Source organism: Chryseotalea sp., assembly GCF_057350905.1.
The window spans coordinates 57,672-173,014 of record NZ_JBMRCF010000010.1 but is presented as its reverse complement, the minus strand read 5'-3'; the positions used below and the strand labels follow the sequence as shown (position 1 = coordinate 173,014).

109 protein-coding genes and 1 tRNA gene (1 of these 110 only partly in view) are annotated in these 115,343 nt (G+C 38.5%); 59 read left to right on the top strand and 51 right to left on the bottom strand.

Translation table 11 applies throughout. The features are described from left to right. Positions 1 to 2 precede the first annotated feature (2 nt). On the bottom strand, positions 3 to 677 hold the full coding sequence (locus tag ACO1XM_RS14200; RefSeq protein WP_486230099.1) for a hypothetical protein: 675 nt from the start codon (positions 675 to 677) through the stop codon (positions 3 to 5). A gap of 129 nt (positions 678 to 806) precedes the next feature. Beyond that, a complete protein-coding gene (locus ACO1XM_RS14195) occupies positions 807 to 1,757 on the bottom strand; it encodes an acetyl-CoA carboxylase carboxyltransferase subunit alpha (protein ID WP_486230097.1) in 951 nt (316 codons plus the stop codon). Positions 1,758 to 2,235: 478 nt separating this feature from the next. Between ACO1XM_RS14195 and ACO1XM_RS14190 the strand changes: the two genes are divergently transcribed. The 4 genes from ACO1XM_RS14190 to ACO1XM_RS14175 are packed head-to-tail and all read left to right on the top strand — an operon-like array spanning position 2,236 to position 6,264. Continuing rightward, complete coding sequence (locus ACO1XM_RS14190; RefSeq protein WP_486230095.1) at positions 2,236 to 4,257, top strand: hypothetical protein; 2,022 nt, start codon at positions 2,236 to 2,238, stop codon at positions 4,255 to 4,257. 41 nt (positions 4,258 to 4,298) lie between these two features. After that, positions 4,299 to 4,916, top strand: a complete 618-nt coding sequence (locus ACO1XM_RS14185) for an RNA polymerase sigma factor (RefSeq protein ID WP_486230093.1) — start codon at positions 4,299 to 4,301, stop codon at positions 4,914 to 4,916. Between the two features lie 14 nt (positions 4,917 to 4,930). Beyond that, positions 4,931 to 5,761, top strand: a complete 831-nt coding sequence (locus tag ACO1XM_RS14180) for a methyltransferase (RefSeq protein WP_486230091.1) — start codon at positions 4,931 to 4,933, stop codon at positions 5,759 to 5,761. A gap of 26 nt (positions 5,762 to 5,787) precedes the next feature. Further along, positions 5,788 to 6,264 (top strand): hypothetical protein, encoded by a 477-nt coding sequence (locus ACO1XM_RS14175; RefSeq protein WP_486230089.1) that lies wholly within the window; start codon positions 5,788 to 5,790, stop codon positions 6,262 to 6,264. Here the strand turns inward: ACO1XM_RS14175 and ACO1XM_RS14170 are convergent. Both ACO1XM_RS14170 and ACO1XM_RS14165 read right to left on the bottom strand, forming a co-directional pair. Beyond that, positions 6,248 to 7,243 carry an AlbA family DNA-binding domain-containing protein gene (locus ACO1XM_RS14170; protein WP_486230087.1) on the bottom strand — a complete coding sequence of 332 codons (996 nt, stop codon included), beginning with the start codon at positions 7,241 to 7,243 and terminating at the stop codon, positions 6,248 to 6,250. The genes ACO1XM_RS14175 and ACO1XM_RS14170 overlap by 17 nt on opposite strands. Positions 7,244 to 7,276: 33 nt before the next feature. Beyond that, complete coding sequence (locus ACO1XM_RS14165) at positions 7,277 to 7,507, bottom strand: hypothetical protein (RefSeq protein ID WP_486230085.1); 231 nt, start codon at positions 7,505 to 7,507, stop codon at positions 7,277 to 7,279. Positions 7,508 to 7,586: 79 nt separating this feature from the next. On the opposite strand from ACO1XM_RS14165, the gene ACO1XM_RS14160 reads away from it, so the two are divergent. From ACO1XM_RS14160 to ACO1XM_RS14125, 8 genes are all read left to right on the top strand, one after another. Next, complete coding sequence (locus tag ACO1XM_RS14160) at positions 7,587 to 8,624, top strand: Clp protease ClpP (RefSeq protein WP_486230083.1); 1,038 nt, start codon at positions 7,587 to 7,589, stop codon at positions 8,622 to 8,624. Between the two features lie 46 nt (positions 8,625 to 8,670). Then, positions 8,671 to 9,615 carry a hypothetical protein gene (locus ACO1XM_RS14155; protein ID WP_486230081.1) on the top strand — a complete coding sequence of 315 codons (945 nt, stop codon included), beginning with the start codon at positions 8,671 to 8,673 and terminating at the stop codon, positions 9,613 to 9,615. A gap of 401 nt (positions 9,616 to 10,016) precedes the next feature. Then, on the top strand, positions 10,017 to 11,177 hold the full coding sequence (locus tag ACO1XM_RS14150; protein WP_486230079.1) for a DUF2586 family protein: 1,161 nt from the start codon (positions 10,017 to 10,019) through the stop codon (positions 11,175 to 11,177). A gap of 33 nt (positions 11,178 to 11,210) precedes the next feature. Next, positions 11,211 to 11,669, top strand: coding sequence for a hypothetical protein (locus ACO1XM_RS14145; protein ID WP_486230077.1), 459 nt, complete (start codon positions 11,211 to 11,213; stop codon positions 11,667 to 11,669). Positions 11,670 to 11,772: 103 nt separating this feature from the next. After that, positions 11,773 to 12,093, top strand: coding sequence for a hypothetical protein (locus ACO1XM_RS14140; protein ID WP_486230075.1), 321 nt, complete (start codon positions 11,773 to 11,775; stop codon positions 12,091 to 12,093). 187 nt (positions 12,094 to 12,280) lie between these two features. Next, complete coding sequence (locus ACO1XM_RS14135; protein ID WP_486230073.1) at positions 12,281 to 14,230, top strand: phage tail tape measure protein; 1,950 nt, start codon at positions 12,281 to 12,283, stop codon at positions 14,228 to 14,230. A 21-nt stretch (positions 14,231 to 14,251) separates the two neighbouring features. Further along, positions 14,252 to 14,824 (top strand): DUF6046 domain-containing protein, encoded by a 573-nt coding sequence (locus tag ACO1XM_RS14130; protein ID WP_486230071.1) that lies wholly within the window; start codon positions 14,252 to 14,254, stop codon positions 14,822 to 14,824. A gap of 20 nt (positions 14,825 to 14,844) precedes the next feature. Then, positions 14,845 to 15,798 (top strand): hypothetical protein, encoded by a 954-nt coding sequence (locus ACO1XM_RS14125; RefSeq protein WP_486230069.1) that lies wholly within the window; start codon positions 14,845 to 14,847, stop codon positions 15,796 to 15,798. On the opposite strand, the gene ACO1XM_RS14120 is transcribed toward ACO1XM_RS14125, so the two are convergent. Next, positions 15,795 to 16,322, bottom strand: a complete 528-nt coding sequence (locus ACO1XM_RS14120; protein ID WP_486230067.1) for a hypothetical protein — start codon at positions 16,320 to 16,322, stop codon at positions 15,795 to 15,797. The genes ACO1XM_RS14125 and ACO1XM_RS14120 overlap by 4 nt on opposite strands. 42 nt (positions 16,323 to 16,364) lie before the next feature. On the opposite strand from ACO1XM_RS14120, the gene ACO1XM_RS14115 reads away from it, so the two are divergent. The 7 genes from ACO1XM_RS14115 (at position 16,365) to ACO1XM_RS14085 (ending at position 23,649) form a co-directional block, all read left to right on the top strand. Next, positions 16,365 to 16,886 (top strand): hypothetical protein, encoded by a 522-nt coding sequence (locus ACO1XM_RS14115; protein WP_486230065.1) that lies wholly within the window; start codon positions 16,365 to 16,367, stop codon positions 16,884 to 16,886. A 4-nt stretch (positions 16,887 to 16,890) separates the two neighbouring features. Next, the gene (locus ACO1XM_RS14110; RefSeq protein ID WP_486230063.1) at positions 16,891 to 17,202 is read left to right on the top strand and encodes a hypothetical protein; all 312 of its coding nucleotides are present in this window, start codon (positions 16,891 to 16,893) and stop codon (positions 17,200 to 17,202) included. Next, complete coding sequence (locus tag ACO1XM_RS14105) at positions 17,189 to 17,758, top strand: hypothetical protein (protein ID WP_486230061.1); 570 nt, start codon at positions 17,189 to 17,191, stop codon at positions 17,756 to 17,758. Before ACO1XM_RS14110 ends, ACO1XM_RS14105 begins: the two co-directional genes overlap by 14 nt. A gap of 21 nt (positions 17,759 to 17,779) precedes the next feature. Beyond that, positions 17,780 to 21,034 carry a beta strand repeat-containing protein gene (locus ACO1XM_RS14100; RefSeq protein ID WP_486230059.1) on the top strand — a complete coding sequence of 1,085 codons (3,255 nt, stop codon included), beginning with the start codon at positions 17,780 to 17,782 and terminating at the stop codon, positions 21,032 to 21,034. A 30-nt stretch (positions 21,035 to 21,064) separates the two neighbouring features. Then, positions 21,065 to 21,874, top strand: coding sequence for a hypothetical protein (locus ACO1XM_RS14095; protein WP_486230057.1), 810 nt, complete (start codon positions 21,065 to 21,067; stop codon positions 21,872 to 21,874). A gap of 198 nt (positions 21,875 to 22,072) precedes the next feature. Then, positions 22,073 to 22,381 carry a hypothetical protein gene (locus ACO1XM_RS14090; protein ID WP_486230055.1) on the top strand — a complete coding sequence of 103 codons (309 nt, stop codon included), beginning with the start codon at positions 22,073 to 22,075 and terminating at the stop codon, positions 22,379 to 22,381. A gap of 17 nt (positions 22,382 to 22,398) precedes the next feature. Then, positions 22,399 to 23,649: a hypothetical protein gene (locus ACO1XM_RS14085; RefSeq protein ID WP_486230053.1), complete on the top strand. Its 1,251-nt coding sequence runs from the start codon at positions 22,399 to 22,401 to the stop codon at positions 23,647 to 23,649. Here ACO1XM_RS14085 and ACO1XM_RS14080 read toward each other — a convergent pair whose 3' ends face one another. The 4 genes from ACO1XM_RS14080 to ACO1XM_RS14065 all read right to left on the bottom strand — a co-directional run bounded on the left by ACO1XM_RS14080 (position 23,650) and on the right by ACO1XM_RS14065 (position 25,189). Beyond that, positions 23,650 to 24,261, bottom strand: a complete 612-nt coding sequence (locus ACO1XM_RS14080) for a hypothetical protein (protein WP_486230051.1) — start codon at positions 24,259 to 24,261, stop codon at positions 23,650 to 23,652. Between the two features lie 30 nt (positions 24,262 to 24,291). Beyond that, positions 24,292 to 24,486 carry a hypothetical protein gene (locus ACO1XM_RS14075; protein ID WP_486230049.1) on the bottom strand — a complete coding sequence of 65 codons (195 nt, stop codon included), beginning with the start codon at positions 24,484 to 24,486 and terminating at the stop codon, positions 24,292 to 24,294. After that, positions 24,476 to 24,697 (bottom strand): hypothetical protein, encoded by a 222-nt coding sequence (locus ACO1XM_RS14070; protein WP_486230047.1) that lies wholly within the window; start codon positions 24,695 to 24,697, stop codon positions 24,476 to 24,478. The genes ACO1XM_RS14075 and ACO1XM_RS14070 overlap by 11 nt, the downstream gene beginning before the upstream one ends. Positions 24,698 to 24,889: 192 nt before the next feature. Next, a complete protein-coding gene (locus ACO1XM_RS14065) occupies positions 24,890 to 25,189 on the bottom strand; it encodes a hypothetical protein (protein WP_486230045.1) in 300 nt (99 codons plus the stop codon). Between the two features lie 380 nt (positions 25,190 to 25,569). On the opposite strand from ACO1XM_RS14065, the gene ACO1XM_RS14060 reads away from it, so the two are divergent. The 4 genes from ACO1XM_RS14060 (at position 25,570) to ACO1XM_RS14045 (ending at position 28,342) form a co-directional block, all read left to right on the top strand. After that, positions 25,570 to 26,286 (top strand): helix-turn-helix domain-containing protein, encoded by a 717-nt coding sequence (locus ACO1XM_RS14060; protein ID WP_486230044.1) that lies wholly within the window; start codon positions 25,570 to 25,572, stop codon positions 26,284 to 26,286. 1 nt (position 26,287) lies between these two features. Further along, the gene (locus ACO1XM_RS14055) at positions 26,288 to 26,542 is read left to right on the top strand and encodes a hypothetical protein (protein ID WP_486230042.1); all 255 of its coding nucleotides are present in this window, start codon (positions 26,288 to 26,290) and stop codon (positions 26,540 to 26,542) included. 350 nt (positions 26,543 to 26,892) lie between these two features. Continuing rightward, on the top strand, positions 26,893 to 27,552 hold the full coding sequence (locus ACO1XM_RS14050) for a SprT-like domain-containing protein (protein ID WP_486230040.1): 660 nt from the start codon (positions 26,893 to 26,895) through the stop codon (positions 27,550 to 27,552). Positions 27,553 to 27,715: 163 nt separating this feature from the next. After that, positions 27,716 to 28,342, top strand: a complete 627-nt coding sequence (locus ACO1XM_RS14045) for a hypothetical protein (RefSeq protein WP_486230038.1) — start codon at positions 27,716 to 27,718, stop codon at positions 28,340 to 28,342. An 84-nt stretch (positions 28,343 to 28,426) separates the two neighbouring features. Here the strand turns inward: ACO1XM_RS14045 and ACO1XM_RS14040 are convergent, their stop codons facing one another. Continuing rightward, positions 28,427 to 29,149 (bottom strand): SOS response-associated peptidase, encoded by a 723-nt coding sequence (locus tag ACO1XM_RS14040; protein WP_486230036.1) that lies wholly within the window; start codon positions 29,147 to 29,149, stop codon positions 28,427 to 28,429. 426 nt (positions 29,150 to 29,575) lie between these two features. Here ACO1XM_RS14040 and ACO1XM_RS14035 point away from each other — a divergent pair, with 426 nt between their 5' ends. Next, the gene (locus ACO1XM_RS14035; protein WP_486230034.1) at positions 29,576 to 30,064 is read left to right on the top strand and encodes a hypothetical protein; all 489 of its coding nucleotides are present in this window, start codon (positions 29,576 to 29,578) and stop codon (positions 30,062 to 30,064) included. A 9-nt stretch (positions 30,065 to 30,073) separates the two neighbouring features. Here the strand turns inward: ACO1XM_RS14035 and ACO1XM_RS14030 are convergent, their stop codons facing one another. Continuing rightward, positions 30,074 to 31,456, bottom strand: a complete 1,383-nt coding sequence (locus ACO1XM_RS14030) for a PBSX family phage terminase large subunit (RefSeq protein ID WP_486230032.1) — start codon at positions 31,454 to 31,456, stop codon at positions 30,074 to 30,076. Further along, on the bottom strand, positions 31,456 to 31,929 hold the full coding sequence (locus ACO1XM_RS14025; protein WP_486230030.1) for a hypothetical protein: 474 nt from the start codon (positions 31,927 to 31,929) through the stop codon (positions 31,456 to 31,458). Before ACO1XM_RS14025 ends, ACO1XM_RS14030 begins: the two co-directional genes overlap by 1 nt. Positions 31,930 to 32,466: 537 nt before the next feature. On the opposite strand from ACO1XM_RS14025, the gene ACO1XM_RS14020 reads away from it, so the two are divergent. The 3 genes from ACO1XM_RS14020 to ACO1XM_RS14010 all read left to right on the top strand — a co-directional run bounded on the left by ACO1XM_RS14020 (position 32,467) and on the right by ACO1XM_RS14010 (position 33,684). Continuing rightward, entirely contained in the window at positions 32,467 to 32,652 is a 186-nt protein-coding gene (locus ACO1XM_RS14020; RefSeq protein ID WP_486230028.1) for a hypothetical protein, read from the top strand. Positions 32,653 to 32,656: 4 nt separating this feature from the next. Then, positions 32,657 to 32,986 (top strand): hypothetical protein, encoded by a 330-nt coding sequence (locus tag ACO1XM_RS14015; protein ID WP_486230026.1) that lies wholly within the window; start codon positions 32,657 to 32,659, stop codon positions 32,984 to 32,986. Positions 32,987 to 33,063: 77 nt separating this feature from the next. Further along, positions 33,064 to 33,684 (top strand): recombinase family protein, encoded by a 621-nt coding sequence (locus ACO1XM_RS14010; protein WP_486230024.1) that lies wholly within the window; start codon positions 33,064 to 33,066, stop codon positions 33,682 to 33,684. A 20-nt stretch (positions 33,685 to 33,704) separates the two neighbouring features. Here the strand turns inward: ACO1XM_RS14010 and ACO1XM_RS14005 are convergent, their stop codons facing one another. The 3 genes from ACO1XM_RS14005 to ACO1XM_RS13995 form a co-directional block, all read right to left on the bottom strand. Continuing rightward, positions 33,705 to 34,241: an HAD family hydrolase gene (locus ACO1XM_RS14005; RefSeq protein ID WP_486230022.1), complete on the bottom strand. Its 537-nt coding sequence runs from the start codon at positions 34,239 to 34,241 to the stop codon at positions 33,705 to 33,707. A 4-nt stretch (positions 34,242 to 34,245) separates the two neighbouring features. Next, the gene (locus ACO1XM_RS14000) at positions 34,246 to 35,115 is read right to left on the bottom strand and encodes a DNA-processing protein DprA (protein ID WP_486230020.1); all 870 of its coding nucleotides are present in this window, start codon (positions 35,113 to 35,115) and stop codon (positions 34,246 to 34,248) included. Between the two features lie 130 nt (positions 35,116 to 35,245). Continuing rightward, positions 35,246 to 35,869, bottom strand: coding sequence for a ComF family protein (locus ACO1XM_RS13995; RefSeq protein WP_486230018.1), 624 nt, complete (start codon positions 35,867 to 35,869; stop codon positions 35,246 to 35,248). A 51-nt stretch (positions 35,870 to 35,920) separates the two neighbouring features. On the opposite strand from ACO1XM_RS13995, the gene ACO1XM_RS13990 reads away from it, so the two are divergent. Continuing rightward, a complete protein-coding gene (locus ACO1XM_RS13990; RefSeq protein WP_486230016.1) occupies positions 35,921 to 36,469 on the top strand; it encodes a phage protein Gp36 family protein in 549 nt (182 codons plus the stop codon). Here ACO1XM_RS13990 and ACO1XM_RS13985 read toward each other — a convergent pair. Next, complete coding sequence (locus ACO1XM_RS13985) at positions 36,466 to 37,194, bottom strand: hypothetical protein (protein WP_486230014.1); 729 nt, start codon at positions 37,192 to 37,194, stop codon at positions 36,466 to 36,468. The genes ACO1XM_RS13990 and ACO1XM_RS13985 overlap by 4 nt on opposite strands. A 95-nt stretch (positions 37,195 to 37,289) precedes the next feature. On the opposite strand from ACO1XM_RS13985, the gene ACO1XM_RS13980 reads away from it, so the two are divergent. The 3 genes from ACO1XM_RS13980 (at position 37,290) to ACO1XM_RS13970 (ending at position 39,735) form a co-directional block, all read left to right on the top strand. Next, positions 37,290 to 38,465 carry a phage portal protein family protein gene (locus ACO1XM_RS13980; RefSeq protein WP_486230012.1) on the top strand — a complete coding sequence of 392 codons (1,176 nt, stop codon included), beginning with the start codon at positions 37,290 to 37,292 and terminating at the stop codon, positions 38,463 to 38,465. Between the two features lie 92 nt (positions 38,466 to 38,557). Continuing rightward, positions 38,558 to 39,313 carry a phage head morphogenesis protein gene (locus tag ACO1XM_RS13975; protein ID WP_486230010.1) on the top strand — a complete coding sequence of 252 codons (756 nt, stop codon included), beginning with the start codon at positions 38,558 to 38,560 and terminating at the stop codon, positions 39,311 to 39,313. 5 nt (positions 39,314 to 39,318) lie between these two features. Further along, positions 39,319 to 39,735, top strand: a complete 417-nt coding sequence (locus ACO1XM_RS13970) for a phage virion morphogenesis family protein (protein WP_486230008.1) — start codon at positions 39,319 to 39,321, stop codon at positions 39,733 to 39,735. A gap of 147 nt (positions 39,736 to 39,882) precedes the next feature. Here ACO1XM_RS13970 and ACO1XM_RS13965 read toward each other — a convergent pair. From ACO1XM_RS13965 to ACO1XM_RS13950, 4 genes are all read right to left on the bottom strand, one after another. After that, a tRNA-Asp gene (locus tag ACO1XM_RS13965) sits at positions 39,883 to 39,956 on the bottom strand. Positions 39,957 to 40,044: 88 nt separating this feature from the next. Then, positions 40,045 to 40,485, bottom strand: coding sequence for a YHS domain-containing (seleno)protein (locus ACO1XM_RS13960; RefSeq protein WP_486230006.1), 441 nt, complete (start codon positions 40,483 to 40,485; stop codon positions 40,045 to 40,047). Between the two features lie 220 nt (positions 40,486 to 40,705). Then, complete coding sequence (locus ACO1XM_RS13955) at positions 40,706 to 41,479, bottom strand: hypothetical protein (protein ID WP_486230004.1); 774 nt, start codon at positions 41,477 to 41,479, stop codon at positions 40,706 to 40,708. A 39-nt stretch (positions 41,480 to 41,518) separates the two neighbouring features. Beyond that, complete coding sequence (locus ACO1XM_RS13950) at positions 41,519 to 42,676, bottom strand: hypothetical protein (protein ID WP_486230002.1); 1,158 nt, start codon at positions 42,674 to 42,676, stop codon at positions 41,519 to 41,521. A 224-nt stretch (positions 42,677 to 42,900) separates the two neighbouring features. Between ACO1XM_RS13950 and ACO1XM_RS13945 the strand changes: the two genes are divergently transcribed. Beyond that, on the top strand, positions 42,901 to 43,122 hold the full coding sequence (locus ACO1XM_RS13945; protein ID WP_486230000.1) for a hypothetical protein: 222 nt from the start codon (positions 42,901 to 42,903) through the stop codon (positions 43,120 to 43,122). Here ACO1XM_RS13945 and ACO1XM_RS13940 read toward each other — a convergent pair. Next, the gene (locus ACO1XM_RS13940; protein WP_486229998.1) at positions 43,119 to 43,754 is read right to left on the bottom strand and encodes a TetR/AcrR family transcriptional regulator; all 636 of its coding nucleotides are present in this window, start codon (positions 43,752 to 43,754) and stop codon (positions 43,119 to 43,121) included. The two genes, ACO1XM_RS13945 and ACO1XM_RS13940, sit on opposite strands and share 4 nt — an antisense overlap. A 57-nt stretch (positions 43,755 to 43,811) precedes the next feature. On the opposite strand from ACO1XM_RS13940, the gene ggt reads away from it, so the two are divergent. Beyond that, positions 43,812 to 45,497, top strand: coding sequence for a gamma-glutamyltransferase (ggt, locus tag ACO1XM_RS13935; RefSeq protein ID WP_486229996.1), 1,686 nt, complete (start codon positions 43,812 to 43,814; stop codon positions 45,495 to 45,497). 155 nt (positions 45,498 to 45,652) lie between these two features. Here the strand turns inward: ggt and ACO1XM_RS13930 are convergent, their stop codons facing one another. The 15 genes from ACO1XM_RS13930 to ACO1XM_RS13860 all read right to left on the bottom strand — a co-directional run bounded on the left by ACO1XM_RS13930 (position 45,653) and on the right by ACO1XM_RS13860 (position 68,886). Beyond that, positions 45,653 to 47,029: a high affinity choline transporter 1 gene (locus ACO1XM_RS13930; protein WP_486229994.1), complete on the bottom strand. Its 1,377-nt coding sequence runs from the start codon at positions 47,027 to 47,029 to the stop codon at positions 45,653 to 45,655. 235 nt (positions 47,030 to 47,264) lie between these two features. Next, the gene (locus tag ACO1XM_RS13925) at positions 47,265 to 48,086 is read right to left on the bottom strand and encodes a SprB repeat-containing protein (RefSeq protein WP_486229992.1); all 822 of its coding nucleotides are present in this window, start codon (positions 48,084 to 48,086) and stop codon (positions 47,265 to 47,267) included. Between the two features lie 3 nt (positions 48,087 to 48,089). Continuing rightward, the gene (locus ACO1XM_RS13920) at positions 48,090 to 49,373 is read right to left on the bottom strand and encodes a hypothetical protein (protein ID WP_486229990.1); all 1,284 of its coding nucleotides are present in this window, start codon (positions 49,371 to 49,373) and stop codon (positions 48,090 to 48,092) included. Continuing rightward, on the bottom strand, positions 49,354 to 49,899 hold the full coding sequence (locus tag ACO1XM_RS13915; RefSeq protein WP_486229988.1) for an RNA polymerase sigma factor: 546 nt from the start codon (positions 49,897 to 49,899) through the stop codon (positions 49,354 to 49,356). Before ACO1XM_RS13915 ends, ACO1XM_RS13920 begins: the two co-directional genes overlap by 20 nt. A gap of 366 nt (positions 49,900 to 50,265) precedes the next feature. Then, complete coding sequence (locus ACO1XM_RS13910; protein ID WP_486229986.1) at positions 50,266 to 50,454, bottom strand: hypothetical protein; 189 nt, start codon at positions 50,452 to 50,454, stop codon at positions 50,266 to 50,268. 2 nt (positions 50,455 to 50,456) lie between these two features. Continuing rightward, the gene (locus ACO1XM_RS13905; protein WP_486229985.1) at positions 50,457 to 52,859 is read right to left on the bottom strand and encodes a DUF3536 domain-containing protein; all 2,403 of its coding nucleotides are present in this window, start codon (positions 52,857 to 52,859) and stop codon (positions 50,457 to 50,459) included. Between the two features lie 52 nt (positions 52,860 to 52,911). Next, positions 52,912 to 54,867, bottom strand: a complete 1,956-nt coding sequence (gene glgB / locus ACO1XM_RS13900; RefSeq protein ID WP_486229983.1) for a 1,4-alpha-glucan branching protein GlgB — start codon at positions 54,865 to 54,867, stop codon at positions 52,912 to 52,914. A gap of 46 nt (positions 54,868 to 54,913) precedes the next feature. After that, a complete protein-coding gene (treS, locus tag ACO1XM_RS13895) occupies positions 54,914 to 58,243 on the bottom strand; it encodes a maltose alpha-D-glucosyltransferase (RefSeq protein WP_486229981.1) in 3,330 nt (1,109 codons plus the stop codon). A gap of 52 nt (positions 58,244 to 58,295) precedes the next feature. Next, positions 58,296 to 60,233 (bottom strand): alpha-1,4-glucan--maltose-1-phosphate maltosyltransferase, encoded by a 1,938-nt coding sequence (locus ACO1XM_RS13890; RefSeq protein ID WP_486229979.1) that lies wholly within the window; start codon positions 60,231 to 60,233, stop codon positions 58,296 to 58,298. Positions 60,234 to 60,237: 4 nt separating this feature from the next. Then, positions 60,238 to 61,797, bottom strand: a complete 1,560-nt coding sequence (locus ACO1XM_RS13885; protein WP_486229977.1) for an alpha-amylase family glycosyl hydrolase — start codon at positions 61,795 to 61,797, stop codon at positions 60,238 to 60,240. Position 61,798: 1 nt separating this feature from the next. Then, the gene (locus ACO1XM_RS13880) at positions 61,799 to 63,589 is read right to left on the bottom strand and encodes an alpha-amylase family protein (protein WP_486229975.1); all 1,791 of its coding nucleotides are present in this window, start codon (positions 63,587 to 63,589) and stop codon (positions 61,799 to 61,801) included. 106 nt (positions 63,590 to 63,695) lie between these two features. Continuing rightward, positions 63,696 to 64,061, bottom strand: a complete 366-nt coding sequence (locus tag ACO1XM_RS13875) for a c-type cytochrome (RefSeq protein ID WP_486229973.1) — start codon at positions 64,059 to 64,061, stop codon at positions 63,696 to 63,698. 4 nt (positions 64,062 to 64,065) lie between these two features. Then, positions 64,066 to 64,836 (bottom strand): YdcF family protein, encoded by a 771-nt coding sequence (locus tag ACO1XM_RS13870; protein ID WP_486229971.1) that lies wholly within the window; start codon positions 64,834 to 64,836, stop codon positions 64,066 to 64,068. A gap of 6 nt (positions 64,837 to 64,842) precedes the next feature. After that, positions 64,843 to 67,893 carry an ATP-binding cassette domain-containing protein gene (locus ACO1XM_RS13865; protein WP_486229969.1) on the bottom strand — a complete coding sequence of 1,017 codons (3,051 nt, stop codon included), beginning with the start codon at positions 67,891 to 67,893 and terminating at the stop codon, positions 64,843 to 64,845. A 102-nt stretch (positions 67,894 to 67,995) separates the two neighbouring features. After that, positions 67,996 to 68,886, bottom strand: a complete 891-nt coding sequence (locus ACO1XM_RS13860; RefSeq protein ID WP_486229967.1) for a hypothetical protein — start codon at positions 68,884 to 68,886, stop codon at positions 67,996 to 67,998. A gap of 132 nt (positions 68,887 to 69,018) precedes the next feature. Between ACO1XM_RS13860 and ACO1XM_RS13855 the strand changes: the two genes are divergently transcribed. Both ACO1XM_RS13855 and dapA read left to right on the top strand, forming a co-directional pair. Further along, entirely contained in the window at positions 69,019 to 69,420 is a 402-nt protein-coding gene (locus ACO1XM_RS13855; protein WP_486229965.1) for a response regulator, read from the top strand. A 121-nt stretch (positions 69,421 to 69,541) separates the two neighbouring features. Further along, positions 69,542 to 70,411 carry a 4-hydroxy-tetrahydrodipicolinate synthase gene (gene dapA, locus ACO1XM_RS13850; protein ID WP_486229963.1) on the top strand — a complete coding sequence of 290 codons (870 nt, stop codon included), beginning with the start codon at positions 69,542 to 69,544 and terminating at the stop codon, positions 70,409 to 70,411. Positions 70,412 to 70,480: 69 nt separating this feature from the next. Here the strand turns inward: dapA and ACO1XM_RS13845 are convergent, their stop codons facing one another. Further along, positions 70,481 to 70,657 carry a histone H1 gene (locus ACO1XM_RS13845; RefSeq protein ID WP_127123719.1) on the bottom strand — a complete coding sequence of 59 codons (177 nt, stop codon included), beginning with the start codon at positions 70,655 to 70,657 and terminating at the stop codon, positions 70,481 to 70,483. Between the two features lie 88 nt (positions 70,658 to 70,745). Then, positions 70,746 to 72,002, bottom strand: a complete 1,257-nt coding sequence (locus ACO1XM_RS13840) for an aminotransferase class I/II-fold pyridoxal phosphate-dependent enzyme (protein WP_486229961.1) — start codon at positions 72,000 to 72,002, stop codon at positions 70,746 to 70,748. A 68-nt stretch (positions 72,003 to 72,070) separates the two neighbouring features. Here ACO1XM_RS13840 and ACO1XM_RS13835 point away from each other — a divergent pair, with 68 nt between their 5' ends. The 5 genes from ACO1XM_RS13835 (at position 72,071) to ACO1XM_RS13815 (ending at position 76,951) form a co-directional block, all read left to right on the top strand. Next, positions 72,071 to 72,403: a hypothetical protein gene (locus ACO1XM_RS13835; RefSeq protein WP_486229959.1), complete on the top strand. Its 333-nt coding sequence runs from the start codon at positions 72,071 to 72,073 to the stop codon at positions 72,401 to 72,403. Between the two features lie 231 nt (positions 72,404 to 72,634). Then, positions 72,635 to 74,128, top strand: a complete 1,494-nt coding sequence (accC, locus tag ACO1XM_RS13830; protein WP_486229957.1) for an acetyl-CoA carboxylase biotin carboxylase subunit — start codon at positions 72,635 to 72,637, stop codon at positions 74,126 to 74,128. Between the two features lie 20 nt (positions 74,129 to 74,148). Beyond that, positions 74,149 to 75,450: a DUF1015 domain-containing protein gene (locus ACO1XM_RS13825; RefSeq protein ID WP_486229955.1), complete on the top strand. Its 1,302-nt coding sequence runs from the start codon at positions 74,149 to 74,151 to the stop codon at positions 75,448 to 75,450. Between the two features lie 2 nt (positions 75,451 to 75,452). After that, a complete protein-coding gene (locus tag ACO1XM_RS13820; protein ID WP_486229953.1) occupies positions 75,453 to 76,019 on the top strand; it encodes a Maf family nucleotide pyrophosphatase in 567 nt (188 codons plus the stop codon). Beyond that, a complete protein-coding gene (locus ACO1XM_RS13815) occupies positions 76,019 to 76,951 on the top strand; it encodes a CPBP family intramembrane glutamic endopeptidase (protein ID WP_486229951.1) in 933 nt (310 codons plus the stop codon). The genes ACO1XM_RS13820 and ACO1XM_RS13815 overlap by 1 nt, the downstream gene beginning before the upstream one ends. Here the strand turns inward: ACO1XM_RS13815 and ACO1XM_RS13810 are convergent. The 7 genes from ACO1XM_RS13810 to ACO1XM_RS13780 form a co-directional block, all read right to left on the bottom strand. Further along, positions 76,943 to 78,076, bottom strand: coding sequence for a glycosyltransferase family 4 protein (locus ACO1XM_RS13810; protein ID WP_486229949.1), 1,134 nt, complete (start codon positions 78,074 to 78,076; stop codon positions 76,943 to 76,945). The two genes, ACO1XM_RS13815 and ACO1XM_RS13810, sit on opposite strands and share 9 nt — an antisense overlap. Then, positions 78,073 to 78,609 (bottom strand): inorganic diphosphatase, encoded by a 537-nt coding sequence (locus tag ACO1XM_RS13805; RefSeq protein WP_486229947.1) that lies wholly within the window; start codon positions 78,607 to 78,609, stop codon positions 78,073 to 78,075. The genes ACO1XM_RS13810 and ACO1XM_RS13805 overlap by 4 nt, the downstream gene beginning before the upstream one ends. Before the next feature lie 129 nt (positions 78,610 to 78,738). Continuing rightward, a complete protein-coding gene (locus ACO1XM_RS13800) occupies positions 78,739 to 80,121 on the bottom strand; it encodes an efflux RND transporter periplasmic adaptor subunit (protein ID WP_486229945.1) in 1,383 nt (460 codons plus the stop codon). A 16-nt stretch (positions 80,122 to 80,137) separates the two neighbouring features. Next, a complete protein-coding gene (locus ACO1XM_RS13795; protein WP_486229943.1) occupies positions 80,138 to 81,580 on the bottom strand; it encodes a TolC family protein in 1,443 nt (480 codons plus the stop codon). 2 nt (positions 81,581 to 81,582) lie between these two features. Continuing rightward, positions 81,583 to 82,260: an L-serine ammonia-lyase, iron-sulfur-dependent subunit beta gene (gene sdaAB / locus ACO1XM_RS13790; protein ID WP_486229941.1), complete on the bottom strand. Its 678-nt coding sequence runs from the start codon at positions 82,258 to 82,260 to the stop codon at positions 81,583 to 81,585. Positions 82,261 to 82,368: 108 nt separating this feature from the next. Further along, positions 82,369 to 83,163 (bottom strand): thymidylate synthase, encoded by a 795-nt coding sequence (thyA, locus tag ACO1XM_RS13785; protein WP_486229939.1) that lies wholly within the window; start codon positions 83,161 to 83,163, stop codon positions 82,369 to 82,371. A gap of 133 nt (positions 83,164 to 83,296) precedes the next feature. Further along, entirely contained in the window at positions 83,297 to 84,169 is an 873-nt protein-coding gene (locus tag ACO1XM_RS13780) for a hypothetical protein (RefSeq protein ID WP_486229937.1), read from the bottom strand. Positions 84,170 to 84,290: 121 nt separating this feature from the next. On the opposite strand from ACO1XM_RS13780, the gene ACO1XM_RS13775 reads away from it, so the two are divergent. Further along, positions 84,291 to 84,923 carry a DUF4159 domain-containing protein gene (locus tag ACO1XM_RS13775; RefSeq protein ID WP_486230238.1) on the top strand — a complete coding sequence of 211 codons (633 nt, stop codon included), beginning with the start codon at positions 84,291 to 84,293 and terminating at the stop codon, positions 84,921 to 84,923. 65 nt (positions 84,924 to 84,988) lie between these two features. Here ACO1XM_RS13775 and ACO1XM_RS13770 read toward each other — a convergent pair whose 3' ends face one another. Together ACO1XM_RS13770 and ACO1XM_RS13765 are read right to left on the bottom strand one after the other, a co-directional pair. After that, positions 84,989 to 85,483 carry a hypothetical protein gene (locus ACO1XM_RS13770; RefSeq protein ID WP_486229935.1) on the bottom strand — a complete coding sequence of 165 codons (495 nt, stop codon included), beginning with the start codon at positions 85,481 to 85,483 and terminating at the stop codon, positions 84,989 to 84,991. Between the two features lie 174 nt (positions 85,484 to 85,657). Beyond that, positions 85,658 to 87,052, bottom strand: coding sequence for a saccharopine dehydrogenase C-terminal domain-containing protein (locus ACO1XM_RS13765; RefSeq protein ID WP_486229933.1), 1,395 nt, complete (start codon positions 87,050 to 87,052; stop codon positions 85,658 to 85,660). Positions 87,053 to 87,666: 614 nt separating this feature from the next. Between ACO1XM_RS13765 and ACO1XM_RS13760 the strand changes: the two genes are divergently transcribed. The 3 genes from ACO1XM_RS13760 to ACO1XM_RS13750 all read left to right on the top strand — a co-directional run bounded on the left by ACO1XM_RS13760 (position 87,667) and on the right by ACO1XM_RS13750 (position 93,764). Continuing rightward, positions 87,667 to 91,167: a DUF5689 domain-containing protein gene (locus ACO1XM_RS13760; protein WP_486229931.1), complete on the top strand. Its 3,501-nt coding sequence runs from the start codon at positions 87,667 to 87,669 to the stop codon at positions 91,165 to 91,167. Between the two features lie 420 nt (positions 91,168 to 91,587). Next, positions 91,588 to 91,959 carry a BlaI/MecI/CopY family transcriptional regulator gene (locus tag ACO1XM_RS13755; protein WP_486230236.1) on the top strand — a complete coding sequence of 124 codons (372 nt, stop codon included), beginning with the start codon at positions 91,588 to 91,590 and terminating at the stop codon, positions 91,957 to 91,959. Continuing rightward, positions 91,956 to 93,764 (top strand): TonB family protein, encoded by a 1,809-nt coding sequence (locus ACO1XM_RS13750; protein ID WP_486229929.1) that lies wholly within the window; start codon positions 91,956 to 91,958, stop codon positions 93,762 to 93,764. Before ACO1XM_RS13755 ends, ACO1XM_RS13750 begins: the two co-directional genes overlap by 4 nt. Positions 93,765 to 93,806: 42 nt before the next feature. Here the strand turns inward: ACO1XM_RS13750 and ACO1XM_RS13745 are convergent, their stop codons facing one another. Both ACO1XM_RS13745 and tcmP read right to left on the bottom strand, forming a co-directional pair. Continuing rightward, positions 93,807 to 94,373 (bottom strand): DUF3109 family protein, encoded by a 567-nt coding sequence (locus ACO1XM_RS13745; protein ID WP_486229927.1) that lies wholly within the window; start codon positions 94,371 to 94,373, stop codon positions 93,807 to 93,809. A 48-nt stretch (positions 94,374 to 94,421) separates the two neighbouring features. Beyond that, positions 94,422 to 95,258 (bottom strand): three-Cys-motif partner protein TcmP, encoded by an 837-nt coding sequence (tcmP, locus tag ACO1XM_RS13740; RefSeq protein ID WP_486229925.1) that lies wholly within the window; start codon positions 95,256 to 95,258, stop codon positions 94,422 to 94,424. Between the two features lie 122 nt (positions 95,259 to 95,380). Between tcmP and ACO1XM_RS13735 the strand changes: the two genes are divergently transcribed. From ACO1XM_RS13735 to murA, 4 genes are all read left to right on the top strand, one after another. Then, the gene (locus tag ACO1XM_RS13735) at positions 95,381 to 97,660 is read left to right on the top strand and encodes an ATP-dependent helicase (RefSeq protein WP_486230234.1); all 2,280 of its coding nucleotides are present in this window, start codon (positions 95,381 to 95,383) and stop codon (positions 97,658 to 97,660) included. Positions 97,661 to 97,663: 3 nt separating this feature from the next. Next, positions 97,664 to 97,852, top strand: a complete 189-nt coding sequence (locus tag ACO1XM_RS13730; RefSeq protein WP_486229923.1) for a hypothetical protein — start codon at positions 97,664 to 97,666, stop codon at positions 97,850 to 97,852. Between the two features lie 158 nt (positions 97,853 to 98,010). Beyond that, positions 98,011 to 98,721, top strand: coding sequence for a DUF4290 domain-containing protein (locus ACO1XM_RS13725; protein ID WP_486229921.1), 711 nt, complete (start codon positions 98,011 to 98,013; stop codon positions 98,719 to 98,721). Positions 98,722 to 98,804: 83 nt separating this feature from the next. Continuing rightward, positions 98,805 to 100,109 (top strand): UDP-N-acetylglucosamine 1-carboxyvinyltransferase, encoded by a 1,305-nt coding sequence (gene murA, locus ACO1XM_RS13720; RefSeq protein ID WP_486229919.1) that lies wholly within the window; start codon positions 98,805 to 98,807, stop codon positions 100,107 to 100,109. 1 nt (position 100,110) lies between these two features. On the opposite strand, the gene porU2 is transcribed toward murA, so the two are convergent. Further along, on the bottom strand, positions 100,111 to 105,012 hold the full coding sequence (gene porU2 / locus ACO1XM_RS13715) for a putative type IX secretion system sortase PorU2 (protein WP_486229917.1): 4,902 nt from the start codon (positions 105,010 to 105,012) through the stop codon (positions 100,111 to 100,113). A 183-nt stretch (positions 105,013 to 105,195) separates the two neighbouring features. On the opposite strand from porU2, the gene ACO1XM_RS13710 reads away from it, so the two are divergent. The 6 genes from ACO1XM_RS13710 (at position 105,196) to ACO1XM_RS13685 (ending at position 111,147) form a co-directional block, all read left to right on the top strand. Beyond that, positions 105,196 to 105,537 (top strand): PadR family transcriptional regulator, encoded by a 342-nt coding sequence (locus tag ACO1XM_RS13710; RefSeq protein ID WP_486229915.1) that lies wholly within the window; start codon positions 105,196 to 105,198, stop codon positions 105,535 to 105,537. Between the two features lie 24 nt (positions 105,538 to 105,561). After that, positions 105,562 to 107,961, top strand: coding sequence for a PspC domain-containing protein (locus ACO1XM_RS13705; RefSeq protein ID WP_486229913.1), 2,400 nt, complete (start codon positions 105,562 to 105,564; stop codon positions 107,959 to 107,961). Between the two features lie 361 nt (positions 107,962 to 108,322). Next, complete coding sequence (locus tag ACO1XM_RS13700; RefSeq protein WP_486229911.1) at positions 108,323 to 108,754, top strand: carboxypeptidase regulatory-like domain-containing protein; 432 nt, start codon at positions 108,323 to 108,325, stop codon at positions 108,752 to 108,754. Between the two features lie 72 nt (positions 108,755 to 108,826). Beyond that, positions 108,827 to 109,417, top strand: a complete 591-nt coding sequence (locus ACO1XM_RS13695) for an RNA polymerase sigma factor (protein WP_486229909.1) — start codon at positions 108,827 to 108,829, stop codon at positions 109,415 to 109,417. Further along, positions 109,398 to 110,159: a hypothetical protein gene (locus ACO1XM_RS13690; protein WP_486229907.1), complete on the top strand. Its 762-nt coding sequence runs from the start codon at positions 109,398 to 109,400 to the stop codon at positions 110,157 to 110,159. Before ACO1XM_RS13695 ends, ACO1XM_RS13690 begins: the two co-directional genes overlap by 20 nt. A 4-nt stretch (positions 110,160 to 110,163) precedes the next feature. Further along, on the top strand, positions 110,164 to 111,147 hold the full coding sequence (locus tag ACO1XM_RS13685) for a hypothetical protein (protein ID WP_486229905.1): 984 nt from the start codon (positions 110,164 to 110,166) through the stop codon (positions 111,145 to 111,147). A gap of 261 nt (positions 111,148 to 111,408) precedes the next feature. On the opposite strand, the gene ACO1XM_RS13680 is transcribed toward ACO1XM_RS13685, so the two are convergent. Next, positions 111,409 to 111,888, bottom strand: coding sequence for a hypothetical protein (locus ACO1XM_RS13680; RefSeq protein WP_486229903.1), 480 nt, complete (start codon positions 111,886 to 111,888; stop codon positions 111,409 to 111,411). A gap of 52 nt (positions 111,889 to 111,940) precedes the next feature. Between ACO1XM_RS13680 and ACO1XM_RS13675 the strand changes: the two genes are divergently transcribed. From ACO1XM_RS13675 to paaD, 5 genes are all read left to right on the top strand, one after another. Beyond that, positions 111,941 to 112,537: a TetR/AcrR family transcriptional regulator gene (locus tag ACO1XM_RS13675; protein ID WP_486229901.1), complete on the top strand. Its 597-nt coding sequence runs from the start codon at positions 111,941 to 111,943 to the stop codon at positions 112,535 to 112,537. Positions 112,538 to 112,625: 88 nt separating this feature from the next. Beyond that, positions 112,626 to 113,612 carry a 1,2-phenylacetyl-CoA epoxidase subunit PaaA gene (paaA, locus tag ACO1XM_RS13670; RefSeq protein WP_486229899.1) on the top strand — a complete coding sequence of 329 codons (987 nt, stop codon included), beginning with the start codon at positions 112,626 to 112,628 and terminating at the stop codon, positions 113,610 to 113,612. 46 nt (positions 113,613 to 113,658) lie between these two features. Further along, the gene (locus tag ACO1XM_RS13665) at positions 113,659 to 114,273 is read left to right on the top strand and encodes a phenylacetic acid degradation b (protein WP_486229897.1); all 615 of its coding nucleotides are present in this window, start codon (positions 113,659 to 113,661) and stop codon (positions 114,271 to 114,273) included. Continuing rightward, positions 114,270 to 115,025, top strand: a complete 756-nt coding sequence (paaC, locus tag ACO1XM_RS13660; protein WP_486229895.1) for a 1,2-phenylacetyl-CoA epoxidase subunit PaaC — start codon at positions 114,270 to 114,272, stop codon at positions 115,023 to 115,025. Before ACO1XM_RS13665 ends, paaC begins: the two co-directional genes overlap by 4 nt. 10 nt (positions 115,026 to 115,035) lie before the next feature. Then, positions 115,036 to 115,343 carry the 5' portion of a 1,2-phenylacetyl-CoA epoxidase subunit PaaD gene (gene paaD / locus ACO1XM_RS13655; RefSeq protein ID WP_486229893.1) on the top strand. It continues 178 nt past the right edge of the window, so 308 of the gene's 486 nt are visible here — the first part of the coding sequence; the start codon lies at positions 115,036 to 115,038; its stop codon lies beyond the right edge, outside the window.

The following is a 115,343-nucleotide window of genomic DNA, read 5'->3' as shown; positions in this document are numbered from 1 at the left end:
AGTTAAGGATTGAGTTCTGCTAAAAGTAATTTACGAAGTTCTTTTGCCTGTACCAATGCAGTAGAGTCCATTCTGTGCTTCATGGTATTATTATAATGCATGGAGAAGGCCAGGTTTGCAAACATATTGTCTTTCCATAATTGCGAAGCATTTTTTAGACCTATATCGCTAAATTGCATGGTTTTCATCAGATAGGGCGTAATGATGCTGATGCGTTGCTGGTTAGAAATATCATCAAAAATTTTTATTGAGCCGTAGTGCTGATGATAAAGTTCGGTTATCTTTTTTCGCAACTCAAAATTTTCAATAGCGTCTAACTTACCGGAAGCTACTAGTGATTGGTAGGAATTATCCTTGGGGTTAAAAGGAACAATCAGGTATAAACTGCTAATCATGGTAGCCACTGAGTCCTGAATAATTCTTTGTGTAATAATACTCTGCGTAAGTGCCTGAGAAACCTTCATCATGTAGCGAAGTGTGTCTGTAGAAATCGTCAACTCATCAATGTCGCTTTGTAAATCATCAGCCATAGAAGCAAGGTAGGCATTCGCTTGTCGTCTACTGTTAGCATTATTGCTCCTTTCTGTTAGGTAAAAAGCAATGTACACTCCTATCACAATGGCCAAGAGGTTGATCAGCTGATTTTTCCATTGAATCTTCTCCGATTTTTTGCTCATCGCGATTTATAATTTTAGTCGGGTCATATTTTTTGCTGATAATAAAAAAGCTGCCTTTTTTCGAAGACAGCTTTTTTAAATCTTAAATTTCAAATTTCAAATTTAAAATTCAAAACGGGTGTTTTGTGATTATTCTTTCACAACACCCATGGCACAGAATTTATCAATGCGCTTACTGATGCGGTCTTCTGGTGTAAGCTTATTCAATTCCTTGAAGTTATCCATGATCACTTTCTTCACTTCTTGCGACATCCACTTTAAGTTAGTATGCGCACCGCCCAGTGGTTCTTTTACAATGCCGTCAATCAGTTTCAACGACAACATATCCTTACCAGTAAGTTTGAGTACTTCAGCAGCCTGCTCTTTATAATCCCAGCTTCTCCACAAAATAGAAGAGCATGATTCAGGAGAGATGACAGAATACCAGGTATTCTCCAACATCAATACTTTGTCGCCAATGGCTATACCCAAAGCACCGCCTGAAGCACCTTCACCAATTACAATACAAATAACAGGCACTTTCAACATGAACATTTCTTTCAGGTTGCGTGCAATGGCTTCACCTTGTCCGCGCTCTTCTGCCTCAAGACCAGGGAATGCACCAGGCGTATCAATAAAAGTAATAATGGGCTTGTTAAATTTCTCTGCCATCTTCATCAGACGCAAGGCCTTACGATAGCCTTCAGGATTGGCCATACCGAAATTACGCATCTGGCGCTGTTTGGTATTGCGACCTTTCTGTTGACCGATAATCATGAAAGTCTGACCGTCAATGGTTCCCAAACCGCCAACCATTGCCTTGTCATCTGCTACATTACGGTCGCCATGCAACTCTATAAAATCTGTGGTGATCTCATAGATGTAATCGAGTGTGTAAGGTCTGTCGGGGTGACGAGAAAGTTGTACTCGTTGCCAGCCGGTGAGGTTGTCGAAGGTTTCTTTTTTCAGGTCCAATATTTTCTTTTCGAGGGCTTTCACTGCGGCTTGCACTTCTTTGTCGCTATCGCCTGCCAGTGTCTTCATGTCTTCCAGTTTAGACTCCAGTTCAGCAATAGGTTTTTCAAAATCCAAAAGATTCATTAGGCTCTATCCATTAGTGAGGCGACAAAGTTAATAGTTTTTTAATATCTCGTTTTTTAGTCAAAAAAAGGGGATTTTAAATTTATAAGTAATTGATTAATAGAAATTTAGATAAGTGAGTAATTTATGTGACTGCTTATTTTTATAAAGAGACTGTCGTCCGGGTTTTACTAAATCAAATGCTTCAGTTACCTGTGCTCTTATGTACAATCCTATATTTTGTATTTGATAAAAAGAGACAGCCTGAGGTGGACAAAGGCTGTAAAACAAAAAGCCTCTCTATTTCTAGAGAGGCTTTTGCGGTCCGGACGGGTAGGCATAAAACCTCATTTCTGCTTAATTTAAGCGGTTTTAAGGGTGCAAAAAGTAAAAAAGGGTAAAAAAAAGGGTAAATTTCGGGGTAAATAAAAAAGGGTAAAAACTTTAAAATACTTCGGGGTAATATGTCATTTTTTGAAACCTATACTTTTACGCTCTAATGGGAAAAACGATTCATGGAAACCTCTTTAATGTACGTGCGCGTATCAACTCCAAGGTTGATCCAGCCTACATAGATATTCGGGTTGATCCCAAAACAGATGCCTATAAACAGAATGACATAGGCGTATACACCAAAGATGGGGTTAGGTTAAAGGTCAATGAACAAGATTGGAATAAGGGAACGGTCACAGGTGGGTATTCTGCTGATCAGTTAAAAGAAATCAATACCCGTATTACTGCACTTCAAATTGAAGTTTCCCACTTTGTTGAGAATAACCCCAACGCTACCAAACAAGTCATTGAATCTCATATATATGGAGAGAACCTAAAATTCTGGAAAAAGCAAAGAATCAAATTCTTGGATGTTCCTGTTTTCAAAAAGGTATACACCGACCTATACAAAGAATTAAGGCAAATCAACCCCAAGGAAAAGATCATCACCACTGAAAAAGTGGTTAGTGTTGAAAATGAATTTAAGGTAACACGGGTTAAAGAGGTTGAAAAGATCATTGATCCTTTATCACTTGAAGATTTCCCTAATCAATTTGATCCAACCTTATACGAATTTTTCAAAAAGGAATATTTAGAAATTGCCCATAATGCCATCGAAACAATTCACAGGTTTACTTTAGATGATAAAGAGCGTTTTGATTACACCTTAAACCAGATATTAAAAGGGTACATCCAATTAAGATTGTACAAGAATGAAACTGAATACGTCCGTGTAAACAAACAGGTATTGGATGAATACGAAAAGCATTTGAAAAAAGGTTTGGTTTTTGCCAATATAAGTGAAGAAGATATTGAGCGGTTCGAAATTGACACCAAAGAAATTCAGGAAGATTATTTATTAAATCTAAAAGAAAAGGTAGAGCAAAAACAGAATGATTATGTTGAATCCCTCCTATCACCAGAAGATCGATACAATATAGGCAAGTTCAATAAAGAAGATATTTTTGAAATCTTTACAAGTGGGTTTTATACCAAATTCCCAAATCAAATAAATAAACCTTCAATTTTGTGGCGACTTTTAGAGTATAAGATGAATGCCAATCCCCCATCTCATATAAAGGATTTTTCCGTTGAATGGAGTAAGGCATTTCTAAGTTATATTTTTAAGAACGGGGTAAAGGATACGAACTTTAGAGGCGTTGATCCAACCACTGTAACCAAGGAAACCTTTGCAGGTAAAAGGATATTCTATACTAAAGATAGATATGCAGATGTATTGAAATGGTATAAAGATGCCGTCAATAAGTTAACAGAATTAAAACGTTTACCCCTTATTGACCTAAAGCAGGTTAATATTAAAATGTTCTATACTCAACAGGAATTAAAGAATATTGACACTTTAACCCAAGATGAAAAGTTCATCACCAAACCAGAACTTGATAAACTGCTATACCACGAATTTTCAACCAATGAGTTGAATTTAACCCGTGATCGGTTCATATTGCTATTGATGTTCGGTGGACTTCGTATCAATGAATTCAGACCTGACAAAATAAAAACAGGTGGTTCACTGCATATTGAAGATGATGGGTATGGAACAAAGTTCGTTTCCTATTACACATCGCACAACCAGAAGTTAAAGGAAATGGCAAACCCTATCAATGAATATACCGATATTATATTAAAGAAATACAAGTACAAAATCCCGTTCTACACCGATAAGAAAGGAAAAGCAAGCGAACCGAATGAAGGTCACTTTAACAAGTCATTAAAATTAATGGCAAAAGAAATAGGGATATTCAAACGAAAAGTAAAGGATAAACAACGCAATGCAAAGGGTGAAATGACAACGGTCAAAGTGCCTATTGAAAACGACTTTAGTTCACTTTATGCACGGCATAGTATCTACCCTATATTCAAGTACAAGGAAATGCCTAAAGAGCAAATAATGACGTTTGTAGGGCATTCAGGGAAAAGGGATTCATCGAACCATTACGATCCAAAATTATTCAAAGATGTTGCCTATAAAAGGAAACTCATTGAAAAGTATGGTATCAAACCTGACTAAATGCAAAAACAAAACTATTTATCTAAAACAGATAGATAGTTATGAATTACTTCACTACCCAAACAGAAAATTACATTAAGGAATACTTGGATGCATCTGGCATTACTAAACAAGTAATCTTCAATAAGCATCTATACCCACCATTATTAAAAATGGCAGAAGCTATTCTGAACCGTTACTTTAAAGGGTTTGGATTTGATAGTGATGAAGCAGATACCATCATCAACGATTCTATTTCAAGGATTAGTATTAATCTGCATCAGTTCAAATCAGGTAAAGCAAAAGCATATAGTTATTGTGGCACTGTCATTCGAAATTCAATGAATGACTATTTCAGGATGCGAAAAAAGCAAGCTGATAGAATTTATAATATTGATTACAATTCATTTATTGAACATTTTGATCGTGAAGATGAACCTTATCAGGAAGATAATTATGAACTAATCTTCAAGTATGTGAACCACATTAAATCAGGTGAAACAACCTTGCAGGATCATTTTAAAATAGAACTTATTGAACTGGTGGCCTCACCTTCAAACTATAAAAACATTAATAGCTTTTTGTCCAGATTCAAATCAAGAGAAGGTACTAAGGTTGAATTAAGGAAGTTGAAGAAAGAATTTTCGGAATACATAAAACAAAAAAATAACCTTAATTAATACTGATATGAAATTTGAAGATTACAAAACGCGATATAAAGAAACAACGCGACCTTTACAATTTAGTACTTACAGCATCAACCCTTACAGAAACACAAATTGATTTAATCTATGAAGATTTTAATCCTGCTATCGCTGATAACCTTTCCGAAAACGGGGTCTATTTTACACCTTATGGTCTGGCGCAAGATTTAGCCGTTTTCGCTCCAAGGGGTGGTCATATTATAGATATGTGTGCAGGTATTGGAATGCTAACCTACAGACTTAAACAGATGGATTCATATACAAAAGAAAACATAAGTTATACTTGCATTGAACTGAATCCGAAGTTTGTGGAAATAGGAAAAAAATTGATTCCAGAAGCAAATTGGATTTGTGGGGATGCCTATGACAAAAACCTATGGGATGAACTTGTAAAGGATTTACCTGATAATAGATTTGATTTAATGATTTCAAATCCACCATTCGGCAGCGACATGAATAAAAAAGATTATAATTGGTTAAACTATTCAGGGCATCGTGATCTTATGGCACTTGAAATAGCACTAAGGTATTCAAAGTGGGGTTATTTTATTCTTCCATCTGGTTCTGTACCATTTAGTTATTCAGGAAGATATTGTTATGAAGATAAACCTGAACGGTATTCACAGAAGATTAAGAAGTTTCTAAAAGAAAATAAGGAACTGAAATTTGATATGATGTGTGATGGTATTGACACATCAATATATAATGATCAATGGAAGAACTTACCAAATGGTATTGGATGTGAGGTGGTAAATGTTCCTATTTATCCATATTCAATGAATATGAGTGAAGATTCAATAACTGAAAGAGTCAAAATGTAGTAAGGATTTGGGAGTATTTATAAATAATGAGTACTTCAATCCAAATCTATAGAGCAATTAAAGAATCCTGTTTATCTAATCCTGAAATCAAAGAATTCGGTTTGTGGAATAATCAAGTCGATAAATCTAAAGATGGTATTATCCAATCAATTAGGTATCCATTTATAGGTGTTCAGTTTGAAAACGAATATTCACAGTTATCAAATGGGCATGAACTTATTGAAGGGATATTTGTGATCCGTATCTGTATGCAAAGTTTAAAGCATAAGGATGAAGATATACTACTCTTAAAAGATAAGGTTCATAGAAGTATTATTATTAATGTACCGACCTACGGTATTAGTAATTTAAAGCGTATTGGAGAGGTACAGGATACCGATTTCGATAATCTAATCATCTGGACAACTGAATACCAGTTTACATATGAAGATAATACAGGTGCTGATGGATTAGGTACATCCGTGTTTCCTTGGTCTGGAAATACTCTTACTGGATACTATTAACATAATTTAATTCAAAATCCATCTTTCCTTTGGCTGAATATATACTGACCTCTGAAAAGGCTATTGCGGTACTCCCCAAATTTTTAAGCTCAGTTTTAAATTCCTCAATACGATTATATTGTTCTTGCATAATGTCGTGATCTATTTGAAAATCCCTACCTACCATACGAAAAGTATAATCAGTTAAAGTATTTGGTAAAACTCTCAAATAGTTAGCCTTGTTACCAAATTTTAGGTCGAAGAATAATTGTTTATAGTTCATTCTTTGAGCTAGTACATGATTATTAATTTTTGGTATAGATGCCACAACTTGAAAATCGAAAATTGTAATAGGACGTAAACCCCAATTATCAAAATAACACGCGAAACTAATGACACTACGAAACGATGAAGTACTAGAATGTATATCAAATTCAACTGATCGAAGATCAATTGTGACTTTAAGTTGCTCATTTAATAGAATATTTCCCCTTTCCCAATACATACGATCTATGTCACCTTTATTAGCAACATTTGAACCTGATCCATTCCTAATAAATATCTCGTTTTCAAATAATTGTTTATTTGGTGGTTGGTATTTTAGTATAACATGTGGTTTGTTCGTTGAAGGTGGTATCCAAATAACTGAAAGATTCTTACCATTTACTTCAATATTATCAATATCGATTACAAACCGATCAGCAATATTAGAAATTATTAAATCCTTTATTTCATTCTGATTTCTTCCAGAATCTTCAATTTTAGCATCAACCAATTCCTTAGTTACTTCATCAACTCCAATAACAATATACCCTTCTTCACCGCCATAAGAATTAATTATTGCACAAGTATCTTTCAAAAACTCCCAATAACCTCTTTCGGTTTTATCTTTTAGCTTATACCATTCCCTTTTAAAATCGAGTTTATTGGTTTCGGATATATTGCCTTCGATGAATTGTAATACCTTAATCTTTACAAATTCCTTTTGTTGCTCAGTCATAACGAGAATTAATACCTCAATTATTAAAGGTAATTAATTTTTCAATCCTGATAAAATCTTTCTGATCGTAATTGGTTTGACCATAAATTCCTTTGCCAGTTCTTCATATACATGCCCGACCTTTATTTTATTATAGTTGGTGATATTATATAACTCTTTAAATCTTATTAGGACTAATTCATTCCTTTCCTTTCTAGTCATTGAAAGTGATTCTTCAATCAACTTCAATCTTCTGTTTAATTCATTAATAGTTTCTTTCATCATACTATTAAATACAGAAGTATAAGAAAAAAGATATAGCACTATCCAATTCTTTTTATTCAGTGATAGTATTTATCAGTGAATGAGTGATAAATATATAATCGCAAAGGAAAAAGGATTAGCAAAAATGAAACTGTTTGGAATTATTGATTCTGAGGGTTTCACAACTGATAGGTTTTTAGCTGAATTCGAATCATTAGAAAATGATGATTCAATCACAGAAATCGAAATATTAATAAACAGTAAAGGTGGTTCTGTATTCAATGGATTTCCTATATACAAAGCAATTTCAGAATCCACCAAAAAAGTGACAACTGTCATTGATTCAGTGGGTGCATCTATGGGTGCAATGATATTTCTTGCTGGAAAGAAAAGAAAGATATATGCGCACGGTCAACTTATGATTCATGGTGCATCATACTCAGATGGAAGTCCAGAAGATGATGCAGTAAAAAATACCAATGTCACAATTTTCAATATTATCAAGGGTATTACTAAAAAGGCTAAATCATTGATTAGTGATTGGCTTTCAAAAGATACATGGTTTAATGCAAGTCAAGCGGTTGAAAATGGATTTGCTCATGAAGTTATTCCGACAACTATTCATTCAGCTTTATTAACCAATTACACCTCACAAGTTAGGGATATTGTTAATGTCCAAGATATAAATAATCTAAAAAGTAAATATGAGAGTTTCCAAATGGAAGAAATTATCAGCGAACTAAAACTTGAATCAACTGCCAATCAAAAAGAAATAAAGGCAGCTATTCAGGAAATTAAAAATCAATTGGCAATTAAAGAAGCTGAATTGGTGAATAGAGAATCCAAAATTAAGGAATTAGAAACTAAAGTAAGCGACTTCGAAGCAATCGAAAAGAAAAAGATTGAAGATGAAATCAATGCAATGGTTGAAAAGGCTTTCACTGAAAGAAAAATTAATGCTCAGGGTAAAGAAACATGGAAGTCAATTTTAACAGTGGATTTCGAAAATGGCAAGAAAGCAATTGAAGCCTTAACATCTGTTAATAAAATATCAGAAGTAATAACAAATGAAGTTGAAAAGGACGAACCAAAAGTAATCCTTACCCCTCTTCAAGAAATGATGAAAGATTCATTCTAATAGAACAACAAATAATAACCTAAATAAATAACCATGAAAAAATAAAATGGCAATATTAGTAAGTGGTGGTACACACGTTAATTCGTACCAAGGCGTAATTGCACGTTTCCTTAAAGAAGCAAGATTAATTGGAGGTGGTCACACATATGTGCAAGGTGGATTCAATGATGAATTTGCCATTCCTACTTTAAGATTATCAGATGTAATTCAGGAGCATAAAGATATGCCTGATACTGATAAAGGAAACTTTACAGCAGAAGATAAGAAGTTGAAATTAAAGAAATACGATGTATTTATTAAGTTCAACCCACAAAGTTTTGCATCGTATTGGAAACCCTTCCAAGCGGACGGTGAATTTAACTTCAAAACATTACCAGCACCTGTACAGGCTCAAATGACCTCTTTGGTTATTAACCAAACAGCAGGTTATAATGATTTAGTATTGATTCAAGGAAATAGCACCCTCACAGGTAGCACTAACTTGAAATATGTTGATGGTTTCATCAGAAAGGCACAATTAGCATCAGAAGTATATGATATTTCAGGTGCAACAACAATTACACAAGCAAACGTAATTGCAGAACTACAACGTGCAGTTCGTCAATCTAAGAAACATTCAACAGATGTTCGTAGAGCGACTTATGATCCTAACTTCAAATTATTTGTGTCACAATACACATTTGATCTTTACGGTGATGCTTTAAGAGCGTTATCAAATAAGTCAATCAGTGTTGAAGATGCTACACCTAATAGAATTAATGGATTACAACTAGTTGCATTGCCGGGTATGCCTGACAACTGCATAATGGGGGCAATAGGACAAAATAGTCCTAGTTCTAACATGTGGGTAGGCACAAACGATGTTCTTGATATGACTTCAGTTAAGTGTGAAAGGCTACGCCCAGAGGGTGATCTATATTTTTTCAAGATGACTATCGGTTTGGACACTCAAATCGTTAAGCCAGAAGAAGTATTCTTGTACAAAGCATAAGTATGAATAATGCTAAGGACATATTAGGATGGGTTACTACGTATGCAGCGGTTCTGTTTTCAATAACAGAAATCAATGCATACCTAACTTTTTTAATCTCAGTGTTATCAGTTGTATTTCTTATTTACAAAATAAGAGAAAAACATTATAGCACTAACAAGATCAAAAAGGACTTAGAGAATAATAAGTAATAATGAGTTTCAAGATTAAAAATATAAAAGAAGGGAAAATTTCAACCGTAATCGGATTTGTTCTGATTACGGTTGTGATAGCCTCACATTTCATATTTCAAACATCTTGGATTGATTTATTACCAGTTCTATTGGTGGCACTCCCATTATTTGGCATTAACGAAAACGAGTGGAAAAAATAACATTAAAAAGATAGATGTATGAAATTAAATGGCATTATCAAATATAAAAATCACAGAGGGGCAAGGTGGAACGTCAAGAGAATTAACTTCTAATGACAACAAATCAGGTTTCGTATTCTATGGCAGTACAGCAGTACCATCACCATTTTCCGGTGAAACATCTGTAACTGTATTCTCACTAAGTGAAGCAGAAGCAAAAGGAATTGTAAGCACTACATATCCAATCCCGCATTATCACATTTCGGAATTTTATAGAGTAAACAACAGTGGACAAATGCAAGTTGCAATTGTCAACTATTCTGGTGGTACACACAATTTCAATGAGGTAAAAACCTTAGTTGAAAATGCAAATGGTGAAGTCAACCAAATCGGTGTTTACACTGATGAAAATTTCAGTACTGGAATGGTTTCACAACTTCAAACGGTATTAACCGATTTGAAAACTGATGATACCCCATGTATTGGAGTATTAGCAGCAAACTTTACAGGATTCACTTTATCATCATTGCCTGATCTTTCGCAATCAACAGCCAATTTGGTATCGGTTGTAATCGGTCAAGATGGTGGAAATAAAGGGAAAGCATTGTTTTCAACATTAGGACAAAGCATTACGGCTTTAGGAGCAACATTAGGTGCAATTAGCAGATCATCAGTTCATGAAAGTATTGCATGGAAAGGTCAATTCAATTTGGCTGGAACTGAACTTGATACATTGGCATTTGCTAATGGTACAAGTTATAAAGGTGTAACCAAAGCGCAATTAGCACAGGTAAATGATAAAAACTATTTATTCCTGCTTAAGGATTATGGTTTAAATGGATCATTTTTCAATAGCAGTTCAACTGCAATTGGTGCAACATCTGATTACTTAACTATTGAACGTAATAGAACGATCAACAAAGCAAGAAGATTACTTAGAACTGCATTACTTCCTGAATTGAATAGTCCGTTGTATTTGGATGAAGATGGTAAACTAAGAATTGAAACCATTGCAAAATTCACATCATTATGTGAGCAAGCTATTTCAAATATGAGAGTAAACGGTGAACTATCAAATTTTGAAGTATTTATTAATAGAGATCAAAATGTTCTTGCCGATGATACTTTGGATATTGAAGTTAAGCTTCAACCAGTTGGTGTGGCAAGATTTATTAATATCTCATTGGGCTATACAGTAGCTATAGCATAATAACCTAAGATTTATAAAGAAGTATTAAAATAAATGCCTTTACCTAATGAACTACCTGTAAACATCAATGGCGAAATTTTCGGCTGGAGTCAAATTCGCGTTCAATTGTCAAACGGTACTATTCCGTTTACAGCAATTAGAGCAATCAGTTATAGTGATGCACGTGAAAAAGAAAAAATCTATGGAACAGCAGACAAGCCTATTGGAACTGGATACGGTAACTACTCTGCCGAAGGGAGTCTGACGATTCTCAAGGACGAGGTTAAAAGATTACAAGATTCTGCACCTAATGGTGATCTAACCTTATATGGTCAATTCGATGTAATCGTATCATACCGATCAACGATTGCAGCCAAATTAACAACTGAAACTTTAAAAGGATGTGAATTTTTATCAAATCCAACAACTGTTTCGCAATCAGATAAAATGATTGAAGTAGAGTTACCACTACTTGTTACTCAAATTAAAAGAGGTAACGCGGTCGTTTTCTAATAATAATTATTGACTTGTTTTATTTTAAAACCCTGTCATCAGTAAATGGTGATGGGGTTTTTTATTGAATTCCAAGTATTTATAATCAAATAAGTAAATAAATATGAAAAAGGAAATCAATGAAAAAGAACAATCATTAAAAAAGAAGTACGGTAACATTACAAAAATGACATTTAAGGTTGAAGATGATAAGATATTAACCGCTTACATCAGACAACCTAATTTAACCGAATTGGATGCAACGTTGGCATCGCTTCAATCATCACCAATCAGTTCAAGTGTGGGTTTGTTTAATACATGCTTTGTGGATGGTGATAAAGAACTAATGGAACTATCAAATACAAATTCAGGGCTCGCCATTGCAATTAATAAACAGATTCAATCAATCATCCCTATTTGCGTGGGGGAGTCAACAGTGCTTTAAAACATTGGTCAATTGACGGGAATAAAATTGATAGCATCAGAAAGCAAATGGCATTAATCCGTTTTCATTTTAAAATCGATCCTGAACAATTGACCATTGATGAATTTGCAAAACTATGGTCAGAATTGAAATGGGTTTTAGAGCACTTCAACAAATAAATAACCTTACCCCCTACCCTATGTAACACTTGAATAACGCTTTAGCATTTCAAATAAATTTCTTTGACAACCTAACCAATCCCCTACAAAAGGCAACGTCAAAAAGCATCTTCAACCTTGGTCAACTTGAAAAGGCAAAAGGTAGATTAGGTGCAGGTGGTAATGGTTTACTATCATCATTAGGTGGTGTTACTGGTGGCCTTGGTGGTGTTGCAGGTGCTGCAATGTCGTTATTGCCACTCTTAGGTGTCGGTGCAGGATTAGCAGGGGCATTTATCGGAGTTATAAACACGGGTAAGGACTTCACCAAAACAATGTCCAACGTAAAGGCATTGTTAGATGCATCAGATACTGAATACAAACAACTTACTGAAAGCGCTATTGCATTAGGTGCAGCAACAACTTTCAGCAGTACACAAGTTGCCGATGCACAAGTGGTTGCAGCTCAAGCGGGTTTAAAAGCAAATCAGATAATTGCAGCAATGCCCGGATTTTTGGATTTGGCAGCATCTTCCAATGTAGGATTAGCAGAAGCAGTCGAAATCGGTTTAAGTACAATGAATCAGTTTGGATTAAAAGCAACTGATATGTCACATATTGTTGATCAATTATCTTTTGCAACAACACGAAGTGCCACTGGTATGATCGATATGGCCGAAGGACTTCGTTATGTTGCTCCAGCAGCAGCAGCATTAGGCGTACCGCTCTCAGAGGTATTAAGTATACAAGGAATTTTGGCTGATCGTGGCCTTAAAGGAAGTGTTGCCACAAGGGCATTATCAACTTCATTCCAACGATTGGCAGCACCTACAAAGCAAATGAAAGATATGATGACTTCATTAAATCTTGAATTCTTTGATAGCGAAGGAAAATTCATTGGTATAAATAATCTTATTCAAGTTTTGGAAACCAGAATGAAAGGTTTTACCGATGAACAAAAAGCGAATACACTTTCAATTTTATTTGGTAATGAAGCATTCGGAGAGATGCAAATTCTATTAAACAAAGGTTCAGCAGGTTTAAGAAAATTCACAAGTGAAATTGAAAACAGTCAGGGAACGGCTGGCAAGATTGCTAAAACACAATTAGATAATCTTTCTGGTGATCTTGAACAATTCGGGGGAGCATGGGAATCATTTCAATTAAAACTGTTTACTGATGGTGAATCAGGATTCAGGGGATTAGTTCAAATGGGTACTGCATTCATTGATGGGTTTTCTAAAAATTGGGAAATGTTGACAGAACCTATCCGCGAAGTATGGGGAGCATTAAAAGATGTTGCTACAGAAATCGGAAATTTATTTGGTGCAGTAGGTGCAGGTGAATTTGATCTATTCCAATTTGTATTACAAAACATAGGATTTGCATTGAAGGAATTGTTAACACCTGTTAAGTGGTTATTACAATTATTAAAAGAGATTTTCAGTTGGATCAATAAAGGGATTGGCTACATCAAGGGATTCTTTGGCATTATCAAAGATTCAATTCAGGAAATTGTAAAACTGGCAGCACCAGCAACTGAAATTCTTGAGGGGTTGTTCACATTCGATTTAGCAAAAGTTAAAAGAGGGTTTGGTAATGCTATAAACGTATTTAAAAACTTTGGAAAAGAAACTACTAAAACATTTGAATCAAGTCCGTTGGGTTTGAATAATCCATTGACGTCATTTTTAAAACAAGATGAAAGCGGAGTAATAACATTTCCAATTGCAGGTACAGGTAAATCAAACAATGGAACTAAACCAATTAATGGTTTATTAACACCATCGGTTGTTCCAAAAATAAAAACAGGAACAAGTACGGATGTAATTGGCTCTGGTAATAGTAGCAATAAATCGGTATCCGTAACCATCAACAATCTGGTTAATAGTTTGTCCGTGAACGGTAATTCTATTCCTGAACTTGAAACCAAAATCAAGGATGTAATAACCAAAACACTTATTGGAGCGGTTAAGGATTTCGAGGTATCATATAACTAATAGAAAGGTATTTATGATTACATGCTACAGATAATCAAAAATAATATTGCTTCAATTGGATTAAACCAAATTCAAAGGTTCAAGAATGCCATTCCCTATGAACCAGATGAAGCCATTGCAACCAGTTTATTAGATACCCCAATTTATTCTAACCTTGTTTTTAAGGAAGGGAGTTTTGAAGATGCCGTTACAGGTCAATTAATCAAGTATCCTTCATTACGGGTGGATTCTGCTATAATGGTAGTATCGGGTGAAAAGAACATTATCGAAACAGTTGTCCAAGGTCGTGATGGCAGTATCAAAGAGTTTATTGCTAATAATGACTTTAGAATTGCTATCGCTGGCAGGATCATTTCCCCAAATATTAACGTATCCCCTGTTGAAGAAAAGAATGCTTTAATATCAATATGCAAGGCAAAACCCAGTATTGAAGTAACAAGTCAATTTTTAAATGATTTTGGTATTTACAACATTGTAATAAACAATTACAATATTGAAGAACGCGAAGGTTATAGAAATATAATTCCGTTTTCGATCAGTGCTGTTTCTGACATTCCATTTGACATAGAATTGCAGCAAGAAAATAACACTTAATTAATAAATGATATTCTATAGTGTTAGTACTATCTTCTGAAATCATTATCGGTCAATACAAGTTCAATCAAATTGTCAATGTTGAGATTGAAAGTAGCTATGAATCATTTACCGATACCTGCACGATAACCATTCCAAGAAAGTTATCTTTTCAGGGTAAATCCTTGATTGTATCGGAATCAGCATTGTTTAAAAAGGGTGATAAAGTAACTGTCAAACTTGGTTATGGATTTTCAAGAAAAGAAATCGTTTTTACTGGCTATCTTTTAAAAATAGAATCAGGTACACCCACAAGATTAATATGTGAAGATGGTGCATATCTTTTGAAAGAAACTAAGGCTTTCAATCTGGTTTATCCCAAATTAAAGATAGAGGACTTGTTAAAAGATATTGTCCCATCAAGTATTCCTTTTGAAGCAGTTGATATTGAACTTGGCAAAGCAAGATTTGTCAAATTAACTGCCAGTCAGATATTGAATTATCTAAAGGATAAATTTGGTATCAAATCATGGTTCAGAAACGATAAGTTATATGTTGGATTGAATTACTTTCCATCCCTTCAAAGAACATGGAAATTTGAATTTCAAAGGAATATCATTGGTGATAGCTTACAATTTGTTAAAGCAGATGATATTAAAGTAAAAGTGAAAGCAATATCAATACTCCCTGATAACACCCGTATTGAATACGAAACTGGTGATTCAGATGGCAGCGAAAGAACCATCCACTATTACAATGTAACATCGAAAACGGAACTTGAAAAAAGAGCAAAGGATGAAATAAAGAATTTCAAATTTGATGGATTCACAGGTTCATTTTCTTCTTTTGGATATAATGTCAATCATGGGGATATTGTTGAACTAATTGATAAACGTTATCCAGAAAAAGATGGAAAATATATCGTTAAATCAGTCCGTAGAATGTTTGGAAATCAAGGGTATTCAATTGATGTTGAACTTGCTGATAAGGTTTAATAGCAATCGCAATGAATGCAGTTGTTTTCGCGCTCTATAAGAATATTCTTTAAACCCACTTTCTTTTCCTTAATAGCCTTCTTCAATATTTCAATCACTTTTGAATTAACTCCACTTATATCAAATGCTTTGCCCCTTGCATGTGGTGTTTGGTTGATTACAGTACCTTTCTTATTTCTACCATCTCTGATATAGTCCATTAAGCATTCAGCCGCCAACGGTGGATTAATGATCAATCCGATGCTTAATAAATGACTCCATGCCATTTGCCATAAATAATAATGTTCTCCGTTTTCGAAATATTTATCGGTGACCTTACAGCTCATAGCAAGTGGATATTTTTCATCCAACTTCTTTTGAACCAAATAATTCCTGATAACGGTCAATTGACTATTCGCGTCTCTTAGTCCACTGGTGATTGTAACCTTTACTTTATCCTTTTCAAATACTGGTTTAAGATTTTCAAGTACTGCTTTTATCGTTGGTGTAAGAATTACACTTGGTCTGATTATTAGATATTCCATAACAGATATAAATACCATAGTTGATTAGTATTTATAATCAGTATGACTATACACGAAGCAATCAGGAAATTAGCGAAGCAGGATTATGCTAATAGTATTATTGGTACTGTTAAGTCAATTGATAGTTCAACTAAAACGTGTACGATTAGTCCTGTTGATGATCAACCAGACATTATTGAAGTAAGATTATCCGCTATTGAAAATCCAAATACTGGAATTATTCCAATACCTGCAATTGATTCAATTGTGATTGTAGGTCAAACCGAAAATGATCAACCTCATATATTACTATTTAGTGAGATAGATGACTATCAAATAATTGCTAATAACGAAATCAAATTGAATGATGGATCATTTGGAGGCTTAGTAAAAATAAATGAACTGGTGGATAAGCTGAATGCTATTGAAGATAAGGTCAATGAATTGATTGACGATTATAAACTTCATAATCATCTGCATCCAATTGCACCGACAACTGGTTTGGTTGTCCCTTACATTGGTTTAACATTATCAAATACAACTGTAAACCAATTGGAAAATAATAAGATTTTACACGGTGAATAATTAAATGAATGGCATCCGCTTAGATATAAACAACAATTTCAAAACTTTCAATGGAGATTTTCTTATTGAAGATACTGACTTGCAGGATCAGCAAGAAATCATTTATGCTAATAAAGGTAACTTTTTAGAATTCCCTGATTTAGGTGTGGGGATTACTAATTATTCATCTGCATCAATTGACAAAGCTGATTTGGCGAAAATTGTTCGTAAAGAATTCGAGAAAGATAACTTCAATCTAATACTGGTTAACGTTAAAGATGGTGGTGATGATAACTTCAAAATCAATATAGTGGGTGAGCGTAATGAAAGAATATAAGGTAAGTTATGGGCAATCGTTATATGATGTTGCACTTAATATATATGGCAATATTGAATCAGTTTGGAAACTAATCGATGATAATAATCTTATAGATGGATTGGATACTGATCTAACAGGTGGTCAAACCTTGTTGATTCAGGATACAATTGAACAGAATAATACTATCCAATATTTCCAGCGATTTCCTGCTATTGTAAACAACTCAGATTTCGAAGAAATCGAAGGTATCATAAACACCCTACAAATCATATTGCTTGCTATAGGCAATGAAATCAATGGTGGGGATGGATTCATCAACATTGAAATCAATGGCGGTAAAGCACCGTTTTCGTTCGAATGGAAAAATGAATTTGATCAACTGGTTTCAACCAGCCAAAATTTAACTGCTGCCAGTTCAGGGACTTATTCGATAACGGTTACAGATGCTAATTCGAATACCACCAGTTCATCATTCTTGGTTATCAGTGTGGGTGATAATAATACCTATTTGGTGGACGAATTTGGAAATATAATAAGTGACGAAAACGGTAATCCGATAATCGTTCCAAATTAATAATGGAAGTATTTATAGGTAATGGCAAACATTACTATTAATCAACTTCCAGACAGTAATCAATTAGATTCAAACGACTATATCGCTGTTTATAACGCTGAAAATATAGCGGACAAATTCACCTATAAGGCAACTATTGATCAAATTCTTGCCTTAAAAAGTATCAACGTAAACGGAAAAACAGGTAATACTATTACCCTTGTTACCGATGATATATCAGATTCAGGAAGTTTAAATAAGTTTGTTACAAGTGCTGAAAAAGCTAAAATATCAATTGTTAGAAATGATCTTGGTGGTTCAGTATTCCTTGCAGGTGATGGAACCTATAAATCCATATCAGTTGGAAGTACTGGAAACCGAAATTATACATTCAATACAATATCAGAACGTGATTTAGAAACAGGTATTAATAATGGCGACCGTGCATTGGTCATAGATGCCTCCGATGATGCAACAGTGGATACAGGTGCGGCACTATACTATTATAACGCCATTTTAGGAACATGGAATAAACTGGCAGAAGTTGAAGCACTGGACATTGAAGTTGCTTCTAACGTAAGTGCTGGCAACGGTTTAACTAAAAGCGGTGATACCATTACACTTGGTGGTGCATTAACTGGTGATACTGCAATTCTTGGTAACTACAAATTAACCTTAGGCAGTTCAATTGAACCGCTTTCTGGTTTATTGGTTGAAACTTCAAATCTAACTACCAGTGGTGAAATTGATCTAATAAGCAGGGATAGTGTTGATAATTCCATAATTGGTAGAATATACACTGCTGCAAATGATGTTACTGGATTGTACCAAACTGACGGAAGTAATTCCAGTGAAATATCAGTTGAAGCAGTAGGGATTAGTTTGGCATCACTTGATGATACATCACAGGTTACAAGGTTAGAAATTTCTTCAACCGGATCGGTCACAACCGAAAGTGAAATAAGTGGATTTAAAGGTATCGAATATGGTGCAAACTATTCAAATAACTATTCGCCTAGATCATTAGTTGATAAAGGTTTTGTTGATAGTCGATTCATTCCTAGGGGTGGAAGCGTTGGTTTATTTGATGGATTATCAATTGATAGTAGTGGTCATGACGTTCTATTTTCTGGAAGTGATACCTCATTTGGATTTAACATTGGTGGGGATAATGTTGTTGTTCTAAATGTTGGTCGTACACCATATAGTACAACCAGTTTGGAAGGTTTTGAGTTATTAACTTTAAGCAATAGCATAAGTGAACATGTTGTCGGTATAAAAGGGGTTGGAAATTCGTTCCGTTTAGGTGCTTTTAACATTACAAGTCCTGAAACAGATCAACTATATATTGAAGCAACAACAGATGCAAGTGATAATAACAATTTAAAAATAGTTGATAATCGATCAGTTAAAAAAGGTATAGAATATGCTGGTAACTATAGTTCATCTTTTTCACCAAGATCATTGGTTGATAAAGGATATGTGACAGGTTTAACATCCTCAATTGGTGGTTTAAACGCTGCTAATGGTTTAACGAAAATTGGAAACACTATAGTTTTAGGTGGCACAATTACAGGTGATACAACCACCCAAATAGATTACGACTATTCAACCGAAATCGGTTACAATATCAAAGTAGTTGATACAACATCACCAGATAACAATGCTTCATTAGAATTGAATACTGGTTTTGGTTCACCTTCCATTTCAATGAAAGGTTCAAATGCCTTAGGGTTTGGCTATTTCACAACCGATGCATCAGGTAATGCAAGATTCGGTTACGATAAAGGTGCTGGTAATAGTTTGTTTTTGATTGCAAATGGTGATTCAGGTGCATTTACATTTAACGATGAAAGAACCATTAAAAGTGGTATCGAATACGCTGATGATTACAGTAATGATTTCACTGATTTATCATTAGTGAATAAAGGATATGTCAGCAATCGTTTTTGGAACCTATCAGGTACGTCTATAATTAGCGGTGGTGATGTAACCATTGATGGTTCTGGTTCAAATAATTTGTACATCGGTGGATTTGATTTATCGACAGCAGTTAATGATTTTGGTGTTGCGGCTACTAACGTTATCGATATGCAGGTCGATGATTATCGTTCTGGTTTGAACATTGACGCAGGTAGCGCATCATTATATGCTGGATCAGGACTAGGTTTAAATTACGGATCACTTGAATTCAATAGTGATGGTATCACATTTGAAGGTAAAAATTCAAGCAACACAACTTTATCAAGATTTGTAGTTGGTGCAGTAAATTCTAATTTCACAGATAGTAGATCGGTTAAAAAAGGTATTGAATATGCTGGAAATTATAGTTCCTCTTTTTCGCCAAGATCATTAGTTGATAAAGGTTTTGTTACTGGATTAACATCTAATATAATTACTGGAAGTACTGGTTCAATTGATAATGCAATACTCCGCAGTGATGGTACAAGTACAAAATCAGTACAATCAAGTAATATATTTATAAGTGACAGCGCAAATCTAACATTGGGTAGTAATACATTAACAGGTGCATCCAGAACGATAACAGCAAGTTCAAGTGCAACAAATGCTTCACTAAGATTAAGCGGTCAGGGTACTGGACTTATTGAACTGGCAGGTGGATTAGGTAGTACGACACTTGCATTAGGTGGTAGTGCTGATTCTGGTAGTGATAGACAAATAACAGTCCAAGGTTCATCATCAGATATAACACTGCAATTAAATAGTAAGGGAAGTGGTGGAATCACACTATTTTCAAGTGGTGACAATGCACCAACACGAATTTTCAAATCAAATTCATCAACCAATAATATTTCCAAATTATTAAGATTGGATCGACAAAGCAGTGGCACTGTTGCTGATGGATTTGGTTCAGAAATTACGATTGATCTGGAGAATGCAGCAGGTACGCTTAACCCTGCTTTCAATTTGCAAACAAGTTGGAGAAATGCCACATTAAAGAATTCAGCAACAATGTTGCAGGGTTATTATAATGACTTAACAGTTCCATATCTATTAATGGATAACAAGAATATTGCCATTAGTAGAACATCTGTAAGCAACTGGCAATCGATGCAAGGTGGGTTGTTACTAAATAATATTATTGTTGAACCAACAACTGCAATTGATAATGGTGTTGCACTTTATTCTAAAGATAGTAGTTCAGGATCAGCCAATTCAACATTGGCATTACGTACAGAACAAGCAGTTGAAGTAATAGGAACCTTCACCGCTTCACATAAATTAAAAATATGGATTAATGGGGTTGAGTATAGAATCCAATTGGAGGCAGTATAATCTAAGATAACATGGTATTTATAAATAATAATGGCAAGATCAATCAACGATATAATAGTTTCTATTTTTGCAGATAAAAATTCACGTCCTGAACTCAATAGTTTAAACAGCACCTCAAAAGTGGCAATATTCAGAAACTTGATATACGTCAGTGCTAATGCCCAATTGCAATTGGAGATTCTACAGGATAGGTTTGAAGAAGAAGTAAATGAAATAATCCGTAATAACTTCATTGGTACACCTGAATGGTACGCAGAACGTACCAAGGAATTCCAATTGAATTATGACTTGATTTTAACAAATAACAGATTTCAATATCCCACAATTGATGAGGTTTCAAAGATCATCAAAGCGGTTGCCGTATCTGAACAATCTGGTGGAACTTTAACAATTAAGGTTGCAAAAGAAAATTCAGGTTTGGATTTGGTTTCTCTTACAAGTGAAGAAAAGATTCAATTGAACAAATATCTGACAAAAATTAAATTGGCAGGTACAAGGATAAATCTGGTATCCCTTAATGGTGATCAATTACTGATGTCAGGAACAACGGTTTATTATGATTCTATTTATTCATTGGCGACAATCCAAACATCCGTTGAAGATGCTTTAAAATCATTCATAAGGAATTTACCTTTTGATGGTAAACTAAAATTGAATGATGTAATTGATACAATTCAGAGCGTCACAGGAATTGAAGATATTGAAATAAATAATCTGGCAATTAAATCAGGTTTAACAATCATTCCAGTTGGTCGAATTCTTGAATTACCTTCTGGCTATCTAAATGAGCCAAGTTCGCCTTTATCATTTGCTGATCTTATAACCTATCAACCTGTTTAATACTTAGTGATGGTAAAATCATACGATTTCAATATTGTCAAATTGATCAGAAGGTTAACACCTCCTAGATTCAGAACCAAATTCAATTTGAGTTGGTATGAAACTCTATTGTCACAAATAAACTTTTCAAAAAGCAGATTCAATTCCTTTAAAGATCAATCACTTATTGAACTTAGTTATAATGGTCAAACGATCTATTTGGAAAAAATGCTAAACGACAGATTTGATCCAATAGATAGAAGGATATTAGTTCTGCATGAACAAGATTCAGCAGTTTATTTATACAGGGAAGTTGAAGGTCAAGCACCTACCTATTTATATAATGAATCAGAAACAGGGTATACAACTACTTATTTATATAATGAAGGTGAGGCAACTATTGAATTTCCTGATAAGGATTTTATAGTCAAAGCACCAATCAGTCTAAGTGCTTTAGAAGTTCAGATGAAAGCACAAATAAAAAAGTATAAACTGGCTGGAAAGGAATACGAAATAATTTTTAGTTAAAATATATAAGTTAAACAATGTTAAGAGGGAATTTTAATAATAGTGGTGGACAGCAGGTAAATTGGGATGATTTCAGCACTCTGCAAGATCAAGTTTTCAAGGCAATTGAACTTCAATATTTAGGTTCTGGAGCATTTATTTTACAGGGCTGTACCGTAACTGGTTCAGCAGGTAATTATGCAATCAGTAGTGGTTTAGTTTATATCGATGGCAAAGTATTGCTATTCGATGCAGTTTCAAGTATAACAGCATTCCCACGCTACATCAAACAGGCACCACCAGTACAGCAAGATAGTTTTGCATTAGAACAAGGTGGTTCTGCTTTTAAAAGAACCCTTTATAAAGCGGAACTTGTAACAACTGCACCCGTATCTGGTGAATTCATAACAATGACCACAAGCGGTGGAAGAAATTACAATGACGTTTTGCAAGGTCAATTTGTAAGGTTACTTGGGAACCAAACCATAAATGGTCAAAAAACATTTAGCAGTACAATAGTTGGATCAGTTAATGGTAATGCTGCAACTGTTAGTGATGGGGTTTACTTATCATCAAACCAAACAATCACAGGGGTAAAAACCTTTAACAGTACTATTGTAGGTTCAATTAACGGAAACGCTGCAAGTGTTACTGATGGGGTTTACTTGTCATCAAATCAAACAATCACTGGTGTAAAAACATTCAGCAATACAATAGTTGGAAGTATAAATGGTAATGCTGCAACGGTTACGGATGGCGTTTATTTATCATCGAACCAAACAATTACTGGTGTAAAAACATTCAGCAATGCTATTAACGGAAATCTAAATGGTAATGCATCAACTGCCACCTTAGCATCAGCAGTAAGTGACGGTGTCTATTTATCGAATATTCAGACAATCACAGGTGCCAAAACTTTCACCAAAAACATAATAGCCCCAGATGGTATCAACACTGATAACATTGTATTAAAAACTAAAACAATCAATATTGGTGATTGGAACATGGACGCAACGACCACAGTAAATATCGCACACGGTGTTGACTTTCGAAAAATCAGATCAATAAGCGTGATAGTTCGTGATGATGCAGATAATACGTATAGTGACTTTTTGCATCAGGCTACCCAAGGTAGCTTTACGCAACCATCAGGGTATATAAGTACTTTCAATGCAACTAATATCGTGTTAGGCAGAGTGTTGGCAACAAGTAATGGTTGGTTCGATGGCACGGCTTATGATTCAACTGGTTACAATCGTGGATGGGTAACCATTACGTATACAGTTTAATTATTGGCTGAATGGTGGGGTGAAAAAGAATAAGTTATACCCCATTATTCGTTTCTTATAAAGGACGTTCCCATACGGTTCATCAAATTGAACATCTTTCGCATTGGCTATTTTGTAAATGCCAACCGATTCATCTGCATTCATGAATGTAAACGCCATAAGTTCATTTGGCTCTGGTGCATTAATAAACGGTTCCTTATCTTGAACCAACCAATCGAAATCATCAGAACCATTCCTATTGAACTTAAAGGGTTGATTTTTGACATGTATAGTATAAACTTGATTGGTTAAACCAGTACCCCTTAAATCAGGTTCATAAGTTTTTGCTTCAATTGAATAAACCTTGGTATCTGGCACTGACATTGAAAATCCAGAATATTCAATTAAGTATTTAGCCACTGCATATTCAGCAAGTTTACCAGCATAGTGCAATTCAATTAGTTGCTTCTTAGTTGCAAGTGGACTACGCTCTTTATACTTTTTGTATGTGGTGTTGGTAACATCAATGGCAAAATCATAACAATGATCTTTGATGTGATTAGGCAATGAAATATTTATAAAATGAAAAAAAGAGCTCTCTTGAACACGGTATATTTTTAAAGGACTTTTCATGACTATAAATAGTCCATAAAAAATAATCGATTAACTATCCTTTCCTTTTTTTTTCTTTTTAGCGGATTCTGTATCATCTACCATATCCTTATCAATACCACATATAGAGCAAAAATAATCACCTGTTGAACTACCTAAATAATATTCCTTTTCCCAAGAATGATCATGTTCAAAAGGAGACTCTCTAAATCTTAATTGCAGTTTTCGTACTTCATCAAATTGCATAATTTACTAATTTTAAATTTATACCATTTTTCAACTGATATTTTAACCCAATAATATACTCATCTTTTGATTTTTCGTAAAAACTTAAAAATGCATTAAAATTCAATTTGTCAGTAAATGTAAAAAATTCCTCTTGGTGCATATCAGGATATTCACTTCGTATTAACATCATAATAATATCTTGGCAAGCAATGTTCTCTTTAGTAGTCATAAATCAGTTGCTTTAAATAGATAACAACCAATTCAATTTAAGAACTATTTGTTGGAAATGAATGGCAACTAAAAAATAAAAAGTGACATATTACTGATTGTTATATCCAATAATGCCCATTTGAAAGCGAAATTCCATAATTCTAAAATTAAAAATAAATTCAGGGGCACTATAAGAATTTGAAAAAAAAATCTAAACCAAATGTCTATACCTATGTATCACAGGTTTAAATGCTTCAATCATTAATTTCTTAAAGGTGATGTTATGTTTATTGATCAAATATTCATTTAAGTATTGTTCACCAAATTGGATGAACTGATCAGCGTTGTAATTATTGCCATAAAGTTCATTCAATTTTTTGATAATCTTATTGGTATTAATTTTTCGCTTGTTAAATGCAGGAAAAACGTATACGGGAATTTGAGATGTATATTTAGTGATGATGTACTGCACGACATTGTAATTTAATTCTTCTTCTTCATTCCCCGTCATACCTTCAAATAATTAATAATCAAAATTACTAATCATATTTAAGGTTAAAATCTGGCAGAGATTGAAGGGACACTAATTGTCACTTTTTCTTCAAAAATAAATTACAGATACCCTATTTATTTTTTGCCTTGTAACATATATGAAAATCAGTGAGTTATAAGAATATAGGGCTTGAAATTCGGCCTCCAATCCAATTCTGGCCTTTATCTTTGTGACATTCGTATAAATAGAAGTATTTATATGCAGAGGTATCAACGCCTCGACTCAGGTAATTGGAGTGTGACTGTTGCAACGGTCACACTTTAAAAAAACCACTTATTCTGAGATAATTATCTGAGATGCCACCCGTCATTACAATTACGGTGCTGCTATTAAGCAAATTGAAAGAACAAAAAACAACGCCTGAATCAGGCAAAGAGAACCCTAATTACTATTCTATACTACCTGCATCAGTAAGGTATGACAATAGATTATCACCTCATACCAAACTATTGTATTCAGAGATAACAGCCCTTTCTAATAAGTCAGGAAGATGTTGGGCATCAAACAATTACTTTGCAGACCTCTATAAGGTTGATAGAAGATCAATTATACGTTGGGTAAATCAGTTGAAAGAATGTCGCTATATAGATGTTCAATTGATCTACGAAACTGGTAAAAAAGAGGTTAAAGAACGGATTATTACTCTGAAAGAGGTAGTGAAAATACCTTCAAAAGGTGGTGACAAAAATATCACTACCTACGGACAAAATAGTCATGAGGTGGTGACAAATTTGTCACCGGGGGTAGTGACAAAATTGTCCATAGGTAGTGACAAAAATGTCGTAGATAATACTATACATAATAATAAAGAAGTAATACTAAACTTGAATAGCCCTTTTGAATCTGAAATTATTGAAGAAGGAAAGAGTTTTTCATTAATTGATCTTTCCAATCAAATTTCAGATGAAGTATTAATTAAACTATTCCAATTACCAGATTCAAAAAGAAATGAAGCAATAAGTCAATTCAATTTAGAATATGAGAAAGAACTAAAACTTATTTCAATTTTAAAAAAACGTAACAATGACCTTAAACTAAAAATAAATTCAATTTAACATGATAGGAAACGGTATAGATATGAATTCAATTGGACATTATCCAATTGATTACACTAAATGGGAAACAGATGTATATCTGCAATTACCCTTCAATGGCATAGTTAGAAATAACAAATCAAGAATTGATAATAAGAGATACGAAACTACTTTAACTTTTTCATCAGCAAAGATTAGTTCAATTGGTAATGGGGTAAGAATTGAGTCAGTTCCAATTCATAATGGAAGCAGTGTTTATGATTTACTTCCAATTTGAAAAACTTAAATAAATTTTTGCGTACGTAAACGGAAATGAAAAGATTCAATTATTTCAATTATTGCACAACCTTTTGCAAGTTTTTTACGTATAAAAAAAAAGAAAGGGCAAGAATACCCTAACTGAATAACCAACAGTAAATTATTCTATGATGCAGCCCCGTTCGATTCGGGGTATAAGGTCTGCGGTCTGACCAAAACAAATAACCAAACAAAACAAAAAAGAATTGTATCTGCATTAATGCAGCGTACACGGAAAACCATTGTTCCGAATTTAAGATAATGGATTAATCAATTCAGATACTTTTTTGAATTAGAAAACTATTTATAGGTATAAAAAGAGAACATTGTATGATCGCAAAAATAATATTGATTTTGAAATCATTTTTTAGTAAACGTGAGGTAAAGAATATTTCAACTATAACCATTCCAAAGATTGTTTACACACATTATGATGAAACTGAATACGAAAAAGTGTGTAGTACGCAAGTACACTCCGATTATAAATCTTGGAAATCATATACACATTTTAGCAAGGTAAAACCATCAGAAAAAAATAAAATGAAAAGATGGCAGAAAAAAGCAAAGCAACTATTGAAGGAATTTGGACTAAATGATTATAAATTCACATGGATAAACACTAAAATTGTTTACGGACAATGTGAATACAAAAAGAAGGAAATAAGGTTGAGTAAATTCTTAGTTATCAACTGTAAAGATGAAAAAGAAATCCTAGATACTTTGCTTCATGAAATTGGGCATGCTCTATGTGAACCAAATGTTGGTCATGGCTATCAGTGGCAATTGCTTGGAAAGAAAATAGGATATAATCCTTCACCATATTCAAAAGATGATCTTAATGCATATAGAAACCAATACAATGGAATATGCGATAACGGTCATATCAATACAAAATATGGACATAAAATATTGAAGGCAACCTATTGTTGTAAAAAATGTCCATCAACTATTAAACAATGGAAAAAGGTAAAAAACACTTTAAAGAAATAAATTATGGAAACAAGGAAAAACAATAAAAAACTGATTTCAGATTTACAAGAGCGAATCAATTCCAAGTTCAAAGATTGTATTGATCCCCAATATTTACTTGACATTAAATCTGATATTGCTTTCGGGGTTACTATAGAAGAAATCGAAGAATGTTTAAAGAATAATGATAACTGTAGTCATTTTAGAAATTGTATTGAAGGAAAAAGGCAAAAGATTTAAAATGATAGAACTGTTCCAATATAAAATTCAAACCGTAAACGTACGCGAAGATCAATATCTATTCGATGTTGATGATTGGCATGATTGCAATTTTGATGAATATGTACGCGATGGGAGCGTTTATAAGAAGGTTTTAAAACTGGTCATTAAGAATGTACCCTACTACTTCAACGTTGATCTGAATCAATATATGAAGGGTTCTGACCATCTTCAACAGGCAATACCTGATGATCGTGTTCGATGGTTAGCAAATATGGTAACTTATTACCGTCACACCCTTTCAAGTTGGAATAAATGTTGGGGTAAAAAAGGTAATGATTATCGCTCTGGATGGTTCGGTGACTATGAAGAAGAAAAGGCAAAGGTCAATGAACGGCAAAAGCGTAAGATCATAAGATTGCTTATTGATTTTATGATCGAAAACGGAATAACTGTAGATCATTTAAAAGCATTGAATAATACAGATGATAAAACTATTGAATATGCAATATCAAAGTTTCAAGCGAAAAGGAATTTAAATGACAAAGCACCGGATCGCCTATCCAGTGCTTTGTTGTGTGCAGCAAATTAGAGTTAGATGGGCTCTTATATTTGCGGAAATCAAAATTAGTAAAATAATGATAAAATCAAATAAGTAGAAATACTTTTTCACTATTTAAAGTGCTTCAAGTTCTTCATATTTAAATTCTTCAATTGCCTCTGGAACATTCTTTGGTTTACCTCTTGAAGTGATTAATTTGCTTACAGTATGGGCATACATAAGTTTATCATCAATAGGCTGACATAAGGCAAGTATATCATCCTTAGTTAAATTCGGGTTCAGATAATCCTTTTCATATTCTCTTAGTATTATTGCTGGCATTCTCATTTTTGAATTATGGATTTTCTCCATAAGCGGATTTGCCTTGGTGGTTAGTAATGAAACGGTTTCTATTTCTTTACCAGTTTCTCGATCAACCCATTTCTCAAATATCCCTGCAATTGAAAACGATCTTTGATCTTTCATTTTGATGAAGTATGGATACTTATTCTTTCCCACGTGCCTATGTTCAAAGAAACCTGTAAATGGAACTAAACATCTATGATTAGCAATTGCATATTTGAATGATGGCTTATCAAAGGCTGTTTCACTTACTGCATTCAAACAGAAGTTAGCCATCTTTGCAGCATCTTCTTTTGTTTTACACCATCTTGGAATCAAACCCCATTTCATTGTTGTTAAACGATTATCATTAGTTGCAACCATTATTTCAGGATGTACAAATCCATCAATACAATAGCTTTGGGCGAACTTATCTAATCTGTAAGAAGCTGCCATCTCTGCATAATATTCAGAATAGTACTCCATTTCTTCAATGTTCGAACCCTTGTTGCACATAACAATTTCATTAGTATTTGATATAAAATTTAAAATCTGGTATTAGGTCAACATTACCAGATGCCATTTGTAATACTTGTTCGTCAAGTATTGGAATCTGGTAATGCTTATTTAAGCTATTGTTTGGATTATGATCGTAATCAATTATTGGTGTGAGAATACCAAAGTGCCTACAACCCTTATAGTTAATGAACCTATACCCAGATAACAGGCAGTTGTGCAGATGGGTATGATTGAATTCAGTGGGCATAAGTACAATTTACGCCTATTTATCCGATACATAAAATATACCTTTTATTAAATAAATTCCGTTGCTGAAAATGTAAAAATCAAACTAATTACTACTTTTAGGTATGCAGCAATCCAATCATAAAATCATCATTAGCAATTTTAAAAAATAAGTAACTATTAAACTATTAAACTATTATGGACAAAGATTTAATGCGGGATATTGGTATAGGAGTAATATCATTTCTTTCTGGTTTTTTTGTAAACTTACTTTTGATCACTCCAAAATGGAGAAAGCATTTCAATAATGAAATTAGCTTAAAACTTAATTTAGAATTGATTGAAAGAAATAGGAATGAAAATAAAATAGTTAACATTCTGTTCAATTTTGATTTTAACTGTCAAATTGAACAAATTCAGATTATTAAATCAGCTTTCTGGGTACTTCCAAAAGAACTTACAGGAACACCCAAAATAAACCAACTTGGAATGTCATCACTTGTTTATGGTAGGGAAGATGTATATATCGCCCAAGATTTTGCAAGATCATATACACATCAATTATTTTTAACTGAAAATATTATTAATCATATTAACGAAGGTAGAATGGACAAAATTTCATTAGTAATCGAAACAAATGTATACGGCAAGGTTAAATCCAATTCTGTAAAACTAAATCTTAAATAAACTTAATATCTAATACAAATTTCTTGCTATGTATCTCTCCCCCACCCCATATATAATATCATTATCAGATCGAAGGAATTCTTTGAACTCAGATTTTAAGAAAGTACAAACCAGATAGTCAAAGGCATCTGAAAGGTGACCGTATTCTTCAAAAGATTGTCCAGTTACAGAATCCTTTATTCTTTTCTTCATTTTACTTCCATCTTCTGATTTTTTGACGTTAATCAAATCTTCAATAAGTAATGGACACTTTAAGTCATCAATTGTTACCTTGGTATTAGATTCAAGTTGAAATAAGGTATTAATGAATTCACCTCTTTGAAATACATTGGCATTCTTAGAAGGAACATAATCTTTAACACCAATATATTCGATCAATTGATCAAAGATCAATGTGTAATCATTAACCCCTGCACTGGTTCTGGTGCTATCGTTTTTACCAGATGCATCACCAGTTACATATACATTTGACTTATGTAATGGGTATCTTTTAACAAATTCCCTTATTACATTGACCGGACGGTTGTAAGGATGAACCAAAGTGATTTCATCAATAATCCTTAATTCATTATCTATCAATTGACCTATAAGGCATGCACTATATGGTAGTACGTTAAAATCGAACGATAATAATATTGGATACTCTGGATTGTACCTTAATGATCTGGTGTTCGTACTATGATTAAAACTGCTATAAAACCCACCACCAGTTTGATCATTACCAAAGTTTCCAAGAACCTTAATATTATAAGCGTTTGTGTTATTCTTATATCTTGCTTTAATGCTATTACCGAATTCAATTTTATTAATAAAATCATTATCCAAGTATGTTGATTTATCAATATAGGTATCCTTGGATAGATCATTGTTTTCAAAAAATCTCTTATACAACCAATGATTCTTGCTGATAGGGTTGAAAGAAAGAATAACCTGCTTATATGTATTATAGTCTGTACGTAAACGGTCGGCAAGTTCATCAAAATCAACCTCCAATAGTTCAGTTGCTTCTTCTATCCAAACGGCTGATAACCTTGATATTGATTTAATCTTTTCAGAATCATCAATTCCAGAGAATAAAATAACACTTCCAAATAATTCAATTTGTAAAGGACTTGTAGTAATATGGGCATGTTCAATTAATCCCATGTCCTTCAACACGGATATAAATTCAGCGAAAACGGATTGCCTTAGTTTATCGGATACTTTACGAACAACTAATATTCTATGGTTAATATTATCAGTTAAAATCCTATAAATAAGTTTTTGAACAATGAATACTGATTTACCAGAAGATATACCACCATATAGAATTAGATATTTCTTTCTATTTGCTAAAAGGGGATAAAAGTGCTTTGAAACAATTTTTGGAAGATTCGATAAATCGATTTGCATTAATCATTACAGTATTGATTTAAGGTTATATCATAATTGTCAATTATCGTTGCTTCTTCTATTGTATCCGTATTCTCATCATCATCAGATGGTGATTCTAATTCTTGGGGTTTCCCTATTACTATGATCCCTGCACCAACACCATCACCTTTTACTGCCATTGCTGATAACCTTGGTTGAGAGAATTCCAGTAATCTCAAATACAACTCCACCCCACGACTACGGACTGATTCATTTTCTGATCTTAGTAAAGCATCAATAGCACTGTTTACTGCTGGCAAGTTCTGTTGTGCAGCTTGTGCAAGAAGTTCTTTGGTTGCTTGATTAACACGGTTTAGAGTCCCCGGTTTCTTACCATGTGGGTTCATAACCTGACCTTTCTTGATAGGTTTTAAACCAGCTAATTGCCTCTCCCTTGATGTTAAAGGTTTATTGGATTGTTCTTTTATTTCTTCTGTGATGATTGGATTCATTAACTGATTCATTGACTGGTTCGAAAACGGTTTTATTCAATTAGCCCCGCCCCTGTCAATAAATACTTGTTTGATTAGCGTTTGATATGTTGGTGTCCCGTGTTCAATAACCCTACACAACCCTATGCCTACGTATATAATCCGCTTACAGTGTTGTATCATTATTCAATTGACCAATACCGTGTTCGATTAATGCTATACTTATAAGTGATTTAAATGCATTGAAAAATATTTATCCCATTTGACAACGGACATAGTATTTATATATACTCGAAAGATCATTTTTAACTTACTTATCATATCACCGGGTTAAGTCACACGCCCCCGTCAATAGCGTTAACTATTGTAAAGCATTTAATAAGTCAATATTAAACCCTCTATAACCTAGAGGGTTTTTTTATGCCCTTTTAGTAAAGAACACGGGTAAAAGCTGTTTACCTGTATCATTTTATTAAGTGTATCAAAATAAAGGGTATTTTATTTGCATACATCAAAATAAAGGGCATATATTTGTATCACAATAAACGACCGAATTATATGATACGTTCAACCATCACCAAACAAGAATTTGAAAAACTGACTTGGACTGCATTTGATGCCGTTGCCAGTAACATCAATGATATATCTATTGAATTGGTTGAAAACGGTATGGTTCTAATCTCAGTGTTGGGATATGAGATCAAAACAATGTCAGTAAACGATTACAAATCTATAATCCAATAATTTTATGAATAACATCAACGAAATCAACAAACAGAACTACGCAAGATTTGAAGGAATGGCAGAACTTGTAAAGGCAATGACAAAAAATCAAAAGGTTTGGTCGTGGGGTGCAAGGGGATGGACGAATATGGAACACAAGTTCCTAAAGTTCCGTGTTAGTGGTCACCTGTTTAAGGGTTTGGTGTACATTGGGGTAAACGGAAAGGATTTATTGGACATCTACTTAACCAACCTTAAAGGTGACGTTAAAGAGGTTTTAAATGACGTGTACATCGATGATCTGATTAGTTCAATTGACAACAAGGTTGAAAGAATAGAGGCTTACAAATGGTAAGCCATCTGTTTTAAACAGGTTATAAAAGGGGGTATTATTGTAATACACCCTTTTTTCATTAAAATTGACATGTGAAAATGAAAGCAGTAGTATATGTGAGGGTATCCAAAAAGGATATGGATTACCAGCGTCAAATATCCGATTTGGAAACCATTGCCAAACAAAGAGGGTACACAGTTGTCGAAACCATCACTGAAAAGATCAGTGGTTCAAAGAAGAACAACGAACGACCATCTATCCAACATCTGATGAAGCTGGCAAAGGAAGGTGCATTCCAAACCGTTTTCGTTAGTGAGGTATCCAGATTAGGACGCAATACAAGGGAGGTCATCAATGTAGTTGAAGATTTAACCGAAATCGGTATAAGTGTTTATATCCATAATTTCGGATTGGAAACCTTAACAAACGGAAAGCGAAATCCAATTGTTCAGATACTGGTGACCCTGATGGCAGAGTTTGCAAGATTGGAACGTGAATTCCTAATCGAAAGAACCAAGTCAGGTTTAGAGAACGCCAAAAGGAAAGGTATATCATTAGGCCGTCCAGTAGGCACGACAAAAGATGATAAGGATATATTGGAACAATACCCATCCGTTGTCAAATCGCTTAAGAAAGGTTTATCTGTTAGGGAATGTGCAAAGGTTAATGATGTTGCAACGAATACGGTTATGAAGGTAAAAAGGGCATTAGGTAATTGATTATTCTCCTATTAGTATGATTAAAATGGTATATCATCCTTTCCAAAACCTTTACCTTTTAAATTCAAATCTTCACCAATTATTTTGATTGCCTCTAGTGGTTCATAAATCAAATAATCAGGGTTGAATTCTGTTAAGTCCTCATTTGATCCCCAACTACATCCAATTGTAATTATACCCGCTGATTTAGCTGATTGAATATCTGTACTCCTATCTCCTAAAGAAACTACTTCATTGGGTTTTAGTTTCATTTTTTCTAAAGCCTTTAACATTGGTTCAGCATGTGGTTTCTTGTAGGTTGTATCATGGTATCCAACTACATGGTGATAAGGTATTTTAAAATGTTTTAGAACTTTTAAAGAATATGTTGATGGACTTGATGTAACAATTGTTATTTCTAAATTACGGGATTGTATAAATTCAAATAAACTAGGAATACCATTATAAACTTTAAATTTGGGTATTAAGGAATAAACTTTTGCCCAATCACTTGGTCTAAAGGGTTCGGCAATTCGTGAATCCACTATAGTTTGATCAAGATCGAAAATTATCCCCATATCATTAGAATAATTTCATCTGTGGATCACCTCCTTCTGGAATATTAATTTTGGTAGGATCGGAGATTTTAAATGCTTTAATCATGCTTTCAAAATCCTTTGAGTCAGTTAAAGGAATAGCATCACCATTCTTTATTAAAAGTTGATTTCCTTGTACTTTATCTTCAAGAAAAAATCTTTCCGGATGATTGTAGGCATAAACTTTAGTTCCTAACTCAATAGCTGATTTAATCGTGTGCATAGTCCCTCCAATAATGCCAGTTTCAACAACAACCAAAAAATCTGATAAACCTGCTTGTATTCGATCCCGTTCAACAAAATTACTTGGTCGTGCAGGATGTCCGTAAACATACTCACTGATCAATAAACCATCAGTATCAAGTATTTGCTTTGCTAAAAGTCTATTCTCTTTAGGATAAATTTTTTCTAAACCATGTGCTAATATTCCTACAGTAAAACCTTTTGAAATTAGGCATCCATAATGGGCGGCAGTATCACAACCTTTTGCCAATCCACTAACAACAGCAAATCCATTCAAACCTAAAATTTCACCAATTCGAATTCCAACTTTATATCCGAATTCTGTTGGTTGTCGTGTACCAATTACAGCAGCACTACTAAAACTATTTAGTTTTTCCAATCTTCCAATATAGTTTAGAATTAAGGGTGGATTTTTAAGCCTTCTTAATTTAATTGGGTAGTTGGAATCAAAAAAGGATATAATATTTATTCCAGCAAGATTCGATTGTGAAATTATTTTTAGTGAATTCAATTGCATTTGATCCCAATCTAAATTGGCAAATACAGGATTTGATCTAATTATTTCCGATTTAATAAATCCCCAGTATTCCAAATAATGCGGTTGCTCAGGCATTCTCGTATTACTGAATTCCTCATTTAAAAATCGAGAATACAATAATGAAACTGCTTTGTTTCCGTATTTTGGAATTTGAAGTAGATTTAGAATATTAAAGGCGTGGACACTGACCATATAAAAAGTAAAACTAACTATTTTTTACTTTGTTTAACAGCATTTGAAATTTCTCTATTAATTCATCAGAATTAGGCTTTGCACTCTCCGTTTTACCTAATGTAAACACATAGAATTTAATGCTGCCTTTATATGAATTCTTAATTGCTTTGATTATTTCCTTAACAGTCGTTCCCGTTGTCAAAATATCGTCCAGAATTAAAACCGTTTTATTACTTAAATCGACTTTTTCGGTATTAATTATAAATGCATCCCTTATTGCATTTTCTCTTTCGGATTTTGTTGGCAAAGATGCAAACTTTGTTGTTTTTTTTGATTTTGAAATAAGTTGAGGTATAAAAGGAATTTTTAATTTATCTTCTATCTCTAATCCCAATTTATGAAGGGGTTTAAAATTATAGGCTTTAAATTCACCACTCCCAAGTGCTCTAATACAATAATCAATTTTCAAATCATTTTCTTTGATTCCCGCCTTGATACAATCAATTGATAATTTTAGCCAAACCTTAATAACTGATTCATTTCCATTTTTGAAAGCAAGTGATTGGTGACTAAGGTAATCCGCATCACCTTTTCTTTTATAATAGAACAAAAAAAAATGATCCTTATACGGATTGCTAAAGTTGAGTATTCTCATTGAAGCCCATTTAAATTTAATCTTAAGATAAAAAGAAAGTATTTATATCCAATGAGATACCTAAGAAATACCGACTACGGATATGCTATCACCACTTATGACCTTGAAACCTTATTGGATGGGGATTACAATCTATTAGAACGTGCAGAACTTAAAGCACGTGCAGACATTGAACTTTATTTAAGAAAGCGTTACGACCTTTTACAATGCTTCCAGTTATATCCAGATTATGTATCTGGCAATACCTATTTATCAGGGTCAACCGTGTGGTATAATCCAACAATAACAGGTACAACCGAATTCTTATATACCACCACCGCTAATACTTCCAGTTTACCGACTTCTATTGATTGGATACAACTTGATCCAAGAAATCCATTGATCATTGAATTTATGGTCAATATCGCATTGTATAAGGTTCATCAGCGTGTATCCCCTGACAACGTACCTACTCACCGTAATGATGCATATAAACAATCAATGATGATGTTGAAAATGATTCAGGAAGGTAAAGTATCCGTTGACTTACCAGAAATAGAAAACCGTGTTCAAACCATTTCAATTAGTGGTTCGACTTCGAAGGGTAGTTATTGGTACTAAAAACCTATAAGTGGGGTAATGGGTTTAAACAAACCAACATTTGAAAACAATTGGATACCAAATTGAAAGATTTTTGTTCCTATTGATTTTACTGGTTCACTACTAAGTGTTGAAACAATTATCAATTCCAGAATTGCAATGGAAATAGCCTTCGCAACATCATTTTTCGTTGCACCATTTTCTATTGCACTAACTATATCTTTTGCAAACGATTGGAATCGTTTTTCTTGTTCAAGAGTTATTACCTCTTTCAACTCTACAAATTGTTCTTTCATTTGTGTAGGCAATAAGAGCAACGTTGTTTTTAGTTCTTCAATTTCAGTAACTGTAAATTCTATATCATTTTCAGGTATAGAATAATCCGAAAACATTGAATCAACGCTATCCCAAGGATCAGTAAAATTTACTTGTTCAATGTATTTTAAAATATCTGTTCGAATCCATTTATCAAAATGCAACAAAATATCATGCCTATTATACCATAATTGAGTGTTTTGCTCAACTCTTCTATTAGGGGTAAAGGTTGAATATGTAGAATCAAACAAATCATAGCTTTCTGGATTCATCCTGAACTGATAATAAAGATTTGAATCTTTATGTGTAAGTGTATAAAAGTTATCAGTTGTATTGGTAACAAATTCAGAAATCTGCAAACCATTCTTTTGAATAAATTTTGCCACTTCCACTTTAAATGAATTTTGAACCTTAAGCTCATTTCCTGCCATAACTACTAACGAGAAAATTTAAACCCCAAAATAGCAATTCCTTTGAGGTTTACAAAACCCTGATATTTTCAAGATTTCAAAAGTATTTATCTGTAATGAACAATACAGATAAACTATCCAAACAACTTGATATTTACGTTGACCGTAGTCGTAAAACCATCCAACATTGGATGCAATCCTATATTAATGCAGAATACAGAATCGTAAACGGAACGGAACAAATCCCGACAAAGAAAGGATTACAGGAAGTCTATGAATATGCGATGTTGGATAACCATTTATCAGCAATCATTGAACAACGTAAAAGTAAAGTGGCTGGTGAACAATTTGCTATCTATACTGATAATGAAGTAAATGAAGATAAAACAACACTATTAAATAAGCAGTGGTTTTCCAACTTCACTGATGCCGTACTTGATTCAAGATTCTATGGGTACAACTTAGTTGAAGTACAAGAATTAAAGGATAGTGAGATCAATTCTATAAAGATCATTAATAGGGGGAATGTAATACCAGAAGTTAAAGCAGTTCTACCAAACCCATATAACAGTACCCAACTGATCTATTTGGATAACCGTCCAGATAGCCAATACTATTATTTAATTGATGGAAATAAAGGATTAGGCATTTTAAACAAGATAGTTCCAATCACCATTATGAAAAGGATCACCCTTTCCTATTGGACGGAACATTCTGAAACATTCGGTACACCTATGACCGTGCTCAAAACAACAAATAAGGATAAGGTTGATAAGTTTTTCAATGATTTGAATAAGTTTGTTCGTAACCGTCAAATAATAATTAGTGATGAAGATGCATTGGAGGTTATTGAATCAAATAATTCTGATGTTCATAAAATCTACAAAGAACTGATTGAAACCTGCAACGCTGAAATGAGTAAGGCAGTTATTGGTCAAACAATGACCACTGACAACGGTTCAAGTAGAAGTCAGGGAGAGGTTCACGAAAGGGTATTGGAAGAAATATCAGAAAGTGATAGGGAGTTTGTTGAAAATGTAGTGAATGACTTTATCCAAAAGAATTTAATTCCATTGGGTTATCCTTTCACGGTTAATGACAGATTCAAATTCATTTCGAAAGAGAAAAGAACCTATACCCAAAAACTTGAAACCATTAAAACCTTAAAAGAAACTGGTTATTTGGCAGATGCAGAAGATATAAAATCTTACTTGGATTTACCATTTGATTTGGAAACCGTATCCTTTACCGATACATCCGTTTCCAATACCTTCAAAAAAAAAGTCCAGTAATATCCGATCTTAATAATTTATATCAAAATGTTGATCATGATCATGACATTACTGGTTCAATTGATTCTGAAATCGATGATCTGAATAAGGATTTGGAAACGGTTATTGATAAAATAATTGAAGATGTATATGCAGGAAATAAGGATTCAATATCAATCGATTATATCCGTAAAGTTGGATTCCTGATTACCAAAGCAATATATGATTCTTTCAACTTCAATGGGGATTTTAATGATCCGATATTCAATGAACAAGATAAATTATTGATCAAGGCATTAAGAGAAAACGCCTACCTATGGATAGGGGCAAAATCCACCAGCTTATTTAAAACCTTTGATGAACTCCTATTGGATAAAGATAATAACCTAAGATTGTTTAATGACTTCAAGAAAGAAGCAACCAAAGCAGGTTTATTGTTCAATAAGAACTACTTAAAAACTGAATACCAAACAATCATCGGTCGCGCTCAATCTGCATCAGCATGGCAATCTTATAATGATGATGATCTACTTCAATATAGTGCAGTAGGTGATGCCCGTACACGACCATTACATAGAAAATTGGATGGTATTATATTACCCAAATCAGATTCCTTCTGGAATCGGTTCACCCCTCCTATTGAATATAATTGTCGTTGTCGAACATTGGTCGTTGTTGATGGTGTAAAGTCAAAGCTATCATCAAAAGATCGTGCAGCGTTCAGAAAAGAATTAAAACCAGTATTTGATTCTAATGCTGGAAAATCTGGAAAGCTAATGCCAGACAATCACCCGTATTGGAAGGCAGTAAGTAAGGATGAATTAGAGCGTATAAAACAGATAGCCAATAACCTTATGGAAAATAACTAATAGTATTGAGTAAGAACATTTCAATAGACTTTGCCAAAATATGGAGAGCCAAGATTTTAAGGATTCAAAGATTGCTTAACCGCTTACCAAGGGATATTGGAAATGAAGCAGTATTGTTTTTAAACGAACAATTCAAGAAAGAAGAAACACCAGACGGGGATAAATGGAAACCCCGAAAGGTTGCGGTATCACCTCAAAGGAATCTATTGGTTCAATCAGGTAGATTAAGAAGATCGATTAGTTTACTTCGTGTAAGTAGAAGGTCTGTAACCGTTGGCAGTCAATCAGTACCATACGCGCAATATCATAATGATGGAACAAAGAAATTACCCCAACGTAAATTCATCGGTGCTTCTAAAATGCTTAGTAGAAGGTTGTACAGATTGATTGAAAAACTGGTGAAAAGAGAGTTGATGAAATAAATAATTCAAATGTTTCAACCCCAATAATTGGCTTAATGTGAGGTTCAAAAAAGAAGAAAACCAAAAAGATTTTTTTATTAAAAAGGGTAAAAAATGGACATAAAAAAGGGGTTACTCGCGTAACCCCTTGATTATCAATGTGATGGGCGGTCCGGACGGGACTCGAACCCGCGACCTCCTGCGTGACAGGCAGGCATTCTAACCAGCTGAACTACCGGACCTTTTCCTTCTTTTTCGACACGGGGTGTCTGAAAGGGAGTGCAAAGATAGTATCCGCTTTCGTTTATGCAAACCATCACACAAAAAATCTTACTGATCTTTTATATTTGCCCAATTATTTTTTGCCTTGGCAATGTAGCCCGGCCTGTCTTTCCGCCATGATTTCTGCACGCCCAAATCGTAGTTCAGGTAAAGTACCCCGTCTACTATGTCCCAGGCATCGGCTTCAATCTTAACCTTATAGCCTTGCGACACCCCGTAGGCACAAAAGCCACCAAAGGCCGGAGCATACTTTTTAGGATCTGCCTTAAATAAATCGCGGTGTGCGGCTGAAGCAAAGTACCAGGTAGCTCCCTCCCACTGATGGGTAAATTGTTTATCTCCTTTTACTGGTTTTGCATCCGTGAAATAGGCTACCACATCGTAACCATCTATGGCACCTTTACTGGTGGTGAATACCTTACCTTTTAATTCCTGCGCCATTGCCATGGCGCTGCTTAACATAAAGAAAGTAATGATGATCGCTCTCATGAATAATTGATTTTTAATAGAAGAACGAAAGCTAAAGAGAAAGGTGCTCTCTAGAATTAAATAAAAAGCGAAGTGTACGCCAGCTGACAAATTTCACATCGCATATACAAAGCAATCAGCATGCTTAAAGCATAAATAAACAGACCTCTGACAGCTGATTGATTTAGTCCATCAGCCATCTAATGCCTGTAACCAGTTTTATGTCCTCATGCTAACTTTCTTATTTGACATCTGCCATAGATCCACTGATAATACTACCAAACATCATCGATTTTTTGAATGCCTCGGGATTGGCGTTGCGTATCCATTCATTATACTCAGTAACTATCCTTAAACCATCTTTTTTGGCATATCCATCCTGCTCAGCGTTGATTTTTGCAACTAATTCAGGATAGTCAGCAAACGCTTTTGTTGCAAACTTCTTAAATCCGAAACCGCCCAGCAATGTTATATCGCTTCCAATATCCTCTTCATACTTTTGAATTCTGCCAATACCTAACGATAAGACATGTCCCGATGAAGTCGTTGACTTACTGAAATACTTTGTAAATCTAATTGGGCCGTCAATTATGAGAACGGACCAAAAGTTGGGCTTAAGTTCAAATTTATATTGCTTACGAACAATGTTATCAAAAACAAAGGGCACATCATCAAACACAAAATATTTTACTTGTTCCTTTGGTATGGACCACTCGTTGGCTTTTTTATAATCATTCCCTTCCAGGTTTACTTTTGGGTCACAAAGGCTTTCTATGCTGATAAAGGACATTCTGAATTCAATAGGGGATTTAGTAGAATCCTTAAAAACGACCAGGCAATTGTATTTCTGATTGTATTTAAACTTCTTGTTGAAATCCTCATTTTCAAACAATGCATATTGTTCTTTTGTATAGTCTTCGAAGTAATCCTGCCACCGATTACTTAGTAGAAGCGAATCCTGTGCAAAAGTATTAATCGTACAAAGGAGTAATAGATAGAGAATATTTTTTTTCATGATCTACTATATACTATATTATTATTCAATTTAAAGCAATCAGAAGCCTTCTACTCTTGTTAATTCAAGGGTTGAAAGGTGCTTGACTTTTTGTTTCAGCGAACTATTATCTACCCCATTCAATGTAAGCAGGTATCGGCCATTGGAACTATCAAATAAAATATAAACGTCATATTTTGTTGGATACGTTTTGCGCTGTTCTGTAGTGATGCTATTCATATATTCATTCGAGAGGTAGTCGGATACTAGTACAATCTTGCTCGGAATAATCTTGTCTTGCTGCAGCTGTGCGACTACTTGTTTAAAAGTTGTCAATGCCTGCTCAAAAGCTCGATCGTAATCCTGTTGATTATAGTCAGCATTCTTTTTCTCATAAATCTCCTTAGCTTCAGAAAATGACAAAAAAAGTTTTGTGTAGGATTTTAGGTTACCGGATACCACCGCACCAAATAATGATTCTCCAAAGTCTACGATATTTTCAGGTTTCCACTTAGCATTTACTTTTTCTTTCAAAGTCATCTGATAAAAAAACTCATCATCAAGATACTGTTTCGATGATTTCAAAGTTTCTATTAATGACCGAGTATTGAAGGAGAAATCTACCAAATCCTGATAAATCTTAACGCTTTGCAATGCACCTACAACACCATCCAATTTATTTTTTTCGGGTGAAAGATTGATTTCATCCAGCACTAAATTTAATCGATTTATATAAAGTTGAGTGATCAACTCCGTACTATCGTTTTTCTTCCTCATCCAGACTTTTCGTTGATAAAGTGTATAAGCGTTAATAAATTCCTGAAACGATGCGGTCAATTGCCCTGAATCAAGATTTGCAAACTCCATCCGCCCTATCAATTCTTGACGCCTGAAACTTGGCATGTCAGCTTGATTTGATAAGTCTTGATCGATAGATTTATTCCAAAAATTTAGTTGCTTTTGCAGACGATCGTAGTTGCGCTCTGCATACAATTTCATTACTTCCTTGAGCTGCGACACATAAAAAAAGCGATAGCTCGCATATTGCATATAGGTAGAATCGTCCAACTTGTTCTTCAGGACTAAGAATCCAGAAGCGATTCTTGCGTGTGCCGATGATGCGAGATCCGGCAGGGCCTCTTTATATAAAGTATGTTGAGTATAGCCTGGAAAAACGGAGCATAGCCCCAAAAGAATTACAAAAAGGAATCTTGCCATAATAAAAATCGTTACAATTTGGGGATATATTTTGGCAAAACAAATCAGGCTAAACCTTACTGCGCAAGAGGTGTGTTAAAAATTTTGAACCATAAAGCAGCTCCATAAATTCATTTTACAATTTCTGAATTTTATACTAAGTCGATGATTTTCAATAGTCAAATTCCAAAATCGCTTTTTCTATTGCATAATTCCAGTTAAATTAAACATCCAAAATATACCTTATGCTGCACAAGCTTGCCATTTTCAAAATCATAGCTTTTTTGTTTGTGCTTGTACTTATGTCTGCTTGTGCATCGGGGAAAGGAAGTACGGTAACGGTTGTAAAACCCCGCACGCACAATACCTGGTATAATAAGCATACCTACAAAAGAAAATGGCATATAGGCCGCCTCCGCTTCTATCCGGAGAAGCAAGGTGTTAAAAAGGTGAAGATGAGAGGCTAGTTGGATTGTAAACCGCTCAACAGCCACTCAGCGTTACGCTTAAAAAATACTTTGGGTGAACTTATCTGATTGGTATGTGCCGTGATAATCGATCCCAACAAATTCGACAACAACATATTTGATATGTCTCGGGTCGCTGTTGATTTCGTAATCTCTTTATTCAAGATAGCTTCTAACGTAAAACGCTCCAGCATCTGGTCAAGCGACTGTATCTCTACCTGTTGTATATCCGGAACAGAAGGATGCAGTAATTCCTTTTCTTCAGGTTTTACAGGAAAGGGTTTGATACCACGTTTCATGTCGGCCATGTAGGCTACCATGCTTAACATTAAACCTGGATACTGATCAAACTCTTCTGCTGCTTTTTCAAACAGGTAGTAAATGCCCTGTACACCTGATTTAGGTTTTTCTCTCATCTCTACTAAGCGCTGCAAACAACAGATGCGCAAATAGTACATCAGTACATCTTCCTTCTGTGGGAAGTACTTGAAGAAGGTGACTTTAGAAATTTTTACTTTGTCGCAGATATCGTCCACATATAAATCCTCAAATGATCGTTTTCCGACATGTTTTAAGGTTTGTTCAAGTATCTGCACTTTTAAACGAGCTGATTTTTCTTTTCTAAGACTCATGGGGGTGGCTTATTATCCATTAAATTGTGGCAAAAGCTTGGCTTAACCAAAGTAAAGATGATGAAACGCTTATTTTTCCTTTTATTGGTCGTTGCGGTAGCCGCATGTTCAACCAAACGTGAACCTGTTGTTGGACTAGTTGCAGATTCTGCCATGGTTGTATCTGCTCACCCCCTGGCCTCTCGCATTGGCGCTGATATATTGCGTAAGGGTGGTAATGCCATTGATGCTTCCATTGCTACTCAGTTTGCCCTGGCTGTTGTACATCCTGCTGCTGGCAATATTGGTGGTGGTGGTTTTATGGTTGTGCGGATGAACGATGGTGCCACTGACGCATTGGACTATCGCGAAAAGGCGCCAAGTGCTGCCAGTACCGACATGTATTTAGGTGAAACGGGGGAAGTTGAAACGAATCTTAGCCTTTACGGCCATCTGGCTTCGGGTGTACCCGGAACAGTAGCTGGTTTGTGGGCGGCACACCAGAAATATGGAAGTATGCCCTGGTCCGAACTGGTTCAACCTGCCGTTGAGCTGGCCTTGAAAGGTTTTGTACTTACCGAAAAGGAAGCTACCGGGTTAAATGAGCTGCAGGAAGATTTAAAAAAATATAATACCGTATTACCTGAAAATCTATTGAACGATATGTGGCAGGCAGGTGATTCAATATTTTATGAAGATTTGGGAAGAACACTAGAACGCATTCGCGATCATGGTACAGCGGGATTTTATGAAGGCGCAACTGCCGATAGCATTGTAGCAGAGATGAAGAGGGGTAATGGCATTATTACGCATGAAGACCTAAAAGCTTACGGGGCAATCTGGCGCAAACCCATCAGTGGCACGTATAAAAATTACAAAGTGATTTCTATGCCCCCGCCTTCCAGTGGTGGTGTGGCGTTAATTCAATTATTGAAGTCAGTAGAAACACAACCCCTAAAATCCTGGGGATGGAATACCAGTAAAACCATTCACTTGCTCACAGAAGCACAGCGAAGAGCGTATGCTGATCGCGCTGCGCATCTGGGCGACCCTGATTTTGTTCAGGTCGATACGGAACAGTTAACCGATAGCCTGTACGTTGTAAATCGTATGCAATCATTCAATCTGGATAAGGCTACTCCCAGCAGCGAAGTGAGTGCAGGTGTTTTAAGTGGAAAGGAATCAGAACAAACCACGCACCTTTCTGTGGTGGACGCAAAAGGTAATGCTGTTTCAGTTACCACTACCCTTAATGGTAGTTATGGCTCTGCAGTTGTGGTGTCGGGTGCAGGATTCTTATTAAACAATGAAATGGACGATTTCAGTGCTAAACCTGGAGTGCCCAATATGTATGGTGCCATTGGAGGTGAAGCCAATAAAATTCTTCCCAACAAGCGCATGCTCAGCTCTATGACACCCACCATCGTAGAAAAAGATGGTAAATTATTTATGGTGGTGGGCACACCGGGTGGTACAACCATTATCAACTCTGTCTTTCAAACTATTCTAAATGTAGTGGAGCATGATATGACAATGCAGGATGCAGTTGCAGCCAAACGTACCCATAGCCAGTGGTTGCCTGATGTTATTTTTAATGAGACAGGCGCACTTAGTGAAAGAGATAGTTTGAAGCTAGTGAAGATGGGCCATACTTTTAAAAGCAGGCGCAGCATGGGGCGTGTGGATGCTATTCTGATAAGAGCGGATGGTAAACTGGAAGGTGGTGCCGACCCAAGAGGCGATGATACAGCGGATGGATTTTAAGGGGTAGCTGAGAGTTACTTGCTGCGAGCTGCTAGCAATGATGGATAATGGAATTGATGTTTACTCTACAGTAAAAGAATTCTTACATAAAGAATACGATCATACCAGTATTCTCTTTTCTCTAGGAGCTCGAAGCTCATGGCTCATAGCTAATTCTATCTCTTCTGTTGAAACAAAATACTTCCCGCTATCATACCCACCATGCTTGTAAGTGTACCTATTACCAAAGAAGGGATTGCACTTGGAAATTGTTCGAAATAAAACCAGACTAACATACCACTTACAATCGCGATAAGTGCGCCCATGCTATTCGAACGTTTCCAATACAAACCAAAAGTAAGTGGTATAAAAAGAGAGACAAGACTGAGAATAGACGACATGCCCACCAGTTCATAAATATCAGAATTCAAACAAGCCATCATAGTAGCGATGGCGCTAAATACAACGAGTGATACTCTTGTTGTATACAGTAATTGCTTATCGTTTATTTTATGCTGCGTTAGTGGTTTCACAATATTCTCTGAGAATAATGCGGCTGGGGCCAACATCGAAGAACTGGTCGTACTCATAATAGCAGACAAGAGTGAGCCGAAGAATAATATCTGAACAGGCATAGCTGTATACTGCATTACCATGTTTAATAATGTCAACTGCGTATCGCCCGCTATTTCATCTGGATATAAATATTTAACACAAAGGCTGATTAGTAAGGGCAGCATAGCAATGGTTAAATAAAGAAAGGCAGCATAGAAACAAGAACGTACTGCCACCGATGCAGAGCCTGATGACATGGTTCGCTGAAAAACATCCTGCGAAGGAATTGAACCAAGACCTAACACCGACCAGGCGGCAAACCAATGAACTATGCTTAACCCATCGGATTTAGGAAAGAACTGAAATGTGCCTGTCGGTACATTAGAGATGACGTTATGAATACCACCCGCTTTATCCAACATGATGTAGGCAAGAATTAGCAGCCCCAGCACAATGATAATACTCTGAACAAAATCGGTAATGGAAATCGCCCACATACCACCCACATAGGTGTAAAGTGTTACCACCACTGCGCTGACAACAACGCCCTGCCAAACCGGAATGCCCATAACAACATTGGAGATAAGACCGAGTGCCACCAACTGTGCCGCAGTATAACCGAAGTAAGCGGGCACCATAAAAACACTGGCTACAATTTCTGTTCTTCTGCCAAAACGTACCTTGAAGTAATCGCCCAAGGTAAGCAGGTTCATGTTGTACAACTTGCGCGCGAAGAAGGTTCCGAAAAGCAAAAGGCAGAGGGCAGCGCCAAATGGATCTTCAATTACCGCGAAAAGACCTCCTTCTAAAAACCGCGATGATGCGCCAAAAACTGTTTCAGAACCAAACCAGGTGGCAAAGAGTGCAGAGGTGCTTAGCACCATTGGTAAACTTCTGCCTGCCAAAAGAAAATCACCAGAGCCTTTTACCTTGCGGGATGCCCAAAAACCTATGGCTATGGTAATGAGTAAATAAAGGATGATAGAGGCTACCAGCAAGATCTATTATTATTCCACAAAAATAATCCGATGATGTATTCATCCAAATCATTTTTTGCAGTTAATATCAGTCATGCTGGCGGCCGAAAATGACTTATTAAAATCTGATAATCTGTTTGGTCATCACCATTTCTAAACAGTAAGAATTAGATAAACAAAAGCAATCCGTCAGACCGCTGAATGCGGAAGTAAACAGCGGTCAGACGGATTTTAGGTACAGACACAGATTAGGTTACTAGTTAGATGGTGCCCCATCATCTACCCAACAGGCAATCAGGTCTTTTTGCGCCTGGGTAAGTGAACCATCCTTCGGCATTGTGCCATTAAGCACATTGGTTTTAATTCTGGCGGCATTGGCCTGTATGGTAGCCAGGCTGCTGAAGTTAGGTAATGAGCTACCGCCATCATGACAACCCGATTTAACACAGTTTACTTGGATGATATTTTTTACCTGACTATCAAAACTTACCCCACTACTTACCCTCACATTATTATTTGACACGGTGCACTGATTTGCATCCTTTACTGTGGCAGTGTAATTCCCGGCTTCCATCAAGTTAAAAACAGCATTGCTTACAAAGCTGCTACCATTAATGGAGTATGTGTATGGAGGCACACCACCAGATGCGGTAATGGTTATAGATCCTGTAGAGGTTTTGCAGCCACTATTGGAAACTTCCGTTTGCGTAATTGTTAATGTCGAATTGGGATTTACTAATTGTATAATGGCACTCTCTTTAGTACAATCATTAGCATCCTTCACCTCAATGCTATAACTGCCTGCACCTAAATTATTAAACTGTGGGTTAGCCTGAAAAGTTGTTCCATCAATAGAAAACTGATAGGGTTCTTTACCTCCAGACGCTTGCACAGTTATGCTGCCATCGGCTGCACCACATCCTGTTGGCTGAACTACGGATGCTGCAGGAATGCTAATGGCTAAAGTTGAGCAGTCAATTGGTGCAGGCTCATCTGTACTGGTACAGGAAATTGTTAAAGAAAATAAAAGTACTGTATATCCAATGGAGGATATGGAAATTCTATTCTTAGTAAACATGGGCTATTTTTTTAGTTGATATTTAAAATTTAGAAAAAGACCTACAGAACTAATGGCAATATTCCCCTCTCCCATTTCCCCCAGAGGTATTTTTACGAAGGGTTCAACTTGCACAAACAATGCATTACTTAAAGGGCGTTGCAAACCAACAGAGAGATTTAACACTTTAAACCATTCTTTATTTCTATTCTCTACCGCACTGCTGTACCTGATTGTTTTATTATCAGCATAGGGATAGTACGTATAGTTTTCCTTACTCATCAAATAGGATGACAAGCCTAATGAACCAAAGAGCTGCAGTGATCGGCTGGTGGGTATATAGTAGTTAAGTTGAATAGGTATATCCCACATATTACATTCGCCCTCTGCATACTCGGCTGTGTAGCGGCCATAGCTTATATCTTCTGCGGTGTAGTATTTTCGGGTACGCAAAACACCTGCTGAAATGCCTACGGCATTGGTTAATTTATACTCAATTGCGAGACCATAGTTAAAACCTATGGCTGCTGTTGTTGAAAAAGACTGCGCTGACCAGTCCGGGCTGAGTGATAATTTTACACTCCACAACCCTGTTGCTTTTTGCTTCTTCTCCTCTGTGTCGGTATCAACAACTAAGGAATCCTCCAATAATTCTTCATTAGCAATGGCAGGTGTTTCATTTATTGAGTCATTCGAAACCACTGAGACAATTGGTGCAAGTGAAGCGATACTATGATCGCTTATTGACTGTTTCAGTGCTTGTTCAGCTGTGTGCAAAATAAGGTCAGTATTTTTAGTGGCACTTTTTCTATCCGTTCCGATACTCAACGCAGTTTTCGCTGACGCTTTTATTACGTTCTCCTGGTGGGCAAGGCCAACTGAGGCAAGTGGACTTTGTCTTGTTACTGAAGCTCTTTTCTGTTTTTCTACATTGGAAAAATCAACATTCTTTGGTCTGGAGATTACTTCACTTTTTTCGAAAGAAATTAAATCTGTTGTTGCAGGACTAATTGATTCTGGTTGCTTATAAGTCAATAATTGTGATTTATCATTACCAGCATTTTTAACTGACGTGATTTCTTCTTCCACTTTAAGGTTGGTTGTGTAGACCCAGCTTCCTAATAACAAGACGGATAGTAAGGCAACTACTGAAAAAATTCTTATAGGGGCAATCCATGACGTACCATCAGCAGGGTTGTCAAGTCTTGCCTTTATATTCTGCCAGGAAGCTTCATCATAGGCGTAGTCTTGAAACTCACCTGCCTGCTTCATGCGATCATCCAATTCTTCATCCGATAGATTTTGCATAAACAGTTGTATTCGCTTTGATAATTTTCTTTTTCAAAATCTCTCTTGCTTTTAACAGATTAGATTTAGAGGTGCCCTCAGAAATTTTCAATAACTCGGCTATCTCTTTATGTGCGTATCCGTCAATTACATATAAATTAAATACTGTGCGGTAAGCCGGACTTAAATCCTGCACCAATGCAATCAACTCCTGATGCGACAAATCATCAATGGCTGTTACAGTGCTCACCTCGCCTGCAACACTATCGATGTTCAGGTTTTGATAATGTTTCACTTCCTTCCTATACAAATCAATGCAAGTATTAATCATGATCCTGCGCAGCCATCCCTTAAAGGATGTCTCTTCATTGTATTGATCAATTCGGGTGAATACTTTCAGAAAACCATCATTGAGCGCTTCCTTGGCTTCATCCTGGGTGCGGCAATAACGAGCGCAAATACTCATGGCGTAGCCATAGTACTGCTTATGCAACAGTCTTTGACTGTCACGGTCGTTACGCTTACAGCCCTGAATAAGCAGGAGCATGGAGGATTTCTTTAAAAGTTTTAATTTTTCAACAGGACGGAGGAATTTGGCAATCCGTTGCCAACAGGTATGAAATTATTGAAAGGAAATGGTGTAAAATAGAAAATCCCCGGAAATCATCTACTCCCGGGGATAATCCCTGTCTATAGTTGGCTTTAATCTGTTTCAAATGTATAGTTTGGCGTTCAGTTGCACGAATCGCTATCGACTACCGGAAATATGGTAGGACGAAGTGTGTTTTTTGGCGATAAACTTAAAACGGTTATAAAAAACAAATGCCCCCTAGAGTACACGACAGTGGGGGCATTTTGTCTATAGTTGGCTTTAATCGTTTCAAAAGTACAATTGAAGGTTAGAAATGCAAATTTATTTGGTGGTTTTAACCGTATCGGTGACAATCGAATCCCCAAGGTTATGCTGTTTCTTAAGCCTTTCCTGCAGTTGTGGTTTGGAACCTGGAAAGGTTGTTCTTCGGCTAATATCGTAGGAGGCATAAGCGATACCTATAAAAAAGAGCACTACAGCACCCAAAAATATCTTCTTTGACTTGGTCATACTTAATTTGATAGTTCAACTTTTACACCCAGACTGTCTCCCAGGATGTTGAATTGTTTTATCCATTCCGGTGAGCAACCGTCCTTCTCCATAATCTCCGTATAAATCTCAAAATAATAATTCTGACTTTTATTAAGGTCAGGGTTTATCTTAAAACGTTCAAGTAAAGGAAACAACCTGTTTAACCGTTCTACGCGCTTATGGTTTTGCCGCTCTGCTCCTATTCGCTTTAATTCTTTCAGGATGCTCTTACCGGCAATTTGTTCGAGCTTACGCGGGTCTTCAATTTGTAAACTCCATTTCGCCAGCTCCCCGGTAATTCTTTCAAACTCTTTAATGTTTATTTTCTCCTGAAAGCATTTTAACAAATCGGCATTCAGTACATATTCGAATGTTGTGCGGTAAGCATTGGGTATAGGAATGTCGTTGTTGGCAAGTGCTGTAACTAAAGGATAGTCTCTGTTATAAATTTTTCTGAGCGAATCTTCCAGATCATTCATGCTTTGTTGCGTGATCTGGTTGAATACTTTCCGTTTCTCGTCCTGGAACAATTGCCAGATGGTGTACTTCTCAGGACCAAAGTATTGTTGCATCAGGCCAATTACCTCACCCAACCTGCTCTCTTCAAAGGCTTTCACCATTCGTGCCTGCATGCTGGCAAATTTCTCCTCTTCCATGTCGAGGGAGATGTTGCCAATAATATTATGCTTGCCCACATAAATAACAGCAAAGGCAAACTTCTTTTCTGATCGGGTTACGTTTGATTTTACTTTGGTTACGCCTAATGCCAACTTTTGCTCTCCAGCTTCACGCTTTACAAAAACCTCGTTTGAAGTAGTGTAATTAAAAACAGGAAATGAGTCCGGGTCTTCTTCAAAAATAGAAGAAACCGCATAATGCATACCCACCCGTTGCAAATTGGTTTTAGACGGTATAACAAACTTTTTATATACGTTAGCGGCATTCACATAACTCGATACATTGCTGGGCGCATCCTCCAGGCGCTTCAGAAAATCATCTTCCAGGTTTCTATCTGCTATCTGGCTTACCAATTGCATGGCACGGCAGGCATACTGCATAATCTGCGTTGTTTCAATGCCAGATACTTCATCGAAAAACCAACCGCAGCTCGTATACATAAGCATAGCATTTCGTTGCATCTCCATTAAACGCAGTACCTTACTTTGGTCGATATCACGAATGCAGTGCTCTCCCAGAAACTTTTTAATAGTTTCATCATTTCTGCGAAGAATAACTTGTATGTAGTTGTTGCGTGCCTCTTCCGGGTCTTTAAATATTTGAATGGCTTCTTTATTATAAATATTGGTCAGTTCATCTCTTAACCAATCCAGCGCCTCACGCAAGGGCTTTCTCCATTTTTGATTCCAATCACTTCTGCCACCTGTGTTACATCCACAATCGCTTCGCCAACGCTCTACGCCATGTACACAACTCCAGGAACTATTTTCGTGAATAAGTGCTTCGTACTGTGGAACGAATTTAGCAAGAAACTCACCATAGTTTGTCAGCTCACAATCCTTTGTGCGCTCTATGTAGTCAATGCAATAAGCGAGCGCCATTTCACCATGCTTATGATGGTGACCATAGGTTTCTCCATCAGTAGCGATGTGTACAAGTTGTGTTTCCTTTTGGACTGGATTAAAACTACTCATTAGCTTGGAGGCAAACTTTGCTCCATCGTTTAATAAGCCATTAAAAGCAACAGACTGTGAAATGTCGCCATCATAAAAAAAGACAACGATACTCCTACCTGATGGCAGGTGCACCGAATAAGGTCTTTTCGAATCAACCGTTGTCTCTTTAAGGGTTGTGAATTCTGTTTCTCCCAGCTTACGAAAGGCTTTCGCTTGTCGCGGTGCCAGAATAGTATAGGTAATGTGATGATCAACCAATAGATCAAGTGTTTCAAGATCAACAGCTGTTTCTGCCAGCCAGATGCCTTCTGGCTTTCTATTGAAGCGATATTCAAAATCGCGGATTCCCCAAATGATTTGTGTTTCCTTATCCTGCCTGCTTGCCAGCGGCATGATGATGTGGTTATATACTTGTGCAATAGCAGAGCCATGACCACCAAAGTTTTTCTTACTCAGCTCATCTGCTTCTAAAATAGCCTGATACGTTTCCGGATCGTTACTTTCCATCCACGACAATAAGGTTGGTCCAAAGTTGAAACTGATTTTTGAATAATTGTTGATTATATTTTTAATGAAGCCTTTATCATTTAAAATACGTGATGCCGCATTGGGTGCATAACATTCGGATGTAATACGCTCATTCCAATCGTGAAAGGGATGGGCAGAATCCTGTACTTCAATAACTTCCAACCATGCATTTTCACGGGGTGGTTGATAGAAGTGTCCGTGTATGCAAATATATTTCTCCATTTATTAATTCGTTGATAATTGTTGGTCTGATTACTTTGCAAACGCTTGTTAATTAAGAACCAAGTTCAAATTCACCTACTTCTTTTTCTAATTTTAAAATACTGATACCTAAGGGTGGCAAGGATAAGGAAATGGAATAATCACGACCGTGGTATTTTACCGGTGATGTTTGAATTTGCCCCTGGTTGAGCAGACCACTTCCGCCATAGCGAGTATCATCTGAGTTGAAAATTTCTTTCCAGTACCCGCGTAACCCTACCCCTATGCGATAATGCTGTCTTACTTCTGGTGTGAAATTACAAACCACCAGTAATTGCTCCTCTTGCCTTTCCGTTTTTCGTAAGTAAACCATTACACTATTCTCACGGTCGCTATAATCTACCCATTCAAAACCGCGGGCTTCAAAACCAAACTGATAAAGGGCAGGTTCTGACTTATATAAAGCATTCAACGCTTTAAAAAGTGAGTGAATGCCCTTATGCAAATCATATTGCAATAAATGCCAATCAAGACTCAAGTCGTGTTTCCACTCGCTCGTTTGTGCAAACTCTGCCCCCATAAATAAAAGTTTGGTGCCCGGATGTGTGTACATGTAAGTATAGAGCAAGCGCAAATTCGCGAAGCGCCTCCATTCATCACCCGCCATACGCCCGATGATAGGACCTTTACCGTGGACTACTTCATCATGCGAGAGCGGTAACATAAAATTCTCAGTAAAAGCGTACATGATACTGAAAGTGATTTCATTCATGTGATACTTTCTGTTAATGGGATCTTCCTGAAAGAAATGCAGGGTATCATGCATCCAACCCATCATCCACTTCTGACCAAAGCCTAAACCGCCTAAGTAGGTTGGTCTTGAAACCCCAGGCCAGGCCGTTGACTCTTCTGCTATGGTTATGGCATCGGGAAAATCACCATAGACAACTTCATTCAATTCCTTTAAGAAAGCAATCGACTCAAGATTTTCTCTGCCTCCATATTGATTAGATTCCCACTCGCCTGCTTTTCTTGAATAATCAAGGTATAACATACTGGCAACAGCATCAACACGCAAACCATCAATGTGGTATTTGTCTAGCCAGTACACTGCGTTACTGATGAGGAAACTTTTTACTTCATTGCGACCATAATTAAAGATGTAACTTTTCCAGTCGGGATGAAAGCCCTTGCGTGGATCCGCATGTTCGTATAAATGCGTGCCATCAAAACGATAAAGACCATGATCGTCCCCTGGAAAATGAGATGGTACCCAATCCAGTATTACACCTATATCGGCTTGATGTAAAGCATCTACCAAGTACATAAATTCTTCAGGACTTCCATAGCGACTTGATGGTGCAAAGTACCCAGTTATCTGATAACCCCATGATCCATAAAATGGATGTTCCATCACCGGGAGAAACTCAACATGGGTAAAACCTGTCTCTTTAATGTAATCGACTAGCTCATCGGCCATCTCCAGGTAAGTAAGTGATCGATTACCCTCTTCTACTTTTCTACGCCATGAACCAAAATGAATCTCGTAGACTGAATAAGGTTTTGGTTTACCTGTAGTCTTCTTTCTTTCTTTTAACCAATTCGTATCCTTCCATGCATAGTTTGTATCCCAAACGACAGAGGCTGTTTTGGGAGCTATTTCAGCATACATGGCAAAAGGATCTGCTTTCTCCAGGTATTCACCCGTATTTGAATGAATGGCATACTTATAAATTTCCCCCTTACTTAATCCAGGAAAAAAAGCTTCCCAGATTCCCGATTCGTCCCAACGTGGATTCAACTTATGTTCAGCATTATTCCAGCTATTAAAATTACCGATAACTGAAACTGCTTTGGCATTGGGAGCCCACACGGCAAAGTAAACGCCCTTTTTACCATCGGCTGTTACTATATGAGCTCCTAATTTTTCATAGAGGCGGTAATGCTTCCCTGATTTAAAAAGATGAATGTCAAAATCAGTCAGCAAACTGAAAGTAGCAGGCTCTTTTGATGTTGCTTTCTTCGCCATAATATTTTATTAAGATCAGATCAAACACAAATAATTTGTTATTGATCTATTTTTTCTTCTTCTCTTCCTTTTCATTGATGTATCGACTGATCAGGTAATCAATACCTCTTAATGGAATTTTTGTCCATTCTGGTCGTCCATTGAGTTCATAACCCAATTCATATACAGCTTTTTCAATCAGGAAAGTACGCACGAGCATATCATACTCATATGAAAGTTTATTACCCATACCCATTCGTTCCATGTAAGCACCTAAATAATAACGGCCTACATAATGCTGCCATTGATCTGCCCATGTTTCTAAAAACTCCAGGTCGCGATCGCGGTAGTTTTCATTCAGTAAAATTTTACCAAAAGCAGCATAATGAAATGAACGCATCATGCTAGCTACATCTTTAAACGGATTCTTCTTCAGCCTGCGTTCGCTGAATGAAAATCCAGGTTCTCCTTCGTAGTCAATGATGAAAAAGTCTTTGCCGGTGAACAGTACCTGACCTAAATGAAAATCGCCATGAATTCTTGTCTTGATGGCTTCAATGCGTATCTCATATACTTCTTTAAAACATTCAAGGATGGTTTTTTCCAGACCTAATATCTTTTTGGCTAATACTTGTGTATCTGCGTCCAGCTTCGGTAAGGAATTTTCTAAAAGATTTAAACGATCTCTTACCAACTTACGCAGGGATGAATACATTGCTCTTTGGTAGTTAGCCGTAAATGTTTCAGGTGCAAAGGCAGGGTCAGATGCATCTGATGCCAGAGCCAAATGCATTTCAGCAGTACGCTGGCCAAGGCGCACCACCCGCTCATAAAATCCTCTACCGATAAACTCCTGGATAATTTCCGGAGATTCTTCAAAACGAATGGCGGGTTTATTAACAAGCTTGGGCAGTTTTTCATTTTTTGCTTTGGTCATTACACGTTCAAAGAAACGTCCCACTGAATCAACAGCCATACCCCAGGCTTCTCCCTGATTCTCAACCTTCTCCTGCATTAAGCCGAATACAACTACTTTACCACTGGCGTCCTTAAACTCAACACTGCCTGAATAACGAGGAGAGTTTGTGAAACTGGTGTGCTCTGATAAAAAGCGCATCATTTCCAGTTCAGGATTTATCTCCATCTCGATACGCCTGTAGAACTTGAAGAAATACTTATCGTTATAGATAATCGCTGTATTGCTTTGATCTGATTTTAGAATCTTAGACTCTACGCCATTCTTAATATCAATTTTAGCGAAAACACTGGCGTTAAATTCCAGTACACCATCATCACTTTTTACACGGTGGTTTTTTTCCATGCTCAAGAAAAGAAAATCCCTGAAAGTTCTGTCGTAACTTGCATCGATAATAAATCCTGATTTACCCTGTATATCAGCACGACACAACACGCTTTGTGGTGTGAACTCAACTTTATCTACTACTGCATCAACAGACACAAAAGATAATGGGATGAAATAAAACTCAGGCAGTCGTTGGGCATAACTTACTTCTACAATAGTGAAGTAGTAAGTTACTCCTTCAATTTTAAGTGGAGTAACCTTGGCAACATTTACCTTAGTAATTACCTTGGCTTTACCACCAAACCATCTGCACTTACGCATAAAGGGTTGCAGTACTTTACGTTCCAGTATTCTTACCTCATTATAATTACTTAGTAAGCGTTCCCATGATATATCAGTTTTATGCAGGTATAGTTCAGTATTTTCCTCATCCTTCTTTTTCTTTTCAGCTGCGTCTACCTGTAGCCAGAAATAACCATAAGGGCCGATGGTTAAGGAATATTCACCGTTACCTACATTGCTAAAGCGATTCTGACTAAAAACTTCTGTAATGTCACTGTTTTTAAAATCCTTCAGCTTAAGTGTTGTGTACTGTGAAAATTGGGAAAGGTTAGCTACAACAATAATGGTCTGTTTGTCAAAGCGTCTTTCAAAACACAGAACTTTGGCGTTTGAACTGTCAATAAATTTCATGCTGCCTCGGCCAAATACATTGAGGCGTTTGCGCATAGCGATCAGTTGTTTCATCCACCAGATAAGTGATGAAGTATTCTCTTCCTGAGCCGCCACATTCACAGATTCAAAGCGATATACAGGATCGGTTATGACAGGCAAATACAAGCGCTGGGGATTGGCCGTTGAAAATCCAGCATTGCTGTTCATGTTCCATTGCATAGGCGTGCGTACACCAAAGCGATCACCCAGATAGACATTATCCCCCATACCAATTTCATCGCCATAATAAATAATGGGTGTGCCTGGTAATGATAGAAGAAGTGTATAGAGCAATTCTATCTTACGTCTGTCATTACCTAACATGGGTGCCAACCTCCGTCTAATGCCCAGGTTCTGCTTGGCATTTGAATCTGTTGCATAGGCTTTGAAGAGATAGTCTTTCTCTTCATCCGTTACCATGTCTAAACCCAACTCATCGTGATTGCGAAGAAAGAGTGCCCACTGAGCTGTGTCTGCAATGGCAGGTGTTTGCTCCATGATATCCACAATCGGGTAACTATCTTCAGTACGCAAGCCCAAAAACAAGCGTGGCATCAATGGGAAATAGAAATTCATGTGGCACTCATCGTTCTTTGTGCCGAAGTAAGTTGCAGCATCTTCGGGCCAGAGATTGGCTTCAGCCAATAATATTCTTGATTTATAATGACGGTCTATGTGCGCTCTTAGTCTTTTCAGGAAGGCATGTGTCTGTGGTAAATTTTCACAACTGCTTCCCTCCTCTTCAAAAAGAAATGCAACGGATGATAACCTGAAACCATCTACACCAAGTTTTAACCAGAAGTCGACAACTTTCATCAACTCCATTTGCACCTCAGGATTTTCAAAATTCAGTTCGGGTTGATAAGCATGAAAGCGGTGCCAGTAGTAAGCCTTTGCTTCGTTATCCCACGACCAGTTGGTATTGTTATCGTCAGTAAAGATTACACGGGCTTCTTTGTATTTATTTGGTGTATCACTCCATACATAGAAATCGCGCATCCGCGATCCTGGTTTTGATTTCCTGGCTTTTTTAAACCAAGGATGTTGATCGGAAGTATGATTGAGAATAAGTTCTGTGATAATGCGAATGCCTCTTCTGTGTGCTTCCTTGAGGAATTCTTTAAAATCCGCCAGTGTGCCATAATCGGGATGCACATCTGTATAGTCAGTAACATCGTAACCATCGTCTTTAAGCGGTGATGGATAAAAAGGTAATATCCACAAGGTGTTTACACCCAGGTCTTCCAGGTAATCAAGCTTTTGCATGAGGCCCTGAAAATCGCCTATACCATCTCCGTTGCTATCGTAGAAAGAACGAATGGATAATTCGTAAATGATGGCATCTTTATACCAGAGCGGTTCTGTATTTTTTGTACTCATAGTTCTTCGTTAATCACGAACAAGAACTGCACAAATCAGGCGTACCCGTTTCCTACATGTTCGATTCGTTTATGGTTAATTCAAATAAATGAAAAGGTATTTTATTCGGATCTAATTCTACGTAGTTCCACGCTTGTGTCCACATATAATGCTCATCCGTTATCTGGTCATGTAATTTAAGGTTTATATGTTCCGTCAATCTCAACTTATCTTTCGGTAATTGGATATACCCGCTTTGCTTATTGTGTTGATCGAGGTTGACAACCACTAATACCAGACTTGATAAATCGTCAGTTGATTTAAGATACGCTAGAAGGTTTGGATTTTCGATAGTCAGAAACTGAATGTTCCATGTATTTTGCAAAGCCTTGTGTTTCTTTCTGGCTCTGTTCAACAAGGTCATAATGTCGGTCATACGATTTGTTTTTTTCCAATCGTACTGCTTTACTTCATATTTTTCCGAGTCATTAAATTCTTCTTTTCCATTCCAAGAAATATTATCCAGCATTTCGTAGGCTGCCCCGTAAATGCCATAGCTGGATGAAAGGGTTGAGGCCAAGGCAAGACGCGTGATAAACATATTCTCTCCCTGATTGTGTAAATGATAGGGAAGTATATCGGGTGTGGTAGGCCAGAAGTTAGGCCTGAAATAATTTCGTGAAGGACTGTTCACTAGCTCCTGCATGTACTCAATAATCTCTTGCTTATTAATGCGCCAGGTAAAGTACGTATAGGATTGCGTGAAACCGATTTTAGCCAACGAAGCCATAACTTTAGGTCGCGTAAACGCTTCTGACAAGAAGATGATATCTTCATGCTGCTTGTTTACTTCGGCAATGCACCATTGCCAGAAAGGAATTGGTTTAGTGTGCGGATTGTCTACCCTGAATACTTTAATGCCTTGGTCAATCCAGAATAACACCACTGATTTTAACTCTTCCCAGAGTGCCTGCCATTGCTCGCATTCAAAATCGAATGGATAAATGTCCTGGTATTTTTTAGGCGGATTTTCTGCATATTGAATAGAACCATCGGGTCTTTGCTTAAACCATTCTGGATGCTCCTTTACATAAGGATGATCGGGTGCACATTGAAATGCGAGATCTAACGCTATGTCTATACCTTGTTTTTTAGCATCAACAATCAGTTGTTTGTATTCTGTCAGCGTGCCCAAAGCCGGATGGGTTGCTTTGTGACCGCCTTCATCACTTCCAATCGCCCAGGGTGAGCCAGGCTCACCTGCTACAGAAAGTACATTATTGTTTTTGCCCTTTCGGTTAATCTTACCAATAGGATGAATGGGTGGCATGTACAACACATCAAAACCCATGGCTGCAATGCGTGGTAACAGACGAGCTACATCTTTAAAGGTTCCATGCTTACCCTCGAGCGAAGCGGAGCGGGGAAATAATTCATACCAAGTGCTGAAAAGTGCTTTGTGATGCTCAACAATGATGCTATAAACTTGCTCTGTCTTTGTAATATTTTCGCGTAAAGGGTTTGCTTTTACAATTGCTCCAAAGCTGTCGCTAAGAATTAGCTGAATATTCTCAGCATAACGTTTTTTGTCGGCCAACTGAAGGGCAAGCTTTTCAAGCTCATCTTTGCCTTTCGACAAACGTTTTAAAAACGCAGCTCCTTCAAGCAATTCAACTTGTACTTCCACTTTAGCATTTGCTTTTTTCACAAAGCCATCGTACCAGGTTTCAAAGTGATCGATCCAGGCCTGAACAGTAAAAGCGTATTCTCCTTTTTTCGTTGGATAAAATGAAGTCACCCATTCATCGTTGCCTTGATTAAGTAACTCTAGCACCGTCCAGGTCTTTTCATCAAACGCTTTATACAATACTTCAGCCCTGATATGGTCATGGCCATCCGTAAAAATATGTGCGCTGATATCAATACGTTCTGAAACTGTTCGCTTGGCCGGGTATAAACCACCTTCAACCTGAGGCTGAACATTCTCAATAATAACTCTCGCCTTTGTCATGCAATTATTTCAAAATGGCTGTGCTGTAGGCCGGAAGTGTTACTGCTTCCGCTTCTAATGAAGCACCTTTCGTTTCAAATGCTAATGATGTAAATCGTTTTAAGTCGCCTGTCAGTTGTACTGTTATCTCTACATCTGAAACATTATGTAAGACGAAACATTCCTCTTGCTGGTACTTTCTGACAAAGTTCAATACCTCATTAATTTGCAAACCTGATTCTTCAATACTACCCATGGTAAGCACCTTGCTTGAATTTCTGAAGGCGATAAACTTTTTATAGTAATTGTAGATAGCATTAGGATCGTCCTTCTGTTTACTAAAAGGCAATACAGTTTTATCCGTGCTAAAGCCTGCATTGTACCAATTTGATTGCAAAGGATCTGACATACCTTCTGCCCAGATAAAAGATTCGCGTTGTCCTCTGTCCATATCAACCTTTAAACCAATCATACCAATCTCTTCTCCCTGATAGATATAAGGTGTGCCCGGGAAAGTGAAAAGTATTCCGGCCGCTAATTTCGCCTTCTCAATATTCCCATTCAACTCACTGAGTATGCGCAACTGATCGTGGTTCTTAACGAAAGTAGCATCCAGAAAATCAGGTGTAATAGAAGTATAATAATCATTGATAGCTTTGTATTTCTTCACCAGACCCAGCGTGTCGTTACCAGCTTTAACTACATCGGTGATTAAGTATCCTAAATCAAAATTGAAAAGTGAAGGAAGCCCCTTTAAATAAGGTGCCACTGTTTTTGAATCTGACCATACTTCTCCAACTAAATAAGCATCTGGTTTAATCTTTTGAATTTCCGTGCGAAACTCCTCCCACAGGGCATGGTTATCTGTAGCGCGGTTGTTTGGAAAAATGTGTTTGGCGGCATCTAATCTAAAGCCATCCACACCTACTTCTTCTAACCAGAATTTGGCGGCATCATAAATTTCCTGGCGTACTTTAGGGTTATCGAAATTCAGATCTGGTGTTTGTCCGTTAAAATAGCCATAATACATCTCACCAGAAGTATCTCCTGGAACTTCATGCCAGCGTTGTGCATTATCGGTATCAGGTCCGGCAATTTCTTCTTTCTGAAGCATTGCTACAGAATCTTTGGGTGCCCACACATAATAATCGCGGTAAGGGTTATCCTTTCCTTTAATCGATTCAAGGAACCAGGGATGTTTGTCACCTGTATGATTAATAATGTAATCGGAAATAACTTTAATATTTCTTTTATGCGCTTCTGCAATAAAGGTTTTAAAGTCTTCCATTGTACCGTAATCAGGATCTATGCCTTTATAATCGATTACATGATACTTATGATAGGTGTCGGAAGGCATGATAGGCATTAGCCACAAGCCGTTTACACCTAAGTCACTGAAGTAATCCAGTTTTTGTGTAAGTCCTTTTAAGTCACCTTTTCCATCACCATTGCTGTCCGCAAAGGCCATTACGAACACTTCGTATTTAACACCATAAGGAAAAGGGACTTCTACTTTTTCTTCTTGCTTGCATGCGTTTGCTAAGGCCATTATTGAAATCAGACTAAATATTATTCGCTTCTTCATATTATTGAATTTTAAAAACAAAAGTACTGTATGGTTTAAGCGTCAGTTCACCTGAGCCTGCATCTATATCAAGTTGCTGTTCTCCCCACAGAATATCCTGCAGTTTGATTTTATCGCTGGCGCCTATTTTCCATGCTTCCAGTACAGCCGGTGATAATTCTATTCTAACTTTGGTGGGCACATCGTTAAAACTGTTAACGATCAACAGTTTTTCATTGTCAGCATAACGAACGAAGACGTGTACGTCTTCTCCAAAGTTTGCCTTCTGTACATTGAAAGCTGTTAAGTCAGCGTATGCTCCCGCTGTAATGGCCTGATTGCTTTTAGCCAGATTAAGTAAGGTACTATAATAATTCCTTAAGGATTTTTGACCTGCACTTAACAAGCTATCATTAAACTTTCCTCCATTTACCCATTTCTGATGTTCCGGAACACCCCAGTAATCGAAGATGGTGGTTCTTCCATCTTCCTGAGAAAATCCTTCTGCACCCTTACCTGGTTCACCTACCTCCTGTCCGAAGTAAATCATAACAGGACCTGCATCAAGCGTTGCGCTGATAGTCATGGCCGGTAAAGCACGAAAAGGATTGCCGGCAAAAAATGGAGAAGCAAGTCGTTGCTCGTCATGATTTTCCAAAAAGTGTAACATGTGTCTGTTAATACCTGTCAGGCTTTGTTGAATCGCATCTATATCTAATGTGCTTCTCTTTTTATCAATCAGCAGGCGTAGTGTATCATAGAGTTTTACCTTTTCGTATAAATAATCAAAACGACCATTGGAAATATAATTGCTGTAGGCCGCAGGGTTATAAATTTCTGCAATGAAAACAATCTCAGGGTTTACTTCTTTTACCTGCGGTATCACCCAATTCCAGAATTCAACAGGAACCATTTCTGCCACATCGCACCTGAATCCATCTACTTGCTTACCTGCCCAAAACACAAGTATATCCCTCATTTTCTCCCAAGTATTCGGAATAGGATCGAAGTAATTTATTTTTCCATTCTGTACATCTACTCCATAATTCAGTTTTACAGTTTCGAACCACTCATTGATACCTGGTGATGCTGTGAACTGATCATTACCTGTAACCTTGGCTGGTATTTCTTCGAAGCGACCATCTTTGCCGGGATAAAGTGCTTTCGCACTTTCTTCAGGCACCCTGAAACTTTCTCCTGGTAAGTAGTAAAAGTTATTGGTCGCTTTAAATGCAACACGTGTATCATCATCCTCACCCAGATCGCGTACATTCGCAGGTTTGGCATCTGACTTATAAGTACGTGCCACATGATTTGGTATAAAATCAATAATAAGTTTAAGACCGTTTTTGTGTGTGCGGTTTACTAAACTCTCAAACTCCTGCATTCTGTTTTTTACATCGACAGCCAGATCAGGATCAACATCATAATAATCTTTAATGGCATAGGGTGAACCTGCACGACCTTTAATCACATCCGGATCATCTTTGCTAATGCCGTAAGCCGAGTAGTCAGTCATGGTAGCATGCTCCAATATACCCGTATACCACACATGCGTAATGCCTAATGCTTTTAATGACTGTAATGCCTGATCGTTGATGTCATTGAATTTTCCAGCTCCATTTTCTTCAATAGAGCCAAAGGGTTTGTTCGTAGTATTGGTGTTGGTGAAAAGCCTGGTCATGAGCTGATAAACGACCAGCTTTTCGGTTGCTTGCTTCTCCATAGGCGGACTGATTTTTTCTTTAGGCTGTGAGCAGCCGGCCGTGAACAAGGCAAAGAGGATAATGTTGTAAATGCTGTTCTTAGTCATTCTTAAAGATAAAAATGACTTTGGCTATGCCTGTGTAAAACTCAATAAATAATACCGAAATCGATTGCAAGTTCCCGCTAAATGGGGAGATGAGCTCTAAATGCAGTTATTGACTGTTTTTAAAAGACATGATGTAGCTTACCATTTCAGCTGCATCTTCGTCAGATAGTGTAGGATGCGCTAACATAGGCGAATCGCCCCACACACCACTGCCACCCAATTTAATTTTTGAGGTGAGGTATGTTGTGGTTTCTGCGCTGTTCTCATATTTGTCTGCGATAGCAGTGTAAGAAGGCCCTACCAAACTATTTTTTACATGGTGGCAAGTTTGGCAATCACTTGCTTCTATTAATACTTGTCCCTTCGGTAAAATGGCTTCAGGCGCAGTTACTTCATTCGATGTTGATGGCTTATCACTTTTACCCGTACAAGCGAACAAACACACAATTAAAAAAATTAACGATACTCTCATAATATTAAATATAACCAGCAATTTTATACGCAATCATACCTACCCATTCTTTCAAAAGCTTTTGCCATACTACAACAGCTTCAAGTTTTGGAATAAACAAGGTATCAAACTTAAAGGTTCGTGGACGAGACCGGAAATCGCAGGTGAAATAATCCATCCCTACACCTTGCTTCTCAAAACAAGCCAATGCCCTGCGCATATGGAAGGCCGATGTAACCAAGAGGCAGTCTGTTGGTTTCAGGTGAATGCTGTCCATCATCAATTTTGAGTTAACAGCATTTTCATGTGTGTTATTTGAATAAGGATCCAGCCAAATAACGCTGTCCGGAACACTCATCACTTTCATTAACTGCTTAAGCTTAATAGCTTCAGGGGTTCCTTCGTAATCTGCATCACTAACTCCTCCACTAATAATTATCTTCCTTACAATGCCTCTTTTATATAATTCTACTGTATGGTTTACCCTGTCGGCTCCAATATATAAGTAAATGCGATCAGTTGGCCCCGTGTTCTTATGCTGTGCCACGCCCGTTAATAAAATTGCCGCTTCGTATGTTCGCATTTCACTATACGGCTGCGAGGGTAATTCCCACCAGGTTATGACTTCATTGGCAATAAAGTCGTTGGAGAAAAATAACAAACAAGCAAAACCCGCAATCAGTAAAATCTTTTTAAGTTTTTCTTTTCTGATAATCAGGCTGAGTAATAATAATACAGCCACAATAAAAAGTGGCTGTATTAAGAAGTTCAATAACTTAGAAAGTACAAAAAACATGCTTACCTATTTTTTATAAACAGGGTCTGATAAGCTACCCAGACCATCAATAATTTTTCGCAACACATCAAAATACAAGGTAAGCGCTAAAACCAAAGTCATGGACCATATCACCATTGTATTAAAAATCAAGGTGTCAATGTTCATATTGAGGAAGTGTTTGGATGGCATATAGAATTGCGCATCAAAATCTACAATATGATCGGGATCCGGATCTTTATAAATAGGATAAATTTTCTGCACTAACTTACCATCCTTCTCAATTACACGGTGCGGTTCTGACAAGTTTTTGGTAAACTCTGCAATTGATTCGTTATGGTAGCGCTCCTTAAACTTTTCATACGCCTCTTCCTTATCCGGTGTATCCGTCATGGCATGAATCTTCTTCTCCTTCTCGCGGTCCGCCACATTAAAGCGGTTGATATAAAATTTCTTAAGACTGCCTAAAAAGTTATAAACTCGATTATAAACAGTAGAGTCAAATTTCTGCATACTCAGACTGTCCAGAAAGCCTGATGATTTTGCACCTGTAATTTTAATTTCACCCTTCAATTCATTTCGGATAATGGCATAGTCTTGCTTTAACTTCTCCTGAATATGCGGATCAACTGATTTGTAATATTGCAAGCAGTACTGAAGCCTGGTTTCTAACTCGGGTATGAAGTATATCTTCTTGAAATCCGCAGAAGCCATTACCTTATCGTAGAAATAGAATTCTTTTTCGTACTCATTGTCTTTAAACTGCGTAACCATGGCTGCTTCAAAGGCCCACCGCGAGGCCATCAAATCGCCCACCATAGGCACGGTGGCTGTATTGCCTATGATTGGATTTAACTTATCGAATCTTACAACCACACCACTTAAAATAAGCTGCGGGATCAATAATAACGGAATAAGAATATAAATGGTAACAGCTGAGTTAAATGCTGATGAAATGTTAAGTCCTAATAAGTTAGCAAAGCAGGAAACTGTAAACAGTATTGCCCAATGGTTGATCAACATCCCATCGATTTCTAAAATCAAATTGCCTACTGTAACAAACATCAATGTTTGCAGGGCAGACAACATGAAAAGTATCGATATCTTGGAAACGATATAACTGCTTCTGCTCAGGTGCAGAAAAGCCTCACGCTTTAAAATTTTCCTGTCGCGAATAATCTCTTCTGCACTTACTGTTAAGCCCATAAAGAGTGCCACAATAATGCTCATGAAAAAGTAAGCCGGCATATTCAGGTTTTTACCAAATTCATATCCGACATGTACCTTATCATCAATGTTATGATAGCGAACGATAAAGGCCAAAATAAAAGCCAATAATGGTGCCTCTAACAAATTAATAATCAGGTACTGCTTATTATGCAACTTGGCCTGAATGTCGCGCATAGAAAATAAATGCGCTTGTTTTAGGCGGGTGGGTATTCGCAGGGTGGATGCAGGCTTTTCATTAACTGGCTCTATTGCTGGTATGCGTTCCTGCTTCTTATAGGATTTATTCCACTGTTCTGCGGTAATTTTTCTTTCGTTGGTAAAATTGCCGTATTCATTGATAACTTTTGTTTCAATGATATTAAAAATCTGTTCAGGATTTACGTTACCACAAGTATGGCACTCGCCCTCATCGCTGTCGAGCAGGTTAATGCTACGCTTAAAGTACACAACGGCATCAATAGGATTACCATAATAAATCTGGTAGCCGCCATTATCCAGAATCAACAGTTTATCAAACATTTTAAATATGTCTGACGATGGTTGATGAATCACCGTGAAAACCAACTTACCCTTCAACGAAAGTTCTTTCAACAAATCAATAATGTTTTCAGAGTCTCGTGACGACAAACCACTGGTTGGCTCATCGCAGAAAAGCACTGCCGGTTCGCGCAGCAATTCCAAACCTATATTCAGTCGCTTGCGCTGACCACCGCTGATGGTTTTTCGAAGTGGCGAGCCTACTTTTAAATCTTTAATCGTGTCAAGCCCAAGATCTTCTAACACTTTTATAACCAATGCATCAATTTCCTGTTCGTCTTTATCACTAAAGCATAGCTTGGCTGCATAATACAGGTTCTGATACACCGTAAGGTCTTCAATCAGTAAATCATCCTGAGGAACAAAACCAATGACACCTTCAATCTTGCCCGGTTCTTTGTGTATATCAATACCATTGATGAGTACCTGACCTGAAGAAGGTTTTTCAGAACCATTGAGGACATGCAATAAGGTGGACTTACCTGCACCGCTGGCACCCATCAAAGCAATAAGTCTTCCTGATTCTTCGGCCAGATTTACGTTGCGCAATCCGAGTTTTCCGTTCTTAAATTTGAAAGAGATGTCTTTTCCCTCAAAGGTGATTTTAGGTCCTTTTGAAAATTCTTTAAATATCCCCAATACGTCTCCATAGTAAAAGGGATCTTCTGCATCGCTCCAGCGTACTGCTGCACCCACGGGTAATAAACGTAAGCCACCAGACTTAACGGGTGAGCCATTCAAATAAACATCGGCCTGGCCATGGTATTTTAAACAATATAAATTAGCAGACTCGATCCAGAGGATTGCTAAAAATCCTTTGAGCCCTTTTCTTTTCAGATGATGTGCATTTTTTAAAGTATCAGCAGAACTTTCATCAATTATTAAAACCTGCTTTATATCATGTCTTTCCGGACTTCTTCCTGCCAGAAATATCTCGATGGCCTCCGTCTCTTCGTCCTTTATTTTAAAATTCCTGGCTACTGTCTTTACCAGTTCATCCTCCCTTTTGGATATAGAACTGTCTGCCGCAATAATGCGGGTGAGTTCTAATACAATAATTACCTTTTGCTTTTGAGTGATTTCAGTACTGATGCTCTGGCATAAATGCTGAAGTATACTTTCCTCCGACTGCATACCTCTCGGTTGCAAAGCGAGGGTTTCAAACTGCTTTAAATAGTATCCGACTTTTGGCTGGCTTACATGATCTTCCAGAAAATTGCGTACCTGATCGCGTTCTTTTTCTGTTACTTCATCAACCTTGGCTACAACAGAAAATAATTGCAGTACTGTTTTAAGTACATCTTCACTCATGGTATGGGGTTAAAAGAGATTTGAAAATACAGCATTTACGCCATATTGGAAATAAAAAAAGGAACCTTGTGGGTTCCTTTTTTTATGCGTGGGGCTCAATACCTAGTCGGTAATTCCCTTTCTGATCTTTTCTACCGTATTTGTAATGCTCTCCAGCTTCTTGTCAGTTAAAACAAGATCTGCTCTGTTGCTCTTGATTTGTTCTTCAATGTTAAGTGATGCATAGTCTGCCTGAAGCGTTTTCAAGTCAGCAATGATACCGGTAACAGGTTCCGCCTGATCTACAGTGCTCAACATCTTCAAAAGCTCTTCAACCGATTTTTTTTGTTCAAGGATAACACGCATTACTGGCGTAAGCACAAGGTTACGCTGATCCGTAGGAAGCATATCCTTAGGATAAGACTTAACAATGCCTGTTGAAATGTAAAGGCTTTCAATAAAGCTACCCGTTAATACAAGTGCAGCAAGTTTATTCCTGCTATCGTCTTTCAGGAAGCTTTCTGTTTTGTTGATGGTTTCATTCAATAGAATGGCCAAAGAATCCTTGTTAGCAATATTCGCTTCGAAACGCTTCAACACTTCAAGGTCAAAAGAACCGATAACACCCAGGTTATCAGCCAGTACTTTACAAGAATTCAGGTAATCAATCGCTTCCTGCGATTTGTCATATGAGCTCAGGTAACCAATATCAGCTGCATAAACACCAAGATTAAGGGCGGCCTTATCGGTGCGGTTGGCGTATTGATCTGCTTTGGTTCTGGCATTAATAAGGCTTTGATTGAATTCAGCGCCTGTTGCCTGCAGCAGGTAAGGTATCTCTGAAGGTGAAGGAATATTGTACACAACCTCTTCAATCTGTTCTTTCAGACTTTCTTCGGCTGCTGTAAATTCATCAGAATTTTTGTTCTGATCACCTGAAGAAGAACCACAGGATTGAACAATGAGCACGGACGCGAATCCTAATGCGGTAACTATGAGATGCTTGCGATTCATGGTGTAGTTTACGTTTAAGCTTTCAATTTTACTACATTTTTCAATGGTATAAAATTTGGCAGTGGCTTTTTTGCTGTTTTTTTGTTGCAACGGTTATTTTAGGTATGTTTAGGATAGACATCATTCATCCCCATGAACAATCTTGTTGACAAGGCCGTGTTAATTGATGATAGTGAGATTGATCTTTTCATTCAGAGGCGGTTTCTGGAGGTGTTCAATTTTTCTAAACAGCTCCAAACCTTTGTTTCTGCCAAACAAGCACTGGACTGGCTCAAGTCTTTAGAAAAAGACCTGATGCCTCAGCTTATCTTCCTCGATCTTAATATGCCCGAAATTGACGACTTTGGCTTTTTACTCAACTTTGCAGAAATCCCTGAGTCTCAACGCCAGCATGTACGCATTGTTATCCTGACCAGTTCTAACAGCCGCAGTGATCTAGACAAAGCGCTGGCTTTTAAAAATGTGGTACATTTTATAACAAAGCCACTGAAACAGTCCGACCTGGAAGTGCTTAAATTAAAACTGGCTTCTTAAGCACACATCTCAGTAATCTGAACCAAGCATTTGATACTCTTGGCTAAAAGCGTAAACTTTGGCCTTTAAACCAGCATGCCCCACAGGCATGTGATCTTACTAACATGATAAATAGCAACACATGAAGAAACTTACCGGAACAGGCGTAGCCCTTGTAACTCCTTTTACTGCTGATGGCGCTGTTGATTACAAAGGACTAAAACGTTTACTTAACCACACAGCAAAGGGTGTTGATTATTACGTAGTCATGGGTACTACGGGGGAGTCTGTAACCACTTCTAAAGAAGAAAAAAAAGCCATCCTTGAATTTGTAAAGACCAACAATAATAAAAATCTCCCCATTGTTTATGGCATAGGTGGTAGCAATACACAAGATGTGCTGGACACTTTGAAGCAAACCAATTTTGATGGTGTTGATGCCATTCTCTCTGTGAGCCCTTACTACAACAAACCTTCTCAGGAGGGCATCTACCAACACTTCAAAACTATTGCTGGCAAATCGCCTGTACCGGTTATTTTGTACAATGTACCCGGGCGCACGGCCTCTAATATGAGTGCAGCAACTACTTTACGTTTAGCTGGTCATAAAAACATTATTGGTATTAAGGAAGCTTCTGGTAACATGGAACAGTGCATGAAAATAGCTGCTGAAAAGCCAGAAGACTTCATGCTGATTTCCGGAGACGATATGCTGACGGTTCCACTGTACAGCATCGGTGGCATTGGTGTAATTTCTGTACTGGCTAACGCCTATCCTGTGCATTTCAGAAAAATGAAAGAGTATGCTTTCGCAGGTAAATACGCTAAGGCAAGTCAGGAGTTATTTAAGCTGTTGGATATCAATGGCCCCATGTATGAAGAAGGGAATCCGGTAGGAATTAAGTTTGTATTGAGTGAATTAGGCGTGTGTGGGCACGATGTTCGTTTGCCGCTGGTTCCTCCCTCTGATGGTTTGAAAAAGAAAATTCAGCAGTTGATGAAATCAGTTTAACAATTTCTTTATCCTGCTAAAACAAAAAGGGATGGTTAAACCATCCCTTTTTATTTTGTTAAATCTTGCTTAGGCTTTGTTCTTTACGTCCTGAACCTCAGTTCTGATAACCTGTGCCAGGTTTTTTACGTCCTGCATACCCTTTCTGATACGAGTACCCGCTGCGCTATTGCCTTTGTTATAGAACTTGTCGAAATCTCCTTCAAGAGATGCCAACAGGTCTTTCAATTCCTGGAGTTTTTGCATTTTTTCTATCAATTTAAAGAGTTAAAAATAGGTTTCTGAACGCCAATTTAAAGAAAAACCTTAAAATTCAACGTTTTTAACGCTTTTTTTAAACAGCTTTTGTTACCGATACCAATGCTTCCTGACGGTAAAAACCTTCATCCAGCTTCACTTTCAAGGCTGAAAAAGCTGTTAAAGTCTCCTCCACATCAGCAATCGTGTGCACTGCTGTCGGGATAATGCGAAACATGATAACATCCTTAGGCACAACAGGATAGATCACCACAGAGCAGAAAATTCCATAGTTTTCGCGTAGGTCCATAGCCATATTTGCAGCCTCGCCTACCCCACCTTTAAACAATACCGGAGTTACTGGGGAAGTAGTATCACCCAGGGTAAATCCACGGTCGCGTAGACCCTGCTGGATAGCCTTGGTAATCTTCCATAAATTATCTTTTAGCTCAGGTTGAGTCTTTAAAAGCTCCAAACGCTTACGACCTCCCACCACTAAAGGCATAGGTAAGCTTTTGGCGTAAATCTGAGATCTTACGCTGTAACGCAAGTATTTTAAAATGTGCTTATCCCCTGCCACAAAGGCACCTATGCTGGCCATTGACTTGGCAAATGTAGAGAAGTACAAATCGACTTGATCCTGTACACCCTGCTCCTCACCTGTTCCTGCACCGGTTTTTCCCATAGTACCAAAACCATGGGCATCGTCTACAAACAATCGGAAGTTATACTTGTCTTTTAAAGCTACAACGCCTTTAAGGTCGCCCTGCTTTCCTGACATTCCAAATACACCTTCAGTAATCACAAGAATACCACCACCTGTCTCATTTGCCAGTCTGGTAGCACGTTGCAATTGCTTCTCAAGGCTTTCCATATCGTTATGGGTATACACAAAACGCTTACCCATGTGCAAACGAACTCCGTCTATAATACAGGCATGTGATTCTGCATCGTATACAATGATGTCCTTGCGGTCAACAATAGCATCAATAATTGATACAACACCCTGATAACCAAAGTTCAGGAGCATTACATCTTCTTTTTTTACAAATTCAGCCAGTTCTTTCTCAAAGGCCAGGTGATTCACAGAGTTACCTGACATCATACGCGCTCCCATAGGTAACCCCATACCATATTGGGCTGCAGAATCTGCATCTGCCTTACGCACTTCAGGGTGGTTGGCCAGTCCCAGGTAGTTATTTAAACTCCAGTTCAACACAGTTTTCCCATTAAACTTCATGCGGGGGCCAATTTCGCCCTCCAGCTTAGGGAAAAAGAAATAATCATCAGGAAGGTGAGAGTATTTAGCCAAAGGCCCTGCTTCCATTCTCAGCTTTTCAAATAAGTCTACCATGGTAGTGTGTCTATTTATTGCCGCAAAAATAAACAAAATTGGTTTATAACGACTGTTAGCTCATTCTTTTGAAAGCTTTTATCAAAGGCTTAGTTGCAGATGCCAAAACGAAGGTTTACGAGCTTATTGAGCCAGGAACCAAAACGATAGCAAATGCCTATGTAGCACAAAAGTTCATAACTGAATTGTCATGTCTCTACCTTCCAACATCTCCTCCTCATTTACACTTCCCGTGGCAAGGTCGATCTGATTTTTTTACTTTTCCTGAAATGTTAATTATCGATAGGCAACGTTCTAGGTATACGCACATCTCCCCTACTACAGAGTTTCAGCCTATCATTTTGCACAATGGAAAAATTACGGCTGTCGCCTGGCCTCTACCCTTTAATTTTCTGTTCTAAAGAAAACAAGGATGCAAAGTAGACTTCAAGTTTAATGAATTGTGTGGCCGTTAATACAACCGTGTATGCTTCAATTTTTGCCAGTGTTTATAACATTTCTTTCAAACAATAAAAGTGTGCATGATACTTAGGGGATACTTACTATTTGTAAGTTGCTTATGGTATTTTTACGGCTTAAAATACCATTGGTGCATTGACATTATTTGTTTAGCATTGTAGTTTCTATAAAGTATGGGGCAAATCAAAAAATTATTGGTCGCCAATAGAGGCGAAATAGCCTTGCGTGTCATGCGCAGCGCACGTGAAATGAATATTAAAACAGTGGCTGTCTACAGCGAGGCAGATCGCAATGCACTTCATGTACGTTTTGCTGATGAAGCCGTTTTCATTGGTCCGCCTGCTTCATCTGAATCGTACCTTAAGATGGATAAGATTATTGCCGCTGCTAAACAAACAGGCGCTGATGCTATCCATCCGGGTTATGGTTTTCTATCAGAGAATGAAGATTTTGCGCAACTATGCGAAGACAATAAAATAATTTTTGTAGGCCCCTCAGCCAAGTCCATTGAACTCATGGGCAGTAAACTGGGTGCGAAGGCTGCCGTTGCCAAGTTTAACGTACCCCTGGTACCGGGCACAGCAGAACCTATTGATGACATCCCTGCAGCTAAGAGACTTGCTAAAGAAATTGGTTACCCGGTATTAATAAAGGCCAGTGCCGGTGGTGGTGGTAAGGGTATGCGTGTTGTTGAAAGCGAAGCTGAATTTGAAGAACAAATGGAGCGAGCTGTAAGCGAGGCCATTTCTTCTTTTGGGGATGGTGCAGTTTTCATTGAAAAGTATGTGACCAAGCCAAGACATATTGAGTTTCAGGTATTCGGAGATAAGCATGGTAATGTAGTACACCTTTTTGAACGCGAGTGCTCCATACAACGCAGACATCAAAAGGTAGTTGAAGAGGCGCCATCCGCAGTGTTAACCCCCGCTTTGCGCAAAGCCATGGGTGAAGCTGCTGTGAATGCAGCCAAGGCCTGCAACTATTACGGTGCGGGTACTATCGAATTTATCTTAAACGAAAACCTTGATTTCTATTTCTTAGAAATGAATACACGTTTACAGGTAGAGCATCCGGTAACAGAAGAAATAACAGGATTAGATCTTGTACAGTTGCAACTAAAAGTTGCTCAGGGTGAGAAACTTCCTTTTAAACAGGAAGACCTCACGATGAAAGGTCATGCAGTTGAAATTCGTGTTTATGCTGAAGATCCTGCCAACAACTTTTTACCTGATATTGGAACACTGCAAACTTATGTTCGTCCGCAAGGACATGGCATCCGGGTTGATGATGGTTTTGAACAAGGTATGAGTATTCCTTTTTACTACGACCCAATGATTGCCAAGCTCATTTGCCATGCTGAAACAAGAGAAGCAGCTATAGAGAAAATGATCAGGGCCATTAAGGATTATCAAATAACAGGATTGGAGACAACCTTAGGCTTTTGCGAATTTGTAATGAAGCATGAAGCTTTCAGGAGTGGGCAGTTTGATACCAAGTTCGTTGAGAATTACTTTACACCCGAAGTACTGAACAAAACAGGCAATAGCGAAGAAGAACTTTTAGCGGCAGCCTTAGCTACTCATGTACTCGGGCAGCATAAAACAACCGTGCAGCAAAGCAGCGAAGTTGTGGAAGAAAGTAAATGGCGTAAAAATCGCTTAGCCTAAACGTTGTAAATACTATTCAAGTGGCTGATATTAAACCTTTCAGAGCCTGGCGTTATAATCCTAAACTTTCAGGCAATATAGACGAGCTTACATCCCCCCTCTTTGATGTTGTTTCAGACAAACAACGTAAGGCATTATACAAGCATCCACATAACAGCATTTATTTATCAGTTCCGCAACAACCAGATGCTGCTAACAAAGCACATCTCCTGTTAGAAGAATGGAAGTCAAAAGGCATTATCATTCAGGATAAACTACCAGCTATCTATGTCTACTATCAATACTTCAAACTGGCTGGTTCAAGCAAGGAGTTTTGTCGCAAAGGCTTCATCGCCAATATACGCGCTTACGACTGGAGTGAAAATATTGTTTTACGCCACGAAAACACCATACCCAATGCCGTTAACGATCGTATTGAATTGCTTGAAAAAACAGAACTGAATGTTAGTCCAACGCACGGCCTGTATACAGATGCTGAACATATACTTGAGAATTATATGGACGAAGCTATTCTGCATCCTTTGTACGAGTCGGAAGATTATCAGGGTGTAAAGGATGTATTGGCTGTAATTCATGATGCCCGCATAGTTCAGATCTTTATTGACTTAATCAAAGGAAAAAAAATTATTCTGGCAGATGGTCATCACCGGTATGAAGGTTCATTGGCCTATCGGCAGAAAATGACAAAATCAAATCCAACACACACAGGTGAAGAGGGTTACAATTTTCACCTGATGTATTTGACCAATACTGAGTCGGACGATATCAGAATCCTTCCTACACACAGGCTTATTAAAGGTATTGCGGATTTCAATGAACAGGAGATCATTAAAAAGCTTGAACAGCATTTTATTATCAAAGCACTAGACGATGCAGATACCGCCAATGAGATTATTGTTGGTAAACCATGGGCCTTCGCCTTGCTTTTCAAGGAGAATGCCTACAAAGTAAGATTGAAACCCGAATCATTGGCTGCTATGAGCTGGCCCTTTCCGGAAGCTGTAAAGAAACTTGACTTAACGGTGATGCACTATTTCATCATTGAAAAAGTATTGGGCATTCCCGGTAAAGAACAACGCCAATCCGATAAAATTTTCTTCGATAGAAGTTTTGGCGATTGTCTGACTAAAGTAATCCGCGAAGAAGCGCAGATGGCCATCATTACTAATGAGGTATCCATTGAAGAAGTCAAGAGCGTCTGTGCCAGTGGCTATACCATGCCACAAAAGTCTACTTACTTTTATCCCAAAGTAATTTGTGGTTTTGTGTTTAGTTCGATTAAGGAAGAGGAATTTAAAAGTCCGGTGTATTCACCATTCTGACAATGAGCATCAATCGCCCTATCATTTTAGCATCCAGTTCACCACGCAGACAATATTTGTTAAAAGAAGCTGGTTTTGAATTTACTGTTGAGAAGCCAGATATTGATGAGTCCTTCCCTGCATCATTACCAGTCGGCAGTGTTGCTAAATACCTGGCAGAACGAAAGGCCGAAGTATTCCGGCCGCGCATGCAAAATGAAATTGTGGTAACTGCTGATACTGTAGTGATTCTCGGAAACAAAATCTTAAATAAACCTGCTGACAAACCAGAAGCTTTACAAATGCTGCAAGACTTGTCTGGTCAAACACATTTGGTAATGACTGGGGTTTGCATTTTATCCAAAGAAAAGGAAATTGCTTTTGATGATACCACAGAAGTGACTTTTAAAAAGCTTAACCTGAGTGAGATCAATTACTATATAGATAACTATAAACCCTACGACAAAGCGGGTGCATATGGTGCACAAGATTTTATTGGTATGATTGCCATCGACAAAATTGTAGGGTCTTATTTTAACGTGATGGGCCTGCCTATTCACCGTGTTTACCAACAGTTAGTTAACTGGTAATGAAAAAAATCTGGAAGCTTCTCAAACAACACATTCAGGAAGATTTTCACCTGACTTACTATGTCTCCATCGGAATTGTTTTAGCTCTTTTCATATTCTTAAATTATAGTCTTGACTTTGAAAAGAAGGTCCTGGATGCGTACAGTAACTTCACGAAGTTTTTTGTATACCTTCTCTTTTATGGTAGTGGCTATTACCTGAGTATAGCTCTCTTAAGTTTTTTTAAGAAAACAAAAAAATTTATAACCCAGCCCGCTTTCTGGTTATATAGTTTGTTTGCGCTGGCCTTATTATCGCTTGATGGTTCCATGCCTTACCTGAATAGCTTTGTGTATGATCATTTCAATTCGCAATTAACTTACTGGGTTTATAAAGTAGCTGTAAATGGCTTAAGCTTTTTTACCATACTGCTGCCGCTACTGCTCTTCCATTTCATTTTCGATAATAAGGAGAAACACTATTATGGATTAAGTAACCAAAAGGCAGATTTGAAACCTTATTGGTATTTACTACTCTTGATGCTGCCATTGCTTTTATCTGCATCATTCCTTGAAAGCTTTCAGCGTCAGTACCCCATGTACCGAAGTAATAATGCTTACCTGATCCTGCAAATTCCTGAATGGACTGCCGCGCTTTTATATGAGATAGCCTATGGTCTGGATTTCATTACGGTTGAATTACTCTTTCGTGGATTTCTGGTGATTGGTATGATCAAGATACTGGGTAGAAACGCCATTGTTCCGATGGCCGTTATCTATTGTATGTTACACTTTGGCAAGCCCATGGGCGAAGCCATCAGTTCCATTTTTGGTGGCTATATTTTAGGTGTGGTCGCCTATGAAACACGAAGTATCTGGGGTGGCATCATTATACATATGGGCATTGCCTGGCTCATGGAGCTTATCGCCTATGGGCAAAAGCTCTTACACTAAAGATTGATAAACAGCCATCATGTCGGCAGCGATCTTCGCTTCGCTAAATTTTTGAATGTATTGAAATGATTGTTCTATCATTTCTTCCCTGAGTTTGTTGTCCTTCTTTATTTTCAGAATCGCTTTTGCCAGTCCATCGGCATCCTCTGGTGAAATATACATGGCATTTGCACCCGCAGCCTCACTAAAACAAGAACCTGTTGAGGTAATTACGGGTGTTCTGCACGCGATAGCCTCTACCAAAGGAATACCAAAACCCTCGAAAATGGAAGGGTAAACAAAAACCTCACTGAGATGATAGATAGCCGGAAGATCCTTAAAATCAACCTTATGCAAATAATGAATGTGACTTGTCAATTGATTCGCCTCAGCGAAAGCATGAAGTTGTTCTACATACTTTGTAGCCCTGCCAACAATTACTAATGGCATCCTTTCCGGTTCAGGTAAGAGGGCCATCGCCTTTAATATCAGTAAGGCATTCTTGCGTGGCTCAATGGTGCCAACATTTAAAATAAATTTCGCTGGCAAAGCATAGCGCTTCCGTACCTCCTGTTTAATCGCTTCACTGACCACGCTGTGAAAATTAGGGTGACAACCCTGGTACACCACCTTGATCTTATCTGCAGGTATTTGCAAAAAATCAATAAGGTCTTGTTTGGTCTGTTCAGAAATAGCAACAATTACGTGCGCTGTTGCACAGGCATATTTAACCTTTCTCGTATATATCCACCTGTCAATGGCAGAATATAATTCAGGATACCGCAAAAAAATTAAATCGTGTATAGTTACAACCGATTTACAAACTGATGAAATACCAGCCGGTAATTCATGGCTCATGCCATGGAAAATATCAAGCTTATGCTTTACGGCTTCATGCTTCAGCAAGGCGGTGCGCCAGTAACTACCCAGCTTCAACCGGGCAATCCAGCCTGGCGCTTGTACAGTGGTGTATTTTGCAGGGTCGAGGTATTCTTCTGTTTCGGGATGTTGCTTAATCCTTGGCGAGAAGAGGATAACCTCATCGCCAGGATTAATAGTGCGAATTGCTTTTACAATGAAGCGGCTGTAATTACCGAGTCCGGTAAAATTATTGAACAAGCGCTTGGCATCGTAACCAATTCTCACTTTCGAAACTCTTTATTGTATCGTTCAACACATTCTACAATGATTTGCATGGCCTTCTCTTTTGACTGGAATTCGTCAACGATCACCTTCTTGTTTTCAAGTGTTTTATATTCTTCAAAGAAGTGCTTTAACTCTACACGGAAATATTCAGGGAGTTCACTTACATCATTAATGTGACCAACGCTGGCGTCTCCTTCTGCAACGGCTATAATTTTATCATCAGGCTCACCCTTGTCAATCATCCGCATTACACCAATTACCTTTGATGGAATCAAACAACGGGGCACTACGGTAACTTGTGTTAATACCATTACATCCAGCGGGTCATGATCTTCACCCAATGTCTGAGGGATGAAACCATAATTCTGTGGATAATACATGGAGGCGTAAAGCACGCGATCCAACATGATCAAACCACTGTCTTTATCGATTTCATACTTTGCTCTTGATCCTTTAGGGATCTCTATAATTGAGTTAATGTGTTCGGGAGGGTTCTTACCTACTGCTACCTCGTGCCACGGATGCTTTACCATAATTGTAATTTGTGGCAAAGGTAGTAAAAGCAAGTGATTCAAAATAAAAACGTCTTTGCTCCAAGGGAACAAAGACGTTTTCATGTCATCAGGAAAGAAGCTTTTGGCCAAGCCCCCTTGTAAAGAAGATTATTTTGGTTCTTCCTTAGTTACTTGCTTATTCGCTTGCTGTATTTTCTCACCGTCTTTCAAACGTTTCGATACTACCAGGAAGGGCCCGGTTACAACCTCAGCGCTGTCAGATAATCCTTCAATGATTTCGATATTATCATAGTCACTGATACCTGTCTTCACTTCGATCATTTTAGCCGAACCGTTCTCGTTGATAAATACCACCACTTTATCTTCCATGGCTTTCTCTGCCTTTTTCTTATCATCATTCTGCACCTGACGCTGTGAATTTTCTGAAGGTGCGCTGGTACCCACTTTCTTATCCTTTTCAGGATTACGCGTGGTTACAGCTGCTAAAGGAACTGACAATACGTTGTCCTTTCTCTTAGTAATAATATCAACAGAGGCTGTCATACCCGGACGGAAAGGATATTTATTTCCTTCTTTAATCAGATCTTCATACGATGATCTTAAAATTGAAATGCGTACTTCAAATTCTGTAATAGCATCTGCAGATAACTTATCCTTTGCTGTATTAGAAATCAGCGTTACAAGTCCTTTGAACTTCTTATTCTGCGATGAGTAAGCGTCTACGTCAATAATGGCTGTATCCCCCTGGTGAACACGAACAATGTCATTCTCGTTAACATTTACCCTTACTTCCATTAAGTTAAGATCGGCAATGCGCAACAGTTCTGTACCTGTCATGGTTTGAGCACCTACTACACGTTCACCTTTCTTTACACTCAATTTCGAAATGATACCATTCATCGGTGCAACAACGCTTGTTAAACGCACGTTTTCAGTTGCTTCCCTCACAGTTGCTTCACTGCTTTTTACAATAAAGCCTGAAGCTTCTAACGATTGTTTCGCTGACTTTAAGTCGTTCTCAGCTACTTTAAAGTTCTGCTGTGCCAATTGCCATTCTGATTCAGCAATTACCTTTTCCTTCCATAATTTCTCCTGACGCTTGTAATCTTGTTCAGCTCGGATAAAAGTAGCTTCGGCACGAGACAAGGCTGCTTCTGATGATTTTAAGTTTGCACGCTGCTGGCTCAATGATGCTTCAGCACGTTCTAATTGGGACAACCAGGTATCAGGGCGAATCTTTACTAATAGCTGACCGCGTTGTACTGAGTCACCTTCTTCTACGATCAACTCGCGAATCTCACCAGAAACTTCTGGTGCAATTTTTACCTCTGTTACCGGCTGCACTGTTCCGGAAGCACTTACTTTTTCAACAATGCTTACACGTTTTACTTTTGCCAGATCAACTTCCAGCTCTTTAGACTTACCAATCCATCCGGCAGACTTACCCACTATCACAAAGAGTAGAAGGGCTACTACTGCACCGATCAGCCAGTATATTAATTTATTCGATTTCTTGTTTTGCTTTGCCATGAGTGTTAGTAATTAATTAGTCAAGAATGGATTTACCTTGGTAGAAGTCTAAAAGTCTTTTCTTAAATATGAAATCATACTTTGCGCGGGCTAAATCACTTTTAGCCTGAAAGAGATCATTCTCAGCCACCTGATATTCTACAAAGTTAGCTGCGCCAATTTCAAAACGTTGTTTCGTCATGCGGAAAGCTTCTTCGCGGGCTTGAACCTGCTTTAAGGATGATGAGTAGGTTTTAGAAGCTGCGAAAGCATCGTTATAAGCAGTTTCTACATTTTGGCGCAAGGTGTTTTCTGTTTGCTTTAATGTAATCTCTGCCAATTGCCTATTAATGGTTTGCCTGCGAATGCCTGCTCTTGTCTGGAATCCATTTAAAATAGGAATACTTAAAGTTATACCCGCCTGACGGAAAATATTGTCTTGAAGTTGATCTCTGTAACCATAACCATCTGTAAAATTTCTGAATCTTGCACTATATCCATAAACAAGCGTTGTAGAGCCATCAACAAAGCCAATGGGTGTAGTGCCGGGTACAATGTCAACGCCATCTTCAATTACTGGCTGAGGTTCGTCATTGGCGCTTGAGTAATTACTACTCATTGAACCACTCAATGATAAGCGTGGATACAAACTACCTTTCGCTGCTTTTAATGCATAGTTGCTGCTTTCAACCCTGTATCGGGCACTGCGTACTTCAGGCAGGTTCTGTCGCGCTATATCATAAATCTGTTCGCGTGAATTTTCAAGTAATAAATCCTGTACAGCTATAGCCGGCACTTCAATATCAAAATCCTGCGAGGCTGGAATCTGTAATCCTTGTTTTAATTGCAGCAAGGACAAAGCCAAAGCGTTTTCGCGGTTAATAACATTCAGTTCATTTGTAGCTACTTGTGCATCCAAATTCAATTCATTTGATTTTGGTAGTGCTCCGGCCTCAACTTGTCTTTTTGTACGATCTAACTGCTGCTGGCTTGAGCTTAACTGAAAGCGCGCATTCTCTAATAACTCTTTATTAAAAACAACAGTGATGTAAAGGTTGATCACACTTAGTATCACATCATTCTTGGACTTTTCAAGATCAGCCTCTGAAGCATCCAGGTTTTTGGATGTCTGTTTAATGGTATTCTGAATACGAAGACCATTAAAGAGCGTTACAGAACTGTTGGCATTCGGGCTAATCGAGTTGATCTCTCTTGTTGTAAACTGGTTAGTAACCGGGTTGATTGAACGCCCCCAATTAAAACCATAAGAAGAACTCGCGTTAAGGGTAGGAGCCATTGCCCACCTGGCCTGGTTGTGGTCAATCTCCGAATTTTCTACCCCATAGATACTACGTTGAACATCCAGGTTATTGGCCAGCGCATGGTCAACGCATTCTTTGAGCGTCCAGACCTTGCCAGTTTCCTGGGCAAAACCTGTTCCTGCTAATGCAATTAGAATAATAGTAAAACACTTTTTCATGGTTATTTATCGATGTCTGGTATGTAAATGATTTGTTTTACCCAGCTTAGACTCTCGAGGTAAGCTAATGTTACACCCTTGATGCCGGAATCCATTTCTATGACCTGGCAGGCAAGGTCATTTTTACCCTTACGGGAAACGCTCATGGTAGCAATATTACATTCGTCATGTGCTAAGATGTTGGCGATAAAAGCGATACTACCTTTTACATCATCAGCAAAAATGATGAGGGTATGAAGATTGGCTGTAAAATCAGCCTTAAAACCATTGACTTCCGCAATGTTGATAATCCCACCACCTTTACTTTCACCCAATACTTCTATTTGCTTTTCGCCTTTCTTCAATACAAGGCGTATGGTATTTGGATGCATGGTTGAGGCATTCCCTACTGATTTGAACTTATATGTAAGCCCATGTTCGGCTGCCAGGTCCAGAGAATCCTTAATGCGTTTGTCATCTGTTTTAAAATCCAGCAAGCCACCAATAACTGCTCTATCGCTGCTGTGACCTTCGTAGGTTCTGGCAAATGAGTTATAGAATGTAATTTCGGCTTCTTCTGGCACGCTACCCAATAATTTAAGGGCAGCACGCGCTATGCGCACCACACCTGCGGTGTGGGAGCTTGACGGACCGATCATTACCGGGCCAATCATATCGAAAATGCTGCTTTTTTCTGCCATAATTCGGGGAATATGTAGAAGCTATACCCCAGTAATTACAGGGTTGCTCAAAAAATACTTAAACAAAATGATTATACAAGAAGCTAAAGACTGCTAAAGCAATGCTACTTAAACTGCAATGGGCGCCTTTATGGATGGGTGTGACTGGTAGTTTACAATCTCGAAATCTTCGAATTTGTAATCGAATAATGACTCAGGTTTGCGCTTAATAACCAACTGCGGAATAGCATAAGGCTCACGACTTAGTTGCAGTTTTGCCTGTTCAATATGGTTAGTATACAAATGCACATCACCCCCGGTCCACACAAATTCACCCGGCAAGAGATTACATTGCTGCGCAAACATATAAGTCATTAAAGCATAGGAGGCAATATTGAACGGCACGCCCAAAAAGTAGTCGGCACTGCGTTGGTAAAGCTGACAGGACAATTTACCATCGGCTACATAAAACTGAAATAGTGCATGGCAAGGTGGCAAAGCCATCTTATCTACTTCGGCTGGATTCCAGGCCGTAACAATGTGCCTGCGTGAATCTGGTTTGTTTTTTATTTGTTGAAGTACTTGTGTGATTTGATCGATATGACGACCATCGGGTGCAGGCCAACTGCGCCATTGCGAACCATAAACGGGACCAAGCTCGCCATTTTCATCAGCCCACTCATTCCAAATAGATACTCCGTTGTCGTTGAGGTATTTAATGTTGGTATCGCCATTTAAAAACCATAGCAATTCATAAATGATAGACCGTAAGTGTAGTTTTTTAGTGGTCACCAGGGGAAAGCCTTCTGCTAAATTAAATCGCAATTGTCTGCCAAATACAGAATAGGTTCCGGTTCCGGTTCTGTCGGTTTTTAAAGAGCCTTTGTCAAGGATTTCCTGCATTAAGTCCAAATACTGCTTCATGTCGAAAAAATTCAATCAAAGATAGGTCTCTTTGCCAGCCCCTGAAAATCAAAAGCTTAAAAAAACGAGATCCAAAATTAGAAAAGGCTGCCTCCCGTAGAGAAGCAGCCTTTTAAAGATGGTCTTATGGCATTTAATTATTGCCTACGTTGGTGGTAATACTCTGGTCTCCAACTGTATAAGTTACTTGTCTGTCGCATGTTCCATCACCATAATCAATGGTAATGACCTTTCCCTCTTTGGTATAGATTTTAACTCCGGATACAGGGAAACCGCAAGCACGTTTAAAAACCAGGGTTTCTTGTATGGTCATGGCGTAAGCAACACCAGCCCTGTTTGTACCTTCAGCACTGCCTTCGAGGCGCATCTCATCATTTACGGGGTTGGCGGCACGTATCCATTCGCGGGTGAAAGACGCTTCTCTTGTGGCTACAGATTCATCGGGGAAAGTGGCTTTACCACCAGCCAATTCAATCTGAAATTTAGGCGCTTCCTCAGTGCTGCCGGTTATGTTCGTCAGGGTCCTGGTTCCTTCTAATTCAACACCATTAATCGTGTAGTTATTGGTTGTCCAAACCAAGGTTGAACCTGGTTGAAATCTTCTTCCATTAAAGGCAACCGTAATGATACCAGTGCGCACATTGCCTTTCGGATCGGTGCAACCTGCGCCAAAATCGATGGTGATCGTTCCTACAGGTACAGCTTGCGTAGAGTTAGGTGACATGGCAATGGTCACTACCACTCCGGCACAAAATCGGGAATCGGAAACTGAAATTTGTCTGCTCGATGCAGAAGTAGCACCCCCTGCCGTTGAAGCATCTGACTGAATTGCCAATGAGGACATGTCATCTGCATCTTCAAAATATGAGTCTGTTAATGCATCTTCCGCGATATCCTGGCTATCTTTCAGGGTTAATCGGTTTTCATCATTACAGGAAATAATGGCGGCCGAAAAAAAGAAAAGCAAAAGAAGGCTCGTGAGTTTCAAAAATTTGCTAGGTTTCATACGTGTATCGTTAAGTTCTTGGTAATTTTTGTTGCTTTGACAGATACTACTGTTAAAGGTTTAATGCAGGGATCAGAATTTTTATTGTATGGCTAAAAAATGCGTAGGATACGGTTTACTCATGTTTTTGTGGCTTGCTTCTGTTTGCGGCATGGCACAAGTTAAACTTGCCAGACTTAAATATAATGGCGGGGGCGATTGGTATGCCAATAAAACGGCTTTGACCAATTTAATATCTTTTTGTAATAAAGAATTGAATACCGCTTTGGCAAGTGAAGAAGATGTAGTAGAGGTTGGCAGCAGTGATCTCTTTCTATATCCTTATGTGTATATGACCGGACACGGTAATGTTATTTTTAATGATTTGGAATCGGCTAATCTGAGAAAGTATTTGTTGGCAGGCGGTTTTCTGCACATTGATGATAACTATGGTATGGATAAATTTATCCGACTGGAATTAAAGAAAGTATTACCAGAACTTGAGTTAATAGAAATTCCGTACGACCATCCCGTATATCATCAGAAGTTTGATTTTCCCAAGGGACTACCCAAAATACACGAGCATGATGGCAAGCCATCGCAAGGTTTGGGGCTTTTGTATGAAGGGCGACTTATCGTTTTCTATTCTTATGAGTCTGACCTGGGTAATGGCTGGGAAGATCAACGTGTGCACAACGACCCGGAAGCTAAAAGACTAGAGGCTTTGAAAATGGGAGCAAATCTTATAGCCTACAGTTGCAGTTACTTCAATTAAATCATCCAGCCCCGATAAACACATTCATGTTTGTCAGGACTGGATAGTATCTAAAAATTTAACTATTACATCACCTTTTTAAAAGCCATTTTATTTCTCTCCTCTAATTCCTGTGTAGCTAGGAATTTCTTCAAATCTTCCTGTGATTGACCAAAGGGAAGTAGTTCAATTTTTTCAGCGAATAGATCTGAGAAGAACCAGATGGATCCTGCCAGCATGGAACTCGCGATTACCGTGGCAACCATTTCCGGATAGTCAAGTTTCCAGGTACCGTAATACAAGATATTTGTGGCGAAGGAAGCCACAGCATAAATTTTTGAGGGAAGTCGCTTTCCATTAAGAATAAACATCAGAATAGCAGATTCAATGGCAAACGAAAAAATGAGTGCGTGTGTCCAATTCAGGGCAGTGATGTGATAGTCACCGATTACAAAGCTCATATCTGCTACGCGAATGCGTTCGAAAATATACATGGTGTGAATAATCTGTGCCACCAGCACAAATATTAATGTCAAAAACACAAGCGTTTCTGATTTCAGGAAGTCGATAACTTTTTTCATAGTAGTTGGGGTTGATAATTTTCTTTTGAATTTGTGATCGTGCAACGGTTCTCTTACATGCTTGAGGCTCAAGGCAACAATGCGGCTGCATTTTTTCAGAAAGTGAAGGGTGAGCAGCGAAATGTTCATGGGCATAAATGAGGTATCATCATTAAGCAGTTTTGTTCATCATCTTTACCCGGATGTCTTCAGTTCGTGCATCATTTCCGGCATAAATGCCGCCTCCCTCCTCCTCACTTTCTTTTCATCTACCTGGAATGCAATGCCCAAATCGAGCAGCTCACTGAGTATGGGTTCATAAATTTTCTTTATCACCGGTGTGTGCAACCCCTTTAGCTGAATATCATCGAGCAGCACGGCTCTTGCAGCAGCACCTGTGGTTAACCCGATGGCTTTGGCCAGAGCAGAATTCTTCCGGTCCTCCCCTTGCGAGATTAAGGTAGCGGTAAAATGATGTTCGTATTCACCAAGTGTATAGTCAAGCTCATGGCGCATGACAATGCAATCTTTGTCATCAGCTTTCATGGATAGTTTTTGCTCCATCAGGTATTGCAGCAAAATGGCTGGCGTTACTTCGCGGTAACCTTCAGGCCAGCTTTCGTCAAACAATCCAAGCCAACGCAATTTTTCAAGGTCATCGGGTGTTGCGCCTGTCTGACGCTTCAGACTAAGTTCCAGTAACTCCTCAGGTTTGTACTGTACGAGTGATCTCAAATAATTCAGAAATGATTTATTCTCGAATAATTCAATTTTAGAAGTTGTATTTGTAAACCCAAGTCCTATCAATAAATTCCACAACGTATCAAAGCCTTTACGTATGATACGACCCTTTACAACGGTATGCGCTTGTTTCAGGTCATACGTTTTTTTGTAATACAGAGAATCATCCTCGGGAATAACCAGTGCATTGCGAATTCCATTAATCGACAGTGGCTCTCTGCGCGAAAACAGCATCTGTTGAGAAACGTGTTGAATTTGATTTTTTACAATGTGCCTGTTGGCTCCCTTCCCCATATTAATGACCTCCCCCACAGGTTCAGTCACTTTAAATTCCCAGGGATTGTCTATCGAATCTTCAGCACCAAGACTTCCACTATAGGTTTTGAATGAAGTGATTGTGCCTCCTTTGACATGGATGGTATCGATAACATTTTTGGCAGTAACATGATCAATACCCGGAGCGAAACCACACTCCATAAGAATCAGCGTTTGATTTTCTTCTGCGGCAGCCTTTCTGGCAAAGAGCTGACGATTTAATCGTGAAGGTGAAACGAGCGGCTTGCGATGATCAATACAGCTGTCAGCGATCTGCAACAACATAACATCCGGCACCATCCCGATGACCAGATCACATTTTCTGATGGCCGCATCACATTGCCGAAAATCAGTGATTGCTACAAATATTAAATCGTTGCTGATTTTCTCTTCGCGAATACGATCCGTGAAAGAGCTGTCGAACATGGTTCCTATACAAGTCTTCCACCCGTATCGTTTTCCTTCAAGTACCATATAGCGGATCAGTGGTATGGCAAACCGATCAGTACTCAATAACAGCAGCACCGTTTTCATTGCAGCATAGGCTTAGTCATGTTAAAGTTGAGTCCAAATGCGATTGAGAAACTTTAATTGTTGAGCGTTTCCTTACATCAGCAAGAATTCCACTGGTGCAAGTATCAGTGGTAAAGTACCAATAGTCACCTCGTTGCTCTATAAGTCAAGTCAAAGTTCATAGCAGAAACTCATCGACAAAAACATCATTGCTTCACGAGGGTTCAGATTACAAATTCAGTATCTGCGAACATCTATTCGTGTAAGAATAAGCTGGCCTACGAAGCAAAACAGGATTGAACTTCAATTTCGAAGGTGCAATTGTTGCATAAATATTTACAAAAGATTTAAAAAAGTTGATCAGTACTCTTCAACGAGCAAAATGTCCAGAATCAGTCAGTTGATAAACATCAGGAAATACTCTATGTAGTGCTGATAGAAAAGCTTCGTAAACATGTAATCAGCATGAAAGCAACTACTCAATGATACCTTAATATTAAGGTATCCATTGATGCATAGCACAGCAGAATTACTGAAGCAGCACAAATTAATGATACCTAAAAAAATATATTTAATGCTGAGGAAATGTACTCTTCATATAGCTTCCTTACCTTCATGGAATTAAAAACCTTATCATGATAAAACCTCTACTACTTAAACAATTAGCGTTTTGGGTATTGGTAACCACTACCGTTACCTTCTCTCAGGCGCAGGTAAGTCTAAATACGCTACATAGTGCGTATACACAAGACTTTAACTCATTATCCGCAACCGGCACAACCAATGATATTAGTACGCTGCCTGCCGGCTGGACATTCCTTGAAACTGGAACGAATGCTAACACGACTTATGCAGCAGGCACTGGTTCATCTAATGCAGGTAATACCTTCAGCCTTGGGTTAGACGCAAGTGATCGCGCATTGGGCGGACTCCAATCTGGTTCCCTGATCCCATTTATAGGAGCAGGATTTATTAACAATACCGGAGCAACTATCACAGAACTGCAAATAGTTTACACAGGTGAACAGTGGCGCCTGGGTGCCACACCACGCACACAAGCCGATCGCCTGGATTTTCAATTTAGTGTAAGTGCTACATCGTTGACTAATGGTACCTGGACAGATGTTGACAGTCTTGATTTCATAGCACCTACCGTGTCGGGAACTGTTGGCGCGCTGAATGGAAACGCACCAGTCAATAAAAGTAATTTGTTATATACCATAACAGGTTTATCCATACCTGCAGGGGCAACTTTCTGGATGCGATGGACGGACTTCAATGTGGCCAGTTCCGATGACGCACTTGCCATTGACGACTTTTCGCTTACTCCTGTTGGTATTCCATCTGATCAGCCTGCTTTCTCCTTCACCCCGGCTTCTCTTAATTTTGGCGAAATAAATATTGGTGCAAGTAAGGTTTTACAATACCTGGTTACAGGCAGCAATCTTACTGATTCGATCAGCTCAATAGTTTCCACCTCTTCTACATTTCTGCTTTCGCTAGATCAGATTAATTTTTCTGATACACTCAATGTTATTGACAGCACCACAGTGTATGTTAAATTTCAACCAGACATTAATGGTGCTTTTACAGACAGCATTTACCATAGCAATGGTGCACTAACCGAAAGTCTTGCTGTGACAGGAAGTGGTTATGATCCAATCATTAATATTATCTCTATTGCTGAGGCGCGAATCCGAAGCGTTGGCAGTAAAGTGACAGTAGCAGGTCGTATTACAACCAGTAATCAATTAGGAAGCCCTGCTTATGTGCAAGATGCTACTGGTGGTATTCCAGTATTTGACTTTACCTTAAGCAACAGCGTGGTTATTGGTGATAGTGTTATCGTTACGGGGCCTATCGGTGTTTTCAATGATCAGAAGCAGATTAGTGGTGCCAATATCTCCTTTATAAAACCAGACAGTTCTTCACGCATTCTTGCACCAAAAGTAATAAGCCTTTCAGAGTTGGCGAGCAACGAAGGTCTATTGGTAACTGTACAGCAGGTTGAATTAGTCAACAAGTCTTTTGTGTTTTACCCGCAAAGTACTGAGCGCATCACAAACGATACGATACAAGCTGACTTACGTATTGATGGCGATACTAATCTTCCTGGATTAAGCAAACCACAGGGTCTGGTTAATATCACTGGTGTAGTAGGTCGTTTCCGTACAAATGCACAATTACTTCCTCGCTTCCGCGAAGATGTGCCCGGAGCTATTGAACCACAAAATCCTGCTGACTCCATCCCTAATACCAGCACCTTTGATGTTGTCAACTGGAATCTGGAATTTTTTGGAGCAGAACGGGAAGACTACACAGAGGAATTCGGTCCGGTAGACGAAGTGCTTCAACTTGAAAATGCGCGAAAAGTAATCACTTCACTGCAGGCAGATGTAATCGCGGTGCAGGAGGTTTCCAGTGATTCATTGTTTAGCGCATTGATTGCTCAATTACCCGGCTATAAGGGAGTGTGTTCCGATCGCTTCTCTCGCTCTTTTGAAGGACCAAGCAATGATTTTCCTCCACAGAAGGTGTGTTTTATTTACGACAGTACAACTGTTGAAGTAGTTTCTTATCGCGCCATGTTTGAAAATCTATACGACTCAGCCCGACTCATTAATTCTTCTTTGTTGCCTAATTACCCTACCGGAGATCCAAGTAGTTTTTGGTCTAGCGGACGAATTCCGTTCCTGCTGACGGCTAATGTTACCATTAACGGAACAACAGAAAGGATAAATTTTGTTAATCTGCATGCCAAGTCAGGCAGTACAGTATCCGACTTTAACCGCAGGGTTTATGACGCACAGGTGCTAAAAGATTCATTAGATGCCCACTATGCTCATCAGCAAGTTATTATTCTTGGTGATTTAAATGACGACCTGGATCAATCTATTGTTTCAGGCAGACCTTCTTCTTATGCCACCATCGTCAATGACACAGCTTCCTATTTACCGATTACGCGTGCATTAAGTTTAGCTGGAGCAAAATCGACAGTAAGCTTTAATGATATGATCGATCACCAAATCATCAGCAATGATCTTCAAGAGGAATACCTGGTGGGTTCAGAAAAAGTAGTGACTCCTTTCAATGCTATACCTAATTACGGTAACACAACTTCTGATCATTTACCTGTGATGGTTCGTTACCAGTTTATTACACCTGTTGTCTCATTTACAGATGCCTTTGCTGTTGTACAAGAAGAAACAGATTCAGTATTGGTACACTTACAATTTTCAAGGCCTTCGGTATCAGACAAGGTACTTACACTATCTATTGAACCCGAAAGTACAGTTGCTTATGGTGTTGACCTTTTTACAAGCCCAGCAGCGTCAGCTTCTCTTATTTCAATATCAATACCAGCGGGTAGTATATCAGCGAGTGTCCTGATAAATGTGGTAGACGATTTATTAGATGAAACTGCAGAAACGCTTACGTTTAGGATTTTACCAACCGATGGTTTAATCCTACAAGGCTATGATACATTTTCACTAACTATAAATGACAATGATCTTAGCTCGATCGCATTTAGCGAAGCTGAGGTTGATCGTGAAGAAGGAAGTGGTAATTATCAGGTTACCTTACAACTATCGTCCCCAGCCGATACAACACACACCGTGGTGATCCGCACTTTTAACAGTCCTGGTGTACTTTATGGAAACCGTTGGGATTACACTACCAGCCCGGGTATTGTGCAAGGTCGAATAACCTTACAGGTTGAACCTGGAGATTCTATTGTTTCTTTTACAGTTTCACCCAATAGTGATGTTTTTCGTGAACGCAGACAAGAACATGTTTTATTCTCAATTGAATCATCAGGCAATCTTCTGAAAGGTGCGCAAACAAATTTTAAGCTTAACATCATAGATGTTCGACCTTGCATTCCTGTATTTGGTGTATTCCCCAACCCTACATTTGGTGAAGTCAATCTATTCACCTTGCCAGGCAATGAGGAAACCTTACTGACTGGAACCTTGCTTGATCCAAACGGTGTAATCATTGCTAATGGCGAAGGTACTGTAGATCAACTTAGCGAGCAGTTTACGAATGCACTCAAAGACAAGCGCAGAGGATTTTATGTGTTACGCCTGGTGCAGTGCAATGAAGTAATCAATATTCGGATTTTTAAATTGTAAGTAACAGCATTAAATTAAACTTCAACATTCATCCGCTCCCAATGAGCGGATGAATGTTAAGATTACGAAAGGATTTTACTTAATCCCTCCTCTATATTGAGATTTTCCTCATTAACAGCACTCTTATCATTATCCCACAAATCATCTGCATGCACTTGTCTGCTCTTTTACACATGCACTTCTTATTCATTCCTGGTGCCCTCATCAATTGTAGTGCTTAAGAAGAATAAAAGAGATTCAGCGAATTTGTTTTTTGTTACAAAGTCAATAACTCCTTGTTGAAGAGGAATATAGCAAATTTAATTATCTGATTTTCAGCTATTTAATATAATTTCAATAAATCCTTGGCTTTATTCAACTAAGTTCTTAGTTTTATAACGTAATCAATAGTTGTAAAGGCCAACACATATCACAATGCAGATAAAAGAACTAACAAAAGCAGAAGATCAGGTGATGCAAATACTTTGGCAGATAGAAAAGGGTTTTGTAAAAGACATTATAGAAAAAATGCCAGAACCCAAGCCTGCTTATAATACGGTGTCAACCATTGTGCGCATTCTTGAAACGAAAGGATTTGTAAACCATAATTCTTACGGTAAAACACATGAGTACTTCCCTATTATTTCAAAAGATAAATACTCAAAATTTTATTTGAACAATCTCCTGAAAGGTTACTTCAATGGCTCCTTTCAAAATCTGGTGTCGTTTTTTGCCAAAGACAATAAGCTGGATGCCCAGGATGTAGATGCACTAATGAAGCAGCTTGAAAATTTAAAAAAAGATAAGCCATGAATATCTTCCTCAACTACTTGTTAGAAGCAAGCATAGCGATGAGCTTGTTTTACGGAATCTACTACTTGCTTCTGAGAAAAGAGACGAGTTTTCATTTTGTCCGCCTGTACCTCTTGACCTCCATATTAGGTTCATTGCTTTTTCCCTTTATTAATGTGAACCTGGCTGGTGAATCATTGATGCCAACGGTAAGCGATGCTATTCCTACTTATTGGCTCCCAGAGATCGTGGTGGGTGGCGAAGTGGTTCGAAACGAACTGAGTCTTAGTGCCTGGCAACTCGTGGCACTTATTTATAGCACCGGTATTTTTCTTCTTTTTATTAGACTCTCTATCCAGCTTAATAGCCTGATAAAGTATCTAAAAAAATCTATTGTTAAGTCGTCAGATAAAACATACATACTGGAAGTATGTGACGACAAACCCACTTTTTCTTTTTTCAACTACATTATTATCGGGCAAGCACACATATTAAGCGAAGACGAAAAACAAAAAATTGTAGCACATGAACGTATTCATGCAGCGCGCTATCATTCGCTTGATATACTATTTGTGAACATGATGAGCATTCTATTTTGGTTCAACCCTATTATTTATCTATATAAAAAAGCATTGGTTCAAGTACATGAGTTCGAAGCCGATTCGCGAGCGGTAACTAACCATGATGTTGATCAATATTGCGGCCTGCTGGCGAAGGTCGCATTACACTCGGCCGAGTTTCCTATCGCCAATCATTTCAATAATTCTTTAACCTTAAAACGAATTGCTATGCTAAAAAATATGAAACATGCTATGGCCAAATGGAAGAAGGTAATACTTCTGCCATTGGTAGCAATGGTTATACTCCTTATTGCATGTGACGATCAGATCATGAGTGATATACAGGCCGTCACGGACAAGTCTACAGTTGTTACAAACTATCCTGCAGAAGTTCAAAAAACAATTGATGATGTTAAAGTTAAAAACCCAAAAGCCGAAGTTCAGGTGGTGGGTGTTATGAACAATGACAAAACAGCTTTGGAAAATCTTGAGAAATCCTTGAAAACAAATGAAATTCGTTCAGTACACGTTGTTACGCCTACAGAAAAAAAGAAGAATGATTTTGACAGCTATGTTGTTATTGAAAAAGGAGGAACCCTTGATCAGGTGGCCTCGATGACGGCCGAAAACGGAGAGATCTTCACCGTGGTAGAGCAGACCGCCCAACCTGTTGGTGGTATGGTAGCCTTATACGATTTGATTAGCAAAAATATTCAATATCCTGTTGAGGCCAGGCGAAAGAATGTCGAAGGAAAAGTATTCGTTCAATTCATTATTGACGAAAATGGTGCTTTGTCTGATTTTAATGTATTAAAAGGCATTGGCGAAGGTTGCGATGAAGAGGCGGTTCGTGTCTTAAAATTATCACCCAACTGGACACCGGGCAAGCAAAGAGATGTTGCAGTAAAACAACGCATGGTACTACCCATTACTTTTAGACTGTCCTCAAGTAACAACGCAAGTACAGGATCTGCACAGACTGTTGTTGAATTTAAGACTGATGACATCACACCAGTAATTCAAAAAGCATATTTTAAAATGAAAATTAGTGCGGATATAAAAATGAGTACTAATGGCAAGTCAATTAGCGGAATAGTGAAGGATGAAAATGGCAAACCTCTAGCTGGTGCCAATGTTGTAGTAACGAACAGCACACAAGGTACGGTGGTCTCTGAAGATGGGAAATTTACAATTACGCCAACGCAATCTTCTGGCTCTTTAACAATATCTTACATAGGTTATCAAACTGAGCGAATCTCCTTTTAGATACTTCCATTACTCAGAGTTTCGAAAGAGACTCTGAGTTTTTTACTCAGGATTTTCAATCTGCTTAACCAACTCCTCATACCAAGCCTGACCGTATTTTCGAATAAGAGGATCTTTCAAAAATTTGTAAATAGGCACTTTCAACTCTTTACCCAATGTACAGGCATCCGAACAAATGCTCCACTTATGGTAATTCACTGCTTCAAAATGCTTTTTCTTGGAAAGGCGTATAGGGTATAGGTGGCAGGATATCGGTTTCTTATAGGTAATCTTTCCGTCCAGATAAGCCTGCTCGATACCGCACTTCAATACTTTCTTTTCATCATAAATGGCATACACACATTCTCTGCCTTTTATAATCGGTGTCGACAAATCTCCGTCATCATCCAGCACATGGGTACCCACTTTTTCTATAACAGCAATGCCTTCTTTAGATAAATAAGGTTTTACATGAGGATAAATCTCCTTCAATATTTCAAGTTCATCTTCATCCAGGGGTGCACCATAATCTCCCTCTACACAACAGGCACCCTTGCACTTTTCCAGGTTACAAACAAACTCTTTGTTCTTGATGTCGTCTGAAACGAGCACCTCTCCTATTTTCATCATAATCTCAAAGGTAAGTCTAAAATTGAAGCTGGCAATTGAATCGGTCGGTTAGAATAACTCAATTTGCTGTTGCATGCTTTCTTTCACGTCTTTGGCAATAGTCTTGGCAGATACTTGCTTAGAAAATAGGCCTACATAAAAAATGGGCATGTCCATATACTTGGATTCAAGCTTATGGGCTGATAAGGAAACTGACAAACCCAGGGACAACATATTATGCTGGTGCGCCCGGACAAGCTTCTTATAAAATTCAGCATTATTGTTGGCGGCCATCACTGAACTTTCGTTAGGACCGATAAAACACTTGAGTTCTTCTCGCTTTTCTTTCTGGTAGTAACGATAGTCACTGCGCGAATTAAGCATGAGTGTGTAGGGTATCAGAAAACTGTAACCCCTGTCAGCCAGTTTTTCTATGGCACTAAACTGAAAGTTGATAGAAAACGGATCAATCAGACAAAGCGTTGCCACTTTATAATTTTTCTTACTGGGTGGAATGTAGAGCTGGAGTTTATCAATCATATCCTCAACACCCTCTTCGAAAATAACAGTGTTACGCCCCCTGTAATATTTGTTTACCCTCACCCGCAACGCTTTGGCTGATTCAGGCTCAGGTTCCCGTAAAATTATCTTACTAAAGGGTGGATCTTGCTTCAAACCCAGCAATGATGGCATGGGCACAATTTCTTTTTGATGCCCGATGGCATAAAAACCACAGCCTGCGAAAAAGTCCACCAGCACAATTTCATCAACTCTCCCGGTTGTTTCTGCCAAAAAAGCCTGAAAATAATCCTGAATGACTTGAACCTTTACTTTAAACCAAGGCTCTACTGCCGTGACAATGAAGTCGTCCTTACTAAAATCATGAAGTGTTTTTGCTGTAGACATGATGGATTGAACAAAAATATAAATAACAGCCCAGCTTATTGCTACACACAAGAATTTTAAACGAATGATGCACACTGTATAAAAGGTTTGCCTTGCTCGTTCTATATTGCACGTTGCTTATGATGGATTACATAGATACGTTGAATGAACCGCAGCGTGAGGGTGTTTTAAACACAGAAGGTCCCTGCATGCTGATAGCCGGAGCGGGTTCAGGAAAGACAAGGGTACTTACTTATCGCATTGCACACTTAATTCAAAGCAAGGGTGTTGATCCTTTCAATATCATGGCTTTAACTTTTACCAATAAAGCGGCCCGCGAAATGCGCGAGCGTATTGAAAAAGTGATAGGCCCTGAGGCGCGCAACCTCTGGATGGGGACTTTTCACTCGGTTTTTGCCCGCGTTTTACGCGCTGAAGCACATCACCTGGGTTATCCAAGTAACTTCACGATTTATGATACTGAGGATTCTAAAACCTTGCTGCGAAACATAGTGAAGGAAATGCAGCTTGATGACAATGTATATAAGCCCAATGTCATCTATAACCGCATCTCATCTGCCAAAAATAAGTTAATTGGCTGGCAGGAATATTTGGCTAATCCTGAACTAATGGGTGATGATGCCGCCAACATGCGACCTGAAATTGGCAAGATCTATAGAACCTATTCATTGCGCTGCTTCAAGTCCGGAGCCATGGATTTTGATGATCTGCTATTCAATACGGATAAACTATTTCGCGAACACTTAGAAGTATTAAACAAATACCAGCACCGGATCAGTTATGTGTTGGTCGATGAGTTTCAGGACACCAACCTTTGTCAGTACTACATCATACGCAAGTTAGCCTCTGTGCGCGAAAATGTTTGTGTGGTGGGGGATGATGCCCAGAGTATTTATGCTTTCCGTGGTGCCGATATTTCTAACATCCTGAATTTCGAACGCGACTACCCGGATTTAAAAATTATAAAACTTGAACAGAATTACCGCTCTACACAAAACATTGTGCAAGCGGCTAACTCTGTGATCAAAAAAAATAAAGCACAACTACCCAAAAATGTCTGGACTGCCAACGAAGAGGGTAATCTTATTGAACTGATCAAAGCAGTCTCTGATAACGAAGAGGGAAGACTTGTAGCTTCTTCTATTTTTGAAGAGAAAATGCAACACCAGCTAAAGTTCAGCGACTTTGCCGTCTTATACAGAACCAACAGCCAGTCGCGTGCTATTGAAGAATCGCTTCGAAGACTGAATGTAAAGTATAAAGTTGTCGGTGGTCTTTCTTTTTACCAGCGCAAAGAGATTAAAGACATCCTGGCTTACCTGCGGTTCACGTTAAATCAACAAGACGAAGCCTCCTTCCGCAGAATTATTAATTTACCCAAACGTGGTATTGGCGATTCTACCATCGATAAAATTGTCGTAGCCGCTAATGACCACGGTACTGCCATTTGGGATATTTTACAGAATCCCTCTCCTTTTGTTGGAGGACGGGCGGCTGCCCCCATTGAAGATTTCGTAGCCATGATCAAGCGCTTCCGTCTGGAAACAGAACGCAAAGATGCGTATGATTGCGCTTTTGAAATTGCTAAGGGTTCTGGTTTGCTTCGCGAACTGTATGAAGATAAAACAGTAGAAGGACTGAGTCGTTATGAAAACGTTCAGGAATTGCTCAACGCTATTAAAGAGTTTGTTGATGACAAAGAGCGTGAGGATAAATCGTTAGGGTCATTTCTGCAGGAAGTATCGCTGCTTACCGGCAACGATGAAGACAAAGACAAAGATCCGGATAAAGTAACACTGATGACCATACACATGGCAAAGGGTCTGGAGTTCAAGTATGTTTACATCGTGGGTATGGAGGAAGATTTATTTCCTTCTCAAATGATGTTGAGCAGCCGTGCAGAGTTGGAAGAAGAACGCAGGTTGTTTTATGTGGCCATCACGCGCGCAGAAAAACGCTTGTTTTTATCATATGCCATTACCCGCTACCGTTTCGGTCGACTTAAAAACTGCGAGCCGAGCCGTTTCTTAGAAGATATAGACTCTGGCTTTTTGCGCATGAGTAATAAAGTGGGGGGTGGTTACCAGTCTACCCCGTCACATAGTAGCGGCAATAGTTCGTATGCAAAAACCCTGGTGAGTGGCATTAAGAAAACCATTGCCTCCAAACCTGTTGCACCCAAGCCAACAGCCCCAGCAGCTTATACCCCGCCAGCTGATTTTGTCCCCAGTAATACTGCCAATCTGCAAGAGGGGATGAAGGTAGAACACCCCAAATTTGGCTTTGGAATGGTTATTCAGCTCGATACCAGCAGTCCTGACCGCAAGGCCAAGATACAGTTCGATAATTTTGGAGAGAAAACCTTATTGCTTAGCTTTGCTAAACTGAAGATACATCAGTAGCCTATGCGTGTAACGGCCAAAAAATCAAAGGGGCTTACAAAAGCAAAAAAATCGCTCCCAAATGGCAAAAAGATTAAGACCAAAGAAGAAGTTCTTAATCTTTTGGAAAACATTCGCGGCACAGGTAAAGGTATATGGAGAGAAGATGCCCAGGTTTATGTGAATAAGCTCAGGGATAATGACCGATTCTAAAATATTTTTCGATTCAGCTCCACTTATCTATTTGGTTGATTTTAATGAAGTTTGAAAAAAGACTTCGTTGGTTCATGTCCAAATTACTGGCTACTTAAAAGCAAATGACAAAAGGCCACAGCAATTAAAGAAATTAAGGTTATTTTGGTGAAAGAATTATGATTGGAGAATACAACACCTCGCGTCCTGACATTATTTTAAAAGAATACGGACGCAACGTTCAGAAACTAGTGGAATACATCCGCTCACTTCCTGATATTGAGAAGCGTACTGAATTAGCTGCCACCCTTATTGAGCTGATCAAGCAACTGAACCCTACCATTAAAGAACAGGGGGAAGACCCACAGCGCATGTGGGACGATTTGTATATCATGGCTGATTTCAATCTGGATTTGAACAACCCCTACCCTGTTCCCAAGCCTGAGATTCTGCAACGCAAACCCAATAAAGTAGAGTACCCACAATCGCGTATCAAGTTTAAACACTATGGTAAAAACATAGAGTTGCTGGTACAGGAGGCGCTTAAGAAAACAGATCCCGAAGAACGTCAGGATGCGATTATCTATTTGGGTAAACTAATGAAAACTTTCTTTGCCAACTGGAACAAGGAAAATCTGGATGATTCTGTTATCCTGCGCGATTTACAATTGCTATCAAATGGCGCCCTTAATGTTAACATAGAACAAGTTCGTGAAGACAATATGTTTGAAAAACTCTACAGGGAGCGTAAGACCACAAGACCGCATGGCAATGGAAATCATGGCAATACGTCAGCCGGAAGTCATCAAGGGGGAGGCAAACGTCATCCTGGCAACAGACCCTTCAATAAAAACAAGAATAAATTCAGAAGAAGAGACAACAACATTTAATTCATTGTCTCCATTCTTTATCATAAAAGGTTTCATGTATGTGAAGCCTTTATTTTTTTAACAGCCATTACCACCACTTAACCATGAGCATTTTTAAAATTAAAGGAGGCAAAAAATTAAAAGGCGAAATCATTCCGCAAGGTGCCAAAAACGAAGCACTTCAAATTGTAAGTGCTGTGCTACTTACCGATCAGCCTGTTACCATCAACAATATTCCTAACATCAGGGATGTCAATAAACTCATAGAGCTTGTGGGTGATCTGGGTTGTAAAGTTGAAAAGCTAAGCAAAGATTCATACCGTTTTACCGCAGCAACCGTGAATGTTAATTTTCTGGAGACTGATGAGTATAGAAGCAAGGCCTCTGCCCTGCGTGGCTCTGTTATGTTGGTTGGCCCCATACTCGCACGCTTTGGTAAAGCAAGTTTGCCAAAACCTGGTGGCGATAAAATTGGCAGAAGAAGATTAGACACACACTTTCTCGGCTTTCAAAAATTGGGTGCCAAATTCAATTTTGATGCGGCTGAACATCTTTTTCAAATTGATGCCTCAGAATTAAAGGGTTGCTACATGTTATTGGATGAAGCTTCAGTAACAGGTACAGCCAATGTATTAATGGCGGCCGTACTGGCCAAAGGCACAACAACTATCTACAACGCGGCCTGCGAACCTTACTTACAGCAGCTGTGCTTGATGCTTAATCGCATGGGTGCAAAAATATCAGGTGTAGGCTCAAACCTCCTCACCATTGAAGGTGTCGAAAAATTAGGTGGGACTGAGCACACCTTGTTGCCCGACATGATTGAGATCGGTAGTTTTATCGGCCTGGCAGCCATGACCCAATCTGAAATCACCATTAAAAACTGCCGCATTGATATGCTCGGCATGATTCCGGATATTTTTAAAAGACTGGGTATTAAAATGGAATTTAAGGGCGATGATATTTACATCCCTTCTCAAAATATTTACGAGTTAGAAACCTTTATTGATGGTTCTATCCTAACCATTGCTGATGCACCCTGGCCAGGTTTTACCCCTGACCTACTCAGCATTGTGTTGGTAGTGGCTACGCAGGCAAAAGGCACTGTGCTCATTCACCAAAAAATGTTCGAGAGCAGGCTCTTCTTTACTGATAAGTTAATTGACATGGGTGCTCAAATCATTTTGTGTGATCCGCATCGCGCCACGGTTATTGGCCTGGAACGCAAACAACAATTGCGCGGCATCAAAATGTCTTCACCTGATATTCGTGCCGGTGTTGCTTTGTTGATTGCAGCCCTTTCTGCAAATGGTGTGAGTGAAATTTCTAACATCGATCAAATCGATCGCGGTTATCAGTACATTGATGAACGCTTGAAAAATCTGGGAGCTGATATTGAGCGTATCTAAATCAGCGCGACAACACGAGTTGTCCCTGCTTCAGTACACCATTAGCAAAACGAATTCTGTATAAGTATAAGCCTGTTGGTAATTGATCTTCAATTCGCAGGCTTATATAATTTTTACCCACATGCCAGTTGGTGGCAGGTAAACTTCCTTCATACATTAGCTTGCCTGTGGTATTGATCAATTCCAGCCATGCGCCTGCTGTAACATTTTCACCCTGAATCATCAATTCAAAATTTAATGTACCATGATTCGGATTGGGATAGGGCGCAGACAATATGGTTTGGTTTTCATCGCTAACCTGAAATGTAACTTCGTAAGGAAGTTCTCCACTTATATTACCCCGGCTGTCTTCTGCAAATACTTTTAGTATATAGTTACCAACGGGTAAGTTAACCGGACTGAAGGTGGCTGCAAAAGGACTCTCAAGACTTGCTGCCTGCCATTGCACATCCGGGCGTGTAAAGTAAATAGGAGAAAGTAAACAGTTTGTCTCGCATGGGTATTGCAATAAAATACGAATACCTGCTGTATCAGTTTTTAAGATGAGTTCATTCTCATCCCAAACACTAATATCGATACGAGGATTCGCTGATACAAAATCACCGTTCTCTACAAGGCGTCCGTCAATCAATACCTGCAACACAGGGCTTTGTCTATCTACCAACACATCAAAAGCATTTTTAAGGCTCAATAAATTGTTATCGTAAAACAACTCAGGTACTATGCGAGGATTTACCGTAAGCTGAACATCATTTAATCCTGCTTGTTTCAGGGTTGATACATTTAATTCAAAATCAGTGGTGTCATTCGGTGCAGGCGCTTTAATTTTAAGTGAAGCGGCTGTTGTTTGATTCGTTAATTGGTTTGTTGATGTATAGTTTACCACTAGTGAGTCAGCAAAATTTTTAGTGCTAATGTTTGTAAAACCAAAACTTTGAGTCCATGTTAGTCCTTCTTCCAATACTTCGGTTGTATCAAAGTTCTGAGATATCAATATGCCCTCGGCAAGCGATTCATATTCCACCAGCCAAAATTGCAATTGCGCTGGCGTAAGTGCCACCGGATCATTAGTTTGATAAACCAAACGGAGGTAAGGATAAACACCTGCATCAATTACACTTAAGTCTGTGGTAGTTGTCAGGTCTTCAAGCAATACACTGGATGTGCCTGTATTACTAATTCGGTAAACAGTAACTGCTGCCACATCATCAGCAAAGGTTCTTGCTTTTAGTTTCAGCTGATACCAGTTATTAGCTGGGCCTACTAAGGCAGTTTGCATAGCGCCAGAAGCTGTTCTCCCCGTGATCGATCTGTTCACCACCAGCTCTTGTTCTGCTGCAGGCGAAAGTTCTGAGGTAAAAAGCAAGGCCTCTCCTGCTGCTATTGTCTTCTTGCCATAAAATACAAAAGGCTCTCCATCATTAATACTTGCCAGCTGTGTAGAACTAATGCCAACCTCAGCAAGCTTTGTTATTACATCTGTATTCCAGCCGCTCATGGCAGGATTACCAATAGAAAACAAAACAACAGAATCACCAATAGCCACATTGTTAATGGCTTGTATTAAATCATTCACACCATTGGCGTATACTTCCGTTGGTAAAAAACTAACAATTATCTGAGGTTCTCTTCCGCAAGAGCGTGGGTCCTGAAAAGTAAAAGGAATAGCCGCATACGGCACCGTGCTGATGCGGTTAAAGGCCAGTAGATTGATTGTATTGTCTCTGCAAGGTTGCCCTTGTGTGGCCAGGTTGTATTCAGCGCCATCAATTTTTACAGACACTTCATTAACGGGCGTGCTATTTAAATCACCAAAGGTTTTAATCAGTACTGGTGTTACAGTCTCTTCAAAAAAGATCTGCCGGGCCGATGCATCCAACAGCATATTAGTGACTGTATTATCAAGGTATTGTGGAAAAGCGATTTGTCCCCAACCTTCTGTACTGCCTGCTATATAAGTGAACGAGCTTTCTTCCCAAGCACTGCTTTCATCTCCAGAAGGATACAATAAGCGTGTACGCCAATAATAAGTAAGTGAGTCATCAGGCAGCAGCGTCAATGCTTGTCTCCCTAACACTTTTGCTTCAACAGTAAATGTTTTCAACCAGTCGCTGGTGAGTAAATGGCTGGTGTCAATCATTACCTCGAAACTACGCAGGGAGTCCAGCAGGTTGGCGCTTTGAAAAACAAGTTCTTGCTCGGTTGATTGGACAATACCGAAATTACTTGGAAATAGATTTTTAGTTCCATTCAACGGAATGAACAGATTGTAGGAGATCAGGTTATTATCCTCACGCAATTCATTAATAACGTCTTCTGCATCAATATAAACTTCAAATCTGTTGCTACCCGCAAAAGCTATTGAATTAGGTATGGTAATGTTAAGTGTGTCTTGATAAAAAACGGGGTTAAACAAAGAGTCATAGCTCAGTATTGTATTATCCGGTAATAAACGATCGATGCGCACAAGCAATTTTTCATCATCTGCTCTCCCAAAGTTTTTAACAACTAATTTCAAGCGAATTGCCGGTGATAGAGAATTGACAGCTTTTCCGTCTGCAGACTCAACCTGAAGCGAAGTGTTTTCAATGTGATAATCTGGTTTTTCTGCACCAAACAATCTTACGGCCGGATCGCCCAGCAAAACCATTTGCTGCACCTGAGAGACATTGGTTGCTGTAGCAAAAACATTTTCCAGATATCTTCTGGCTACTTCTTTTTGTACATCGCCAATACCTTTCTTTAAAAAAGTAGAATCGCCATACGCCACCTGATAGAAAAAATCAGAATAACGTTTTAATGTTGATACTAAACCAAAGGAGCTGTGTGCAATAAATCCAACGGCTCCTCTATTGGCTGCATTTACCCAGTCTTCACCGAAGAGTATGCCATTACCAAAAAAAGCGCCTGCATTACAACCATTAATCAGCAACATAGGGTACTTACCATCATTGGCATATCCCAGAACAGGATCTGTAGCAAAACCAATATCAAAATCGGTGGTAGATGTAGAAGAATGGCCGAAGAAAGTGATCAGTCCCAGGCCATCATTAACTTCATTTGAAATGTTAACTAACTCCTGCGCTTGTAAAGATCTTTTTGCAATGGCTGACACAGCACCGCCCAGGTAAACGTCTTCTGCAACATTGGCAAAACCTTCCATATACCCTTTAAAAGTTTCAGGTTCACCTGTTGCTATACCCCCGCTTAAATGGAGAATTCTTTTGCGCCATAAATCATTAAAGCCTGCACCTTCCTGCTGAATTACTTTATTAAGATATTGTATTACCTGTTCCGATCGTGTTATACTCAACCTGCCCGTGGCAATGCCTGGTTCATTTGTGTTAGGATCGCTTAACCCAACACTGTATAACATATCTGAAGCGGGATAACCGGCAGAAGGAACAAAGTCTTTAAAGACAGTAAAAGCACCTGGGTTTCGGTAGTATCGGTTGGTTAAATCCAGACCTTTACCAATGATGAATAAATAATCAGGTCGCTTTTTGGTTTCCAGAAATTTCAAAAATCTGAAAATAGCCAGGGGTGTACTTTCACCATAGGTAAACTGATTATACAATTGATCAATAGTAACACTTAATGTATCGTAGCCACCACCTGCAGCCGATGCTCTGTAATCTACATACGCTTTTAAGGGATTAGCACTCCCCAAAGCCGGTCGTTGAAATTGTTTGTGCGATATGATGAGGTAATCCGGACTTACTGAATTAAACGACCTGAATACAACTCGTTTTATACCACTGGGTGTGGTTGTCTGGTTAGTGAGTAAAATACTTCTGGCCGTTTGTGTATTATCAACTACGGCATTGAGTGTGGTGGTTTGTGTGGTGCCAATTTGAATCGGATTGTTCTCATCACTGATATCAAAAATCCGGGCTGCGGTTGGTGCATTTTGTATTTCTATGTAAGACTTATTGGCAACATTGCTTGCCATGGTAAAGGTGCGTTCATTTTCTGCATTAAGATTATACGTTCTCGGCCACTTAACCTTAGCGTAGGAAACACTGACAAAATCGGCACCACCAGAACCGACTACTCTTACACGAATGAGTAATGTTCCAGATGCCCCAATATCAGACCACGCTAGATTAGTGGTAAGGGTATTGGGTTCAAATCCGAAAAAATTTTGAGTGGACAACAAACGTAATGAAGCGGCATTGGCCCCCACATAAATTTCCGTCACGTGATTATTCAAGCCTCTGCCCAGCACTTGCAATTCTAGTGTTGGTAAACCACCCGCAATTACACCCTGACTTATACCGGTAAAATTTATATCCGTTGTATTGTTCTCTCGTACAACAGGTCCTGACCAGCCTTCACCTTTACTAAAAGAAGTGAGGTTTACAAAACTGTTAAACGTTTCACCGATAGCATAAGAAGAGGAGAAAACCTGTAGTTGCTCCTGAAACTGAAAAGTCTCCGCTGGTAAAGCGCCCGCATTGACTTGCGAAAAATTATTCATGCGCCTGCCTTGCGCTAAAGGATTAACAGTTAAAAAATAATAAGCAGTATCGTTGTAGAGATTATAATAACCGTGCGGTATGTTGGTATTGGGTTTGTAGAGAAAAGCATCTAAGGCACCATCATTTTTTTTGCCATAAAATTCCAAAAACTCTGAAGGATCAAAAACAGCATCAGCAGGACTTTGCTGATGTTGAACTGAAATAGCTTGCTCAATACCTCTATGGAAAATTTGCAGGCGCCTTGGATCAATCTGACCAACTGGTACACCTGCAGCAGCGAGGTCTGCCTGCGTTAATTTGAAAATGCCATCCTTGGCAACGGGTATTTTATAGTAAGTCTGACCGAAATTGATCCATTCATTACCTGTTTGACCAAAACCTAAAGCTGGTAATAACACCAAAAGCCAAAAAATCCTCTTCAAATGCATCTATTCCTCTTTCTGTACCCTCTATACAGGGTCATTTGCGAAGGTAAGCAAAAGCTGGAACATGCATTTTTTTTGTTTTTAAGCACTTTTTAAAAATATTTTAAAAATTTACATACAGTACTTGGCCATACATAGTACTTTGCCGTATAATAACTCAGAAAGCGATAAAAACGGCTTATGAACCTCGAAAACACACAAGTACAAATGCGAAAGGGTATTCTGGAGTATTGCATACTCCATATTATAGCCCGGGGCGAAGTGTACGCATCCGATATGCTGGATGAACTGACTTCTGCCAGAATGATTGTTGTGGAAGGAACCCTCTACCCCCTGCTGACCAGGTTAAAAAATGCTGGTCTTGTTGAGTACAAATGGGTAGAGTCCAAGTCCGGACCGCCCCGTAAATACTATACCCTGACCGGTGACGGAACTCATTTTTTAAATGGGCTTACCGAAACTTGGAATGACTTAGTACATTCGACCTCAATGATAACCGCCAAAACCAGCCTTAACGCCTAAGCACCAACCCTGATTAACCTGATTATGAAAAAGAATATAAGCATCAACATCAGCGGCATCATCTTTCACATAGAAGAAGATGGCTACGAATTGCTGCGTAAATACCTTGATTCGGTAAACCGCTATTTCTCAAATTTTGAAGACAGCACTGAAATATTAGCCGATATTGAAGGTCGTATCGCAGAAATATTTCTATCGAAGTTAAATGACAGCAAACAAGTAATTACTGCCGAAGATGTTAACGCCCTGATGAGTATTATGGGTAGCGTTAACGACTTCAAGGCTGCTGAAGAAAGTGAATTTGCCGCTGAGTCTGCCAGTGCTACTAAAGACTACAGTCAAAAAGAAAAAACTGCTGACAGTAAACAAGAACAAAAAGCAGGAAGCGGATCATCTTCTAGCTATAAAAGCAATGAACCCAAGCGCTTGTACCGCGATCAGCAAAGACAGTTTTTGGGTGGTGTGTGCGCAGGTTTGGCTAACTACTTTAATGTAGATGCTGTCTGGATTCGTCTGCTCTTTGCCCTGCTCATGTTTGCTTATGGCACTGCAATTCTGCTCTATATCATACTGTGGATAGCCGTACCTGGTTCTCATAACCTTGACGAGCCAGTGGTAAGCAAAAAATTGTACAGGGACTCAGAAACCAAAGTGTTGGGTGGCGTGTCATCAGGTATTGCCGCTTATTTCGGAATTGATGTAGTAGTTGTCAGAATACTTTTCCTGATCAGCTTCTTTTTCTTCGGAACCGGATTCTTACTTTACATTATCCTATGGGTAGTATTACCTGAAGCAAAAACGGTAACAGAACGCATGCAAATGCAGGGAGAACCTGTAACCTTGTCGAACATTGAATCGAACATAAAAAAAAATATCAATGAAGACGCCAGTAAAGAGGAAAGCACCTTAGCTAAAGTATTATTGCTTCCTTTCAGAGCGCTGGCCGCCATACTTACTGCCTTCGGAAAAATTCTGGTGCCCATTGTTGAAGTGATACGACTTGCCTTTGGTGTATCTGTTTCCATCGTAGCCATTATCATGATTTTCAGTCTCTTTATTGTAGCTGGTGTTTTCATGGGTATGTTTACTACATTTCCAGAGTGGCTAAGCCTTGGGCCTATAACCAATTCCACTTTCCCGCTTCACGCATTTACCAATAGCTTTCCTCCGTTCTTTATTGCTACATCGTTTATTGTAATCCTTATTCCGCTGGTGTATGGCCTATTGTTAGGTATATCCATCATCGTTAAACGAGTAATCTTTGGTGCTACCATTGGCTGGTCATTGTTTGCTATGTTCCTGGCAGGTGTTATTGTACTCAGTATCATGATTCCCCGTATTGTCTACTCCTTTAAAGATTCTGGAGAGTATAAAGTTGAAAATGAATTCACACCAACAGGTAAAACCCTTGTTCTCAACTTACACGAAATAGGGCTTGATGACTATAATGCCACAAAGCTTACACTCAAAGGTCATGATAAACCTGTAGTAAAACTGGTGCAGCGTTTTGAGGCGCAAGGCGAGACCATTGCTGCCTCGATCGAGAATGCTAAAATGGTTGACTACTACTATACTTTTACTGACTCCGTATTTGTATTTGACTCTAACCTCAAGTTTAAAGAAAACGCTTCGTTCAGAGCACAACAACTTGACATGGTATTGTACATTCCTTACAATATGCCGTTTGTAATGGACAGAGGAATGTGTCGTTTCATTACACAGTATGTATCGTGGGATGATTTTGACAACGAGACCTGGAATATGACAGACCGTGGTTTAGAGTGCTTGTCTTGCGAAAGCTCTAAGACAGCAGACATGAATAACAACTGGAGTTTTGATGAGGTAGAGATAAGCGGCTATGTTGATGTTACTATAGTAGAATCGAGCAGCTATGGTGTTGAGTTGATCGGGAAAAACAGTGAGAAAGCTAAATACACCATTGAGCAATCTGGCAATACTCTGGTCATCAAGTATCGAGATTTCAAAGAAGACAAGAATTTCAACTGGCGCAAGGATATGGTTTTGTTTGATGAAGTAGAAGTCAGCATTTCCATGCCCTCTCTTGAGAAAATTCAGGCCAAAGGTGCTGGTAAAATAAACTTCCGTGGTTTCACTAGCGATGATGTTGAAATTGAATTGCTGGGTGCCTTCCGTGCCAGAGGAGAGTTAACTGCACATCACTTATTGGTGGATGTTAAAGGGGCTTCAGAACTTGAGCTAACAGGTGAAGCCAACAACCTGGATGCTACCATTGCCGGTGCTTCCAGACTTAAAGCCTATAACTTTGAGGTGAGAGATGCCATTGTTGAAACCGTGGGGGTGTCCAGCGCCCAATTAATGGCGACAGGTGTACTTGAGTTAAAGGAGGGTGTCGGTAGTTCCATTCGTTACCGTGGAAATCCGGAAGAGGTAAAAAAGAACTAAAAAAGTGTTAAAACACTAAAACCTGATACCGAACTTTACGTTATACAAACAACCTAAAATTGTAACCCTAACCACCCCGCGTATGATTATTATTCTAGCTCTCTTGATTATGTTAGTGATCAGTTGGATTTTCTAAACTGACACTTTTAGTATACAAAGCCATGCCGAACAGCATGGCTTTTTTTTATGCCCGCACTTTTAAGCAACAAAACCAATCACCTGTTTTTAAAGCCCGCATCCTATAGATATGAACGGGAGATGCAAACTCAAAAAGGTTGACCTCAAGCATCAACAGGTGGATTCTTCAACGTTGATCAGCCAACCCACTTATATTTGTTGAATAATAGAAAACCTGATCCACATGAGAATACTGCTGATTTTTGGAATTGTTATTCTGTTAAGTCATTCTTTACACGCGCAAAAGCAAGGAATTCGTGGAAAAGTAACCTGGTCTGCTGGTAATCAAATGCCTGGCCCTGGCAAGAAAAGCAATTCTTCAAAAGGTATTAAGCGCAAAATATATCTTTATGAAGTTACCACTCTTCGGCAGACTATTCAGGAAGAAGGTTTCTTTAAAAGTATCAATACAAAACTGGTGAAAGAGGCCAAAAGCCGCAGCAATGGCCGTTTTTGCATAAAACTCCCACCCGGCTCCTACTCTGTATTTGTTCAGGAGTCCAAAGGACTTTGGGCTAATTTATTGGATGAAAAAGGGCAAATCAATGTAGTTCAAATCAATAATGGCGCCTGGACTGAGCTTGACATTAATGTCAATTATATGGCAGCATACTAAAATTCTCAAAAATTTCAGGGAGGCATGCAACCTCCACACCCTTATCCGCATCTTGCCGTTGAACCCTAATGAATGGCATTGACTGTACATAGACTTAGCGAAGAGCAATTATTGACTGGCTGTCAGCGCAATGATCGCACAGCGCAGCAACAGCTCTATGCCTGCTATTCAGGTAAAATGTATGCCCTTTGCTGCCGCTATGTTAAAAACAAAATGGAAGCAGAAGATGTGTTGGTAACAGCCTTTACCAAAGTATTCGATAAGATCGATCAATTTAAAAGCGAAGGGAGCTTCGAGGGATGGATCAGAAGAATTGTAGTCAATGAGGCCCTTACCTGGATTCGAAAAAACAGGTCTCTATTTCTGGAGACCGATCTTGAAAAAGCAGACTTCGAGCCAGATTACGACAAACTGAGCGATCACCTGGAAGCCGAAGATTTACTTCGCATGATACAAGCCCTGCCAACAGGCTACCAATTGGTTTTTAACCTTTACGCCATTGATGGCTACTCCCATAAAGAAATTGCCGAGCAGCTCAACATCAGCGAGAATACCTCAAAGTCGCAGTTGAGCAGAGCCCGTGTTTATTTACAGAAACTATTAGCCCAGCAAGACTGGGATCTACAACAAAATTTTAAGCGTGATGAAGGTACCAATCGATAAACTATTTCGCGAAAAGCTGGAGCAGCATGACCTGGAGGCGCCACCGTTGGCCTGGAGCAGAATTGAAAGTACTCTCCCTGAAAAAACGCAATCTTTTCTCTGGCTTAAGATTGCCGCCAGCCTTTTAGTGCTGATCGCTGCCACAGTTTTATTGTGGCCGCACGAAGAAAATGCCTCGCTTATGGTTGACAATAATAAGCCTACCGAAAAAACGATTAACAACAAACAGAAAGAGAAAGCAAATAAAGAAACTGAGAAAGCAAAAAGTAATACAGAAGAAAATGAAATTAAGACAGATCGTAAAAAAGATGTAAAGCCGGATAACAAATCTGTTCAGCCAAAGCCCACTCCTCCTATCATGAATTTTTCGAAGCAGGAATCACTGATTGCTGTTAATGAAAATCCTGAATTGAAAAAAGAAATAATTATTAAAGAAGAAAACAGTGTTGCAACATTAGATTCTCAAGCTACCATTGAAACAGTAGAGCCGGCAACAGCTGCAATAAGCAATAACGAAAGCAGTACATTGGTGTTAGCAGCAAATGATGTTTCAAAATATTTAAAACATACTGCTGTAGCAGATGCAACCATTGAAGAAGAAAACACATCTTCATTTCGTAAGCTGTTAGATAAAGCTGCAGACCTGAAAAATTCAGATTCAGGTTTGAGTGAACTCCGACAGAAGAAAAATGAAATTCTGGCGCTGAATTTCCGAAATGATAAACGTGAACGAAATAACTAATTCCATGACTAAGACTTTAATCACCTCCGCCCTGCTGCTGTCTTTTCTAACAGGAGCTCATGCACAAACCAAGAAGCCCGATACTGTAATTGTTGAGCTCGCTAAATCCAGCAAGTTGATATTTACTATCAGTGATCGATCTGATTTGACAACTTTAAAAGCATACGATTACCAGGCACTCTTCAAAGACATATTGGCAAAAATAGAAGCAAAAGATACTGCACTGGTTGCTGTTACTCCATCTCTCACTGAAAAATCGTTTAACAAAGAAGACTGGGGTGATTTTGATAATAGAGATGAGGATGAAGATGAGGATTGGAATGCTGACCGGAAGCGAAGCAGGCACTACCGAAAAAACCAGGGCTTCTTTAATTTCGACCTTGGTACAAATAATTTCCTGCAGGATGGAAAGTTTCCTGATGAAGACAATGCAGACTACGCTGTAAGGCCTTGGGGAAGCTGGTATGTTGGTTTTAATTCTATTCAAAAAATAAGAATCACAGGTAAATTCTATACTGAATTAGGGCTCGGCATCAGTTGGTATAACTTCAAGTTTCAAAATGATGGTTTAGTAATGACTAAGGGTGACAATGAAGTTTTATTTTCTCAGCCCCTTCCTGAAATTAATCCGGTTAAAAGCAAACTCACTGCCAGCTATATCAATGTATCAGTAGTGCCCGTTATTGACTTCGGTAGTCGTCCGCATAAATCATTACTCTGGGGTAATAGCGATGCCTTCAGAATGGGCGTTGGTGCTTATGCCGGTTACCGCATCAGTAGTTACGCAAAGCAAGTTTATAAAGTTGATGGTGATGTAGAGCGTGAACGTACCCGCAGTAATTTTTACCTGAATAACATTCGCTATGGTGCACGGTTGCAAATGGGCTACCGCGGTACCGATATCTTTGTAAACTATGATTTAAATGAGTTGTTCATTGCTGACAAAGGCCCTAAACTCAATGCCTTTAGCTTCGGTGTAATCTTCTGATAACACCAGCATCTCATCAACATAAAGCCATCAATGATAAAAACATTGGTGGCATTTTTAATTCTTAAACTTAGTTTTATTGTACCCGCTTTCGTGGTAAGCACGAAAGATTTCCACAGACTGAGCCCAGGTTATCTGGGTTTATTTTGAAATCTAAGACTAAATATTTTAGAATTCACCACAGTTCCTCATCTTGATTTCATTAACTCTACCATAACCTACTGAGTGTTAGTTAGGGTTATGTAGTTCTGTTTCTAAAAATCACACACCGAAAATCACTTCCCGCTCGGATGGTTTTAGTTTTAAATCAGTACATAAACGCTGGCGACTTGGCCAGTAAAAAAGGAAAGAAAGCAAGTATATGCAGTAGATCATCAACAGCCACTCCCAATTAAAAAGGTAAACACAGAGCGTAAGGATAAGCGAACCAGACAACAGCATGGAAGCTCTTATCAAATTGATTTTTGCATAATCATCCATACGCTCTCCTAAACTGGCTTTTGCTATAGTTTTTACCAACATCATACGCGTTAGTATAGCAACAATTGAAGCCTCCATAAAAGCCATGGCAACCAGTGCATACAGGATAAAATATTCCTGCTCAACGTTCATAACAGGGTCAATGACTTTTGTCATCATCAGGTAGAACAGCAGCATAAAGAGCAAAATGCCACTGAAGAAAATGATCAATGTTCTGTTTTGCAGTCGGGAAAAATATTCAGTGATTGAATTGTAGTGCATACACGAATTACTATGGCAAATTATTCATATTTTTGAATAAAGTGTTGTTATCATGGGAGAAGTACTATCAAGCTCATCAAGAAAGGCACAGGTAATCAGAGTAGCTGCCGAGTTGTTTCGGGAAAAGGGGTACGTTGCTTCCAGCATGCGGGACCTGGCACAAAAGCTGGGCATAGAAGCGGCAAGCCTCTACTCTCACATCAAATCAAAGGAAGAGATACTTCACATACTTTGTTTTGATATGGCTGAAGACTTCATGGCTTCGCTGGATCAGGTGGAGAAAAAACAAAACCTCACGGCCAGCCAAAGACTACAACAAGGTATTATCGGGCATATTCAGGTAATGGCGCGCGATTTGACCGCTTCGGCTGTTTTCATGAACGAACACCGTCACCTGAGCCAGCCCTTCCTGCGCGATTTCCTGCTACTGCGTATCAACTACATCAATCGCTTCAAGAAAATGATTGAAGATGGTGTGGCCAATGGTGAATTCAAGAAAGAAATTGACAAAAAACTGGCTGTCATGACACTGTTTTCCTCCTTGAACTGGATGCCACAGTGGTATAACCCCGATTCGGTGATCGATCCTGAATCTCTGGGCCAGCAATTAGCCGATATGTTAGTAAATGGTCTGAAACAAAATAGGTAAAACACTTGTTTTACTAACGATTGTTAGCTCATATAAGGCTTTGCTATTATATTTGAACAATCGATTGAGTATTAAAAAAACGCAGATTATGTACGGAGGCGGAAATACCTTTGAAGGCATCAAAACAGACAGTCTATCGAAAGAAGACCCTCAAAAACTGGCGGAATTCGAGGCACGTATTGCACGTGGAGAGAAAATTGAACCCGGTGACTGGATGCCAGAACTCTATCGCAAACAACTTGTCCGGATGATCGAGCAACACGGTCATAGTGAAATTATAGGCGCTTTACCAGAAGGCACCTGGATTACACGTGCACCCGGCTTTAAGCGCAAGCTATCACTGATGGCAAAAGTGCAGGATGAAGTGGGCCATGCCCAATTACTCTACAGCGCAGCCGAAACCCTGGGCAAATCGCGCGAACAAATGATTGACGATCTGATTACAGGCAAATCGAAATACTCAAACATATTTAACTATCCTGCCTTTACGTGGGCCGATTCATGCTTTATATCATGGTTGGTTGATGCCGGAGCCATTGTGAACCAATTGGCAAATGCGAAGGGCAGCTATGGCCCATACTGCAGAGCCCTGGAGCGTATTTGTGCTGAAGAGTCTTTCCACCTTAAGTATGGTCACCATTGTGTGATCTACCTGGCCAGTGGTACCGACAAGCAAAGACAAATGTTTCAGGAAGCACTAAATCGCTGGTGGGCACCAATGATGCACTTCTTTGGTCCTTCAGATAAAATTTCTGCACACACAGAAGTGTTGATGAAATGGAAAGTGAAGATGAGTACCAACGATGATCAACGCAACCAGTTCCTGGACATGTATGTACCTAAGATCTGGGAACTCGGTTTTACTATACCCGATCCGAAACTGAAGAAGAATACCGAAACAAATAAGTGGGAATATACCGAACCCGACTGGGAAGAGTTTAAGCGAGTTATTAATGGTGATGGTCCTTGCAACAAAGAAAGACTTGAAGTGAGGCGTGTTGCAGAAGAGAGAGGACGTTGGGTAAGAGAAGCGCTCAAGACACCTTCACTTCGCTACGTTACACCACTCGCCTGATTGTATTGACAAATTTGTATGCCGCTGTGAGGCGGCATTTTTTATTATGAAATCACTTGATCCACGTGTTAACAGACTTCCAGGCTATGGCCAGGGAGAGGTAAAGCCAAAAGCTCCCCTCGACCAACTAGGTACATACGAAGTTTTTGTTCAGGCCAAAGAAGGAAAACCCTTTCAGCACGAAGGCATTGTTCACTCAGCAGACATTGAATTAGCTTATATTCTGGCAAAGGAAACCTTCACCAGAAGATTTACCTGCGTTTCTTTGTATGTAACTGACACACGCGATGTCTATGTATCACCTCTCAGCGAAGGTCAAACCAGCGCATACGATCTTTTACCTGCTGTTGATCTTCAACAAGGTGATCAGGAAATGTATGAAATATACCACCTGGTAAAACGAGGTAAACAGCATGTACATGCGGGTGAAGTTTCTGCAAGCTCACCACAAGGAGCCATGCAAGTTGCCAAACAGCAACTGGGTGAAGGTAAAGTAATTTTCAACGTATGGGCTATACGCAAAAAGGCCATCCGCTATACTACCGATGCCGACAAGGATTTCTGGTTGACTTTACCCGATAAAAAATACCGCGATGCTTCCGATTATAAAGCCGGAGACAAGCTTACCGCATTCTTAGAAAAAGCAAAACACGCTGTATGAACGAGCTGGCTATTAAAGAACTACTATATAAAATTGCTGATGATCAGTTAATACTGGGGCATAGAAATTCTGAGTGGACAGGTTTTGGTCCCTTGCTGGAAGAAGACATCGCCTTCTCTTCGATGGCGCAAGACAAGGTAGGGCATAGCTATGCCATTTACCAGATATTGAATAAACTTGGCGAACAGGAACCTGATACGGTTGCTTTTATGCGCAATGCAAACCAGTTTCACAATAGTCAGTTGGTAGAGCTGCCTAACGGTGAATATGATTTCAGTTTAATCAGGCATTTTTTGTACGACACGGCCGAAATTATTCGCTTTGAAATGCTTAGCCAATCAAGCTATGAACCTTTGGCAGAACTTTCGAGAAAAATTAAAGGAGAGTTAAAGTACCATACTCTGCATGCCAACACCTGGATTAAAAAATTAGGCAATGCAACAGAAGAAAGTATCAGTCGATTGCAAAATTCACTTGAGCGGGCACTCCCCTATTCCCTCGGACTATTCGAGGTATCGCCCTATGAAAAAGAACTAATCGCAGAAGGTGTTTTTGCAGGCGAAGCCACCCTGGAAAAGCAATGGAAACAAAAGGTAGAAGAACTACTTAATAAGACACAATTACAATTACCTGCCTGGAACAGCATGCACCCTGTCATAGGCGGCCGCACAGGAAAACATACTGAATACTTGCAACCACTGTTAGATGAGATGAGTGAAGTATTCCGCATTGACCCAGGGGCGGAGTGGTAACGCAAAACGTATGAGATTTTCAAAGACAGATATACTCACTTTACTGGAGGATGTAAAAGATCCTGAAATCCCTGTGCTTTCCTTAGTAGACCTTGGCGTTATTACAGATGTAAGTATTAATGGAGAATCTGTATGCATAGAGATGACACCGACCTTCGTGGGGTGCCCCGCACTCGACTATATGAAACAGGAAGTAATCGAAAAGCTTGAGCAAAATGGCATTGTTAATCCAATTGTAAACATTTCATTTAAGGAACCCTGGAATAGCGATAAAATTTCAGAAAAAGGAAAAGCTGCCCTCAAAAAATTTGGCCTGGC

Excerpts from the sequence above, each read along its gene's own strand:
- ACO1XM_RS14200 (WP_486230099.1), bottom strand. The coding sequence starts at position 677 with ATGAGCAAAAAATCGGAGAAGATTCAATGGAAAAATCAGCTGATCAAC.
- ACO1XM_RS14195 (WP_486230097.1), bottom strand. The coding sequence starts at position 1,757 with ATGAATCTTTTGGATTTTGAAAAACCTATTGCTGAACTGGAGTCTAAA.
- ACO1XM_RS14190 (WP_486230095.1), top strand. The coding sequence starts at position 2,236 with ATGGGAAAAACGATTCATGGAAACCTCTTTAATGTACGTGCGCGTATC.
- ACO1XM_RS14185 (WP_486230093.1), top strand. The coding sequence starts at position 4,299 with ATGAATTACTTCACTACCCAAACAGAAAATTACATTAAGGAATACTTG.
- ACO1XM_RS14175 (WP_486230089.1), top strand. The coding sequence starts at position 5,788 with ATGAGTACTTCAATCCAAATCTATAGAGCAATTAAAGAATCCTGTTTA.
- ACO1XM_RS14170 (WP_486230087.1), bottom strand. The coding sequence starts at position 7,243 with ATGACTGAGCAACAAAAGGAATTTGTAAAGATTAAGGTATTACAATTC.
- ACO1XM_RS14165 (WP_486230085.1), bottom strand. The coding sequence starts at position 7,507 with ATGATGAAAGAAACTATTAATGAATTAAACAGAAGATTGAAGTTGATT.
- ACO1XM_RS14160 (WP_486230083.1), top strand. The coding sequence starts at position 7,587 with ATGAGTGATAAATATATAATCGCAAAGGAAAAAGGATTAGCAAAAATG.
- ACO1XM_RS14155 (WP_486230081.1), top strand. The coding sequence starts at position 8,671 with ATGGCAATATTAGTAAGTGGTGGTACACACGTTAATTCGTACCAAGGC.
- ACO1XM_RS14150 (WP_486230079.1), top strand. The coding sequence starts at position 10,017 with ATGGCATTATCAAATATAAAAATCACAGAGGGGCAAGGTGGAACGTCA.
- ACO1XM_RS14145 (WP_486230077.1), top strand. The coding sequence starts at position 11,211 with ATGCCTTTACCTAATGAACTACCTGTAAACATCAATGGCGAAATTTTC.
- ACO1XM_RS14140 (WP_486230075.1), top strand. The coding sequence starts at position 11,773 with ATGAAAAAGGAAATCAATGAAAAAGAACAATCATTAAAAAAGAAGTAC.
- ACO1XM_RS14130 (WP_486230071.1), top strand. The coding sequence starts at position 14,252 with ATGCTACAGATAATCAAAAATAATATTGCTTCAATTGGATTAAACCAA.
- ACO1XM_RS14120 (WP_486230067.1), bottom strand. The coding sequence starts at position 16,322 with ATGGAATATCTAATAATCAGACCAAGTGTAATTCTTACACCAACGATA.
- ACO1XM_RS14115 (WP_486230065.1), top strand. The coding sequence starts at position 16,365 with ATGACTATACACGAAGCAATCAGGAAATTAGCGAAGCAGGATTATGCT.
- ACO1XM_RS14110 (WP_486230063.1), top strand. The coding sequence starts at position 16,891 with ATGAATGGCATCCGCTTAGATATAAACAACAATTTCAAAACTTTCAAT.
- ACO1XM_RS14105 (WP_486230061.1), top strand. The coding sequence starts at position 17,189 with ATGAAAGAATATAAGGTAAGTTATGGGCAATCGTTATATGATGTTGCA.
- ACO1XM_RS14100 (WP_486230059.1), top strand. The coding sequence starts at position 17,780 with ATGGCAAACATTACTATTAATCAACTTCCAGACAGTAATCAATTAGAT.
- ACO1XM_RS14095 (WP_486230057.1), top strand. The coding sequence starts at position 21,065 with ATGGCAAGATCAATCAACGATATAATAGTTTCTATTTTTGCAGATAAA.
- ACO1XM_RS14085 (WP_486230053.1), top strand. The coding sequence starts at position 22,399 with ATGTTAAGAGGGAATTTTAATAATAGTGGTGGACAGCAGGTAAATTGG.
- ACO1XM_RS14080 (WP_486230051.1), bottom strand. The coding sequence starts at position 24,261 with ATGAAAAGTCCTTTAAAAATATACCGTGTTCAAGAGAGCTCTTTTTTT.
- ACO1XM_RS14075 (WP_486230049.1), bottom strand. The coding sequence starts at position 24,486 with ATGCAATTTGATGAAGTACGAAAACTGCAATTAAGATTTAGAGAGTCT.
- ACO1XM_RS14070 (WP_486230047.1), bottom strand. The coding sequence starts at position 24,697 with ATGACTACTAAAGAGAACATTGCTTGCCAAGATATTATTATGATGTTA.
- ACO1XM_RS14065 (WP_486230045.1), bottom strand. The coding sequence starts at position 25,189 with ATGACGGGGAATGAAGAAGAAGAATTAAATTACAATGTCGTGCAGTAC.
- ACO1XM_RS14055 (WP_486230042.1), top strand. The coding sequence starts at position 26,288 with ATGATAGGAAACGGTATAGATATGAATTCAATTGGACATTATCCAATT.
- ACO1XM_RS14050 (WP_486230040.1), top strand. The coding sequence starts at position 26,893 with ATGATCGCAAAAATAATATTGATTTTGAAATCATTTTTTAGTAAACGT.
- ACO1XM_RS14045 (WP_486230038.1), top strand. The coding sequence starts at position 27,716 with ATGATAACTGTAGTCATTTTAGAAATTGTATTGAAGGAAAAAGGCAAA.
- ACO1XM_RS14040 (WP_486230036.1), bottom strand. The coding sequence starts at position 29,149 with ATGTGCAACAAGGGTTCGAACATTGAAGAAATGGAGTACTATTCTGAA.
- ACO1XM_RS14035 (WP_486230034.1), top strand. The coding sequence starts at position 29,576 with ATGGACAAAGATTTAATGCGGGATATTGGTATAGGAGTAATATCATTT.
- ACO1XM_RS14030 (WP_486230032.1), bottom strand. The coding sequence starts at position 31,456 with ATGCAAATCGATTTATCGAATCTTCCAAAAATTGTTTCAAAGCACTTT.
- ACO1XM_RS14025 (WP_486230030.1), bottom strand. The coding sequence starts at position 31,929 with ATGAATCCAATCATCACAGAAGAAATAAAAGAACAATCCAATAAACCT.
- ACO1XM_RS14020 (WP_486230028.1), top strand. The coding sequence starts at position 32,467 with ATGATACGTTCAACCATCACCAAACAAGAATTTGAAAAACTGACTTGG.
- ACO1XM_RS14015 (WP_486230026.1), top strand. The coding sequence starts at position 32,657 with ATGAATAACATCAACGAAATCAACAAACAGAACTACGCAAGATTTGAA.
- ACO1XM_RS14010 (WP_486230024.1), top strand. The coding sequence starts at position 33,064 with ATGAAAGCAGTAGTATATGTGAGGGTATCCAAAAAGGATATGGATTAC.
- ACO1XM_RS14005 (WP_486230022.1), bottom strand. The coding sequence starts at position 34,241 with ATGGGGATAATTTTCGATCTTGATCAAACTATAGTGGATTCACGAATT.
- ACO1XM_RS14000 (WP_486230020.1), bottom strand. The coding sequence starts at position 35,115 with ATGCCTGAGCAACCGCATTATTTGGAATACTGGGGATTTATTAAATCG.
- ACO1XM_RS13995 (WP_486230018.1), bottom strand. The coding sequence starts at position 35,869 with ATGAGAATACTCAACTTTAGCAATCCGTATAAGGATCATTTTTTTTTG.
- ACO1XM_RS13990 (WP_486230016.1), top strand. The coding sequence starts at position 35,921 with ATGAGATACCTAAGAAATACCGACTACGGATATGCTATCACCACTTAT.
- ACO1XM_RS13985 (WP_486230014.1), bottom strand. The coding sequence starts at position 37,194 with ATGGCAGGAAATGAGCTTAAGGTTCAAAATTCATTTAAAGTGGAAGTG.
- ACO1XM_RS13980 (WP_486230012.1), top strand. The coding sequence starts at position 37,290 with ATGAACAATACAGATAAACTATCCAAACAACTTGATATTTACGTTGAC.
- ACO1XM_RS13960 (WP_486230006.1), bottom strand. The coding sequence starts at position 40,485 with ATGAGAGCGATCATCATTACTTTCTTTATGTTAAGCAGCGCCATGGCA.
- ACO1XM_RS13955 (WP_486230004.1), bottom strand. The coding sequence starts at position 41,479 with ATGAAAAAAAATATTCTCTATCTATTACTCCTTTGTACGATTAATACT.
- ACO1XM_RS13950 (WP_486230002.1), bottom strand. The coding sequence starts at position 42,676 with ATGGCAAGATTCCTTTTTGTAATTCTTTTGGGGCTATGCTCCGTTTTT.
- ACO1XM_RS13945 (WP_486230000.1), top strand. The coding sequence starts at position 42,901 with ATGCTGCACAAGCTTGCCATTTTCAAAATCATAGCTTTTTTGTTTGTG.
- ACO1XM_RS13940 (WP_486229998.1), bottom strand. The coding sequence starts at position 43,754 with ATGAGTCTTAGAAAAGAAAAATCAGCTCGTTTAAAAGTGCAGATACTT.
- ggt (WP_486229996.1), top strand. The coding sequence starts at position 43,812 with ATGATGAAACGCTTATTTTTCCTTTTATTGGTCGTTGCGGTAGCCGCA.
- ACO1XM_RS13925 (WP_486229992.1), bottom strand. The coding sequence starts at position 48,086 with ATGTTTACTAAGAATAGAATTTCCATATCCTCCATTGGATATACAGTA.
- ACO1XM_RS13920 (WP_486229990.1), bottom strand. The coding sequence starts at position 49,373 with ATGCAAAATCTATCGGATGAAGAATTGGATGATCGCATGAAGCAGGCA.
- ACO1XM_RS13915 (WP_486229988.1), bottom strand. The coding sequence starts at position 49,899 with ATGCTCCTGCTTATTCAGGGCTGTAAGCGTAACGACCGTGACAGTCAA.
- ACO1XM_RS13910 (WP_486229986.1), bottom strand. The coding sequence starts at position 50,454 with ATGACCAAGTCAAAGAAGATATTTTTGGGTGCTGTAGTGCTCTTTTTT.
- ACO1XM_RS13905 (WP_486229985.1), bottom strand. The coding sequence starts at position 52,859 with ATGGAGAAATATATTTGCATACACGGACACTTCTATCAACCACCCCGT.
- glgB (WP_486229983.1), bottom strand. The coding sequence starts at position 54,867 with ATGGCGAAGAAAGCAACATCAAAAGAGCCTGCTACTTTCAGTTTGCTG.
- treS (WP_486229981.1), bottom strand. The coding sequence starts at position 58,243 with ATGAGTACAAAAAATACAGAACCGCTCTGGTATAAAGATGCCATCATT.
- ACO1XM_RS13890 (WP_486229979.1), bottom strand. The coding sequence starts at position 60,233 with ATGACAAAGGCGAGAGTTATTATTGAGAATGTTCAGCCTCAGGTTGAA.
- ACO1XM_RS13885 (WP_486229977.1), bottom strand. The coding sequence starts at position 61,797 with ATGAAGAAGCGAATAATATTTAGTCTGATTTCAATAATGGCCTTAGCA.
- ACO1XM_RS13880 (WP_486229975.1), bottom strand. The coding sequence starts at position 63,589 with ATGACTAAGAACAGCATTTACAACATTATCCTCTTTGCCTTGTTCACG.
- ACO1XM_RS13875 (WP_486229973.1), bottom strand. The coding sequence starts at position 64,061 with ATGAGAGTATCGTTAATTTTTTTAATTGTGTGTTTGTTCGCTTGTACG.
- ACO1XM_RS13870 (WP_486229971.1), bottom strand. The coding sequence starts at position 64,836 with ATGTTTTTTGTACTTTCTAAGTTATTGAACTTCTTAATACAGCCACTT.
- ACO1XM_RS13865 (WP_486229969.1), bottom strand. The coding sequence starts at position 67,893 with ATGAGTGAAGATGTACTTAAAACAGTACTGCAATTATTTTCTGTTGTA.
- ACO1XM_RS13860 (WP_486229967.1), bottom strand. The coding sequence starts at position 68,886 with ATGAATCGCAAGCATCTCATAGTTACCGCATTAGGATTCGCGTCCGTG.
- ACO1XM_RS13855 (WP_486229965.1), top strand. The coding sequence starts at position 69,019 with ATGAACAATCTTGTTGACAAGGCCGTGTTAATTGATGATAGTGAGATT.
- dapA (WP_486229963.1), top strand. The coding sequence starts at position 69,542 with ATGAAGAAACTTACCGGAACAGGCGTAGCCCTTGTAACTCCTTTTACT.
- ACO1XM_RS13845 (WP_127123719.1), bottom strand. The coding sequence starts at position 70,657 with ATGCAAAAACTCCAGGAATTGAAAGACCTGTTGGCATCTCTTGAAGGA.
- ACO1XM_RS13840 (WP_486229961.1), bottom strand. The coding sequence starts at position 72,002 with ATGGTAGACTTATTTGAAAAGCTGAGAATGGAAGCAGGGCCTTTGGCT.
- accC (WP_486229957.1), top strand. The coding sequence starts at position 72,635 with ATGGGGCAAATCAAAAAATTATTGGTCGCCAATAGAGGCGAAATAGCC.
- ACO1XM_RS13820 (WP_486229953.1), top strand. The coding sequence starts at position 75,453 with ATGAGCATCAATCGCCCTATCATTTTAGCATCCAGTTCACCACGCAGA.
- ACO1XM_RS13815 (WP_486229951.1), top strand. The coding sequence starts at position 76,019 with ATGAAAAAAATCTGGAAGCTTCTCAAACAACACATTCAGGAAGATTTT.
- ACO1XM_RS13805 (WP_486229947.1), bottom strand. The coding sequence starts at position 78,609 with ATGGTAAAGCATCCGTGGCACGAGGTAGCAGTAGGTAAGAACCCTCCC.
- ACO1XM_RS13800 (WP_486229945.1), bottom strand. The coding sequence starts at position 80,121 with ATGGCAAAGCAAAACAAGAAATCGAATAAATTAATATACTGGCTGATC.
- ACO1XM_RS13795 (WP_486229943.1), bottom strand. The coding sequence starts at position 81,580 with ATGAAAAAGTGTTTTACTATTATTCTAATTGCATTAGCAGGAACAGGT.
- sdaAB (WP_486229941.1), bottom strand. The coding sequence starts at position 82,260 with ATGGCAGAAAAAAGCAGCATTTTCGATATGATTGGCCCGGTAATGATC.
- thyA (WP_486229939.1), bottom strand. The coding sequence starts at position 83,163 with ATGAAGCAGTATTTGGACTTAATGCAGGAAATCCTTGACAAAGGCTCT.
- ACO1XM_RS13780 (WP_486229937.1), bottom strand. The coding sequence starts at position 84,169 with ATGAAACCTAGCAAATTTTTGAAACTCACGAGCCTTCTTTTGCTTTTC.
- ACO1XM_RS13775 (WP_486230238.1), top strand. The coding sequence starts at position 84,291 with ATGTTTTTGTGGCTTGCTTCTGTTTGCGGCATGGCACAAGTTAAACTT.
- ACO1XM_RS13770 (WP_486229935.1), bottom strand. The coding sequence starts at position 85,483 with ATGAAAAAAGTTATCGACTTCCTGAAATCAGAAACGCTTGTGTTTTTG.
- ACO1XM_RS13765 (WP_486229933.1), bottom strand. The coding sequence starts at position 87,052 with ATGAAAACGGTGCTGCTGTTATTGAGTACTGATCGGTTTGCCATACCA.
- ACO1XM_RS13760 (WP_486229931.1), top strand. The coding sequence starts at position 87,667 with ATGATAAAACCTCTACTACTTAAACAATTAGCGTTTTGGGTATTGGTA.
- ACO1XM_RS13750 (WP_486229929.1), top strand. The coding sequence starts at position 91,956 with ATGAATATCTTCCTCAACTACTTGTTAGAAGCAAGCATAGCGATGAGC.
- ACO1XM_RS13745 (WP_486229927.1), bottom strand. The coding sequence starts at position 94,373 with ATGATGAAAATAGGAGAGGTGCTCGTTTCAGACGACATCAAGAACAAA.
- tcmP (WP_486229925.1), bottom strand. The coding sequence starts at position 95,258 with ATGTCTACAGCAAAAACACTTCATGATTTTAGTAAGGACGACTTCATT.
- ACO1XM_RS13735 (WP_486230234.1), top strand. The coding sequence starts at position 95,381 with ATGGATTACATAGATACGTTGAATGAACCGCAGCGTGAGGGTGTTTTA.
- ACO1XM_RS13730 (WP_486229923.1), top strand. The coding sequence starts at position 97,664 with ATGCGTGTAACGGCCAAAAAATCAAAGGGGCTTACAAAAGCAAAAAAA.
- ACO1XM_RS13725 (WP_486229921.1), top strand. The coding sequence starts at position 98,011 with ATGATTGGAGAATACAACACCTCGCGTCCTGACATTATTTTAAAAGAA.
- murA (WP_486229919.1), top strand. The coding sequence starts at position 98,805 with ATGAGCATTTTTAAAATTAAAGGAGGCAAAAAATTAAAAGGCGAAATC.
- ACO1XM_RS13710 (WP_486229915.1), top strand. The coding sequence starts at position 105,196 with ATGAACCTCGAAAACACACAAGTACAAATGCGAAAGGGTATTCTGGAG.
- ACO1XM_RS13705 (WP_486229913.1), top strand. The coding sequence starts at position 105,562 with ATGAAAAAGAATATAAGCATCAACATCAGCGGCATCATCTTTCACATA.
- ACO1XM_RS13700 (WP_486229911.1), top strand. The coding sequence starts at position 108,323 with ATGAGAATACTGCTGATTTTTGGAATTGTTATTCTGTTAAGTCATTCT.
- ACO1XM_RS13695 (WP_486229909.1), top strand. The coding sequence starts at position 108,827 with ATGGCATTGACTGTACATAGACTTAGCGAAGAGCAATTATTGACTGGC.
- ACO1XM_RS13690 (WP_486229907.1), top strand. The coding sequence starts at position 109,398 with ATGAAGGTACCAATCGATAAACTATTTCGCGAAAAGCTGGAGCAGCAT.
- ACO1XM_RS13685 (WP_486229905.1), top strand. The coding sequence starts at position 110,164 with ATGACTAAGACTTTAATCACCTCCGCCCTGCTGCTGTCTTTTCTAACA.
- ACO1XM_RS13680 (WP_486229903.1), bottom strand. The coding sequence starts at position 111,888 with ATGCACTACAATTCAATCACTGAATATTTTTCCCGACTGCAAAACAGA.
- ACO1XM_RS13675 (WP_486229901.1), top strand. The coding sequence starts at position 111,941 with ATGGGAGAAGTACTATCAAGCTCATCAAGAAAGGCACAGGTAATCAGA.
- paaA (WP_486229899.1), top strand. The coding sequence starts at position 112,626 with ATGTACGGAGGCGGAAATACCTTTGAAGGCATCAAAACAGACAGTCTA.
- ACO1XM_RS13665 (WP_486229897.1), top strand. The coding sequence starts at position 113,659 with ATGAAATCACTTGATCCACGTGTTAACAGACTTCCAGGCTATGGCCAG.
- paaC (WP_486229895.1), top strand. The coding sequence starts at position 114,270 with ATGAACGAGCTGGCTATTAAAGAACTACTATATAAAATTGCTGATGAT.